111 protein-coding genes, 6 tRNA genes and 2 pseudogenes (1 of these 119 running past the window's edge) are annotated in these 115,343 nt (G+C 45.1%); 62 read left to right on the plus strand and 57 right to left on the minus strand.

Features of this window, described 5'->3' with window-relative positions; translation table 11 throughout:
* Together ACYVE4_RS27605 and ACYVE4_RS27610 are read right to left on the minus strand one after the other, a co-directional pair.
* Positions 1–284 (minus strand): annotated as a pseudogene (locus ACYVE4_RS27605) (transposase); the annotation flags it as partial.
* A gap of 110 nt (positions 285–394) precedes the next feature.
* Positions 395–3,076 (minus strand): sodium-translocating pyrophosphatase, encoded by a 2,682-nt coding sequence (locus ACYVE4_RS27610; RefSeq protein ID WP_461043644.1) that lies wholly within the window; start codon positions 3,074–3,076, stop codon positions 395–397.
* A gap of 138 nt (positions 3,077–3,214) precedes the next feature.
* Here ACYVE4_RS27610 and ACYVE4_RS27615 point away from each other — a divergent pair, with 138 nt between their 5' ends.
* Positions 3,215–3,739, plus strand: coding sequence for a class I SAM-dependent methyltransferase (locus tag ACYVE4_RS27615; protein WP_461043645.1), 525 nt, complete (start codon positions 3,215–3,217; stop codon positions 3,737–3,739).
* Positions 3,740–4,331: 592 nt separating this feature from the next.
* Entirely contained in the window at positions 4,332–6,884 is a 2,553-nt protein-coding gene (locus ACYVE4_RS27620) for a PIG-L family deacetylase (RefSeq protein WP_461043646.1), read from the plus strand.
* Between the two features lie 64 nt (positions 6,885–6,948).
* Here the strand turns inward: ACYVE4_RS27620 and ACYVE4_RS27625 are convergent, their stop codons facing one another.
* Positions 6,949–7,296: a DUF4406 domain-containing protein gene (locus ACYVE4_RS27625; protein ID WP_461043647.1), complete on the minus strand. Its 348-nt coding sequence runs from the start codon at positions 7,294–7,296 to the stop codon at positions 6,949–6,951.
* Between the two features lies 1 nt (position 7,297).
* Positions 7,298–7,900: a GDP-mannose pyrophosphatase NudK gene (gene nudK, locus ACYVE4_RS27630; protein WP_461043648.1), complete on the minus strand. Its 603-nt coding sequence runs from the start codon at positions 7,898–7,900 to the stop codon at positions 7,298–7,300.
* 54 nt (positions 7,901–7,954) lie between these two features.
* Here nudK and ACYVE4_RS27635 point away from each other — a divergent pair, with 54 nt between their 5' ends.
* The 4 genes from ACYVE4_RS27635 to ACYVE4_RS27650 all read left to right on the plus strand — a co-directional run bounded on the left by ACYVE4_RS27635 (position 7,955) and on the right by ACYVE4_RS27650 (position 14,878).
* Entirely contained in the window at positions 7,955–8,707 is a 753-nt protein-coding gene (locus tag ACYVE4_RS27635) for a DeoR/GlpR family DNA-binding transcription regulator (protein ID WP_461043649.1), read from the plus strand.
* A 3-nt stretch (positions 8,708–8,710) separates the two neighbouring features.
* The gene (locus tag ACYVE4_RS27640) at positions 8,711–12,532 is read left to right on the plus strand and encodes a hydantoinase B/oxoprolinase family protein (protein WP_461043650.1); all 3,822 of its coding nucleotides are present in this window, start codon (positions 8,711–8,713) and stop codon (positions 12,530–12,532) included.
* A complete protein-coding gene (locus tag ACYVE4_RS27645) occupies positions 12,533–13,480 on the plus strand; it encodes an ADP-ribosylglycohydrolase family protein (protein ID WP_461043651.1) in 948 nt (315 codons plus the stop codon).
* A gap of 153 nt (positions 13,481–13,633) precedes the next feature.
* The gene (locus ACYVE4_RS27650; RefSeq protein WP_461043652.1) at positions 13,634–14,878 is read left to right on the plus strand and encodes an ROK family protein; all 1,245 of its coding nucleotides are present in this window, start codon (positions 13,634–13,636) and stop codon (positions 14,876–14,878) included.
* 43 nt (positions 14,879–14,921) lie between these two features.
* On the opposite strand, the gene porX is transcribed toward ACYVE4_RS27650, so the two are convergent.
* Complete coding sequence (porX, locus tag ACYVE4_RS27655) at positions 14,922–16,487, minus strand: T9SS response regulator signal transducer PorX (RefSeq protein WP_461043653.1); 1,566 nt, start codon at positions 16,485–16,487, stop codon at positions 14,922–14,924.
* Positions 16,488–16,835: 348 nt separating this feature from the next.
* On the opposite strand from porX, the gene ACYVE4_RS27660 reads away from it, so the two are divergent.
* The 4 genes from ACYVE4_RS27660 to ACYVE4_RS27675 all read left to right on the plus strand — a co-directional run bounded on the left by ACYVE4_RS27660 (position 16,836) and on the right by ACYVE4_RS27675 (position 20,225).
* On the plus strand, positions 16,836–18,023 hold the full coding sequence (locus ACYVE4_RS27660) for a LysM peptidoglycan-binding domain-containing protein (RefSeq protein WP_461043654.1): 1,188 nt from the start codon (positions 16,836–16,838) through the stop codon (positions 18,021–18,023).
* A gap of 1 nt (position 18,024) precedes the next feature.
* Positions 18,025–18,237 carry a hypothetical protein gene (locus ACYVE4_RS27665; protein WP_461043655.1) on the plus strand — a complete coding sequence of 71 codons (213 nt, stop codon included), beginning with the start codon at positions 18,025–18,027 and terminating at the stop codon, positions 18,235–18,237.
* Positions 18,238–18,258: 21 nt separating this feature from the next.
* Positions 18,259–19,071 carry a TIGR02757 family protein gene (locus tag ACYVE4_RS27670; protein WP_461043656.1) on the plus strand — a complete coding sequence of 271 codons (813 nt, stop codon included), beginning with the start codon at positions 18,259–18,261 and terminating at the stop codon, positions 19,069–19,071.
* Between the two features lie 98 nt (positions 19,072–19,169).
* Positions 19,170–20,225 carry an aldose epimerase family protein gene (locus ACYVE4_RS27675; protein ID WP_461043657.1) on the plus strand — a complete coding sequence of 352 codons (1,056 nt, stop codon included), beginning with the start codon at positions 19,170–19,172 and terminating at the stop codon, positions 20,223–20,225.
* Here the strand turns inward: ACYVE4_RS27675 and ACYVE4_RS27680 are convergent, their stop codons facing one another.
* A complete protein-coding gene (locus tag ACYVE4_RS27680) occupies positions 20,226–20,933 on the minus strand; it encodes a 3-keto-disaccharide hydrolase (RefSeq protein WP_461043658.1) in 708 nt (235 codons plus the stop codon). It abuts the gene before it with no gap.
* 364 nt (positions 20,934–21,297) lie between these two features.
* Complete coding sequence (locus tag ACYVE4_RS27685) at positions 21,298–22,011, minus strand: hypothetical protein (protein WP_461043659.1); 714 nt, start codon at positions 22,009–22,011, stop codon at positions 21,298–21,300.
* 196 nt (positions 22,012–22,207) lie between these two features.
* On the opposite strand from ACYVE4_RS27685, the gene ACYVE4_RS27690 reads away from it, so the two are divergent.
* Entirely contained in the window at positions 22,208–23,527 is a 1,320-nt protein-coding gene (locus ACYVE4_RS27690) for a TolC family protein (protein ID WP_461043660.1), read from the plus strand.
* 100 nt (positions 23,528–23,627) lie between these two features.
* Here ACYVE4_RS27690 and ACYVE4_RS27695 read toward each other — a convergent pair whose 3' ends face one another.
* Positions 23,628–23,933 (minus strand): hypothetical protein, encoded by a 306-nt coding sequence (locus ACYVE4_RS27695; RefSeq protein WP_461043661.1) that lies wholly within the window; start codon positions 23,931–23,933, stop codon positions 23,628–23,630.
* 116 nt (positions 23,934–24,049) lie between these two features.
* The gene (locus tag ACYVE4_RS27700; RefSeq protein ID WP_461043662.1) at positions 24,050–24,958 is read right to left on the minus strand and encodes a sterol desaturase family protein; all 909 of its coding nucleotides are present in this window, start codon (positions 24,956–24,958) and stop codon (positions 24,050–24,052) included.
* A 107-nt stretch (positions 24,959–25,065) separates the two neighbouring features.
* On the opposite strand from ACYVE4_RS27700, the gene ACYVE4_RS27705 reads away from it, so the two are divergent.
* Positions 25,066–26,028 (plus strand): pyridoxal-phosphate dependent enzyme, encoded by a 963-nt coding sequence (locus ACYVE4_RS27705; protein WP_461043663.1) that lies wholly within the window; start codon positions 25,066–25,068, stop codon positions 26,026–26,028.
* A 93-nt stretch (positions 26,029–26,121) separates the two neighbouring features.
* Here ACYVE4_RS27705 and ACYVE4_RS27710 read toward each other — a convergent pair whose 3' ends face one another.
* Both ACYVE4_RS27710 and ACYVE4_RS27715 read right to left on the minus strand, forming a co-directional pair.
* Positions 26,122–26,610 carry a GtrA family protein gene (locus ACYVE4_RS27710; RefSeq protein ID WP_461043664.1) on the minus strand — a complete coding sequence of 163 codons (489 nt, stop codon included), beginning with the start codon at positions 26,608–26,610 and terminating at the stop codon, positions 26,122–26,124.
* Between the two features lie 84 nt (positions 26,611–26,694).
* Positions 26,695–27,462 carry a class I SAM-dependent methyltransferase gene (locus tag ACYVE4_RS27715; protein WP_461043665.1) on the minus strand — a complete coding sequence of 256 codons (768 nt, stop codon included), beginning with the start codon at positions 27,460–27,462 and terminating at the stop codon, positions 26,695–26,697.
* Positions 27,463–27,716: 254 nt separating this feature from the next.
* On the opposite strand from ACYVE4_RS27715, the gene ACYVE4_RS27720 reads away from it, so the two are divergent.
* From ACYVE4_RS27720 to ACYVE4_RS27730, 3 genes are all read left to right on the plus strand, one after another.
* On the plus strand, positions 27,717–29,165 hold the full coding sequence (locus ACYVE4_RS27720; protein ID WP_461043666.1) for a GWxTD domain-containing protein: 1,449 nt from the start codon (positions 27,717–27,719) through the stop codon (positions 29,163–29,165).
* Between the two features lie 106 nt (positions 29,166–29,271).
* Positions 29,272–30,081, plus strand: coding sequence for a 23S rRNA (guanosine(2251)-2'-O)-methyltransferase RlmB (rlmB, locus tag ACYVE4_RS27725; RefSeq protein WP_461043667.1), 810 nt, complete (start codon positions 29,272–29,274; stop codon positions 30,079–30,081).
* 84 nt (positions 30,082–30,165) lie between these two features.
* On the plus strand, positions 30,166–31,518 hold the full coding sequence (locus tag ACYVE4_RS27730; protein WP_461043668.1) for a histidine kinase: 1,353 nt from the start codon (positions 30,166–30,168) through the stop codon (positions 31,516–31,518).
* A gap of 130 nt (positions 31,519–31,648) precedes the next feature.
* Here ACYVE4_RS27730 and ACYVE4_RS27735 read toward each other — a convergent pair whose 3' ends face one another.
* Positions 31,649–32,047 (minus strand): c-type cytochrome, encoded by a 399-nt coding sequence (locus ACYVE4_RS27735; protein WP_461043669.1) that lies wholly within the window; start codon positions 32,045–32,047, stop codon positions 31,649–31,651.
* Between the two features lie 1,408 nt (positions 32,048–33,455).
* On the opposite strand from ACYVE4_RS27735, the gene ACYVE4_RS27740 reads away from it, so the two are divergent.
* The 9 genes from ACYVE4_RS27740 (at position 33,456) to ACYVE4_RS27780 (ending at position 37,828) form a co-directional block, all read left to right on the plus strand.
* Positions 33,456–33,530: transfer RNA gene (locus ACYVE4_RS27740), tRNA-Asp, on the plus strand.
* 164 nt (positions 33,531–33,694) lie between these two features.
* On the plus strand, positions 33,695–34,261 hold the full coding sequence (locus ACYVE4_RS27745; RefSeq protein ID WP_461043670.1) for a serine integrase family protein: 567 nt from the start codon (positions 33,695–33,697) through the stop codon (positions 34,259–34,261).
* A 138-nt stretch (positions 34,262–34,399) separates the two neighbouring features.
* Positions 34,400–34,471 (plus strand) — tRNA-Lys (locus tag ACYVE4_RS27750).
* A 17-nt stretch (positions 34,472–34,488) separates the two neighbouring features.
* Positions 34,489–34,562 (plus strand) — tRNA-Cys (locus ACYVE4_RS27755).
* Between the two features lie 4 nt (positions 34,563–34,566).
* Positions 34,567–34,639 (plus strand) — tRNA-Phe (locus ACYVE4_RS27760).
* Between the two features lie 738 nt (positions 34,640–35,377).
* A complete protein-coding gene (locus tag ACYVE4_RS27765; protein WP_461043671.1) occupies positions 35,378–35,731 on the plus strand; it encodes a hypothetical protein in 354 nt (117 codons plus the stop codon).
* 342 nt (positions 35,732–36,073) lie between these two features.
* Positions 36,074–36,775, plus strand: coding sequence for a hypothetical protein (locus ACYVE4_RS27770; protein ID WP_461043672.1), 702 nt, complete (start codon positions 36,074–36,076; stop codon positions 36,773–36,775).
* Between the two features lie 167 nt (positions 36,776–36,942).
* A complete protein-coding gene (locus ACYVE4_RS27775) occupies positions 36,943–37,254 on the plus strand; it encodes a hypothetical protein (protein WP_461043673.1) in 312 nt (103 codons plus the stop codon).
* Positions 37,255–37,429: 175 nt separating this feature from the next.
* Entirely contained in the window at positions 37,430–37,828 is a 399-nt protein-coding gene (locus tag ACYVE4_RS27780) for a VanZ family protein (protein ID WP_461043674.1), read from the plus strand.
* 147 nt (positions 37,829–37,975) lie between these two features.
* On the opposite strand, the gene ACYVE4_RS27785 is transcribed toward ACYVE4_RS27780, so the two are convergent.
* From ACYVE4_RS27785 to ACYVE4_RS27825, 9 genes are all read right to left on the minus strand, one after another.
* Positions 37,976–38,167 (minus strand): hypothetical protein, encoded by a 192-nt coding sequence (locus ACYVE4_RS27785; RefSeq protein WP_461043675.1) that lies wholly within the window; start codon positions 38,165–38,167, stop codon positions 37,976–37,978.
* A 652-nt stretch (positions 38,168–38,819) separates the two neighbouring features.
* Entirely contained in the window at positions 38,820–39,950 is a 1,131-nt protein-coding gene (locus tag ACYVE4_RS27790) for an FAD-dependent oxidoreductase (RefSeq protein WP_461043676.1), read from the minus strand.
* Between the two features lie 55 nt (positions 39,951–40,005).
* On the minus strand, positions 40,006–40,824 hold the full coding sequence (locus ACYVE4_RS27795; RefSeq protein ID WP_461043677.1) for a helix-turn-helix domain-containing protein: 819 nt from the start codon (positions 40,822–40,824) through the stop codon (positions 40,006–40,008).
* A gap of 193 nt (positions 40,825–41,017) precedes the next feature.
* A complete protein-coding gene (locus ACYVE4_RS27800) occupies positions 41,018–43,378 on the minus strand; it encodes an ABC transporter permease (protein WP_461043678.1) in 2,361 nt (786 codons plus the stop codon).
* Between the two features lie 210 nt (positions 43,379–43,588).
* On the minus strand, positions 43,589–43,972 hold the full coding sequence (locus ACYVE4_RS27805; protein ID WP_461043679.1) for a hypothetical protein: 384 nt from the start codon (positions 43,970–43,972) through the stop codon (positions 43,589–43,591).
* 112 nt (positions 43,973–44,084) lie between these two features.
* Entirely contained in the window at positions 44,085–44,411 is a 327-nt protein-coding gene (locus ACYVE4_RS27810; protein WP_461043680.1) for a DUF2200 domain-containing protein, read from the minus strand.
* 495 nt (positions 44,412–44,906) lie between these two features.
* Complete coding sequence (locus ACYVE4_RS27815) at positions 44,907–47,006, minus strand: outer membrane protein assembly factor BamB family protein (protein ID WP_461043681.1); 2,100 nt, start codon at positions 47,004–47,006, stop codon at positions 44,907–44,909.
* Between the two features lie 490 nt (positions 47,007–47,496).
* Complete coding sequence (locus ACYVE4_RS27820; protein WP_461043682.1) at positions 47,497–47,718, minus strand: ISAon1 family transposase N-terminal region protein; 222 nt, start codon at positions 47,716–47,718, stop codon at positions 47,497–47,499.
* A 168-nt stretch (positions 47,719–47,886) separates the two neighbouring features.
* Positions 47,887–47,955, minus strand: a tRNA-Asp gene (locus ACYVE4_RS27825).
* A 124-nt stretch (positions 47,956–48,079) separates the two neighbouring features.
* Here ACYVE4_RS27825 and ACYVE4_RS27830 point away from each other — a divergent pair.
* From ACYVE4_RS27830 to ACYVE4_RS27920, 19 genes are all read left to right on the plus strand, one after another.
* On the plus strand, positions 48,080–49,360 hold the full coding sequence (locus ACYVE4_RS27830) for a phage integrase SAM-like domain-containing protein (protein WP_461043683.1): 1,281 nt from the start codon (positions 48,080–48,082) through the stop codon (positions 49,358–49,360).
* A 51-nt stretch (positions 49,361–49,411) separates the two neighbouring features.
* Positions 49,412–50,476 (plus strand): hypothetical protein, encoded by a 1,065-nt coding sequence (locus ACYVE4_RS27835; protein ID WP_461043684.1) that lies wholly within the window; start codon positions 49,412–49,414, stop codon positions 50,474–50,476.
* Between the two features lie 79 nt (positions 50,477–50,555).
* Complete coding sequence (locus ACYVE4_RS27840) at positions 50,556–50,921, plus strand: hypothetical protein (RefSeq protein WP_461043685.1); 366 nt, start codon at positions 50,556–50,558, stop codon at positions 50,919–50,921.
* Entirely contained in the window at positions 50,918–51,163 is a 246-nt protein-coding gene (locus ACYVE4_RS27845; protein WP_461043686.1) for a hypothetical protein, read from the plus strand. Before ACYVE4_RS27840 ends, ACYVE4_RS27845 begins: the two co-directional genes overlap by 4 nt.
* Positions 51,164–51,192: 29 nt before the next feature.
* The gene (locus tag ACYVE4_RS27850) at positions 51,193–51,957 is read left to right on the plus strand and encodes a hypothetical protein (RefSeq protein WP_461043687.1); all 765 of its coding nucleotides are present in this window, start codon (positions 51,193–51,195) and stop codon (positions 51,955–51,957) included.
* Positions 51,954–52,157: a hypothetical protein gene (locus tag ACYVE4_RS27855; RefSeq protein ID WP_461043688.1), complete on the plus strand. Its 204-nt coding sequence runs from the start codon at positions 51,954–51,956 to the stop codon at positions 52,155–52,157. Before ACYVE4_RS27850 ends, ACYVE4_RS27855 begins: the two co-directional genes overlap by 4 nt.
* A complete protein-coding gene (locus ACYVE4_RS27860; protein WP_461043689.1) occupies positions 52,114–53,580 on the plus strand; it encodes a replicative DNA helicase in 1,467 nt (488 codons plus the stop codon). Before ACYVE4_RS27855 ends, ACYVE4_RS27860 begins: the two co-directional genes overlap by 44 nt.
* Positions 53,581–53,612: 32 nt before the next feature.
* Positions 53,613–54,308 (plus strand): hypothetical protein, encoded by a 696-nt coding sequence (locus ACYVE4_RS27865; RefSeq protein WP_461043690.1) that lies wholly within the window; start codon positions 53,613–53,615, stop codon positions 54,306–54,308.
* 92 nt (positions 54,309–54,400) lie between these two features.
* A complete protein-coding gene (locus ACYVE4_RS27870; RefSeq protein WP_461043691.1) occupies positions 54,401–54,871 on the plus strand; it encodes a hypothetical protein in 471 nt (156 codons plus the stop codon).
* A gap of 12 nt (positions 54,872–54,883) precedes the next feature.
* Positions 54,884–55,276, plus strand: coding sequence for a hypothetical protein (locus ACYVE4_RS27875; protein WP_461043692.1), 393 nt, complete (start codon positions 54,884–54,886; stop codon positions 55,274–55,276).
* A 100-nt stretch (positions 55,277–55,376) separates the two neighbouring features.
* Entirely contained in the window at positions 55,377–55,676 is a 300-nt protein-coding gene (locus ACYVE4_RS27880) for a hypothetical protein (protein ID WP_461043693.1), read from the plus strand.
* Positions 55,673–56,002: a hypothetical protein gene (locus ACYVE4_RS27885; protein WP_461043694.1), complete on the plus strand. Its 330-nt coding sequence runs from the start codon at positions 55,673–55,675 to the stop codon at positions 56,000–56,002. The genes ACYVE4_RS27880 and ACYVE4_RS27885 overlap by 4 nt, the downstream gene beginning before the upstream one ends.
* A gap of 6 nt (positions 56,003–56,008) precedes the next feature.
* Positions 56,009–56,389 (plus strand): hypothetical protein, encoded by a 381-nt coding sequence (locus ACYVE4_RS27890; protein WP_461043695.1) that lies wholly within the window; start codon positions 56,009–56,011, stop codon positions 56,387–56,389.
* 12 nt (positions 56,390–56,401) lie between these two features.
* The gene (locus ACYVE4_RS27895) at positions 56,402–56,623 is read left to right on the plus strand and encodes a hypothetical protein (RefSeq protein ID WP_461043696.1); all 222 of its coding nucleotides are present in this window, start codon (positions 56,402–56,404) and stop codon (positions 56,621–56,623) included.
* A gap of 12 nt (positions 56,624–56,635) precedes the next feature.
* A complete protein-coding gene (locus ACYVE4_RS27900; RefSeq protein WP_461043697.1) occupies positions 56,636–57,037 on the plus strand; it encodes a hypothetical protein in 402 nt (133 codons plus the stop codon).
* A gap of 10 nt (positions 57,038–57,047) precedes the next feature.
* Positions 57,048–57,269 carry a hypothetical protein gene (locus ACYVE4_RS27905; protein WP_461043698.1) on the plus strand — a complete coding sequence of 74 codons (222 nt, stop codon included), beginning with the start codon at positions 57,048–57,050 and terminating at the stop codon, positions 57,267–57,269.
* Between the two features lie 12 nt (positions 57,270–57,281).
* Positions 57,282–57,797 (plus strand): hypothetical protein, encoded by a 516-nt coding sequence (locus ACYVE4_RS27910; RefSeq protein ID WP_461043699.1) that lies wholly within the window; start codon positions 57,282–57,284, stop codon positions 57,795–57,797.
* The gene (locus ACYVE4_RS27915; protein ID WP_461043700.1) at positions 57,787–58,479 is read left to right on the plus strand and encodes a hypothetical protein; all 693 of its coding nucleotides are present in this window, start codon (positions 57,787–57,789) and stop codon (positions 58,477–58,479) included. Before ACYVE4_RS27910 ends, ACYVE4_RS27915 begins: the two co-directional genes overlap by 11 nt.
* Positions 58,480–58,540: 61 nt before the next feature.
* Positions 58,541–63,004, plus strand: a complete 4,464-nt coding sequence (locus ACYVE4_RS27920) for a tape measure protein (RefSeq protein WP_461043701.1) — start codon at positions 58,541–58,543, stop codon at positions 63,002–63,004.
* A 52-nt stretch (positions 63,005–63,056) separates the two neighbouring features.
* Here the strand turns inward: ACYVE4_RS27920 and ACYVE4_RS27925 are convergent, their stop codons facing one another.
* From ACYVE4_RS27925 to ACYVE4_RS27940, 4 genes are all read right to left on the minus strand, one after another.
* Positions 63,057–63,407, minus strand: coding sequence for a hypothetical protein (locus ACYVE4_RS27925; protein ID WP_461043702.1), 351 nt, complete (start codon positions 63,405–63,407; stop codon positions 63,057–63,059).
* A 987-nt stretch (positions 63,408–64,394) separates the two neighbouring features.
* The gene (locus ACYVE4_RS27930; protein WP_461043703.1) at positions 64,395–64,799 is read right to left on the minus strand and encodes a VOC family protein; all 405 of its coding nucleotides are present in this window, start codon (positions 64,797–64,799) and stop codon (positions 64,395–64,397) included.
* 379 nt (positions 64,800–65,178) lie between these two features.
* Positions 65,179–65,859, minus strand: a complete 681-nt coding sequence (locus ACYVE4_RS27935) for a YdcF family protein (RefSeq protein ID WP_461043704.1) — start codon at positions 65,857–65,859, stop codon at positions 65,179–65,181.
* A 60-nt stretch (positions 65,860–65,919) separates the two neighbouring features.
* On the minus strand, positions 65,920–66,408 hold the full coding sequence (locus ACYVE4_RS27940; protein WP_461043705.1) for a hypothetical protein: 489 nt from the start codon (positions 66,406–66,408) through the stop codon (positions 65,920–65,922).
* A gap of 161 nt (positions 66,409–66,569) precedes the next feature.
* Here ACYVE4_RS27940 and ACYVE4_RS27945 point away from each other — a divergent pair, with 161 nt between their 5' ends.
* The 6 genes from ACYVE4_RS27945 to ACYVE4_RS27970 all read left to right on the plus strand — a co-directional run bounded on the left by ACYVE4_RS27945 (position 66,570) and on the right by ACYVE4_RS27970 (position 69,133).
* Positions 66,570–66,749, plus strand: coding sequence for a helix-turn-helix domain-containing protein (locus tag ACYVE4_RS27945; protein ID WP_461043706.1), 180 nt, complete (start codon positions 66,570–66,572; stop codon positions 66,747–66,749).
* Between the two features lie 161 nt (positions 66,750–66,910).
* Positions 66,911–67,306, plus strand: a complete 396-nt coding sequence (locus ACYVE4_RS27950; protein WP_461043707.1) for a hypothetical protein — start codon at positions 66,911–66,913, stop codon at positions 67,304–67,306.
* On the plus strand, positions 67,299–67,973 hold the full coding sequence (locus ACYVE4_RS27955; RefSeq protein ID WP_461043708.1) for a hypothetical protein: 675 nt from the start codon (positions 67,299–67,301) through the stop codon (positions 67,971–67,973). Before ACYVE4_RS27950 ends, ACYVE4_RS27955 begins: the two co-directional genes overlap by 8 nt.
* A complete protein-coding gene (locus tag ACYVE4_RS27960; RefSeq protein WP_461043709.1) occupies positions 67,966–68,361 on the plus strand; it encodes a hypothetical protein in 396 nt (131 codons plus the stop codon). The genes ACYVE4_RS27955 and ACYVE4_RS27960 overlap by 8 nt, the downstream gene beginning before the upstream one ends.
* The gene (locus tag ACYVE4_RS27965) at positions 68,355–68,774 is read left to right on the plus strand and encodes a hypothetical protein (protein ID WP_461043710.1); all 420 of its coding nucleotides are present in this window, start codon (positions 68,355–68,357) and stop codon (positions 68,772–68,774) included. The genes ACYVE4_RS27960 and ACYVE4_RS27965 overlap by 7 nt, the downstream gene beginning before the upstream one ends.
* A gap of 53 nt (positions 68,775–68,827) precedes the next feature.
* Positions 68,828–69,133: a hypothetical protein gene (locus ACYVE4_RS27970; protein ID WP_461043711.1), complete on the plus strand. Its 306-nt coding sequence runs from the start codon at positions 68,828–68,830 to the stop codon at positions 69,131–69,133.
* 121 nt (positions 69,134–69,254) lie between these two features.
* Here the strand turns inward: ACYVE4_RS27970 and ACYVE4_RS27975 are convergent, their stop codons facing one another.
* The 8 genes from ACYVE4_RS27975 to ACYVE4_RS28010 all read right to left on the minus strand — a co-directional run bounded on the left by ACYVE4_RS27975 (position 69,255) and on the right by ACYVE4_RS28010 (position 75,274).
* Complete coding sequence (locus ACYVE4_RS27975; protein WP_461043712.1) at positions 69,255–69,575, minus strand: helix-turn-helix domain-containing protein; 321 nt, start codon at positions 69,573–69,575, stop codon at positions 69,255–69,257.
* A 195-nt stretch (positions 69,576–69,770) separates the two neighbouring features.
* Positions 69,771–69,974, minus strand: a complete 204-nt coding sequence (locus ACYVE4_RS27980; protein ID WP_461043713.1) for a hypothetical protein — start codon at positions 69,972–69,974, stop codon at positions 69,771–69,773.
* A gap of 196 nt (positions 69,975–70,170) precedes the next feature.
* A complete protein-coding gene (locus ACYVE4_RS27985) occupies positions 70,171–70,488 on the minus strand; it encodes a hypothetical protein (protein ID WP_461043714.1) in 318 nt (105 codons plus the stop codon).
* Positions 70,489–70,505: 17 nt separating this feature from the next.
* Positions 70,506–70,796, minus strand: coding sequence for a helix-turn-helix domain-containing protein (locus ACYVE4_RS27990; RefSeq protein WP_461043715.1), 291 nt, complete (start codon positions 70,794–70,796; stop codon positions 70,506–70,508).
* A 483-nt stretch (positions 70,797–71,279) separates the two neighbouring features.
* Positions 71,280–71,585 carry a hypothetical protein gene (locus tag ACYVE4_RS27995; RefSeq protein ID WP_461043716.1) on the minus strand — a complete coding sequence of 102 codons (306 nt, stop codon included), beginning with the start codon at positions 71,583–71,585 and terminating at the stop codon, positions 71,280–71,282.
* A gap of 34 nt (positions 71,586–71,619) precedes the next feature.
* The gene (locus tag ACYVE4_RS28000; protein ID WP_461043717.1) at positions 71,620–72,480 is read right to left on the minus strand and encodes a M23 family metallopeptidase; all 861 of its coding nucleotides are present in this window, start codon (positions 72,478–72,480) and stop codon (positions 71,620–71,622) included.
* Between the two features lie 246 nt (positions 72,481–72,726).
* Positions 72,727–73,776 (minus strand): OmpA family protein, encoded by a 1,050-nt coding sequence (locus ACYVE4_RS28005; RefSeq protein WP_461043718.1) that lies wholly within the window; start codon positions 73,774–73,776, stop codon positions 72,727–72,729.
* Positions 73,777–74,092: 316 nt separating this feature from the next.
* The gene (locus ACYVE4_RS28010; protein ID WP_461043719.1) at positions 74,093–75,274 is read right to left on the minus strand and encodes a hypothetical protein; all 1,182 of its coding nucleotides are present in this window, start codon (positions 75,272–75,274) and stop codon (positions 74,093–74,095) included.
* A gap of 719 nt (positions 75,275–75,993) precedes the next feature.
* Here ACYVE4_RS28010 and ACYVE4_RS28015 point away from each other — a divergent pair.
* The 3 genes from ACYVE4_RS28015 (at position 75,994) to ACYVE4_RS28025 (ending at position 80,037) form a co-directional block, all read left to right on the plus strand.
* Positions 75,994–77,955, plus strand: coding sequence for a beta strand repeat-containing protein (locus ACYVE4_RS28015; RefSeq protein ID WP_461043720.1), 1,962 nt, complete (start codon positions 75,994–75,996; stop codon positions 77,953–77,955).
* A gap of 165 nt (positions 77,956–78,120) precedes the next feature.
* A complete protein-coding gene (locus ACYVE4_RS28020; protein WP_461043721.1) occupies positions 78,121–79,740 on the plus strand; it encodes a hypothetical protein in 1,620 nt (539 codons plus the stop codon).
* 63 nt (positions 79,741–79,803) lie between these two features.
* Positions 79,804–80,037: a hypothetical protein gene (locus ACYVE4_RS28025; protein WP_461043722.1), complete on the plus strand. Its 234-nt coding sequence runs from the start codon at positions 79,804–79,806 to the stop codon at positions 80,035–80,037.
* Between the two features lie 1,566 nt (positions 80,038–81,603).
* On the opposite strand, the gene ACYVE4_RS28030 is transcribed toward ACYVE4_RS28025, so the two are convergent.
* The 3 genes and pseudogenes from ACYVE4_RS28030 to ACYVE4_RS28040 form a co-directional block, all read right to left on the minus strand.
* The gene (locus ACYVE4_RS28030; RefSeq protein WP_461043723.1) at positions 81,604–81,972 is read right to left on the minus strand and encodes a hypothetical protein; all 369 of its coding nucleotides are present in this window, start codon (positions 81,970–81,972) and stop codon (positions 81,604–81,606) included.
* 96 nt (positions 81,973–82,068) lie between these two features.
* Positions 82,069–82,389: a hypothetical protein gene (locus ACYVE4_RS28035; RefSeq protein WP_461043724.1), complete on the minus strand. Its 321-nt coding sequence runs from the start codon at positions 82,387–82,389 to the stop codon at positions 82,069–82,071.
* Positions 82,390–82,713: 324 nt separating this feature from the next.
* A pseudogene (locus tag ACYVE4_RS28040) lies at positions 82,714–82,830 on the minus strand (hypothetical protein); the annotation flags it as partial.
* A 186-nt stretch (positions 82,831–83,016) separates the two neighbouring features.
* On the opposite strand from ACYVE4_RS28040, the gene ACYVE4_RS28045 reads away from it, so the two are divergent.
* Positions 83,017–83,205, plus strand: a complete 189-nt coding sequence (locus ACYVE4_RS28045; RefSeq protein ID WP_461043725.1) for a hypothetical protein — start codon at positions 83,017–83,019, stop codon at positions 83,203–83,205.
* Between the two features lie 21 nt (positions 83,206–83,226).
* Here ACYVE4_RS28045 and ACYVE4_RS28050 read toward each other — a convergent pair whose 3' ends face one another.
* From ACYVE4_RS28050 to ACYVE4_RS28060, 3 genes are all read right to left on the minus strand, one after another.
* Positions 83,227–85,062 (minus strand): glycoside hydrolase family 2 protein, encoded by a 1,836-nt coding sequence (locus ACYVE4_RS28050; protein WP_461043726.1) that lies wholly within the window; start codon positions 85,060–85,062, stop codon positions 83,227–83,229.
* A 99-nt stretch (positions 85,063–85,161) separates the two neighbouring features.
* Positions 85,162–86,286: a UDP-galactopyranose mutase gene (gene glf / locus ACYVE4_RS28055; RefSeq protein ID WP_461043727.1), complete on the minus strand. Its 1,125-nt coding sequence runs from the start codon at positions 86,284–86,286 to the stop codon at positions 85,162–85,164.
* A gap of 66 nt (positions 86,287–86,352) precedes the next feature.
* Positions 86,353–87,582, minus strand: a complete 1,230-nt coding sequence (locus ACYVE4_RS28060; RefSeq protein WP_461043728.1) for a glycosyltransferase family 1 protein — start codon at positions 87,580–87,582, stop codon at positions 86,353–86,355.
* Between the two features lie 482 nt (positions 87,583–88,064).
* Between ACYVE4_RS28060 and ACYVE4_RS28065 the strand changes: the two genes are divergently transcribed.
* Entirely contained in the window at positions 88,065–88,217 is a 153-nt protein-coding gene (locus ACYVE4_RS28065; RefSeq protein WP_461043729.1) for a hypothetical protein, read from the plus strand.
* 320 nt (positions 88,218–88,537) lie between these two features.
* Here ACYVE4_RS28065 and ACYVE4_RS28070 read toward each other — a convergent pair whose 3' ends face one another.
* Positions 88,538–88,990 carry a low affinity iron permease family protein gene (locus ACYVE4_RS28070; protein WP_461043730.1) on the minus strand — a complete coding sequence of 151 codons (453 nt, stop codon included), beginning with the start codon at positions 88,988–88,990 and terminating at the stop codon, positions 88,538–88,540.
* A gap of 333 nt (positions 88,991–89,323) precedes the next feature.
* Between ACYVE4_RS28070 and ACYVE4_RS28075 the strand changes: the two genes are divergently transcribed.
* A complete protein-coding gene (locus ACYVE4_RS28075; RefSeq protein WP_461043731.1) occupies positions 89,324–89,557 on the plus strand; it encodes a hypothetical protein in 234 nt (77 codons plus the stop codon).
* A gap of 5 nt (positions 89,558–89,562) precedes the next feature.
* Here the strand turns inward: ACYVE4_RS28075 and ACYVE4_RS28080 are convergent, their stop codons facing one another.
* On the minus strand, positions 89,563–90,921 hold the full coding sequence (locus ACYVE4_RS28080; protein ID WP_461043732.1) for a tyrosine-type recombinase/integrase: 1,359 nt from the start codon (positions 90,919–90,921) through the stop codon (positions 89,563–89,565).
* 139 nt (positions 90,922–91,060) lie between these two features.
* On the opposite strand from ACYVE4_RS28080, the gene ACYVE4_RS28085 reads away from it, so the two are divergent.
* The 3 genes from ACYVE4_RS28085 to ACYVE4_RS28095 all read left to right on the plus strand — a co-directional run bounded on the left by ACYVE4_RS28085 (position 91,061) and on the right by ACYVE4_RS28095 (position 93,536).
* Positions 91,061–91,237, plus strand: a complete 177-nt coding sequence (locus ACYVE4_RS28085) for a hypothetical protein (protein WP_461043733.1) — start codon at positions 91,061–91,063, stop codon at positions 91,235–91,237.
* A 218-nt stretch (positions 91,238–91,455) separates the two neighbouring features.
* Positions 91,456–92,922, plus strand: a complete 1,467-nt coding sequence (locus ACYVE4_RS28090; RefSeq protein WP_461043734.1) for a hypothetical protein — start codon at positions 91,456–91,458, stop codon at positions 92,920–92,922.
* Positions 92,913–93,536: a hypothetical protein gene (locus tag ACYVE4_RS28095; RefSeq protein ID WP_461043735.1), complete on the plus strand. Its 624-nt coding sequence runs from the start codon at positions 92,913–92,915 to the stop codon at positions 93,534–93,536. The genes ACYVE4_RS28090 and ACYVE4_RS28095 overlap by 10 nt, the downstream gene beginning before the upstream one ends.
* 193 nt (positions 93,537–93,729) lie before the next feature.
* Here the strand turns inward: ACYVE4_RS28095 and ACYVE4_RS28100 are convergent, their stop codons facing one another.
* The 11 genes from ACYVE4_RS28100 to ACYVE4_RS28150 form a co-directional block, all read right to left on the minus strand.
* Positions 93,730–94,584 carry a DNA/RNA non-specific endonuclease gene (locus ACYVE4_RS28100; protein ID WP_461043736.1) on the minus strand — a complete coding sequence of 285 codons (855 nt, stop codon included), beginning with the start codon at positions 94,582–94,584 and terminating at the stop codon, positions 93,730–93,732.
* Positions 94,585–94,789: 205 nt separating this feature from the next.
* The gene (locus tag ACYVE4_RS28105) at positions 94,790–95,416 is read right to left on the minus strand and encodes a hypothetical protein (RefSeq protein ID WP_461043737.1); all 627 of its coding nucleotides are present in this window, start codon (positions 95,414–95,416) and stop codon (positions 94,790–94,792) included.
* Positions 95,417–95,712: 296 nt separating this feature from the next.
* Entirely contained in the window at positions 95,713–96,510 is a 798-nt protein-coding gene (locus tag ACYVE4_RS28110; protein WP_461043738.1) for a hypothetical protein, read from the minus strand.
* A gap of 127 nt (positions 96,511–96,637) precedes the next feature.
* Positions 96,638–96,714, minus strand: a tRNA-Asp gene (locus ACYVE4_RS28115).
* Positions 96,715–96,880: 166 nt separating this feature from the next.
* Positions 96,881–98,089, minus strand: a complete 1,209-nt coding sequence (locus tag ACYVE4_RS28120; RefSeq protein ID WP_461043739.1) for a cellulase family glycosylhydrolase — start codon at positions 98,087–98,089, stop codon at positions 96,881–96,883.
* Between the two features lie 72 nt (positions 98,090–98,161).
* Positions 98,162–99,226 (minus strand): glycoside hydrolase family 43 protein, encoded by a 1,065-nt coding sequence (locus ACYVE4_RS28125; RefSeq protein ID WP_461043740.1) that lies wholly within the window; start codon positions 99,224–99,226, stop codon positions 98,162–98,164.
* 67 nt (positions 99,227–99,293) lie between these two features.
* On the minus strand, positions 99,294–99,785 hold the full coding sequence (locus tag ACYVE4_RS28130) for a Fur family transcriptional regulator (RefSeq protein WP_461043741.1): 492 nt from the start codon (positions 99,783–99,785) through the stop codon (positions 99,294–99,296).
* Positions 99,786–99,884: 99 nt separating this feature from the next.
* Positions 99,885–100,181, minus strand: a complete 297-nt coding sequence (locus ACYVE4_RS28135; protein WP_461043742.1) for a hypothetical protein — start codon at positions 100,179–100,181, stop codon at positions 99,885–99,887.
* Entirely contained in the window at positions 100,174–100,518 is a 345-nt protein-coding gene (locus ACYVE4_RS28140; RefSeq protein ID WP_461043743.1) for a DUF6686 family protein, read from the minus strand. The genes ACYVE4_RS28135 and ACYVE4_RS28140 overlap by 8 nt, the downstream gene beginning before the upstream one ends.
* A gap of 29 nt (positions 100,519–100,547) precedes the next feature.
* Positions 100,548–100,889: a hypothetical protein gene (locus tag ACYVE4_RS28145; protein ID WP_461043744.1), complete on the minus strand. Its 342-nt coding sequence runs from the start codon at positions 100,887–100,889 to the stop codon at positions 100,548–100,550.
* A gap of 299 nt (positions 100,890–101,188) precedes the next feature.
* Entirely contained in the window at positions 101,189–105,862 is a 4,674-nt protein-coding gene (locus tag ACYVE4_RS28150) for a translocation/assembly module TamB domain-containing protein (RefSeq protein WP_461043745.1), read from the minus strand.
* A gap of 216 nt (positions 105,863–106,078) precedes the next feature.
* On the opposite strand from ACYVE4_RS28150, the gene tsaD reads away from it, so the two are divergent.
* The 4 genes from tsaD to ACYVE4_RS28170 all read left to right on the plus strand — a co-directional run bounded on the left by tsaD (position 106,079) and on the right by ACYVE4_RS28170 (position 109,389).
* Entirely contained in the window at positions 106,079–107,077 is a 999-nt protein-coding gene (gene tsaD / locus ACYVE4_RS28155; protein WP_461043746.1) for a tRNA (adenosine(37)-N6)-threonylcarbamoyltransferase complex transferase subunit TsaD, read from the plus strand.
* Between the two features lie 9 nt (positions 107,078–107,086).
* Complete coding sequence (locus tag ACYVE4_RS28160) at positions 107,087–107,947, plus strand: MOSC domain-containing protein (protein WP_461043747.1); 861 nt, start codon at positions 107,087–107,089, stop codon at positions 107,945–107,947.
* Between the two features lie 125 nt (positions 107,948–108,072).
* The gene (locus ACYVE4_RS28165) at positions 108,073–108,915 is read left to right on the plus strand and encodes a hypothetical protein (RefSeq protein WP_461043748.1); all 843 of its coding nucleotides are present in this window, start codon (positions 108,073–108,075) and stop codon (positions 108,913–108,915) included.
* Positions 108,916–108,996: 81 nt separating this feature from the next.
* Entirely contained in the window at positions 108,997–109,389 is a 393-nt protein-coding gene (locus tag ACYVE4_RS28170; RefSeq protein ID WP_461043749.1) for a VOC family protein, read from the plus strand.
* A 5-nt stretch (positions 109,390–109,394) separates the two neighbouring features.
* Here ACYVE4_RS28170 and ACYVE4_RS28175 read toward each other — a convergent pair whose 3' ends face one another.
* From ACYVE4_RS28175 to ACYVE4_RS28195, 5 genes are all read right to left on the minus strand, one after another.
* Positions 109,395–110,378 (minus strand): alpha/beta fold hydrolase, encoded by a 984-nt coding sequence (locus ACYVE4_RS28175; protein WP_461043750.1) that lies wholly within the window; start codon positions 110,376–110,378, stop codon positions 109,395–109,397.
* 72 nt (positions 110,379–110,450) lie between these two features.
* A complete protein-coding gene (locus ACYVE4_RS28180; protein ID WP_461043751.1) occupies positions 110,451–113,024 on the minus strand; it encodes a penicillin-binding protein 1A in 2,574 nt (857 codons plus the stop codon).
* 204 nt (positions 113,025–113,228) lie between these two features.
* A complete protein-coding gene (gene msrB / locus ACYVE4_RS28185; protein WP_461043752.1) occupies positions 113,229–113,708 on the minus strand; it encodes a peptide-methionine (R)-S-oxide reductase MsrB in 480 nt (159 codons plus the stop codon).
* Positions 113,709–113,852: 144 nt separating this feature from the next.
* The gene (locus tag ACYVE4_RS28190) at positions 113,853–114,677 is read right to left on the minus strand and encodes an anti-sigma factor (protein ID WP_461043753.1); all 825 of its coding nucleotides are present in this window, start codon (positions 114,675–114,677) and stop codon (positions 113,853–113,855) included.
* Between the two features lie 128 nt (positions 114,678–114,805).
* Positions 114,806–115,343 carry the 3' portion of an RNA polymerase sigma factor gene (locus tag ACYVE4_RS28195; RefSeq protein ID WP_461043754.1) on the minus strand. The gene runs 14 nt beyond the window's last position, so the window shows 538 of its 552 coding nt (coding positions 15–552); the start codon falls outside the window, past its right edge — the gene reads right to left on this strand; it ends in the stop codon at positions 114,806–114,808.

The following is a 115,343-nucleotide window of genomic DNA, read 5'->3' on the forward strand; positions in this document are numbered from 1 at the left end:
GGGCATCTGAGCAAATTGGAGATTCGTTTGGTACCCGCCGGCGCTTGACGGGCTGAGAGTAGATGTTCTCCTAATTCACTCAAAATCAGACCATTATTTCGGTGTCGAAAGCCTAATAAGGTGATCAGAAGTCGGCTAAATGTGCGTACCAGCCGCACATCCATTAAGGTCGTTAACTCGTCAACAATACTATGGGTAAACTGGGTTAAGCGCTGTTGATAAAAAAGGCCTACTGATAGTGGCCATTCTTGCTCAGAATTGGTTTGTTTTGCAGCAGTATTCATTAGAAAACCTCCTGTTTTGTAGTTTGGCGACCACAAAGTTCAGGAGGTTTTCGCTTTTTTAGTCAGACCAAAAATTCGGGATGACTCATGTTTATTTAATTCGCAGTAATCTATTTTTTCGTCACACGAATCGAGATACGGCGGTTTTGCGCCTTACCCTCCTCGGTATCGTTTGATGCTACAGGGTGTTCCTGACCATATCCTTCTGCCTCCAGCCGGTCTTTAGCAATGCCCATTTTTTCTAGTTCAGCCCGAACCGAATTAGCCCGGTCTTCTGAAAGTTTCAGGTTGGTTGCAGCATTGCCTGTATTATCAGTATACCCACCGAGTTTCACATTAACGTTTGGATAGGCTTTCAGGATTTCAGCGATATTCTTCAATTGCTCCTGCGACTGAGGCTCCAAGGTAGCGCTGCCCGATTGAAATAACAGCCGGTCGAAATCAAACCACGTTTCTTTATCAGCAGGCTTGTCACTTTTAATGAAACCCAGCAGTTTGTTTTCAACACCAAATTCTGGAAGGTTCAATTCAATACCACTAACCAGTTTTTGAATGCTGAACTCACCCAGTTTTCCATTTGGCGTACTAACTTTATTATTATCAGCAGCTGTTGATTCTTCCAGCGGCACTTCAGTGCCAGCGGCTTCTTTGCCTTCCAGATTATAACCCGGCGTTTCTGATGACTGAACAGCGATGTAAGGAGCAATGACAAGCGACACAATCGACATCAGTTTAATCAGAATATTCATCGATGGGCCTGAGGTATCTTTAAATGGGTCACCAACCGTATCGCCCGTTACCGATGCTTTATGTGGCTCTGACTTTTTGTAATACGTCTGTCCATTGATGTCTACGCCTTTCTCAAACGATTTCTTAGCATTATCCCAGGCGCCACCGGCATTGTTCTGGAAAATACCCATCAAGACGCCAGAAACTGTTACACCAGCCAGCAAACCACCCAGTACTTCAGGACCAAAAATGAACCCGACAATAACCGGAACCGTAAGAGCAATAGCACCTGGCAGTACCATTTCACGAATCGAAGCCTGGGTCGAAATAGCTACGCATTTTTCGTATTCTGGTTTTCCCGTACCTTCCAGAATACCTGGAATTTCACGGAACTGACGACGAACTTCTTCCACCATTTTCATAGCTGCCCGACCCACCGCAGCAATTGCCAGCGATGAGAAAATGAATGGGATCATAGCCCCAACGAATAGCCCAGCCAATACATCAGCTTTGTAAATATCAATGGCAGAAATACCAGAAATACCCACAAACGCTGCGAAGAGTGCAAGCGCCGTTAAAGCAGCCGATGCAATAGCGAAGCCTTTACCCGTAGCAGCTGTTGTATTTCCAACGGCATCCAAAATGTCAGTACGCCCCCGAACCTCTTCAGGCAGATAGCTCATTTCGGCGATACCACCAGCATTATCGGCAATCGGGCCGAAGGCATCAATCGCCAATTGCATAGCCGTAGTTGCCATCATACCAGCCGCCGAAATGGCCACGCCATATAACCCTGCAAAATGATACGATGTGTAAATACCAGCCGCCAACACCAGAATAGGCAACACGGTTGATTCCATACCAACTGAGAGTCCGCCAATGATATTCGTAGCAGCTCCTGTAGCCGACTGACGAATAATCGACAATACAGGCCGACGCCCCATTGCTGTATAATATTCTGTAATGGATGACATCAGCGCGCCAACGATCAGACCCGTTACAATCGCGTAGAATACATCCATCCGAGAAAATTCTACCCCGCGTATTTCCATTGTTACGTCAGGCAGGTAGCTCGTCACCAGAAAATACGACGCAATTACTGTAATGATAATTGACGCCCAGTTACCTAAATTAAGCGCGCCTTGCACACTACCATTATCATTTTTAATACGAACAAAATAAGTAGCAATGATCGAGAAAATCAGACCTAAGCCAGCAATCATCATGGGCAACACGATCGGCGCGTGACCGTAAATATTCATATCGGCAGGAATCCGAATTTCGCGACCCAATACCATGGTTGCCAGAATAGTAGCCACATACGACCCGAATAAGTCAGCGCCCATACCCGCTACGTCACCCACATTATCACCTACGTTATCGGCAATCGTGGCAGGGTTACGAGGGTCATCTTCTGGAATACCCGCTTCTACTTTACCAACAAGGTCAGCGCCGACATCGGCAGCTTTGGTATAAATCCCTCCTCCTACACGAGCAAACAAGGCAATTGATTCAGCACCAAGTGAGAAACCAGCCAGCACCTCAAGAGCTCGCTCCATAGGCAGGCCATTTACGTCACCTGTCGAACCTACATACGTGTTATAAAGAACGACGAACAGGCTACCCAGCCCTAGTACCGCCAAGCCCGCTACACCAATACCCATAACTGAACCACCCGTAAAGGATACGTCCAGAGCACGGGCCAGACTCGTACGAGCCGCATGAGCGGTACGAACATTCGCTTTGGTCGCAATGTTCATACCGATGTATCCGGCCAGAGCTGACAGAAAAGCCCCCAGTATAAAGGATAAACCAATAACTGGGCTGGAATTTTCGACCAACGTGCCAGAATACGCTAGCAGTAGGGCGACTATAATTCCAAAATAAGTAAGAACGCGCCATTCAGCTTTTAGAAAGGCGATGGCACCATCAGCAATATACGACGAGATCTCTTGCATTCGAGCATCGCCGGCATCCTGTTTCGAGACCCACAGGAATTTGGTGTACATTATCACCAGCCCGACAATCCCCAGCACGGGAACCAGATAAACACTGTAATTCATGCGAATAAGTATAGGTTTGAAAAATTAAATTGCCCGCAAAGATAGACTTTGGTTAGGCATAACCCAACGACAACGACCCTTACTGTTGACTTTTTTTGAGGTTAATTACGTTTTTTTGAGGACATCATTCCTTCTATTATGATATTACAGGACGCAATAACCCTACTTCAATCGAATAAACTTATCGCTACTTCCTCTACGGTCTGGGCCGATCTGGGTTGTGGTACAGGCTTATTTACCCATGCGCTGGCTAGCCTACAGCCATCAGGCAGCCAGATCTATGCAGTCGATACCAATCTGGCTTCTCTTCAACAGATCACTGATTATCAGGATGTCGTCATTACCAAGATTTGCCAGGATTTTGTTCAGGATGAGTGGCCTTTTGATACTGTTGATGGAATACTGATGGCCAATTCACTTCATTATGTACAGAACAAAAAGTCGTTTCTGGAAAAAGCGGCTCGTCATCTAACCACGTCAGGTTGTTTTCTACTGGTTGAGTACGATACTAATATGGCTAATCCCTGGGTACCTTATCCAATTAGTTTTGCTTCGTTGCACCAATTATTTAGAGAGGCTGGTTATTCGATTATTGAAAAGCTGCACCAGAAATCTTCCATCTATGGGAGAGCCAATTTATATAGCGCTTATGTAAGTCGATAAAATAATTGCCTTACTAATACACTCGTCACAACACAATTATTCATACTAACATCGTAGACAAACCCAATATAGCATAGATTTAATTTTATATATACCCGTAAGATCAATATTTAATTTTACTTATGAAATTAAATATAGAATCATATTCCGTATTCAGCCAAATAGTATTACTTTTACCAGCAGCATTTTCTTTCTTAACTTAACTGATGATTACTACGGATTTTTCACCACATAGTCTGTCACCGGCAGACTTGAGTTGCGCATGGGCAACGGGCGAGTTCAACCTATCAGAACTGGCGATCTCTCCAAAATTTCTTTCCATCCGCCTTCATTATTCGTGAGAATAATATAAAGGATCGTTCTAGTCATCCAGCAGCACTACGCCCATTGGGTAGTGAGTTGTATCGTTTGACTATGACTTCCGGTAAGGCATTTTCTTATCCGGTGTCGATCCATTTTCAATAATCTTAATTTTCAGTAAATACGTTTAGTTGTTAGGTAATCTAGGTTAAAAGGCTATCCTCTTTGGGATAGCCTTTTCTTATACTTTCCTTGTAAATTTGTAAGCTCCATCTATTAAAAACGACAGCCTGTGTTGCTAAGAAAACATCTTCCGGCCTTACTACTCATTTTTTCGCTTTGCACTCCGTTATTCGGCCAGGTTCCTTACGGTCCAATCAAACCAGCCCCCGCTGGCGAAATTCTGTCGAACCTTAAAAAGCTTAACGTTCTGGGGTCTGTCCTATACGTGGCTGCCCACCCCGACGATGAGAATACACTCCTGCTGGCTTATTTAGCCAAAGATCGACTTGTCCGAACCGGCTACCTATCATTGACTCGGGGCGACGGTGGACAGAATCTGATTGGTCCGGAACAGGGAGAAAACATCGGTGTTATCCGAACCCAGGAGTTGTTAGCGGCTCGCCGTGTTGATGGACCGGATCAGTTTTTTAGCCGCGCTTATGATTTCGGTTTTTCAAAATCAACAAATGAAGCTGTTCGTACGTGGGGACAGGAAAAAGTACTGGCTGACGTCGTCTGGATGATTCGGAAATATCAACCTGATGTAATCATCACTCGTTTTCCACCTGATGCTCGTGCTGGTCATGGTCACCATAGTGCATCCGGTTTCCTGGGCGAAGAAGCATTCAAAATCTCGAACGATCCTACTAAATTTCCTGAACAGCTCGCTTATGTAAAGCCCTGGCAGGCAAAACGTATACTCTGGAATGTATTTATTCCCGGCGCTTTTTTAAGCAACAAAAAGCCCGATGAAGCTGGTAATCTGATTGGTATTGAAACAGGATTGTATAACCCGTTACTGGGTAAATCGTACGGCGAAATTGCGTCCGAAAGCCGCAGTCAGCATAAAAGCCAGGGGTTTGGCGTGGCCGCTAACCGCAGCGCACGAATCGACTATCTTCTCTTAAAAGGCGGGAATCCGGCGGAAAAAGATCCGTTCGATGGTGTCGATATTAGCTGGAAACGAGTGCCGAATAGCGGTACTGTGCAGACGCTGGTGAATCAGGCAATCACAAACTTCAAGGCCGATCAGCCCGCAGCATCTACGCCAACTTTAGTTCAACTGTATAACGCACTTGGCAAACTCGATACAACCAATATCTACGTAAAAACGAAGCGGCAGGAAGTACAGACGCTAATCCAGCAATGCCTGGGTTTATGGGTCGAAACAAATCCTGCTGACTTTGCTGCTACACCGGGAGAAACCGTTAAAGTAGCGACTAATGTGGTTAGCCGAGCCGATGTCCCAGTCAAACTGATTAGCATACGTTACTCAACCGGCAAAGATACAACGGTCAATATAGCCCTGAAACCAAACGACGTTGTGCTGCTCCCCACCTCGCTAACCATTCCTAAAAGTCAGAAAATTTCGCAACCGTACTGGCTCGAAAAACCTATTGATAAAGGGCTGTTTCAGGTTGATAATCAGCAGTTGATTGGGATGCCTGAAAATCCGCCAGCCATTTCAGCAAGCTTTACAGTTGAGGTGAGTGGCCAGCAGTTTACCTATACTCGCCCTGTTGTTTATAAATCGACGGACCCTGTTGATGGCGAAATCTACCGGCCATTCATTATTCAACCCGACGTAACGGCCAACCTGACGGAGCGTGTATTTACCTTCAGCGACAATACCCAAAAAGCAGCCGAAGTAGTTCTAAAAGCAGGCCGGGCAAACGTATCGGGAACGCTGACTTTAGCTGCTCCAGCAGGATGGCGTATTGAACCGGCCTCCGTTCCTTTTTCGCTGACCTACAAAGGCGACGAACAACGTGTCGTATTCACCATCTTGCCAACTGCCCAGGCTAAGGATGGAAAACTACAGGCTAATATGAAAACTGAGGCCGGAACCTTCACAACGGGCCTTCGTCAAATTGCCTATAAGCACATTCCAACGCAAACGCTATTTCCTCCTGCCGAAGCCAAATTGGTCAAACTGGATGTGAAAGTAACGGCGAAAAATATCGGCTACATCGTTGGTGCGGGCGATGAAGTACCCGCTGCGCTACAGCAAATGGGTTGTCGGGTTACGATTCTTGGCCCTGCTGAACTGAACGGGAATCTGGCGGCTTACGATGCTATTGTCGTAGGTGTTCGAGCGTACAATACCAATCGGTCGATGTCGCTTTACCAGCCCAAACTAATGGATTATGTTAAAAACGGCGGAACGATGATTGTGCAGTATATTACGCCCAATAGCTCATTCCTGCGTAATGACCCTGCACTCCCACAGCTTGGCCCCTACCCGTTCTCTATTGGTGCTGAACGGGTTACAGAAGAAGATGCTAAAATGACGTTTATTAATCCACAACATCCATTACTGAATTACCCCAATAAAATTACCGACGCAGATTTTAACGGCTGGATTCAGGAACGGGGCATTTACTTTGCCAAAGAGTGGGATAAAGCGTACGAACCCATTTTCTCAGCCAACGATCAAAACGAAGCTCCAAAACAAGGCAGTCTGCTGTATGCCAAATACGGCAAGGGGCATTATATGTATACAGGCCTGGTTTTCTTCCGCGAACTGCCCGCTGGCGTTCCTGGTGCCTACCGTCTATTCGCCAACATGATTTCAGCAGCGGGCAATCAGGCAGCTTCTGTTTCAGGTTCTCAAACCCGCTGATAGATTTCAGGCAATTTTGTGTGCTGTCGGGCCTGAGAACCTGACAGCACAACTAACATTTCTGTTACCCCAACTCTTCAATCGTCCAAAACAGTCGTTTGCCTTTCTGCTTAGCTTGGTGCATCATTTCGTCAGCGCCCGCAGAAGGTCCACCAATGCGCAGTACACCGTCGCAGTGGTCGATTAATTTCACAGCGATCGGGTGAAAAATCTCATTAAAAATTGCATCGCCCAAGTGCGTTGACCCAGCCGTTTTGATGAGCGGCAGCGCAAGCCATTCTCCACAAACCGGCGTATGTCCCTGACGATAAACTGCCAGAGCAGCCTCTTCCATCCGATGCATATTCTGGGCAATTAATACAGGGGCATCCTTCGTACCCGAACGGTAAGGACCAGCAATCAGAATCAGCATATCAGTTTGGTAACGACGTTAATTGTTGCAACCGCAGATATTGGAGTAGCATAATGGTTTTACCATCCATAATTTCTCCACGCTCGATCATGGTAAGCGCTTCACTTACAGGAATTTCCAGGATCTCGATTTCTTCTTCATCAATGCCTCCGCCTGCCTTGCGCTCCGTATTAGCGCTATACTCGGCCAGGTAGAAAAAGAGTTTTTCGGTCACTGAACCGGGACTCATGTAGGCCTCCATAATCTTCTTTACCGACTGAATCCGGTAACCAGTTTCTTCTTCTGTTTCTCGTCGAATAGCATCATCTGGGTGTTCATCATCAAGAAGACCCGCGCAAGCTTCGATCAACATTCCAGACTCCGGACTACCATCACGATTGCCATTCACAAACGTAGGTAGCCGAAACTGCCGGGTTAAAATGACGGTATCAGTCTGCGGATTATGTAGTAAAATGGTTGCTCCATTTCCTCGGTCATACGCTTCACGTTGCTGCGTTGTCCACTGTCCATTTTTACCGAGATAGTTAAACGTAAATCGTTTCAGGATGTACCAGTTATCGGAAAGCAATTTTTCCTCGGTTATTTGTACGCGTTCAGAAAGCATTTGTTTAAAAATGTTTGAATTTGTTTATTTTTAAACAAAACAAATCAATTGGTAATGAATTTCCAACAGAGAAAGAGCTTAATTGTACGAACGGTTGAAGAACGCGGCTCCGCCGATGTCCACGAACTGGCTGATTTACTGCAAACTTCGGAAATGACCGTCCGGCGTGACCTGATCCAATTGGCAGCTTTAGGGCTGATTTACCGAACGCGGGGTGGAGCTATGAAAGTGAGTTTGGCGACGGATAAGCATCATTTTGCGAACAAAACCGCCGTTAATTCTGAACGAAAAGATTACATCTGTCAATTAGCTGCGCAGGAAATTCAGGAGGGCGATATCATTTTTATGGACTGCGGCAGTACCATTTTTCGACTCTGTCCCTTCATCCGCAATAAACGGATTACAGTCATCACCAATTCATTGCCTGTTGTCGCTGAATTAATGGGATCTGAAGTAGCGATAAACCTCATAGGCGGTGAAGTAGATCAGGATCGTAAGGCCATCCATGGGCTGATTGCCGAAGAACATATGTCGCGTTACCGGGCAAATCGAGCTTTTATTGGCGTCGATGGAATCTCGCTTCAGAATGGGTTGACCGCCAACAGTGAAAAAGAAGCCAGCACAGCTATTACGATGGCCCGGCAATCAGAAAAAGTTTACCTATTATGTGATTCATCGAAATTAGAAACGACTAAATACGTCTATTTTGCACCACTAAGCCTGTTCGATGTATTAATTACAGACAATGAAGCGATTCCCGAGGTAGTAAATGCCTATCGGCAGGCAGGGGTTACGCTGATTAATTAACTCATGTACCAAATCTGGATTGATACGGGCGGCACGTTTACCGATGGACTGGCTCTTGACCCAAATGGCAACCTGAAGCGAACCAAAGTTTTGAGCAGTAGTCGTTTACGCGGTCAACTCATCAATGGCAACTTGGCAGCGCCCTGGCTGACTGACCCCATTTTTGACGGCTATCAGCTACGCATCCTCGAAACTGACGACGTTTATCAAATCGTTTCGCTACAAGTCGATGGGGCATTAATTTGCGACAAACCGCTACAATCAATCTCTCAATCGACTACCGTTGAGCTGTTTACCGGCGAAGAAGCGCCTGTTTTAGCGGCCAGGCTTCTTACACAAACACCCATAAGTCGCCCATTCCCAGTACTGGAAATGCGGTTGGGTACCACCAAAGGAACCAACGCCTTGCTCGAACGAAAAGGTGGACGAGTTGCTTTGCTAGTCACCAAAGGCTTTAAAGATCTGCTTAAAATTGGCACGCAGCAGCGCCCTGACTTATTCCAGTTAGCTATTCCACCTGCCGAAGTTCTGTACTCAACAGTCTGGGAAGTAGACGAACGCATAAGTGCCGACGGTCAGATTTTAACGCCTTTGTCTGATCAAACGTGTGCCGAAATAGCCGAATACATTCGGCAGGAGAAACCGGATGCGATCGCTATTTCCTTTCTAAATGCCTATCGTAATCCCTTTCACGAACGCCAACTCCAGGATGAACTTGCTAAAGCAGGTTGCCCATACATAACTATTTCAACCGATGTTTCGGTGACTCCGCAGTATGTATCACGTACGCAGACAACGGTTGTCGATGCCTACCTGACGCCAGTCATGCGGTCGTATCTGGACAATGTACAGAGTCAGTTAGGTGGTCATTCTGTTCGGATAATGACCAGTTCTGGTGGATTGGTTCGAACTGATTTGTTCCAGCCGAAAGACAGTTTACTAAGCGGCCCGGCTGGTGGTGTGATCGGTGCGGCTACCATAGCGAATACGCTTTTTTTATCATCTGATTATCAGGCCAATGAAAAATCTTCACCAGGTACATTAACCCTTGATATGGGTGGAACCAGTACAGATGTCGCGCGGATTCAGACTGGGTTGGATTACCGTTTCTCAACGAAAATCGGCCCGTTCGATTTGCAGTTACCTTCGCTGGCGATCGAAACGGTTGCGGCTGGTGGAGGATCAATCTGCTGGTTTGAGGAACATGGTACTACATCTGGCCAACTGCGTGTAGGCCCGCATAGTGCAGGTGCCAATCCCGGCCCCGCTTGCTACGGAGCCGGTGGACCACTGACCATCACCGACGTAAATCTGTTGTTGGGTAAACTCCACCCGCAACAGTTCGGGATTCCGGTTTTCCCGGAAAAGGCAACGTTAGCTCTGGATAAAGTTATTCAGCAGGTTGAACGCAAAACAGGAAACCGACCTGATGATTTAACCTTGCTACGTGGTTTCGAACAGATTGCAAACGAAATCATGGCTGGTGCCATTCGCAAGATTTCCGTCGCGCGAGGATTCGATCCCCATGAGTATAGTTTGCTGGTTTTCGGTGGTGCGGGTGGCTTACACGGTTGTGCTATTGCTCGACTCCTGGGTATGGAACAGTTAATTCTGCCCTTTGATGGCGGGCTACTGAGTGCCTACGGAATTGGTCAGGCACAAATTGAGCGTTTAGCATCACAGTCTGTTCTAAAGCCGTTATCCACTCTCGAACAGGAGTTACCTATATTGATTGATAAGCTGGTAAATACGGCAACGGCCGCTTTACAAGAAGATGTTGGAAATGACGTACCAATCCGTACGAAGTCAATTTCGATATTTCTACGTTTGTTAGGTCAGGAATCTACAGTCGATATTCCATTCAGCGATCATCTGGAAGCTGATTTTCAGAAAAAATATGAGCAGCTCTACGGCCATTTCCCAACAAATGCCACTGGAAAATCCCGTACGATCGAAGTAGAAAGTATTCGTGTGATCGTGAGCACAGTAACCCAAAAAGATGCCAGCAGTACATTCCCTACAAGTCATCGCCATGTGTTGCCCGAATTCACAACGGATAACTACCCCGCCTACAACTGGACGAAATTAGAGGAAGGCGATACGTTTCGAGGTCCGGCTTTGTTGCTCAACACGACTTCGTCGGCCTTTATCGAGTCTGGATGGCGAATGATTGTACAAGCCGACAGAAATGCGGTAGTCGATTATATTGCTGATATTGAGGAGGAACAGATTCGCGAATCGAACGAGGTGATCCAGCTGGAGTTGTTCACTCAACGGTTTCGCGCCATTGCCGAAGAAATGGGGGCTCAATTGCAGCGAACCGCTTTTTCAGTCAACGTAAAAGAACGGCTCGACTTTTCCTGTGCGCTACTCAACGCCCAGGCTGAACTGGTTGCCAATGCGCCCCATATTCCGGTGCATCTGGGCAGTCTTGGAATTTGTGCACGTCTGGTGTTGGATGCACTTCCACCACTCGAACCGGGCGATGTTATAATTACCAATCACCCGAAATACGGCGGTTCGCACTTACCTGACCTAACTTTACTGAGTGGCGTTTTTACGACTGATAACCAACTAATTGGCTACGTAATTAATCGAGCGCATCACGCTGAAATAGGCGGTAAAGTTCCCGGATCTATGCCACCGGATGCTGTCTCGCTGATTGAAGAAGGGGTAGTTCTAGAACCAACCTACGCGGTCAAGAACGGTTCGCTTTTATGGGATACGGAGTTAGCTTCCCGTTTTGCGAATGCGCCCTATCCCACACGTTCTTTGGCCGAAAACCGAGCAGATATCGAAGCCGCTTTAGCATCGCTGCGAGCCGGTGAAACGGCTTTACAAACGCTGGTGAAGGAGCATGGTTTAGCCACGGTTCATCACTACATGAATAGCTTGCAACAATCCGCTTCCGACGCGATCAATGCCGTTCTGCAACCACTTGCGGGCCAGGTTTTTCAGGCCGAAGAATCGCTGGATGATGGGCATCAGATCCGGTTGGTCATTCGAATTTCGGCTAAAAATACGAGGTCAGATGGGGTTGAGAAACCGCATATTCAGTTTGATTTTACGGGTACGTCCGATACGCATCCCAATAATCTCAACGCCAATATTTCGATTCTCTACAGTGCTGTACTCTATGTGCTACGGCTATGGTGTGGGCGCGATATTCCATTGAATGAAGGGCTTATGGAACCCGTCGAGTTAATTTTACCTGAATCTTCCTTTCTTAATCCGATTTTTCCAGACGATCCGGCTCAATGTCCGGCAGTTGTTGGCGGCAACACGGAAGTCAGTCAGCGGCTGGTTGATACGCTCTTAAAGGCGTTAGGTTTAGCTGCCTGTAGCCAGGGGACAATGAACAATTTCTTGTTCGGAAACGCACAATTCGGTTATTACGAAACCATTGGTGGCGGATCGGGAGCTACTAATGGAGCTGATGGTCGCTCAGCCGTACACCAGCACATGACCAATACCAAACTCACCGACCCCGAAGAACTGGAACGTCGTTACCCCGTTCGGCTTCATCAGTTCGCTATCCGACCAAATTCCGGAGGACTGGGGCAGTGGCGCGGTGGCGATGGAATTATTCGCGAAATTGAGTTTTTGAAAACTGTTCAAGCTACGCTTCTCAGTCAGCACCGAATCGTGGCTCCATACGGTTTGCAGGGTGGCGAATCTGGTAAAACAGGTCGTCAAACGATTTTATATACCGACGGTCGCGAAGAAACCTTACCGGGCATTTTCACCCGAGTAATGCAACCTGGCGAACGTATTCGAATTGAAACTCCTGGCGGTGGAGCGATGCTGCCGCCAATTCAAGATTAAATGAATATCATAGACGATCAAATAAAAAGTGGATTTTTCGGGGCAGCTATCGGCGATGCATTGGGTGTTCCGGTTGAATTCAAATCGCGGGAATTTTTGGAAAAACATCCCGTACAGGACTATACTGGCTATGGAACCTGGAATCAGCCTCCTGGCACCTTCTCAGATGATAGTTCGATGTTATTCTGCACAGCCGAAAGTCTTTGCCTTGGGTTTAACCTGATCGATATGGCAGATCGATTCGTACAATGGTACCGTACCGGCTATTGGGGAGCACACAACGCCGTATTTGATATTGGCAACGCAACGAGCGGAGCTATTGATCGAATTATGAGTGGCACATCCCCCTTACTTTCAGGTGGTATGTCGGAACAAAACAATGGCAATGGATCACTCATGCGCATTTTGCCGATGGCATTCTACCTACATTCGGAAACAGATACAGCACAGCGATACGAGTACATTAAGCAAGTATCCGGCATCACTCATTACCATTTCCGTTCGGTACTCTCCTGCTTCATCTATAATGAGTTAGCCATTGGACTTTTAATTAAATTAGACAAGACCTCCGCCTATCGTAAAATGCAACTATCTGTCAATCAATTCATCAGCCAACAGCAGTTTGCTACTTCCGAGATCAATCTTTTCAACCGAATCTTACAAAATGACATTAGCCAGCTTAGTGAAGACGTTATTCGCAGCTCTGGCTATGTTATTGACACATTAGAAAGTAGTATCTGGTGTTTTTTAACGAGTTCTTCTTACAAAGAATGTGTGTTGAAAGCCGTCAATCTTGGTGAAGATACAGATACAACCGCGACGGTTGCGGGCGGATTAGCTGGACTATTTTACGGTTATCAGTCTATTCCAACGCACTGGGTACAGCAGATAGCTAAACGAGAAGAGATTCTCGACCTGTCAAATCGCTTTGCTAAGCGTTATAGATGAGCTATTATTTAGAGTGTCAATACTAGAATTTATTACACTCAATTGATAAATAAAGAGGTTATTAAGTAACTCAGACTTACTATTTTCTTTAATTGAGAGCAACTAAATAAATGAACTATTACTTCTTCGCGCTAAAGCTTTACTACATAACGAATGAATTCCGGTGCTGTTCCTGACGAAGGGCTAACGACACAACAATCTGTTGTTGATTATAAGAAAAAACAAAAACAGCGTAACGTTCTGGCTCATCTCTATTCAGATGGGAAGTGTACGTTGGCTCAATTAACACAAGTGGTTCACAGTAGCATTCCTTCCGTGACCAGCCTTGTCGACGAACTCGTTGACGACCAATGGGTAACGCCAACCGGAACGGCCATCGGCAGCAATGGTCGGCGGCCTGCTTTATTTGATTTGAACCCCGGTCGTAATTATGTAGCTGTTCTGGACGTTAGCACGCACGATACCAAAATTCTGTTCATGAATACCCATCGAAAGCTGGTTTTTCGTGGCGATTATGATTTGCGTCTGGTCGACAACCCTATCCTTTTATCATCATTGGTCAACTATTTCAATGATGCGCTTGCCAAATCGGGGCTGGCAGCCAGTGATCTGATTGCGATTGGCATTTCAATGCCGGGATTAATTGATTCACGGCGGGGCATTAACCTAACGTATAAAAACATACACCAATCGGATGAGTCGCTGACACAATGGTTTTCTGCCCAGACTGGCAAACCAGTTTACCTCATTAACGACACCAAGGCTACCGTTCTGGGTGAAAGTCGATTTGGTGGAGCGAAGGGAAAAAAACAAGTACTAACGATCAATATCGACTGGGGTGTTGGTCTGGGTATTATCGTTAATGGCGACGTGTTTCAGGGAGCTAGCGGCTTTGCCGGGGAATTAGGCCACATTCAGGTCGATCCGAATGGGGAATTATGTCACTGTGGTAAAATAGGCTGCCTAAACACGCTTACCTCAGCTTCATCACTCGTTCAACGAGCCCAACGCGATATTCTGGCGGGTAAAGCATCGAAACTTGCTATTTTTCAAAAAAACGTCGAGCAAATCGACATTGACGAATTGATCAATGCTGCTAATCAGGGGGATGTCTATTCGATCAAAACGCTTCACGATGCTGGCTTCCAGCTAGGTAAAGGGCTCGCGATTGCCGTTAGCTTATTCAATCCTGAAATAATTATTGTCGATGGCGTATTAGCCAAAGCCTCTACGTTTCTCCTCAATACCATTCGCCAAGCCATTGTACAATATTGCCTGAGTGATTTCCATCGGGATTTGCGTATCGAACTCACGCAACTCGACGATACGGCAAAATGGCTGGGCACACATGCCTATGTGATGGAAGATATTTTCGCGAATTTTGGCGGGAATGCATAAAACCTAAAAGGTCTCGCAGACCTTTTAGGTTTCAAATACCTCTCTACTTCGCTTTCAGATAAGCAAAAGGAATAATCATTTCTTCCAGCGATACGCCCCCGTGCTGGAACGTATTCCGGTAATGATTCACGTAGTAATTGTAATTATTGGGATACGCGAAAAAATAATCCTCCAACGTAAATACGTAGGCCGTTGATACGTGCGGTTTGGGTAAAAACAGTCGCTCGGGTTTACGACCGACATACAAATGGTTCTCATCGAAACCAAGATTTTTCCCTTGTTTGTAGCGCAGGTTCGTGTTCGTTTCGCGATAGCCGACAATCTTGGCGGGTTTCTGTACCCGAATCATTCCGTGGTCGGTCGTTACGATCAACCGACCGCCTTTAGCGGCAATTTTCTGGACGAGCTCCAGCAACGGCGAATGCAGAAACCAGGAACGTGTGATTGAACGGTAGGCCGATTCATCAGGAGCCAGTTCTTTAATCATGGCCATGTCGGTACGGGCGTGCGACAGCATATCTACGAAATTGTAGACCACAACATTTAACTGGTTCTGCAACAGATTATTGAAATTGTCGACCAGCGATTTTCCCTGGTTAACGTTCAAAATCTTGTTGTACGACATTTTTACATTCAGGCGGCTCTGATCCAGTTGCCGACGTAGAAATTCTTCTTCGTGGTTGTTCAGTCCTTCATCTTCATTATCGTCATTCACCCATAAATCGGGATGTTTACGTTCCATCTCACTGGGCATCATTCCCGAGAAAATGGCGTTTCGGGCGAACCCAGTTGTCGTTGGTAAAATGGAGTAATACGAACTTTCTTCTTCCACTGAGAAATAGTCCGCCAACAGTGGCTCAATTACTTTCCACTGATCATAGCGGAGGTTATCAATCAGGATAAAAAACAAAGGCGTATTGTTTCCTCCCTGGTTCAATAAAGGAAATACCTTTTTGCGCATCAGTTGATGCGACATAACTGGGCTATCGGCTTTAGGATCATTTAGCCAGTCCTCATAATTATCTATCACAAATTTACAGAACTCCGAATTAGCTTCGCTTTTCTGCATATTCATAACCTCCGACATACTCCGATCCTGCGAACCATCAAGTTCTAACTCCCAGTATATAAGCTTTTTATAGACATCAGCCCACTCCTCGAAATCCATCCGATCGTTATACTGCATGGATATATTTCGGAAATCCTGCTGATAACCGATATTGGTCCGTTCGGTAACTAATCGTTTATTATCCAGAATCTTTTTGACTGACAACAGAATCTGATTCGGATTGAGCGGTTTAATCAGGTAATCAGCAATTTTAGAACCGATGGCCTCTTCCATGATATGTTCCTCTTCGCTCTTCGTGATCATCACTACCGGCAAATTGGGCCGCATCTGTTTAATCTGGGAAAGGGTTTCCAGGCCAGTCATGCCCGGCATCATTTCGTCCAGAAAAACAACATCATAATTTGTATTCTCGACTTCATCGAGAGCATCAGCTCCGCTGTTGACAGAGGTCACTTCGTAGCCTTTATTTTTCAGAAAAAGGATATGGGGTTTTAGCAGATCTATTTCGTCATCCGCCCAAAGTATCGAATAATTTTGCATGTGTTCAGTTGGTGGTTTACGAGTACGAGTTCGATGGAATATCCCTCGTTACTTTAAGAAAAAAGAAACAGAAAACCGTTCTCTGTTTAACTTCAAACGTCTGGTTCTGTTCGGAAAGATCGTACAAATGAGTCTTTTAACAAGATTTAACACGATACATCGTTAGTCGATAGTCATTGGTTATTCGTTTTAAACACTGCGAATCTGGCCGTATTTACCTATATTGACTAATGATTCTATTTTTGTTTTACTTTACGTTAATTTTTAGCTAATAGTCGTTACTATAGCAGCCAACTCACTGCGAATCAGTAAACTAAAAACTAATTGCAGTCGGGATTAAGATAACCCATGAAAAAGCTTCCTGTTTGTTCCGCTTTCCTGCTCTTAAGCGGTCTTACGTATTCATACACTGCCCAGGCGAATAAAAACGTCTCTACCCCCTTTTCAGTAGTCGACTCAATCCGAATCGAGAAAAAAGACGGTAAACGGTTTATTATCCATCGTGTCGACGAAGGCCAAACGCTTTTTGCTATTTCCCGAAAATACGGTCGTTCGGTAGCTGAAATCAAAGCCGCAAATCCGGAGATGAAGGATGCGGTTCGCTATGACCAATTGGTTCGTATTCCAATTCCGGATGGTGCTTTAAGCCGAAAGGAAGAAAAAGTGATCGACAAGGCCATTAAAAAACAGGAAAAAGAAGAAAAACGGGTAGCGCAGGAGCAGGAAAAAACAACCGAAAAAGTCGCGAAAGAGCAAGCCAAAACAGAAAAACGACCAGAAAAGGAATCAAAAAAAACGGATGATCCAGCACGGGCAGGTATTCACGTTGTCGAAGCCGGGCAAACATTATATAGCCTTGCCAATAAGTATGGTGTATTACAGGCCGATATTCGTAAATGGAATAATTTATCGAGTAACAGTGTACTGATCGGTCAGGCATTGATTGTATCGGAAAAAGCCTACCAGGTTCGTACTCCTTCGACACCGATTGCCAGCACCAAAACAGCCGAGATACCTAATCGCCCCTCTGAGCCATCGAGCCGCCCCTTTACAACTACTCGCCCGGTCGAATCAACGCCCAACGAACAAAAATCAACGCCCCCAGCTCATTCTGAGCCAAAGCAAACGCATCATTCCGAAGTCGATACACCTACTAAGTCTTCGCCAGAGACACCCACTAAATCTTCACCTGTAGATACCAAACCGGAACCAGAAGTCATACTGCCTCAGCCGGGTAACGATGCGCCAATGCCGACGCACGGACGACGAATTTCGACGAATGGCGTCGCTGAAATGATTGAAGGATCAGATGGATCGGGGAAATATCTGGCACTGCATCGCACAGCGCCAATCGGGGCATTGGTTCAGGTTCGTAATGAATTCAACAACCAGAGTTTGTGGGTAAAAGTGATTGGCCGTTTGCCCAACACGGGTATCAACGACAAAATCCTGATTAAGCTCTCGACACAAGCGTTCGCGAAACTTTCACCCTCAGATCGGCGTTTTCGAGCTGAGGTCAGTTATATTGTGCGCTAATATGGAAACGAAAGAAGAGCGAATTGCCCGCCGACAACGCGAACGTGATGCCCAAATGAAAGCGTCGCCCGGTTACATGACATTCAGTGTGATGTTCACACTGGCTTACCCTTTTATTGCCGTCTTTACGTTTGTGATGTCTACCCTACTGGCCGTATTCTCAGGCATTTCACGCGCCCTGGCTTGGGTAGTCAGTGGAGGCAAAAGCAAATAATTACCGAATTCGTTACATCCCTTGTCTAGTCCTCAATTTTCCGCTGGTCAGTTCGCTTCGTTAAAAGATTTTTTAGATACCAAGGCCGATCAATACAATCGGCCTTCGTTTATTGAGCACGATCCAATCAGTATTCCGCATCGATTCAGCCAGAAACAGGATATTGAAATCATAGGATTCTGGACAGCCGTTCTGGCCTGGGGGCAGCGTCCGGTTATTCTCAAAAAAGCGGCTGAGCTAATCAACAGCATGGATGGCGCACCGTATGATTTCATTCGGAACCATCAGGAAAGCGATCTAAAGCGATTTCTTTCGTTCAAACATCGGACGTTCAATGCCACTGATGCGCTCTACTTCCTCCATTTTTTTCGAGACTATTATCAAACCCATAATTCGCTGGAAGAAGCTTTCCTGACCAACAAATCGGAATCTATTGACCTTATTTCTGCACCTGTAGAAAATGGACTAATTCAGTTTCACGATTATTTCTGCCGCCATACCGATTTCTTCCCAGAACGAACGCGTAAACACGTAGCCACCCCAGCCCGAAACTCATCCTGCAAACGATTACTAATGTTTTTGCGCTGGATGGTTCGTCAGGATGATCGTGGAGTTGATTTTGGCTTATGGACGAATCTAAAACCGAATGAATTAGTGATGCCGATTGATGTCCACGTGAACCGAGTAACCCGACATCTAGGCTTACTAACTCGCCCCCAAACCGACTGGAAGGCAGCCCTGGAACTAACCGAAACGCTTCGCCAGTTCGATGCTACCGATCCCGTTCGTTACGATTTTGCCCTGTTTGGGCTAGGGGTCGAAGGCGAATTATAGCCTAATTTAGTGAACCAACTCCGAGGAGATTAGAAAGAGTTAATAAACAATCGTTGCCCGAAAAGGATTACCTTTTTAGAACCTGAACGATTGAAATTATGCCTTTTCAGATCTCTACACAGCCTTTTGGGCCTCTACCGACTGAAACAGATCGCACTCCGCTTACTGAATATATACTTGAACATACAGAAACTGGCGAGTTCATTAGCGTGATTCCTGAATTCGGGGCCGTTCTACGCCGACTGGTTCTCCGTAAAGGTCGTAACCTGTTTGCCTTGATTCAGGCTCCCGAATCGCCCCAGGCATTATTAGCAGATGAAAGCTACGCCAGTGCCTTTCTTTATCCGTTTCCGAGTCGCATTCAACATGGTATTTATCACTTTGAGGGCAAAGATTATGCGGTAAAAATGAACGAAATCCACCGTGATAATGCCTTGCATGGATTCGTTCATGGTCGGGAATTTTCGGTTGTTAGCCAAGAAGTGACAGATACTCACGCTCAGCTTGTTCTCCGGTATTCCTACGATGGCGACACGTTTGGTTATCCGTTTCCGTTTACCCTGACCATTGCCTATCAATTAGTGCAGGCCAACCAACTACCGTACGGTGCCCATGTGGATGTAGATCGAATGTGTGCGCTGAAAATTAGCTACACAGCACAGAATACAGGAGGTACCAATGCTCCGGCGGCATTTGGCTGGCATCCCTATTTTATGTTTCTGGAAGATGCCGAAACAACGGCGGAAACTATTGATAATGCCAGTTTGTCGCTCCCCGGTCGAACGCCTATTTTGCTGGACGACCGCATGATTCCGATCAGCACCTATCCGTTTCAGGCAGCCGATACAATACCCTTGTTAAACCGGCAACTGGATACTCCGTTTTTGATTGAATCAGTAAAAGATAGTGATGATCACCCCCTTTTTGCTGAGACGGTTCTGACCTCGGGAGTAACGGGGGCGAAACTGATTATAGGCCAGCAAACAGGCGAAAACAAACTTAATTATCTGGTATGTTATACCCCTCCGCGTCGTGATAGCATCGCCATTGAACCGCAAACCGCCAACGTAAATGCCTTCAATAATGGTGAAGGGTTAACTATTCTAGAACCCGAAGGAACGCTTTCGGGCACGATTTGGGTGCGGTTGGACTAACTACAACTGCCGAATTTTAATATTCCGGAACCAAACCGTGCTGCCCCAATCCTGAATACCGATTCGGCCACTGAAACGACCTTTACTAATTGGGGCATCCTTTAGTTTACTTTCTGCAATCCGTTTCTTCCAATCGACGCTGGATAAATCGTGTTCCTGAATGCTATAGCCATTCATGGAAATTGTTAATTTATTATCCTTCAGCATCAAATGCACTTTATTCCAGCCGCCAATCGGTTGTAGATAGCGATTATTGGCACTCGCAATACCAAATAGATCACCAGCCCGGTGTTTATTCTCAGCTAGCCCTTCATAGATCGCATCATCTAGCACCTGCACTTCCAGACCCGTTTGATACATATTTTTGAACTGAGGCTCTTCCTGGACAAAAAAGAAAATACCACTATTCGTAAATCGGTCTATTTTCCACTCCGCTTTAAATTCAAAGTCCCCAGAAAAAACGGCATCCGTTATTAAATCGCCCCCTGTCGGTGCTTTGCGACCTATGTCATCCGGTACACATAATTTTAAAGCGCCCTGATCAACCTGCCAGCCTGCTCCTATACTTTTCCCTCCGTAAGCATGCCAGCCCGACAAATCATGTCCGTTGAACAGCCGTTTCCAGCCATCCTTTTTTTCCTGTGCTTGTACGTCTGCAACCGCTACACAACCCAATAAGCTTGTAAAGAGGATGAATCGAAAAGACATGATCAAAAGAGGATTAAAAATCTTTATTATTCCCGCAAAAACTCAAGTTTAAAGGTAAATATATGCAAAATGAGGTCAATGTGAATGGACAAAAAGCAACTTATATTTATTCTAAACAGGTGATTTTTAGGTAATTCCACTAATTATACGTTTCAAAAAAGTCGCTTACTTATAAGCTAGTACTAAATTCTTGCAGTAATTATACTTATGTCTTTTTATGCGTTGATTACTTATCAAAACCCTATCCGTTTAACTAATGTAATGCCGAATATTCTTCACTGGCTAGCTAATGGGAAGTGTTTTGGGAAAGGATTAGAAAAAAGCTAAGGGGAGATGACGGAAAATCGACATACTTTTTAACCATTTATGGCTTCCTTGGCATAGGAGGATGCACAGGAGAAATGCGTTCTTTTTTACGTATCCACCGCCAGAGGTCGGTAGCCAAAGCAGGGTAAATATTAATCCCGATGCTGTAATAGCCACCATTAAAATTCTGATTAATTGCGGTCTGAAAGATAGAAACCCGGTAACCGATCTGCGCACTCAGACCTGCCCAACGTGTTGCCCGCCATTGCGCATAGCCCCCAAACTGTAATGGCACAAAAAAATCGCGACGGGTTCGGTCAATCGGCGATTCTTTACTCAGATCAGTCGGAATTGCGTAGGCTACCCCACCCCCTACTTCAATGGGAATACTCACCGTCCACTCGGGGTTTTTGGTGATGTTGAACCAATACATCAGGCTCATAAACCACAAATCCGTTCGGGTATAATAATCCAGATTAATTCGCCGGGCAGCATTGCGTCGCCAATTAATCAGACTCAGGTAGGTCGCATAGCTAATCCAATAATAGCCTAATGTGATCTGATGCCGTTTTGCGCCATATTCGATTCCAGCATTCACCCCCCAAACATTAACATGCTGACGATCAAGAAAAGAGTCACGAAAGTCAAGATTAAAGGCGGGTGTGATTTTCGGCTTTTTTGGGCGCAGACTATCCACTGCCAGCGAATCGGATGGAGGCATCATTAGTGAATAGACGACGAGTAAAGCATTGATCATATTGGCTACTAACATGAAAACGATTACGGAGGTTACAATCAGTTCGCGATGAACAGACAAGAGCCCTGCTCAATCTCTTCTACAAATCCATGTTCATCGTTAGCGATTCCATTTTAAGAAAGAATTAATGAGGCTTTAACAAGTCCTTAATTAGCACGGGACTACTTGCGATCACAAAATTAGCCGGGTTAGGGTAACCGCCCTTTCATGTATGTTCCGTTTAAAAATTATCTGTAGTTGCCTTGTTGGTTTTTTACTCAATGGGCTGGTAGCCAGAACTGTTGTATTTGGGCAAATAACCACCGCACCAGATACCCTTCGACAAAATTTACCGCAGTTGGAACAGCAATTTCTGGAACGCAATTTCCAGTTGTTGGCCCAACGCTATCAGATCGATATTGCAGATGCTGCCATAACGCAGGCTGGCTTACGACCCAATCCTAACCTTTGGTTTCAGGGAAACCTATACAATCCGCAGACACACAAAGTCTTGCCATTTGGCCGACCTTCTCAGGCAGATCTCGACGCGGGCGTTTACAACAGTGGGTATTATGCCGTTCAATTGCAACAGGTAATTCAATTAGCTGGGAAGCGCAGCAAATTGGTGGCTCTGGCGGAAAGTAATAAATCACTGGCTCAATTGGCTTTCCGCGATGTAATGCGAATACTTCATTATCAGCTTTACTCAACCTACGCGAACTTATATTATGACTTGCAGGCACTCCATTTGTTTGAGGATGAACTAGCTCGTCAGCAGCGATTGCTCGAATCCTATCGAATCGCTCTCCAGTCGGGAGGGGTAGCGCCTTATGAAGTGACCCGGCTGGAAGTGGCCATTCGCGATTTGCAGGCAAATGGAGCCAATTATCGTACTCAGATCGCAGATGAACAGGCTACATTACGGATACTGTTACGTCAGTCGAATCAAACGTTTATTCTACCAACTGGCTTACCAATAACGAATACCACTCTACCCCAACTAGCTACTGCACTTGATTCGGCTCAGACCAATCGGCCAGACATTAGCATTTCGCAGGAGCAGATCAATAACGCCCAGCGTAGCCTAAGTCTGGAAAAAGCGCGCCGAACGCCTGATCTGACAACGGGGCTGTTGTATGAGAAATACGGCAATGCCTATGTGAACTTCCTGGGTTTTCAGGCATCGATGGATTTACCTATTCACAACCGGAATCAGGGTGCCATCCGATCAGCGGAAACAACCCTGAAAGTCGCCAACAGTGGGCTTGAAAACCAACAGGTTGTGGTGCAAAGTGATGTACTGAATGCCTACGATAAATTGACAACTTATTACAACCAGTTAAATGCCCGACCTACTGGTTATCTGGACCGTATTCAGAATATATCCATCGAAGCCACCAAAGCCTACAATGCCCGAAGCATTGGTCTGCTTGATTATCTCGACAAAATTCATACCTATCAACAAGCGCAATTGAATAACATTGACTTGTTGAACAACGTGTTTCAGTCGCAACAACTAGTCAATTTCGCTACCAACACGAAGTTCTTTTAACGAGTAAAACCCACAGAGACAATTTAATCCATAAGAGCAGTCTGACCCATAAAAAAACGGGACTGATAGTAAAATCAGTCCCGTTTGCTTTTATAAAACACTATCGCCAATAACCTGGAATCCAGACATGACCTCGTGGACGAGCGGCCCAATAGCCAGGCACCCACACGGCCCGGTGACGAGGAGGGGCTGCCCAATAACCACCTGTATATCGATAACTTCGCCGATAGGGTCGCCAGTTTTCCCGAACCCAAATATGCCGGGGTGAAGGAGCAGGCGGGCGAGCAACTACGACTCTCGTGCGTGGTACAAACGGTCGATGTCGGACATAAATCTGTGCGTCCGCATAAGAAATTGAGCTAATAAGCAAACCAACGAAAAGCAAACTTTTTAAGATGGTTTTCATAACGATTTGAATTTAGGTAAACGCCAGTCTGAGCACTTAATTGAGTAGTACGTTCAGACTAGACTAATAGGTTATAAACTCGATTCGATTGTTAGAGTTTTATCATTCACCAAGGTTTAATCCTGCAGGGGCCCCGTTTCGATTTGTGCATTAGCCAGCCTTTTCTGCTGTTCACGAAGCTGTTTCGTAGTTTTCCGTGATCCATCGTGACTCCAGCCAGGAGGGCCGAAAATATAGCCCAAGGCCGCTCGAAACGATCCTGCCCGACGAACATCCTGTCCGATAGCCACCCATTCATGAAAGGCGATTCGCACGGGGTTATGCGTATCAATATTGGTCGTCAGGCCGTAGGTAGGGCGCTTGCGTTCTTCCTCAAACGTACCGAACATTCGATCCCAAATGATGAGTATACCCGCGTGATTTTTATCCAGATAATCCAGATCAGAACCGTGATGAACCCGATGATGGGATGGTGTATTAAAAATGGCTTCGATGGGTGCGGGAAATTTGTTGATCAGTTCGGTATGAATCCAGAATTGATACAATAGACTGATCGACTGCATAGTCATTATGGCTATGGGCGAAAAACCAACCAGAGGCAACCAAATCCAGAAAATAAACGCACCCGAAATATTGCCCGTCCAGGTTTGCCGGAGCGCGGTGCCTAAGTTGTATTTCATGGACGAGTGATGTACGACATGCGACGCCCAGAAATACCGGCTACTGTGGCTGATTCGGTGGAACCAGTAATAACTGAAATCTTCGGCAAAGAACAGAATAACCCACGCCCACCACTTCGTCATATCGACCGTGAACAGCCGAAATTGATAGACCAGCGTAAAAGCACCAAAAATCATCGCTTTTCCAATCAAGGCACTGACGATGACATTGCCAATACCCATGGATAGACTACTGGCCGTATCTTTGGTAACGTAATAATCCTTTTGCTGAATAACTGTCACGATCACCTCGGCAACCAGCAGGATAACAAATCCGGGAATCGCGAGCTGAATTAAATCTCTCATATTATTTCTAACTTTTATGCAAGTTACAGTCTTGTTCGATGGTTATCAAATACGACGCGTTCCATCTTTTCTTCGTAATTTGCCCACATCTGTAGTTTGCCTTTCCTATGATTTCATTCGATACCATTCGTGATGCGCACGACCGCATTCGACCCTATATCCATCGCACCGCCGTACTAACCAATAAAACCATCAACGATCGTACGGGAGCCAGTCTATTTTTTAAGTGTGAGAATTTCCAGAAAATCGGGGCCTTCAAAGCGCGCGGTGGACTGAATGCCGTCTTGCAGGTTGCTCAGAACCACGAAGGGAAAGCTATCACCACCCATTCGTCCGGCAATCACGCACAGGCCGTTGCGTTTGCGGCTCGTCAGGTAGGTTTACCGGCTTACATCGTTATGCCGCGCACGGCGCCGAAGGTCAAAAAAGAGGCTGTGTTGGGCTACGGTGCCGAAGTGATTGAGTGCGAACCAACGCTCGATGCCCGCGAAGCCGGTGTCCGCGAAGTCATCGAACGAACGGGCGCGGTGCTGGTACACCCTTTCGATGACGACCGCGTCATTGCGGGACAAGCTACTGCTACGAAAGAATTAATCGAAGACGCGGGTATGAAAAAATACGGTACAGAGCGTCCCTTCGACACGATTATGGCACCTGTTGGTGGAGGGGGGCTGTTGAGCGGAACATCTTTAGCCACTCATTATTTATCTCCTGGCACGCGCGTAGTTGCTGCCGAACCAGAAGGGGCTGCGGATGCTGTCTTATCGTTTAAAAGTGGACACGTTGAAAAAGCACCATATATCAACACGATTGCCGATGGACTAATGACAACCCTTAGCGAACGAACACTAGCCATCATCCGGGAAAACGTAGCTGATATTCTGACTGTTTCCGACGCCGAAATCATTGGTGCCATGCAACTGGTTTGGGAACGAATGAAAATCATTATCGAACCTTCCAGTGCTGTACCACTTGCGGCCATTCTGAACCATCAGGATCAGTTTGCCGGTCAAAAAATCGGAATTATTATAACGGGCGGAAACGTCGATCTAGGGAAACTGCCGTTTTAATTTTTTGTCATGCTGACGGAGTAAGCATCTTAAATACCAAAAACAAGTTGTCTAGAAAACATTAAGATGCTCCGTTCCTCAGCACGACAAAAATTACAAATTAAGCAAGGCTTTCAGCTTCTCGTAGAAGCCAGTGTTGCGAAACGTGAATTGCTTATGCAGAACATAATTGCTCAAAAAACTGGCTCCCATTCCTGCTAGTTGAGAAAAGAGTTTATTGAGGTTCACTTCTTTGACCGAAAACGGAATAACTGCCATCTGGGCCCCCATACTATCGACAGAAAAGTCATAAACGAAAGCGGCTCCGTACACTGTAATTAAACAGGAAATGATCGATACCAGCGTAAATTTTGCGGCTTCACGATTAGTCTGCGCGGAGTTTCTGGCATTAAAAGCAAATAATTTAGTCAGGACAAATCCAGCGAAGAACGCTATAATATACCCCCAAAATAGCGCCTGTTTGTAGCTAAACTGAAACCAATCCTGCAAGATACTTCCCGCCAGCAACTGGATGGAAGCGCCGATGGCAGCTACAATAAAGTACGCAATAACATCCCGTCGATTAAAAAGCTCGCTAGCCATATGTTAACTCAAGAGGCAAGCGAATAAAGCAAAACAATATTCTTCAAGCCGATAAAACACTTAAATGTAGGTGCAGATAAAAAATTACTTCGTCGCGATGTAAAAGAAATCCAGACTCCCGGCTGGATCCTTGCTGACGAGATAGTCGGTGTAGTTAATTTCCGCAGCTATTCCGTCAGCTTGCAAGAGCCGATTTCGGTTCAGGCGGTTCATCAGATCATAGGGTACCTGAAGTAGTCGGCGGGGGAGCCGATATTGCAGATTGAAAATATCGAAGCGGGTCAGTTTTTTCACCGATTCTTTATTCTGCTCATAGTAGGTCATCACCTTCTCGTTGCCATGGATACCCTGTGTATTCACTTTTGAGAAGTACTTGGCCATCAATGCCTTCAGCCCATCGGCATAATATTCCCGTACGTGCCAGGGATTACGCGTGAGCGAAAAACTCTTGTTTACCGTTGTCAGCAACAGTTTCCCACCAGGTTTCAAAACCCGGTGCGCTTCTTTTACAAACAGATCGTCATTTTCAATATGCTCGATCACCTGAAACGTTACGATATAATCGAACGTATTATCAGCAAGCGAACGAAGTGGGGGAATGTTGGCCGAAATAAAGGTAGACGCCGGATACTCAGCCTGAAGCGACTGGATCAATTCTTCATTTTTATCGATACCCGTATAATGATCGGCAGCTTTTGTAAGCAATTCCAGCCCCCGGCCCCAGCCGCAACCAATTTCGAGGACATTTCCGCTAACCAGATTGGCGGCTTCGACATAAGGGAACAACAAACGCTGGTGAACCGGATTGTCGGAAGCTATTTCAGCGGAGGTAATTTCTGTAGTTTTGTACATAATGGATTCGAAACGTCGGTGCTGAACCAACACAAACGCTTTGTTCGCTAACTAGTTTGACGTTGATCAGAAAAACATCGACCTTCAACCGGTAAACGATAAACGAACTTTGTTTTAGATAGATGCAAAAATACTCTTTTGTCGAAGCAAAGAAAAATGCAGACGGTTTATAAGTCGAATGCCCCTGTTTTTTCGTTATCAATAAACAATTTGTAAACCAACCCATTTTGCGGTTTAAGATTGCCCTATTGTTTATGCGTATTCTGTCCTATATTCTCTTTATTGCCCTATTAACGGGTTGTGCGAGTAACAAAAAGTCGCAGCAACAGCGCATCAATGCAGCTTACGATGCGCGAACCGAAGCGCAACGAAATCAGCCAACCCGTCCCGCGGTTCGCGTTGCCGATGGTAGTTCGCCAGCCACTCAATCTCAGTCCAATGAGCCACGTGAGTCGCGGCCAGCGCCATCTTCTCCCCCATCTCCCGTTAAAATGAGTGATGGGGCTGGCATTGGCACCGGCCCTGCTATGTCGATGAAAGGGGGGGAATGGGTGGTTACGTCCATCAAAGGAAAATTCCTCGCGATTGACACCTCCAATGTGCGGATCTATATGGATCTGACAGCCAAAACTCCGACGGGTGAGGCTGTATCGAAGCCCAGCGACTTTATTGAGCATTTCCTGATTGCGTATGTCATGTATCCCGATTATAACAATCGGGATCGGCTGGGTTACTCGACCGTACCGCTAACGACGCAAAACGTGGGCATTAGTGGTGATCATTTAACGCTAACATTCGACATAAAACGGCCAAAGGGTGCTACAAACGCTGTTTTATTGACTGAAATCACGGAAACGAACAGTGGGACTAAAGCACGAAATGACCTGTCATTACGGTTTGTTACGACCAAACTCAGTGATCGCTTCACCTTATTTGATAAAGCTGGAACGCAACCACAACTTCGCAATTATGTGAATGTGGGCGATACAGTTCTGCTCAAGGATGTAACCGGTACGAGCAAGCAACTGATCGGTGTTCGTTATCGTCACGATTTCGATGCAGCTTCCTCGCCAATGAATACCTCGCCCCGTCCGGCATCAAAATCCTTATCGGTTGACTCAACACTCACGATTACAACCAATCAGCCGTTTGTTATTCCTCGCGAGGGACTTTATTATTTTGTAGAGGATACGACCGATGCAGCGGGTATTGGTCTGGTTGTGGCCGACAAACGATTTCCGAAAATGACCCGCCCCGAAAAACTGATCAAGCCCGTACTATACATGAGTACCAGTACTGAAATCAGTGAACTGAATCAGGCGCAGGACACGAAGAAAGCGTTCGATAAATATTGGTTGAGCCTGATGTCGGGCAATGAAGAAGTAGCCAGAAAAACGCTGAAAGCCTATTTCGACCGGGTCGAAGAAGCAAATCGATTATTTACGACGTATAAAGAAGGCTGGAAAACCGATAAAGGCATGATTTATATTGTGCTGGGGGCGCCTGATCGTGTACAGCGGAACCGTGAGCGCGAAGTATGGGTTTATAATCGCCGGGCCAACGTTTCGGAAGTGAATTTTACATTTACCAAGAAACCGAATCAATTCGTAGAAGATCATTACGAGCTGGTGCGCTACATTGAGTATCAGCCAATTTGGTACCCAATCGTTGAAGCCTGGCGAACCGGCGCCATCCGGGAATGATGGGATGTAGGCTGTATGATATAGGATGTAGGCTGACGCATAAAAACATTAATACATCATACAGCCTATATCATACAGCCTATAGTATACATCATACAGTTAAGAAATGCCTCAGCAGTACAATCGTAATTCTCGTCCCCGCCCGCAGCGCCCACAGTTTCGTCCGCAACCCGACGAAATGGTCTTTGGTATTCAGTCAGTTCTCGAAACGCTCCGCTCTGAACAGCAGATTGATAAATTATACATGGAAAAAGGGTTGAGCAACCCTGAAATCCAGAATCTGGCTTTCCAGAATCGCGTTACCATTCAGCGCGTACCTGTCGAAAAACTTGACCGACTCACGCGTAAAAACCACCAGGGCGTCGTTTGTCTGGTAGCGCAGGTTCAATACGTGAAACTGTCGAATGTGATTGCGGACGTTTACGAACGCAGCGAAACACCTTTTTTCCTCCTCCTCGACCGCATTACCGACGTTCGTAACTTTGGTGCGATTGCTCGCACGGCTGAGTGTACAGGGGTGCAATGCATTGTAATACCCGGACGGGGAGCCGCTGCCATCAACTCCGATGCTATGAAGACCTCCTCTGGCGCGTTGAATCATATTTCCGTCTGTCGCGAGCCCGACCTAACCGAAACCGTCAAATATTTACAGGATTCGGGAATTACGGTCGTCGCCTGTACTGAAAAATCGAGTCGGGATTTGTATGAACGTAACACCGATCTGACTGGGCCGCTGGCCGTCATTATGGGTTCAGAGGAAGATGGTATTTCGCCAGAATTGCTTCGAATGGCTGATACGCACGTTAAAATTCCGCTGCTGGGAGCTGTCGGTTCGCTCAACGTATCCGTTGCAACGGGTGTGGTATTGTACGAAGCCGTTCGCCAGCGAAGTATGACAATTTCCTCCAACGACTAACCTAATTTTCTGGATGAGCGATGCGAGTTTGATCGTTGATAGGCTGCGATCTGTGTATCTTCGTGGGCAGAGAGGAAGATTGTTATGTCTGGTGAGGCTATCTTATTTATTTATCTAGGTACGGTCGGGTCCATTTTTCTGTTGAATATTGTTCAATGGAGTTTTTTTCGGGACTGGATTTACGGTCTATTTACCCTTCAAACGTTTATCTGGTTTGCTCATTCAATTTACAATCGTGCTTCTGGTGACGTTGATCTGCTAACTGAATCCCAGACAATGGCGCTGTATGCCGTCAATCATGGGCTGGTTAAGATTCTCTACCTGGAATTGGTTTATCGGTTGTTTGATTTGAGACAGAGCCAGCCCCGTTTAGGGCGTTGGCTTCGCTGGGGTGAAATTAGCCTAAGTGTTTATCTGGTACTGGAAGTTAGCCTGATGGTAATCGACGAATCGTGGCAACGAACCCTGTTTGGCACTTTGGTCCTGGTCGTTTTTTGGGCCTCACTGATTGGCATCAGTTTCATCGGCACCTGGATTGCCGCAAGTCGTAAAGACATTGTCAGCTGGTTTTTTCTAGCCGGTAGCTTATTTATGACGCTAAGCGAAACGAACAATTTATTCTATTATACCGGCTATCCCTGGACTTTATCCACCGCTCCGGAAGCCGTTTGGTGGCATATTCAGATTCTTGGCGCCGGGCGTATTCTTTTGCTACTGTGTTTCTCCCTATCGCTCGTATTTCGTCAGCGACAGATTGCTGTGAATCAGGCCATTTCGCAAACCCGTCAGGCTGAACAACTCGTTCAGGAACGATTAGAAACCGAACTAGCCGTGCGTCGATTAGAGCAGGAAAAAACGGATGTTCAATTGCGTGCATTACAGGCTCAGGTAAATCCACATTTTCTATTTAACAGCCTGAATTCTCTATCTTCCTTGATTGACGATGATCCAGATCGGGCAAATGAATTTGTGGATCAATTAAGCTCCGTTTACCGCTACCTACTAAAATCCAACGATCAACCGTTGACGACGTTGGCCAATGAACTTGATTTTATTCAGTCGTATTATCACCTCCTAAAAACGCGTTACGGAGCTGGTCTATCTCTTTCGCTACAAATTGATCCGACCTATAAATCGTATCTATTACCACCGCTCACTCTTCAATTACTGGTTGAAAATGCCGTCAAGCACAATACAACGATAAAAGGCCAACCGCTTTCCATCGACTTGTTTACGGATGGAGAAGGCAATTTGATTATCCGAAATAATCTACAACGCAAACGCAAAGCTGTACTCTCAAACGGCGTCGGCCTATCGACCATACGAACGCATTACCGAAATCTTAGCCAGCCGGCTCCCATCGTAACTGAAGACGAAAATGTATTTATGGTCAGCATTCCACTAATTCAACCAGTAACTAAAGCCGAACTAGCGTAAACCCGTATACTATATGGATACTCGTCCGGGCGTTTAGTCAATAGTCGATGTGTGTTTCTACAATACATGAATCAAAAAGGCGCTTCCTAGATCAGGATGCGCCTTTTTTAATTACCAATCTCAAAACTACTTACGAGGTCTTCGTCGTCTTTTTGGTGGTGGTTGATGTTTTCTTGGTGCTTGTTTTAGTAGCACCACCGCCAAGTGAGTTGATCCAGACAGCTAATTTCATGGCGTCTTCCTTAGGCACTTGCGTCATTGGTGCCATTGGTGGGTAGCCTGGCCAGTGTGAAGGAACAGGCGTATAAATCAACTTGACGATTTCGTCATTCGAATATTTTTTCTTGGCAACATCTGCATAAGCCGGACCCACTAATCGTTGATCTGGCCGGTGACAGGCAATACAAGTATATTTTGTCATCAGCTCTTTCATATCTGCCGGAATTTCGGCTGGAGCCTGAGCATTAGCATCGAAGGAAACTGCGGCCAGCGAAGCCGAAGCGATAAGAAAGCCTAAGATTTTTTTCATAAGAATCGGTAAACGATAAATGGACAAACTGATTGATTGCGTTAATAGGTCAGCCGCGCAAAAATAGAGGGTTTACGGTCATAACCCAATTTTAGCTTCGGTTTTTCCTAGTAAACTAATGCTTAGACAGTTGTTCCCGCAAAACGTTTAAAATTTAACAAAACAAAAATGCACACTATCCTTCGTCTGGCCTAAAGTAGATCTCAAAAGGCAGTTCCCAGATGGTATACATTAGTCTTCCTGAGCGTGTTTCGACGATCTTACGAAAACACCACCTAGCTTCTGCATTCTGGCCCGATGAATTCTACACCGTCAGCTGCTCTTGTCTATACGGCATTCTGTTCTGAATTTGTTATTGTTTCGCAAGCTTTTTCTGTAAATCTCCAGTTTCATTGTATCAATATTCTACCAATTAGTCTCGATCCAGAATGGCAATTTTTTTATTAGTGATTTGGTTTACGATTAAATCGCTAATGAACTTACGAAAAGTGCTATGATTCGATAATCAGAGAAAATTTTTTCACATTAAATTACAAGAACATTTTTTTGATTGTCTCTTTTTTACATTTCTGATTTTTCACATTTGGAAATATAAAAACCATTCTATTATCTTTGTGCTATGAATAATTGGTGTAAATATGGATCGATTGACTTTATCTGCCAACGGCAGGGGTCGGTTCCTATTGACTAAGTAGTAAAGACTTTACTCAATGACCTAACCCCTGCTCATTCCAGCAGGGGTTTTTTATTATTGTAATTGTCTATTTGTCATTCATTTATGTACATGCTCTATCCAATTACCAACTGGATTGGAGCTGATACAATACTAATGACGCAGGCATTGAGGATACCAGACTCACATGAAAATGTGGGGTTGTACTATATTGCCAATTAGTAAAACGAGTGAACAAGAAATCAGAAAATTGAAGACTGATCTCTTTTATTTCTTTACTATTATTTTCTCTGAAAAAACACAAAAAATGTGTTACTTTTTAGGGCTTGGCGTAGTATATCTTCCAGTAAAGCGCATTAAATAATTTGCGCATTTATTTCAAAAAAATATTTTCGTTTTTTTGAAATTTAAAAGTTATATTTTAACATTGCATTGCAAATAAATCCTTCATCAAGCAGAAGTAAAGCATAAGCAATAAGCACAAAAAAAATTACGAAATCATGTTACTGAATAGCACACATATTTCCAAGTTTATTATCTGACATATAGATTGGCAGACAGGGGGAAATATGAACCATTCGGTACACCAACCATAAATTCAGTTTCCAAGTCTTTCCCCCTGTCAGAGTCAAATCCGGCAGGTTTTTTTGTTTTTCGGGAATTAGTGCAGGGGCTTGTTACATACCGATCAGTGACGATGGCCGGCAGCCGCTCAAATACACTATTTCCTGTAATGGTCTATTGGTCCAGTGGTTAGGATCCCTCACTGTCTATGAGGAGGCCCGGGTTCGATTCCCGGATAGACCGCCATATTGAAGCGTAAACCGTAATTGGTAGCGGACCTATCTGTAGATCAAGTGTGAAAGCTCAGGGGGTACGAGTCCCTCCACTTCAACAACCTAGTGATATAGCTCAGTTGGTTAGAGCATATACTAATAAAGGACTAGGGTTTACCTAAACCTTATATGTTACCTATGAAAGAAACTATACTGCAGCTACGACAAGAGGGGAAATCGTATCGGGCAATACAAAATATTACTGGAATTAGTAAAGCTACAATTAGCTACCATTGTAATCGAATGAATTCAGGTGGTAGAATTGATGGACGGAAACCAGTAGATGAAATTACACAGAAAGCAATTAATGAGTATTATCAGACCCATACGATCGACGAGACTGCTCATCATTTTGGAGTCCATCGTAGTACAGTCAAACGTCATACCGAGAAAAAACGGCAACTGCTGACCGACGAGGAAAAAGCGATTAAGAATTACCGGAAGATTCGAGATCGAAGACAGCGATTGAAGCAGATGGGTGTAGATTACTTGGGAGGTAGATGTAATCGATGTGGTTATGATCGGTCTATTTGGGCTTTGCAATTTCATCACAGAGACCCCACAACCAAAGCATTTACTCTTGGTCAATATAATAATATCAGTTGGCATAGATTTAAACATGAACTTGATAAGTGTGAACTCCTTTGCGCCAACTGCCATGCTGAGGTTCATCAACAAGAATATATAGACCCATCTTTAAACTGATACGGAGAAGGTCTGGGGTTCGAGCCCCTGTATCACTACTAAATACGTCGGTAGCTCAACGGTTAGAGCAGCACCCATTTACGGCTAAAGTCGGTGACGGTCGGCCGCTGCCGCTCAAGACCATCCGGACATACAAATAGGATCGTAGCTCAGTGGTAGAGCTTCTCACTTTTAATGAGAAAGTCGTGGGTTCGACTCCCACCGGTCCTACTCTAATTTTACAATTAGCTCCCTTAGCTAAGTGGTCTAAGGCACCGGTCTGCAAAACCGAGATTCCCCAGTTCGAATCTGGGAGGGAGCTCTATGGACTTGAAGCTAATCTGGTGAAAGCAACGGACTAAAAATCCGTAGAGGTGGGATCGGAACCCACTGAGTCCACCCTATTTATCGATAACGGGTACCCCTAAATACATCGGTAGCTCAGTTTGGCCTGAGCAGTAGCGTCTAAATTCGCATGTCGAAGATGGTTGAGCACTACCGTTTGAATCCTTCCCGATATGTAAAGTTTTTAGTTCGTTTTGCCGAATTCCAAGCTTGAAACATAGCTATCAATGATTCAGGCTCCTAACCCCTACCCCGACACTCAGTCAGGGCTTTTTTTTATCTGAAAGGCTAGAACACCAAGTAAAATAAGATTAACAAGTGCCAAATCAGCTATGGCTAACACTACCTTTTTTACTGCTATATGAAGCTAGTAGTTTTAAGAAAATAAGCTGTTATTATATTTAATATTTATTAAAATACAATTTAATAGTAATACATTTCAAATTAAGTATAAATAATTATTTATCGTACTATAAAATAGCAAAATTTTACTCATTTTACTATTAAACAATAGCTAATGTTTCGTGAATAACAATTATAATATATAACAAATCTTATTAATCATTTTTCAAAATAATTATAAATACAATAATCGAATAAATTCATAAATATATATTTAATATAAAACAAAAAAATATAAATAGTTTTCATTGAAATATATTTCAAAAAGATAAATATTCTTATAAACCTTATTCATGTTTCCCATAATTATTTTTCTAAAAAAATATCTCTATATTTCATCAAGTTTTTATGTTTTTCTGATAAAAAATCAAAAACCTTTACTCACTATTTATGAATACAGTTAAACAAATCAGGGCAACTTCTACTGCTAACCTATTAGCGATACAAGACGTTATCAATCAAGAGATAATGCGTAGACAACAACGCATTGTAGCGATTGACAAACAATTAAAAATTCAGGATTTACCTTTGAGAATCGTGACTAGATCTACGTTTCTATTAGATGTAAAACGGAACATCGAAAACACAGTTTCGGTTGACCAAAACAGTACCATTCAGGATTTACTATGTCAATTACCTCCCAGTTATTGGAGTGATTTCGGAAAATCATATCCTAGATATTATTCAGAGCTAAAAGAAGCATTATTAATAAAGAAGATCGATCTTAAAAAATTAGTCGAATAGTTGATGTATAAAAAAAGAACGTAAATAATTTACGTTCTTTTTTTATACATCAACTATTATCAGTGCTACAGATAAATAATATTTTAAAATTTACTTTAATCATTTATGTATAATAATTAAGGTGATTTTTTAAAATATTATTTGCCTATTTTCGCTCGCATAAATAAAAAATCAATCAACGTATCTACAAAAACAACTAGTTTATTTTTAACTTATACACAAGGAAATTTAAGAAAGAAAATAATTTCGTCAGATAAAGAACATCAGTAGTCAGTGACAAATTGTAGCTTCAACTTGTTATACTAGAACAGATCGATGTTGTGAAACCCTTTCAAGTTGACTATGAAGAAGATACTACTTCCTATCCTGTTAGGCTTTGGTCTTTCCACTTGCACTAAAGAACCCAAACCACTCAATGATGATACATTCATTAAGCTCGCCCTGCCTATTGAGCAAACGCTTGTCGAACGAAAATTAGATTCAGATGGTCTACTTAATGGAGGAGCCAGATACGGCGATATCAGGAAGGTAGACAGCCTAATGCTGGTAGGATTTGATGCAGAAAAGCCTTTTTCTCGTCTGGAAGGCCTCAACTATTTTACGAATTTGACCTTTTTACGTTGTCGAACCACGCGAAATGCGATTTACGATGGTTCTGGTCAAATCAATCCTGATTACCAGGCCCCGGTCGATACGCTGGATGTTAGCCAAAATGTAAAACTTACTTTTCTAGACTGTTCCGGCTATTCATCCGGTGGGGGCTATTCGCCAACCATTCGCCATCTACGATTGGGCAATAATTCAGCTATTAAAACGCTTTTATATGGCATTCAAATGCAACCTAGTATTGACCTTAGTCAGCTATCATCATTAGAGATAGTAGATGTGTGGAGTAGTCGCCCTATTTCTTCTCTGGATGTGTGTCAGAACAAACGGCTAATTGCCTGCCGAAGCAATGCTAAAATCGTTTATGTATCCTCTTTATCCCAAGTGAGCAATCAAAGCGCTTGGAGCCAAGGAGCCAAGTATGTTCAGTGCCCATAACGTGTCGCTGAGGAGCCTGTCTGCACATATGATGAAGCCTAATCTATGTTTATTTGGTTTCATTATGTAAACGATTTTTGGCCGGAAAGCCGCTAACGAAATTTCACGAACCAAAAGGTAAATAATATGTTTACTTTCGTTGAATGTTACCAATTCTTGTAAATAACATGGAAACGACTTTACAATTAGACCTCTTACGACTACTTAAAAAATTTGAACTTTTATCAACTGGCTATAAAGGTAATGCGGCCAGTTATGCCACTAACCAGCTTCGCCATGTGCTGGAGAAAAACGGAGTCGTTCCCCCAGAAAAACAGCATCGGAAAGTAGAGTTGATTCAATCGGGCAAAGTCATTAAAACATTCAGCAGTCGTTCCGATTGTGCCTCCTATTTAGGTGTTACACCAGGGGCGGTCTCCAATGCTATCCATCGCAATTCGGTTATCAGCCACCAATATCAGGTGCGTAAAGCCGATTGAATAACGGCATTTTGTTGGCATGGGTATTGCAGTATCTCGCCTAACGATAAGTTAATATCAATGGGAAGGGTACATAAACGCCGACTCTTATAGGGTTGGCGTTTTTAACTACTACGCCTTTTAGACTAATGAATAAATAAGTTCTCTGTTTAGTCAACTTGATGTATCATTAACAATGAATCGGTTGGTATATGTATTAATCCTGCTTGGGGTAGGTTTAATTCTTTATTTAAGCTGGCAGCCACATCCTAATTTAAGGCATACCTGGTTTATTCCGAAATGGCTATCCGATTGGACTGACAAAAAATCGAACGGAAACCTTCGCACCAGCGTACCGTTTCTAATGCTCGGCCTGTTGGTTAGTTTGATGCCTGTCACGGGCCGCCGTCCTTGGTATTGGTGGGTGCGTTTGTGGGTCGGTATGGTAGGGCTAGTAACACTATCTGAAGCAGTGCAAATCTTCATTCCCACGCGCTTTCCTTCCTGGGAAGACATTGGGTGGGGGTCACTAGGCGCTTTTGTCGGATTAGTTATCTCCTATTTTATTGTCAGGCTACGGTACTATTTCAGATAAATAGTACTGTCAAAAGCAACGGTAGACATTCCATTTCCGTACTGTGTATGAAAACGTTTTCTTAACCAACCTATCTGAGCAAAACCCCTAACCAGTAATGGCAGGGGTTTTCTCTTTATTACCCTAATAAAAGGAAAATTAACAGACCTAGGCTGGCCACTTTTCCAAACCGGCGGCAATGCGCAATGCTCGCTGGACATCTTCCCAATAATAGCCACTGTCGTAACCAGCCGACAATCGATCGCAGATGGTCAGAAAATCATTGGCGGCATCAACCCGCTGCTGTTCTGGAGCGGGTTGGCTCTGTTGAGAAGGAAGTTGATCAGATACGCCTTCCATAACCAAAACGTTAAATGTAGCAGGGCACAAAAAATCCCCATTGGTCAACCAGTGGGGTAGTTATGAAACATAACGAATATAAAACGTGGATTCGAGTAGTTTATTGTGTGCACTGAAACAGGAAAGGCATTATTTATCACTTTTTTCACGCGATTTATGAAGTGGCTTTTCAGGCCATAAAAAAAGCTCCCACTTCGGGGAGCTTACCGCTTCGGGAAGAGCTCACTCAGCGAGCCCGCATCCGATAAATGGTCCGACCACGTAGGCCAATAACGGGGCCACCTACTTCAATGATACGGGGACGAGCTGGGCGGTTGATGTGCATAAGTTTCATATTCATTTGTCTTTGTTGTTTGTGAATGTTGACACAAAGATGGTATACGACTAGCTAATGCGGCTAATGAATTAGTACCAAGCGTCGAAATCAAGCGACGAAGCCGCAAAAAAGGACAATAAGTGGTAAGACAATATGATTAAATTATTTCAAGACTAACGACGCATATTGCCGTTATTTATAGTACAAAAAGAAGATGTATAATTTTTCCAAGAGACTAATCAGACGAGAATCTGGAGATTATCTGGCTTTTGATGTCGATTGAAATACGACAATAGTATCCAAAGCTGTGACGCCGTAAATACATAACTGCGTACCTTAATGGATGAATTTCTGGAAAGAAAAGTCGGGATGACGCATCTCTATTTCATTCTTACTGGATTCACGTTGAGCTTCTTCCGCGTAAACAACCATTTTTTGTTCATAATCCCGGACGGCCTCTTGTATGGTTTTATAGTTTCCGTTGAGGAGCCTGTCGGACAGCGTCAATGCATCCACTAGTCCGATATTTACTCCCTGACCGGCAAAGGGCGGCATTAAGTGAGCGGCATCGCCAATAAGCGTTATCGGCAACGGACGATCAGGCTTCCAGGGTTTGTCCAACGGCAATTTCCTTGTCGACAAGCCAACACAAAAAGACGTAGCCTGGACTAGTTGCTGGTAACGACCATCCCAGCCGGAAAATCTATCTGAAAGAAATGCGCGAATGCTATTCGTATCCTGAAAGTCTAATCCCTTGTCATGACTCCATTCTTCAGGCTTTCTAAAAATTACTCCGTACGTTAATGAGCCACTATTGTAGGGATTTGCCACGACTAAATTGCCTCCATGAGCGGTCATTAGTCTGTTACCGTCGCACAATTGATAAAATTCCGGGCAGTTTTTGTCAGGTTGAGGTACGTCACCTTGTATAATGAAGGTTCCGGTCTCTTCAACTTCAGCATCTGTTACGTAACTTCTTACTTTAGACATTCCCCCATTGGCTACGACCACAAAATCAGCTGTTGCATCGGGGCCATTTTCAAATTGCAGGAGCCATTTTCCGGCCTGTTCGTCAAGTTCTACCGATTTTCTGTCCCAAACAACGGTGTCGTTCTTTAAACTGCTAAGCAATAGTTGCCGTAAATCATTCCTGTTGATTTCGGGATTATCGAACTGGTTTTCGAGGGTAATTTCTTTAGTGGACAGCACATTACCCTGTTCGTCAGCAATAGTTATACCCATTGGCAACGCCTTAGCGTAATACCCTTCCAATAACCCTGCCTTTTTCATGGCTTCCTGCCCAGACTGTTTATGCAGATCAAGCGTACCACCCCAAATCCTGGCCTGCGGGTCTTTGTCTCGTTCATAAACCGTTACCTCCACCCCTTCTTGTTGTAGTAATCTTGCCATCGTAAGACCAACAGGCCCAGCCCCGATGATGGCTACTTTTTTATTCGTTAGTATCATAATTTTGCGTTGTTTAATGATGTATTGCAACGCAAAATTCCGAAATGCTCCTTCGCTAGTCTTGTATAAACACGACAAAATCGGGTCTGACAATTACTCTGCCTTTCTTTGCTTTTCGCGCGAATGCCGATGGTGAAGTGCCGCTGTAGCGTTTAAATTCCCGGCTTAAATGTGATTGATCCGTATAGCCCATGTCATGAGCCAGGCCAGCAAGATTGACCTCCGGATCAAGCCACAATCGGTTTCGGACCTGCTCAAATCGCATCAGACCAGACACATCTTTTACGCTATAGCCAGATGATTGCTTGAACTTTCGTTCCAATGTACGCACCGTAGCATGAGCCGCAGCCGCTACCTGACTTACTGGCATGGTACCAGCTGCTGCCTGCATAGCAACTCCCGCTTTGAACAGCATGCTATCCGTAGCAATCTGCGACCGTACATTTAGAAAATACTGTTTTACCAACGCCAGGGCTTCATCCACTTTACCAATCCGAACACGCTCCGTCAATTCGGATTGAAGCTGAACGATAGGATGCTCAATGATGCGCACTTCATTTTTATCGGACGGTAGACCTAACAAATCGAATACAGTCCAGGGAAAGCACCGAATACCAATGATCTCCAAACGACCCGTCGTGAAGAAATGAACAGGTTGATTGAGCAGTCCCATCATAAACGGAGATGGTAATGGCTGTAAGCCACCATGATACGAATGGCTAAAGAGGTTTCCGAAATAAAAAATCAGTTCAGTATAGCCATCGGGCACTACCTCAAAACTCGATTGGTGTTCTTCAAAGTCCCTCTTATTGTACCAAAAACACTTTATAGTGTCACGTAGCTCGTCTGGCGAATCAAATTCCTGATGCTGCATGCTGAAAGATAGGCCGTTATGAGTATACAGACACCATTTCGAAAGTTTAAAACGCTTTTGTCATTTGTAATTTCTAAAAAGACAATCCAAAAGCAGCTGCCAAACCCCAGATAGCCTTCAACGAGCAGCAAATTCCAATAGTTGCTACTCGTTGAAGACTACTAACATGTCCAAATCTACAGGCCTCGAAACCTCACTCTGCCTTTAGCGTTCTTGCGGGATTGGTTTGAGTAGCGGCTCTCGAAAAGTAGCCTACAGCCCCCAGCGCAACCCCTACGACCAGCAACAGCAAGGAACCCATTATCCAAAAATTCAATCCATTGTTGAATACAAAATAGGTATTCATATACAATCCGATGGCTATACCACAAGGAATAGCTATGATTGCAGCCATAGCCAGCAGTTTGATAAATTCATTCGATATTAATGTTATAATTTCGGTTGTTGTGGCTCCGATTACTTTTCTGATTCCAATTTCTTTGGCCCGTTTCTCTAAACTGTAGGTGAGGATACCAATTAAACCTAGCAGGGCAATGACCAAAATCACAACGCCTTCTATGCCCATTAACTGCATTTCATCGCGAGGAAAATAACGTTCATACATATCCTTATCCAGCCACGACATATTCATTTCCTGTTGAGGTGTGTATTTATTCCATAGACTTTCCAGGTCCGCTTCTACCGTTTTCCGATCATTAACCGGGCTTGTTTTTATACACATCACTCTAAATAAGGAGGGCTGGTATTGAAAAACGAGAGGCTCTATCTTCCGTTCGTAATCATAATGACAAAAATTGGCAACCACCCCGACAATGGTTGCCGAAAGAGTATCATGTAACACAACTAGCTTTCCGATTGCCTCCTGCGCTGAACCCAGGGCCAGTTTTTCAACAGCCTTTTGATTGATCACAATCAAAGGAGAAGACTGTTCTGCATGACTAGCGGCCAGATTCTTGCCTGCGACAAACTTTAGCCCCATCGTTTCAATAAAATTATGGTCGACAGCATAGTAAAACGTAGAATGCGAAGTTTCGCTTTTTACGTTTTTAATCGTTGATGGCGTAGGTCGGTTTCCAAACGTAAGCGATGTATAGCCTACACGCTGTACGTCTTTGAGCGTATTGACCTCAGCCGCAAATGGTTTGTACTGATCTGCTATCAGGTTAACATTGAGTATATGATTACGCTGGTAATTTTCATTATCACTGGCCATGTAATTTATTTGATGATAGGAATGGCCAATAAAAAATACATAAACCAGGGCAATCGTAAATTGAACGACAATTAACGATTTTCGAAAACCTATTTTCCCAAAACTTGCCGGTGCAATGCTTCCTTTCAACACCTTTACGGGCTGAAAAGACGAGAGAATAAGACTGGGAGAAGCCCCGGCTAGTAATCCTAGTAACAGATTGAAAACGAAGAAGATCAGGATGAGATACGCCAAATGGTCAATATCCCAGGTAAGCCACGAAACATGCAGATAATTCTTTATTAACCACAAGATAAGCAGCCCAAAACTCAACGCTATATACGAAACCAATACGGATTCGATCAAAAATTGACCAACGAGCTGGAATTTTGTCGCCCCCGCTACTTTTCTCACCCCAACTTCCCGACTTCGGTTCATCGATCGAGCTAGTGTTAGGTTGATGTAGTTCAGGGAGGCCAGTAAAAGGATGATTAGCTGAAAGGCGAAATTGATCGATATACTTCGAACATCCTGAATATAGGGATCATTTTTCAGTATATCCTTTGCGGGCGAAATGTCGGCCAGGTTTTGCCCCTTGAAAACCAATTTCTTACCAGCCGACGATCCAAGTAAGCTATTGATTGTGGCTGAGGTTTTTGCCAGCTGTTCATTCAGATTATCTGCCGTAACCCCTTTGGCTACTTTCAAGAATGTGTGCGCGTTTAATTCCGGCCAATCATTGGATCGGGTCGTGATAGCCAAATAATTCGCAATTGGCACAAAAACATCGGTTCTAAACTGAGTTTTCTGCGGATTGAACGGCTTTAAAACACCAACGATTTTAAAACTCCCTTGCTTAGGATGTTCCAATGTATGCCCAATGGGGTTGGTATCCTTAAAAAACCACTGCGCCGTCTCATGGGTCAGAACAATGGTGTTGGGCTCAACCGGATAGGAACCTTTTTCCAGTGGAAATGTAAAGAGTTGAAAAAACGATTGGTCTGTATAGATGGCATGAATATTTTTTGTTTTTATTCCACTGCTTAAAAACCAATCAAAATCTCTTACCAGCGTTGTCGCTTTTTCAATACCAGCAAGCTTTTCGCTGGCATACTGAGCCAATGGTACTGGACTCGATGCCCAATTTTCGATGATGCCATCTTTATGTTTTTCGTCTGTTATAACTCGAAAAATCCGATCTTCATTCTGGTGAAACTTATCATATTCGTAATAATTAACGATCTGAATTAAAGCCATTAGAGCCGATGGAATGGCAAGGCTCAATCCAATAATATTGATAAAGGAAAAGAGCTTATATTTTAGAAGATTTCTCCAGGCAATCTTGACGTAATTGTGTAGCATAAGTCCGTATAGTAAATGATTGTTCGATGAAAAAGATAACAATGAAGTACTAGCACGAAGTAGACTTTGTGTTGTCTGGCCCAAATCGTTTATAGATGGCGGTGCACTGGCTGTTCTTTGCCAGCATAAATGACCATAAGCATATGCTACTGACTCAGATAGAGTTAGCCGGCTCTATGTCGATAAGTATAAAAAGGAGGTGTTGACTCGCTAGTCCTTGGTCGTAAACCGGCTTATCCGTTCGTTGTAGCTATCAAGCAAGGAATCGTCAATATCATCGGCCTGGCTGAGTTCAAATTTAAGAAAGTCAATTCGGTCAGCACCATGAATCATCCCTTCAAACTTGAGTTCCTGATCGACCCAAAATGACGTTTTACGAAGGGCTATCGCCTGGGCAAGAACTGCCGTAACAATTTCGGTTGTCCGCTCCGGATTTTGAGTGGTTAGCAGCAGAATTCGAATGTCGGATGTATACTCTGCATAGCTTATGCCCTGGGCTGGTAATTCGGCATGAACCCACTGGAGAGCCAGGGACTGAATTAACTCTTTATAGGGCGACGTGTCCAGATCGTCGGGAGTAATGCGTCGATTCATTAGCCAAACATACTACCTTTTAATTGTACTTTACGTAGCTTGACCGACTGTGTAAGTGGTATAGAACGTGATCAACAGGAATATAAACGTACACTATTAACTACAGTTGGCTTTACTTCCGTAAAATTTTTTCCATCGCCTTGCCTTTCGCCAGTTCATCAACCAGCTTGTCTAGAAAACGAATCTGCTGCATCAGTTTATCTTCGATTTCCTCTATTCGATATCCACAAATTAGACCAGTAATTTTCGAGACATTTGGATTAAGGAGTGGCGCCTGAGCGAAGAAAGTTTCAAAGTCCGTTTTATTGTCAAGAAGTTGTTGTAATGCTTGGTGGTTGTAGCCAGTTAGCCAAAAAATAATTTCATCCACTTCGGCTTTTGTACGGCCTTTCTTCTCTGCCTTTTGGATATAATGCGGATATACACCGGCAAATGCCATTTTATATACTCTGGTATTATTCGTTTTCATTGCGACACTCAAAATAGCTGCTGTCCCTAAATTAATTGTATTGATCTAAAGTCCCACACTTATACGAGCCTTTTAAAGAATAAGTGCAGGACACGACATTGATTCTCTGTTGATGATGAGTAAACTCACATTAGACTTAGCTCAAATCGGAAACAGATTGCCTTTATTTCAAACGCCGAAACACACCTTCACAACCGGGAAAGGAAGCCACGGTATCGGCTGCTACCAGCCGTTATTCTCAGCTCGTATGCTTTGCTCGGTCTTGCCAGGTTGCTTTTAAACGGTCGCCATGAGCGGGGCAAGTCCACCAGTACGATGAATAAATCAAGCGCTGAGGTAGCCTAGATCCTATAATCAGCTGGCTCGATGGCCGCCCGGCTGGTAGTAGACACGTATGAGCTTAGACCAAAGCCAGGATGAACGCATTTAGAAAAAACAAATGACGATGCCCGACCAAATAGCTCTTTACGGCAACGCAAACGCTACGTACCGATCTCCCGACTTCGTTTTGAGTTTGCCTCCCCCGCAGGCAATCACCACATATTGCTTGCCATTGACGGCGTAGGTACTCGGCGAAGCATACCCGGCTGCGGGCAATTTGGCGCGCCAGAGTTCGCGGCCTGTTTTTCGGTCGAACGCCCGAATCAGTTCGTCACGCGAGGAGGCAATGAATAACAACCCGCCCGCCGTGACGGCCGGGGCACCATAGTTGTCGGTGCCCGTTGGCGGCAGGCCCTTCGCCACCAGTTCTGGATACTCGCCCAGTGGGACTTGCCAACGGTGTTCGCCCGTATTCATGTCGATCGCTGTAAGGGTGCCCCAGGGTGGGCGGCTTACCGGATACCCGGCTCGGTCATACCAACGGGTAAACCCGGTGTGGTGGTAGGGTGCTGTATTAAGGTCAGTCTTGCTGGCCACAGATGTTGTTTTACCGAACAAAAAATCCACGATGGCTTTCCGCTCGGCTTCTTTCAGAGAGGTGAAAGCAGGCATCATGCCCTGGCCTTTGGCCAGAACCTCAGACACTGACTTCTCGTTACGTTTTTGGGAAATGCTGATCAGGGCCGGATAACTACCATCATGACTGCCTTCGCGGTTTTGACCATGGCAGTTGGAACAGTGAGTCTGATAGAGTTGACTACCAGTGCGCTCAACGACTCTGGTCGAACCAACGGGAGTCGGAACCAGACCCATAGTGACTGGAATTTGCTTGGAAGGAACGTACATAATACCAGCTTCGTCTACCGCTGCCCCACCCCACTGCGCTCCTCCGTCGGTACCAGGGAAAAACACAGTCCGGTTAGGACTCAGGGGTAAGGGATAGAACTCTTTACCCTTTTGCCAGCGTCGGAGCTGGGCCACGATCGTGTCGCGGTCGGTGACGAAGTCATTGATATCGCTTTCCGAAAACGATTGGCGGGTAAAGGGCGCAGGTTTGAGGGGAATTGGCTGGGTAGGCCAGGCTTTTTCTCCTGGCACGGTAGAAGCAGGCATGGGTCGCTCTTCAATCGGGAACAGCGGTTTACCCGTGACCCGGTCGAAGACAAACAGAAAACCTTGTTTTGATAAAACCGAAACAGCATCCACTTTTTTGCCATCATGAACGACGGTGAATAAATTGGGCGGAGCCGGAATATCACGATCCCAGATATCATGGTGAATCGTCTGAAAATGCCAAAGTCGCTTGCCTGTGGCTGCGTCGAGAGCTATCAGGCTGTTGCCGAACAGATTCTGGCCGGGCCGAGTACTGCCGTATAAATCAAATGCCGCAGTCCCCGTGGGCACATAGACAATGCCCCGCTGCCGGTCGATGGCCATGCCCATCCAGTTATTGGCTCCTCCGAAGTTAAGGTAGCCATCTTTTGGCCAGGTGTCGGCCCCGTACTCGCCGGGGTGTGGAATGGTGTGGAACGTCCAGACAATCCGCCCTGTGCGCAGGTCGTACGCACGTATATCACCGGGCAGGGCAGGTGCAATCTCTGAGACGCGGTGTCCCATGATAAGCAGATTTTTGTACACTACGCCCGGCGTATTGCTCACTATATATTCGTCGGCTCCGGGACGTGCAAGCCCCTCTTTTAACGATATTTTTCCGCCTTTGCCAAAACTGGCCACTGGTTTTCCCGTACGGGCGTCGAGGGCATAGAGTAGCGAGCCGTAGGCAAAGAAAATCCGGGCCTCCCGTCCATCGGTCCAGTATGTAACGCCCCGGCTATTCATGGTGAAGGTATCGTCGGTGAAAGCCGTTTTCCAAAGTTCCTTGCCCGTGGCCGCGTCGAGCGCAAAAGCCTGCGAGCCCGCCGAAACACCGTACAGTACACCATCAATAATGAGTGGGTTACATTGAATCTGAGTATTGTTTTTGAGCGTATCGACTCCGCCAGAGGCATATTCCCAGGCGACCTGTAAGCCCGCGACATTGGTGGGATTAAGCTGCGTGAGCGGGGAAAAATGGTTGCGATCCGGCCCGCCATTGTATTCGGGCCAATCAGTAGTAGCGGGTTTATCGGTCAGGCTGAACAGACCAACAGTCAGGAGTAAGACAGGGTAGGTGAACCGTTTCATGAGTAGGGTTGCAGGAAAGTACAAATGAACACAAAATGACCGAAAGTTGGAGTAATCTCTGGACTTATCTGACTCAGCACCAGCACAAACTCTGTCGTCGTTTCCGCTTATTGATTACTACTCCCTCCCAAGTTCCTGTTGGGTCATGGATTCATTTATTTTAATACTCGGCCATCCATGACATGGTATCGAGGCTCTAAGCCAAGAAGCTTACATAATAGGTAGGCTAGACCGTAATACTATGCTTCATTCAAACAAGAAAGAAATCTCATCATAAAGCCATTGGGGGCATTGCATATTTCTGACATTCTAAACTTTGTTATGACCAATCTCCCCCATTTTGAACTGGTCATTATTGCCAAATAAAACCCAACGAATTCTATCTATTAAGCTGTTAACTTACTATCAATCAATAGATCTTTCCAACAATTTGTTACACCGTTTTTACTTTTTGAGTTTTGGTATTGAGCCAGCGACGTCGCTTGATATGCTAGAAAACACGGTTGGCTCGAATAGGGAAGTCCTGAATGGTGATTTCAGGCAGAAAGCCCCTGGATAACAGTTGGCCGTTGGGCTTAGCCGACTCGGCGTAGTTTTTCTCCTCCCGATACAGATGAAGTACTTCTAACTCGTGTTCGACACGGGTTAATCGATAATAAGTCAGGATGAACTCTGGTAAGAGGTATTCAACTAAAGGCAAGAAACTTTCCAAAATGAGCTAGACTTGGGTAAAACCACAAACCTAGAAAAATGCAACGCCCTCCACAACTTTTGTACTTGATCCGTATTGATTCAGTATTGGCCTTGAGCCGTTTAAATCAGCGTTTAAACCGAGCATAAAAAAAGCACTTACCATTTCTGATAAGTGCTTGATTTTCAGTGGCGGTCCGGACGGGGCTCGAACCCGCGACCCCCTGCGTGACAGGCAGGTAACTTTTACTGCTGGTTAAAATCTATTATATTTTATTGATTTGTAAACCAGTGCTTTAACTCAAGTCATAGTACTGGTTAGTGTTGGATAGTATTGGTTATTTATATACCTTTATGTACACCAAATTGTACACCGGTCCAAAATGCCAACGAATCCACTGCCTAGCGACCGATTACCCCAGGTCAAAGTCATGCTGTACACCAGCAAGATTATGGCCGATGGCTCTCATCCGCTTAGGCTCCGAATTACCAAGGACGGCGGACGCAAATATATCTCCATTGGTGAAAACTGCACTCGCGCCTGGTGGGATGATGAAAAGGAATTACCTCGTCGTAGCCATCCCGAGCAGAAGCGATTACTGGCCCTGATCAAGAAGTGGGAAACAACCTACGCGGATGCCGCTAGGCGATTACAAGACACTGGTCATGCCTTCACCATCGATATGATTATCGATGCCGTGACTGAGGAAAGTAAGAAGCCCCGCAGGGATCGTAAAGGGGTTATGATGTTGGCTTATTTGCAAGAGATCTATGAGCAGCTTCAGGCCGCTCAGCGGGTAGGCAATGCCAATGTGTACCGGGATATCCACCGGTCATTATCCAAATACCTGCAAGGCAAGGATTGCCCTATGGCTTCGGTAAACGTTATGTTTCTGAACCGCTTTGAAACCTACCTACGGAGTGAAGGCTGCGCGGATACGACTATGAGTGTTTATTTCCGGACTCTGCGAGCTGCCATGAACCGGGCTATTGGCGAGAAATTACTTCCAGCGGATTTGTACCCCTTTAGCCGCAACGTCGCCGAGTACGATAAATTCAGTCTGGCCAAGTTTGACTTGTCCACCCGGAAACGGGCCATTACCAAGGATGAGATACAGCGCATTGAAGCCATCGAAGTAGCTACCCCTCGCCTACTGCTGGCCAAACATCTATTTTTGTTTTCGTACTACGGCGGTGGTATTAACTACGTTGATATGGCGCAGCTTCGTTGGAGCAATGTGCAGGGAGGGCGCTTGCAATATGTTCGGCAAAAAACGGGTGGGCTGTTTAACCTAAAATTACCTGTCTCTGCTATGGGTGTGCTGGAGTATTACCGCCAATTCACGGCCACCAGCCCGGATGCTTATGTGTTTGGCATCGTCAATCCAGAAAGACACCAGACTCCGTTACAGATTTCTAATCGGCTCCATAAGATCAAAGGCCAGGTTAACCAAGACTTGAAGACTATTGGCAAACAGGCTGGTATTGACACTCCTTTAACGACCTATGTGGCCAGACATAGCTTTGCAACTGCGCTTAAGCGTTCAGGTGTTTCGACCGCTATAATTTCCGAAGCAATGGGGCACCAGACCGAAAGTGTTACCCAGACCTACCTTGCTTCGTTTGAGAATGAGTTAATTGATGAGGCTTTTGATAATTTGTAAGCCATCTGAGGAAATAACAAAGGAGATTTATTTAAATTAAAAAATAGCGAGATGAATGATATAAACTACAATGAATTTAAGCGGCAGATTGAGTATACTTTAGATTCATATAAGTTCCGTGACCTCATTCTAAGTAATGAGCCACTTAAAAATGATTTATTCAATGAATTTATAAACTCTAATAAAGAACCTTCTTTTCATTTATTTATTCAAAAATATGTCACTGATGAGCAATGGAATGAAGCTCACCAACCAAAACACAAAGAAGATTCTGGCGCAAGAAGGCAACTATTAGATGCAGAAAATAAGGTAAACGAAGCACTTAGAGAATTTTATAGTTTAAAGAGTGCTGGAGCAATAGAAAAAATTTATTTCGATTATAATATATTATCAACAGGAATAATAAAAAACTTGCTTGAAATTGAAAAGAAATTCAACCTTTTTAAAAGAATTATTTTAGACTCCTCAAACAACTTTGAGTATTACACAGAGGCTCAAGTATTTGCAAATAATATTGCAAAGTTATTACTGAATTTCGAAAATTCAATTTGGATTAGTAAAGTGGCGAAAGCAATTTTAGAAGACGATGAAAATACTTCACTTGAAATAAGGCTTTGGACTAAACAGGGTTTGCATAATGAAAAAGAATCTTATCAACGTTTAAAAGAACACTTTAATTTTCATTTATCTAATTATCTATCTCAACTGATTAACTATTCAGATATAGAGAAGATATCCGACAAAAACTATGGAAAGCAGGCTTTCAGTTCATTTGACAAATTATTTCATACTACCGAGGATCTTGAAATTTGCATGAATGCTTTATGTCGAATAGATCCTCCTTTAATTAACGGTGACAGGATATGGATCGACAGTAAGAGAGGAAAAAAATCTATGCTTGTTGCTTGGTGGGATGCAGTGAAAAACTCTGGACGTGCTTATTCCCCTGAATTAGATACAGATTTGGCTAAGTTATTAAATGAATATATTCCCAGGCTAGATTTAGAAACTAAAGATGCAGGTATTTTCAGGCAAGACACGACAGTAAGAACAAAATACTACCCTCATTTTCTGGCACTTATACCTAAAAAACAATCAACAAAGAAATTAACTTAATTACGAAGTTAATTGAGTTAATTTCTTTGTTGATTACCATTACTGAATTTTGGCACATGTTCTACTAAATTAAACGAACGTGGAAGCCAAAATAATTATAACAACAGAGCTACAGCTTAAAGCAATTGTCGCCGATGCGGTTAGTGTGGCACTTAAATATTATCAACCTTCTGATCAATCTACATCAGTAAATACATTTAGCAAAAAGGTTGATTTTCAAACTGCAAGGAAAGAATACTATCCAGGTATTCCAGAATCCACAGTTCGACAGGAAACGGCTCATTTGAGCCGCACGAAAGTAGGTAAGCGCATCCTACTGGATCGAGACGAAATAGAACAAGATCAACTCAATAAAAGGAGCAAATCTGCAAAGGGCTTCCTACAGGAAGCCGATGAGCAGTTTACTAGCAGACACCAGCGCAGAGAAGGACGGAAAGCCGCATGATGATCTCCACTATTAAGGCAGCCCAGGGTGAAATATTAGCCTTAGGTCTGACTCAATTCGGCTTTGTTATTCGGGCTATGGTCAACGGTCGTTCCTACCGAATTATCACACAATTACCTAGCCAGAAATTGCAGAACCTTCCGAAGGATACAGATTGTGAAACACTTTTCGTCACTGATGAGCGGCACTTACAAACTTGGCGCAATACCCTTTCGACGAATTGCGACCTACCAGCCGTGTAGACGCTGAACTTTCTAACTACGACTGAATTATGCTTGGCACTGGATACCAGTTGACACGAGCCTTCTATGCTGAAGTAGAGCAAAATGAAGCCATGCAGATGGGGTGTAAGCCACATCATCAGAGTCTGTTTACCTGGATTTGTGAGCTACGCAACCGCACCAAACGGGAGGTATTGGATTTACCGGTTCTCTACACGATGCAGATGACCTTTATCGGATCGCAGCACACCCTGGCTAAAGCCATTGACGACCTGGCTAGCTGGGGAATTATCGAGGTCATCATGCAAACCAAAGGCCACGGGACCAAAGTAAAACTCGCTATTGCATTTCTGCAAAAGCACTGCAATAGTGACGGCTGTAATGAAACGGACGCAATTGCAGATATGCAATACCAGTGCAATACAACTGCAATACCAGTGCAAACAATAAAAAGTAATAAAAGAGATAAAAGTAATAAACCCCCTCAATCCCCCAACGGGGAAGAGATGGCCAAACTGCTTTCCGCTTTCCAATACCAATCTGATGCCTTCAAGCTAGCCTGGCGAGAATGGGAGCAGTTCCGAAAGGAGCAAAAAAAGGCGCTTAAGCCTAGCTCGGTTAGTCAGCAACTCAAGTTGCTGGCCAATCACTCTGAAGCAGAAGCTATTGCCATGATTGAACAAAGTATTCGCAACGGCTGGCAAGGCTTGTTTGAGATCAGATCCAGTCAACCGGTTAGATCGCCTACCAACGGAACGTTTCACCCTGCCGCTCAACCCTTAGCTACCCACAAGCCTTATCGTGAACTATCATGACTCAAGCCGAACAAATCCAGCAGATGCTGCGGCTCAAGCCTTATCGCAGCCTCAACAGTCCCCGACTCAAACCAACGCCTGATTTAACCTTTACGCCCCCAAATCCAGTCACCCAGCAGCAGGAAGAACTCCATGAAGCCAAATTGATTTTTGAGTATGAACAAAGCCTACAACAACAGAAAAGCCAGCGAGGGTACTAATCTCCTTGACGTTTATACCTTACCGTCAGACACCGCAGCCGAACGGGCGCTGATTGCCATGCTGCTGGATATGCCCAGGCTCATCACCGATGCCCAAGAGCTACTAGGGTATAGTGAAGTACTGACCCATGAAGGATATCGGCTTTTGTTTGACACGCTCTGCACCCTGGATAGCGAAGGTAGGACCATTCGACTCGGGACCGTCTTGCAGCGTCTGAATGCCAATGGAACCGCTACGAAACTCATCGATATGGGCATCAGTCTGATTGATTTACCGGGGGAAGCCAAAACCATTGATTTTACCGATACCTGTACGCATCTACGCAGCTTGTGGGTCAAACGGTTGGCGATTGAGTCAGCAGGGGCTATCATCACTAGCATTCGATCTGGCGATTCGGTGAGTCAGGTTGTAGATGTGTTGTCTAAAGCCGCCGAATCGGTTTCCGCAGGTTTATCCGTCGGCTCGGACCGAGGCCTCAGCGAGATCATCCGCGAGTCAGTCCATTCCATTGAAGTTGCTATGAATAAACCTGGTGGACTGACGGGTGTCAATACAGGGCTGGGGAAACTTAATCGTAATCTGGGAGGCTGGCAGGATTCGGATATCGTCATGATTGCCGGTCGGCCCGGCATGGGCAAAAGTGTTGCAGGCGTATTTCATGCGATAGCGGCAGCTCGCGAAGGAATACCAGTGGCTTTCCTCTCCCTTGAAATGCCTGCCAAGTCCCTGATGAACCGAATAATAGCCTTTGATACGGGTATTCCTTATTCCCGTATCAAAAAGGGTAAAATCAGCCCAGAGGAGTTCCCCCATATTCATACCGCGATTGGGCGAATCGAGCAGCTACCCATTCACTTCTACGACGATCACAATGCCGACGTGAATGACCTTTCCTACAAGCTTTTGCATTGGAAAAAGCGCTACGGCATTGGACTGGTCATCATCGATTACGTACAGAAACTAACTGATCGTACGATTAAGTCTTCTGCCGAATACGACATTCTGACCAGTGTTTCCAACAAGCTTCAGCGCCTTCGCAAGCGGCTCGATTGTCCAATCATCGAACTAGCTCAGCTTAACCGGAGCGTGGAAACCCGGCAGGGCAGTAAGCGGGCGAGCATGGCTGATTTGCGCTCAACCGGCCAGTTTGAACAGGATGCGACGGTGATCATCATGCTCTACCGGGATGACTACTACAAAGAAAAGGCTGCCAGGGACGCGGCTGAGGCTTCAGGTACTAGCTATGTCGAACCCACCTTTGATCAACTTCTCGAATACGGTATTGTCAAGAGTCGGGATGGGGAAACGGGAACCGCCGTGTTTTGGGCGGATGTGGCCACCAACCGGATCGCCGATCAAGCACCAAGCCTTACCTCAAATTGGCCGCTAAACCAAGTCAAGCCCGGTCAGGAAGGTTTTTAATGAATCACGTAACTCAAAACACATATCAGTCTATGGCTTACATTAATCTCCGCCACATTGGCGAACTCTACCTGGAAGCGCTAACCAACTACCAACTGGCTGAAAGCTTCTGCTACAACTGTGATAGCAAAACCAGTCAGATTCCAGATGACGTCTTCATGAGGCTGGCTAAAGCGCACCGCCAGGCTGAAAACCTGCATAAAAAGCTCTCCCGGCTTCATCAGGTCTGTACTGACTTTGCCGCTGGCCAGTTTGATGCCTACATCGATGAGCATACCAAGTGGAAAGAAAACGAGGAAGATGCGTTCGATCCGTTTGCTGAGCTGGAAAGCTGCTTTGACTGCTCCAGCGTCTGCGACTTGCCGACCCAGATTGAACAGTACCTTGAGCTTCTGTCGCTATCGCACACATATGCCCAGGGTAAACAACAAAAATGGTTGGCTTTCGAGCAGTTCTTTGGTCGGCTTGCCCGCTACTATCCGACTACCGATGCGTCCGGGAGAACGGTTATGGTTCCTGAAAGTGAAATGCCGGAATCGTTGCTCCATGAGCAGTCCGTTAACCGGGAAATTCAAGATGTTGAAGTGGAATTCTGTCTGGATAACTACAATGTATTTTATGACCGGGCACTTGGCCTGATAAGCGCCTATATGGGTGGTGACGTGCAGGAATGTGCCCAGATAATTCTTTCCCTATTCAGCCCTACGAGGGCCGCCCTCAACCTATAATCCAAATAACCTCACCAATCATTAACAAAGCACTTCCCGCAAACATCGGTCAATGTCGAAGGCCCACATGCCTTTATTAACGCTAAATCGCTATGAACACCAAAACCCAATACGTAATACCCTCCCTACTATGGGTCGAAGTCACGGTTCCAAATTATCAAAAATATTGGGCTCGAACGTCAAGATTTCTGGCCGATACGCCCGAATCCGAACGGGCTCATGTGCTTGAGCTGCTGAAAGCGGGTAGACTTATTGCCTACGAAGAAAGTGGGGTTTGCATTCAGTGCGTACCTATTACGGGAAGTGTTAAGAAACGGCTGGATCATCTGCTCTCCTTCGAAGAAGGTAGTTTTCGACTCGCTACGTTTCGAGCCGATAACGCGCTGTTTTCAAAAGACCTTCAAGAGTACTACAGCATGAACGAAATGGCTGAACGGAGTTTTATGCCGAGCCCTACTATTGCTATCGGCCAGTGGAACACACCAGTCTATAGCTTTCATGGTCAGCTTACGGACGTCTTTGTACCTGTTGAACTTGGGCCTATCTATTTCCACCAACACTAATATAAATTAGCCATGACTCCCGCTCAAACAATCCTGACTCTTCCTGAGCAGCTAAAAGACACGACGGTCGACATTTCCAAGCTAATGAGGTACCTGCTGCAGCTGCCCCGGTATCTGGAGGCTGGTGAACAACAGGGCCTGGATGCTCATACCCGGTATTACCTGGCTTTGGCCGATGGAATTGATTTCTGGATGCGTCGCTACCTGGTGGGCAGGACAACCACCCTTCGTCAGGTGTTCCGTGAAATCCGGGATCTTCAAGAACTCAACCCAATAGCCGCTCAACAATTAGCCCCTTGCATACTCGATAGCATCCACGCGACGCTCGTCCGGGAAGAGTGGTTTGAGCTCGTACCTAAGTTTCTAAGTGCCCGTAAACGAATTCAGAAGACGTTTCAAATCTGACTGAATGAGTAACCATTACCCGGCCCACCCTACTGGATATCAGCAAAGAGGTACCACCTATTTTCCACTAAAAAACCCACTAAAATAGTGACAGCAGCCTATGAAGTTTGAAAAGGGACATACTAAAAAAGGCGGGCGTCAACCAGGGTCTAAAAACAAAGTACCCTCCGACATTAAAACCCGCATTGCTGCGCTTATCGATGGTCGGTTTGATCGGATTGTTACCATCCTGGATGAGCTGGACCCTAAGGACGAGATGACCGCCTACCTCAAGTTCCTCGAATACATCCTGCCCAAGCAACGCGAGCAAAAGGTAGACATAACCAACCGGCTTGACGGGCTCACAGACGAGCAATTGAATTCGCTAATCGACCACATTTTAAATAACCCCAATACATGAATAATTATTCATATATTATCACCATCGAGCCAAATGACCCGCGATACAAGCAGGTGATCCGGGCGGCTCTAAAGGCCAAAGACGCTAACGCCCTTTCTGTCCTAAAAGGCAATACTCACAAGCCCATCTGGTTCGTGCGAAACTGGTTCATGTACTCGCTAATGGCTAGCTCCTGGGATAATTCCCCAGAGGAACGCGCTCATGTGGTCATTTACCACCCACAGGCCAGACTGGACTTTATCCGCTCCGAACGGCACCGAAAGGGTCAGGATACCCATGATCTGGCTTTGCCGATTCCACTCGACACTTACTCATTTTTAGGCTAAACGACTATGAACCAAACCATCCCATTGACTAAAGAACTCCAAGCGAGACTACTATCTGCCATGCGTACGGACCAGCTTAACCTGGCGGCCTTCCCTGAGTTGCTGCCTGATGAGACTGCGCCAACTCCTCGCTCATCCTATCCCTTCACGGAGCCAGAAAATGAGCAGTTGAATGATCTGCTGGCTAGAGCCCGGTATCAACCGATGCTAATCAATCTGGACCGGTCCATTAAAATTCGACTACTCAAGGCGATTGGAGCCGCAGTGATCAGCCCGGCTGAGTTCCCTGAATTCATCCAGGCTTGTCAAAAGCGTCAGATCGATCTAGCCATCTACTCCCCGCAGGAACTTGATTTTCTAACCGAATTAGCCCTACAACTAGACTAACCCATATAAATCATGACAACACTAATCACCAACTCGCCCATTGTACCCCTAACGCGTGATTTTAAAGTTCGCCTGCTCAAAGCCATTCAAACCGGTGAGCTGGATATCCGTCAGTTCCCTGAACTGGTCCAAGCGGGTCGAACAGCCATTGAATCCGATCTGGAAGGACTTTCTCAAGCAGAGCTGGCAACCGTCACCGAAGCCATTCGTATTCTCGACCGTATTCAATCGTAAGCCTACTTAGCTATGCAAACCCAGATCATTGACTTACCCGCTGACCTTCAGAAACGTATGCTGCTGGCAATCCGGACTAATCAGTTCAATTTGGCTGACTTCCCGGAGCTACAAATAGGTAGCCCCTCGCCCAGGCCTATCATTGACACCGACGATTTTACCCAGGAAGAACTGGAGTTAATGCCCCTCCTAAGTAGAACCGTCAGCTTTCTAAGGGCTAGTGGACAACTGTCTCTATCTAAACAGACAAAAGTCAAGCTACTGCGAGCCTGTCAGAGAGGATGGCTAGACTTAGCTGAGGTGCCAGAACTCATTCAGGTAAGGCAAACGCTTCGGCCGGATTTCTCAGGGGTTCCCCCCGATCAGCTTCGCCTGCTGGTCAAGATCAGTCGACTTCGTAAAAATGGATACTAACCCCACAATTATGAACCCCACTGAGTATCAAAAACGCCTGTTCTGTATGGAATTCGTCAATCAGAATCCCAGCTTTCGCCACTACGCGGTAACGCTGGGCCTCTACCGGAAATTCTATACGCTGGCCGAGTTGCAACAGTATAGCGCCCGAATCATGGGCAAACGCTTACACCTACGGATTGGCACGCTATCAACCGCCCACATTTATCACAACTCAATTCATCCCAATTAAACTAGCTTATTTATGAACAAGAAAGAAGCCTCAGCTATCGATCCTGAATCATTGATCGATACAACGCAAACTGAAACCCCTGAACTGCATACACTCATTCAAAATGGGTTAACCTTCAGCATTCCCAAGAAGAGTCTGCTTCGATTCTTCGGTAAGCCCGAACGCACATTTACCATCAAGCAACCCTTCTTAGGTACGCTTGAAAAAATATGCAACGTCGGCTGTGAGATGGTGTACTCCGATGAGGATCTGGACGCTAACCCCCTTTTGGAAAGCAAACGACTGACCCGTGAAAGCGCAAAAAAATGCGCCAGGGTGATTGCTATTGCGATCCTGAACGGTTGGGTGAATATCTTCCTGTTTGCCCCCCTGCTGTCTCGTTACCTGCTCTGGCGGTTGTCACCCTCCGATCTGATTTACCTAACGATGATGGTTTCTCAGATCAGCAACTTTGGCGATTTTATTTCTGCAGTTCGGCTCCTATCAGCCGCTTACCGAACCACTCAGCCAACTACCCATGAAGAATAGCAATGAACCGATTCCGTTTGATGCGCTAGCGGCTGAGATGAGCGAACTCGATACCTTGACTGAGCATGGTATCGAGTTTAAAACGCCCAGGCGAACCTTCCGGATTCAGCAGCCATACCTGGGAACACTAGATCACCTCAGCCGGGAATTTATCAACCTGACCCTTTCCCAGGAGCGAATGAGGGCTAATCCGCTTCAGGAGAGTAAACGGCTAGCTAGTAGGCACGCTAGACGGTGCGCCCGAATCATGGCTATTGCGGCCCTGAATGGGAAGTGGCAAATCAAGTGGTTGACTACTCTATTCGCCTGGTATTTCCGCTGGCACAGCAACCCCTCTTCGCTCTTTACGCTAACACTCATCATTAACCGCAGTAGCAGTCTAACGGACTTTTATCAACTCTACCAGGTCTCTGCGGACGCTAACGAGGCCAAATCCGGCAAGGCAAAATCCCGTACTCTTGGCCCAAAAAGTCCCTACGGATCAAGAGGAGCCATTTGCGCGCACTTTCACTGGAGCTATGAGTATCTACTCTGGGGTATCCGGTGGCCCATCCTGCAACGAATGTTACTCGATGCCCCAAGCTATGACGTAGCTGAGGCTAAGCAGGAAGGAACCACAGAAGAGCTAACAGAAGAGAATATGCTGGAGATAATGAAACGGATTAACAAAGACTATCAATAAGACGATGAATACAACCAATGGACCTTTATCCTTTGATGCCCTGATTAACGATCGCCCGTTTATGAGCTCTCTTCGAGCCATGGAAAATCGAATCATCGGGCTTTCCGGTACGGCAATTCGGGAAACCAAGCTGATTGACGATTCATTCCGCAGGCTAGGCCAATTAGCCGTTGGCGCGTTCGCCTTTAGTGGACTTTCAGACCTGCCTCAGCAGATTCTCAAGGTGAGGTCAGAATTCCAACAGTTGGAGATTTCCATGACCACGATGTTGAAAAATAAGGCACTGGCAAACGACCTACTCAGGCAGGTTGTCCAGTACGCAGGGGAAACCCCGTTCAGCGTCAAAGAAACAGCTACAGGCGCAAAGCAACTTCTGGCTTACGGCTTTGCCGCTAAAGACCTGATCCCGATCCTGAAGACACTAGGCAACGTATCGGCGGTGCTAAACCTACCGCTCGAGCGGCTTATCTACCTCTACGGTACTACGAAAACGCAGGGGCGCTTATTCGCATCTGATCTTAACCAATTCGTTTCTTCCGGAATTCCCTTGATTTCCGAATTAGCAAAGCAGTTCTCCGTATCAGAGGAGAGCGTTCGCAAGCTAGTTGAGGAAGGGCGCGTTGGTTTCCCCCAGGTGAAAAAAGCCCTGAAAAGCCTGACTACGGGTAGTGGCTTATTCGCTGGAACGCTCGATGCTCAATCGAAGTCCTTAAATGCTCTTAAGGAAAGGCTAGGTGACGCATACGAAAAAATGCTGAATGATATCGGCAAAAAGAACGAAGGTTTGGCCGCTGATGTGTTCTCTGTCGCTACCGAAGTAGTAGAGCATTATCAGGAGGTAGTCGACACACTCAAGGTACTCGCCGGGGCTTATGGGGGCGCAAAGGCCGCTACTGTTTTATATGGCATTGCCCAGAAATCCAATTTCGCGATTACCGCAGCGCAAGCTATTGCGCAAGCTCAGGCCGCTAATGCTACTGGTTTTCTAACCATCTCCCAAACCAAGGCAGCCGCTTCGACAGCCCTATTAACCCGCGCCCAGGCAGCACTTAACGGGGTCATGCGTATTAATCCTATTGTGTTAATTGGAACGGCCATTGCTGCCCTGGTTACGTCGTATCTGGTGTTTAAAGATGAAGTAGAAGAGGTCAAAACGGCTCAGGAACTGTTAGCTGGTATAGCCAAAACAACCAGCGATCGATTCGCTACCCAGAAAGCTGAGGTAGTGAGTCTGATTAGTACGTTGAAGAATCAGAACATTGCCGAAAGCACCCGATTACGGGCCTACAACCAACTCAATGAGATTTCTCCGAAGATCATTAATGGGCTAAGTTTCCAGCAAGCCAAAACCGCCGATCTGACGGCTACGCTTAATGAATACCTGGCTTCGCTGAAACAAAAAATCAAGTTAGAAGCAGGGCAAGAAGCCTTCGGGGGTGCGTTCAAACAGGAGTTAGAAGCAGGCGAAAAAGCAACCCAGATTCAAAAAGAACTCAACGAACTACTCGCTCAAGCTGGCAAAGTGAAGCCAGGACAAGGCTCCTCAGCGATTACGGTTGCTCTTTCTCAGAAAATTGCCAGTAAACGAGTTGAGCTGTCTAAGGCCATTAAGGCCGAAGCGGATGCCCGTAAAACGACCGAAGCCGTTGAGCGTTCGATTGGCGAGGGATTAGCCGAGGGTAGTAAGCAGGCATTGGAAGCGGCTATTGCCCAAGATGAGGCCAGGTTACGTCAACTTAAGGATACAGATGAGGCTTACAAAATCGTCGAAGATGACCTGATCAAGCATAAAGCTGAACTAGCTAAACTCAATAGCGCTCCCGCTCAGGGTCCGACGTTTTTAGAGCGGCTAGAGAAGGCGGACGATGCGGCATCCCTTCGGTTAACCAAAAACTACGCCAAAACCGAGAATGACCTGAAAGCCCTGCAAAAAGCGGTTCAGGAAAAAATAGGCAGTTCGGCGTTAGGCAGTCAGACCAAAGCCCAGTTAGAAAAGCTGGATGCTGAAATTAATTACGCACTCGGTAAACGAACCCAGGCCCAGAAAGCCGCCGAAAAGGTTGGCCCATATGGATCGATCAGTTACTGGGAGAATGTGGTTAAGCTGGCAGAAGAGGCACTTTCGAAAACGCCTAAAACAGATGTTGCAGCCATTGAAAAACAAAAGGCTACAATCCTCAACGCGCAGACCCAACTGGAGGAGGTTCGTAAGGCAACAGCCACTCGTAGCTTCGAAGAGGAACTTGACGAAAAACAAAGGCTCTATGCCCTGTACACAAAGTTTATTGAGAACTACGGCAAAACATCGGCTGATAATCAGTTTGCTGACTTGCGTAAGAATGGAGATTCGTACCTGGACTACCTGAACGCCCAGATTGCCAAGCTGGAAACCAAACAGAAGGCAGGTACACTAAGCGATACCGAGGCCAAAAACTTAGGCGGGCTGATCACTCGCCGGGACGATTTCACCCAAAAGAAATCCGCTATCGATGTGTTTACGCAGGGGCTTCAAAAAGCGCAGGTTGAATCAAAAAGTCTGGCTGATTACCTGAGTGTGCTCAAGGCCAGGCAGGCTGAACTAAACAACGTGGTTAGTCCTTTGTCGGCTGACTATACGAAAAAGAAAGAAGCCGTTGCTCAGGATATTGTCAATGTCGAGCGGCAACTAAAAGATCAGGCAACGCAGTTTCTGATTAACTCGGCCAGCTCAGGCGAACAGGAATTGGCTATCCGTCGTAAGTACAACGATCTACGGTTAGGCCTGGATAAGCTGTATAACGGCAAACGGACCGAGGCTTACGATACCGCGCTGGCCGATATTAACGACAAAGAGCAGCAGGAATTCGAGGACTTCAAGCAACGTAAGTTCGAAGAGACCCAGGCTTACCGAAACACGCAGAAGGTAATCCTTGAGGAGGGGGAAAAGGCAAATCAAATTGCCATTCAGCGCCAAAGGGAGGCTGTTGCCGTAGCGGAAACAACAGCGGGTAAAACCAGTCAGGCGTATCTGAAAGCTCTCAAACAGCTTCAGGATTTAGAGAAACAGGCCGCTGATAAAGGTAAATCCGGTTTACAGGCGTTTGTCAATAAATACACCGGAATCGTGCTTCAGTTCGGTCAGGCACTGTCACAAGTAGGCGGGGAAGCCGGTGTTGTGGGGGATATTCTGGTCAGCTTCGCGTCGAATGTGGATCTAATCAATCAGGCCTTCGACAAGAGCACCTCAAAAGCAAATCTCTACGGAATTGCTATTCAGGGACTGGTCAGTATTTACAACTCGGTAAGCAAAGCCGCTGAGCAGCGCAAACAGAAGGAAGAGGAATACTACCGCTCGATGATTAACAGCCAGCAGCAGTATAATTTGCTTCTGAATGAACAAATTGGCCTTCGGACTAAAAGCAAGGAAAACGTCTTTGTCAAAGATTATCTGGGCGAACTGAAAGATAATTACGAGAAGTTCGATAAAGCCCAGGCCAGGTATCAGGACAACTTACGAAAATTAGCCGCCGGTCGGGCAAAAACAGGCCTGCAAACGGTTGACGATAAAGGTAGCGGTCTAAACATCATTGGCTCAGGAGCCGCAGCGGGGGCGGCTATTGGTACCTTAATTGCGCCCGTCATTGGAACGGCAGTTGGTGCAGCCATTGGCGGAATCGTCGGCGGAATTGCGACGTTGTTCGGAGGGTCCAAAAAGAAAGCCGATGAGTTCGGTTCTTTGCTGGCTACCTATCCCGATATCATCAAGAAGTCGAAAGATGGTGTTGACGAATTGAATACAGCCCTCGCCCAAACATTGATCGATCAGGGACTCGTCGATGATTCAACCAGGGATCTACTTCAATCTACAATTGAATGGCAGAAACAAATGGAGGAAGCTAGGCAGGCCATCAAGGATATGGTGGCAACGCTGGCCGGATCGTTGGGCGATAAGCTCAGGGATAGTCTGGTGGGAGCCTTTGAAGATGGTACTGACGCAGCGCAGGCCTTCTCCAGTTCAGTGAGCGCTATTTTGGAAGACATGGTTACTAAAATCCTCTTCTCGAAAGCGTTCAAATCGCTATTTGATACACTCGAAGCCGATCTGACCAACTCGCTCAATGTGGCAGGTGGTGGTGATGGAAATGTACTGGATGATTTTCAGCGCTTCACCCAAAACTCGCAGGGTGCCATGGCAGAGTACAACAAATGGCTTCAGCAGTTTAAGGACGCAGCCAGTCAGTCCGGGTTTGATGTGCTGAAAAGCTCTAAATTGAATCCTGCCGCTAGCTTATCCACGCAGGGCGGCCGGGCGTATCAGACATTATCCGAAACAACCGGGAGTGCGTTGATGGGTCAATTTAATGCAATGCGTATTCAGCAGGCTGATATTAATGCCGGCATTCGCAATTCGAACGTTTTCTTGAGCAACATCGATCGCAATACCGCTATGATAAAGCAAACCAATGAACTGCTCAGCAATATGGATCGGCGCTTACGGAACCTGGAAGATTTCCCGGCAACTTTACGGGCACTAGGTGTATTTTAGGTAGTTGTGGTAGGAAGCAATAGAAAGGTATTCAGGCGACTGGGTACCTTTTTTATTGTTGTTCTTTAATATCGTACACTAGATGGTACAGTTCATTTCTGAGGTCCTCAAGCGCATTAAACGCTTCACCTTTGGACTGGGCAACATAGATCTTTTCATCCAGAATCTTGATATTTTCCATTAAGTGGTACTCGTGTTCGTCCAGGTTCTGACCATTGCTGACATCGGCTAGTATCTTCTTATACCATTCCAGAACCGCCGGAATGTTGGCTTCTCCGTCGTTGTTTACGTATGGGTTAGCTGGCTGCTCGGGAACAGTAGTAGATTGTGGTTGGGGAGTAGGACCAAAAATGTACCGTTTTATATCGTTTAGCAGGTGGGAAAAATAATCAGAAGCAGCCATTGTAGTCAGAAGGAATGTAGATACAATTTAGACATTTATCTGTTATTTAAGGACATTTGTCTCGATAATTATTGTATATCTAACCTTCGCGAAGCCGCGCTTCAGTAGGTTCATACAAAGCAGCTTTAGCCGTGTTTATTGGCCGTTTTCTCTTCATCCACCACGAAGTAAATCCAACACCTATAAAAAAGAGATTGGGTGCTGATTATAGAAGGTCATAGTCTCCTGCAATCCGACAAATCCGACGCTATAAAAAAAAGAGGAAGCTGTGTTTAAATCTGACACATCTGACACTATAAAAAAAGAGATAGCTGAAAAGTTTTCTTGCTCATAACTACAGGGCCATTGCACTTTCTACATACTACTTCATTGCACTTGATCGATCAAGCCGATATATGATCCGTCTCTATACGTCGACGGCATCAAATACCCGGTAACAAAACTGAAAATCATCGTAACAATTTCTATAATTCTTGTTTTTTATTTTAAGGTAAATATTTATATGTCAATGGCTTATGTCTTCTGCTGATTTCGAAATTTGTTGAACAGTATTCGTAATAGCAAGTTGAGAAGCAACTGCTAATTTTGACTCACTGAATCGGCCGAAAGAGATTTAGTACCAACCGTAACTTGAACGAAATTAAGAGGAAGCGTACCGTAACTTGACTTTAATAAACCAGTGCCAGCGTAACTTGAACTACTTGAAAAGATGTGCCCCGTAACTTGAATTGAACTTGAAACAGAGTACCGCCTGTAACTTGAACTGAAACTGAAAAAGGAGTACCGTAACTTGACTTTGATCCAATGAATACCGATTGTCCGATCACATCAATTCATCACAACTATTACAATTATTAAGTGTAATTAAAGAGCCCGGCTCCACACAAAGCCGGGCTTCGTTTCATTAACCACTCCATTTAGTAAAGATCAAGTTGCAGACAGACCCTCGCCCACTGATGAGGGTTTTGTTTTTGTTGACCCATCAAGCTAGCTGTCAAACTTCTTAAGTGCTTCTGCCGTAACTGGCGTAAAGAAATTAACCAGATTGCCATCCGGGTCACGGAACAATAGTGAACGGTTGCCCCAGGGCATTGTCGTCGGTTTTTGAACAATACGATCGCCAAGCAAATCGGCTAGCCGTTGATACTGAGCATCCACATCTTCCACGCGAAATTCAATAATAGCAGAATGGTTGTTAGCGGCTTGAGCAATGTGCCCCCCTCCGAAGAGTTGCAATGTTCGGGTACTGCCAATGGCTAAGGTCGTCGAAGCGGTGCGCAGTTCAGCAAAATCATCAGTGAACTGGGTTACAGCTATACCTGTGATCTGCTGATAGAACTGAACAAGGGGTTTGATATCGTGGGTAATTATTCGAACTGAAACAAAATTCATCGTATCACTGCATTTGGTTTGAGTACTACAAAGTAAAATGCAGTGACTGACAGCCCTATGTCAGTAGCGAATTTGGCGGGGAAAGCCATTTGGGTTATTTTATGAGACAAATGTCCTTGTTGTACCTATAGTGTAGGTTGAAAAAATTGATACTAGGTGTGAGGTCTGCCAACGGCTTGCCGTCTGTGGGTGTTAATGTATTATGAACACTGTTATCTCACCCAACGACCGTGTTTTAGTCACTCCTTATGTACGAGGCTATGCCCGTAACCCTAAAAAGCGACGGTTATTGACTGGACGCCTAGAGGCAAGCTGAAGATAAAGTCTGATCGGGACGGGTGGGTGATGGTGGTTAACAGCGAGAATGTCAAGAAGATGTCTAGCTAGAAGCTAAATGACGGTCATAGCCTGCCTGGATCAACGCTTCATAGGCCGCCCATACATCAGCCGGAATGAATTGCGGGATCTGAAATCCCTTCTGAGGATAAAGCTGGATTCGTTGCAAATCACCCACCATGATACTGATTACATCATCCGGGGTTAGAGCCGGATTAGTATATTGACTTAGATACTCATCAAATGAATCCTGGGGTGAGGTCACGATCACCTCTTTTTGAGGCCACACTTTTTTGAAAGTGGCAAAACTTCGCCGTTCCATATAAGGCTTTTGGACCACGATGAAACGCTCTAATTCCAGTTGGCGCTCTTCAAGAAGTTGTTTAGTAAACAACACATTTTCTCCTGTATTGCTGGATCGGTTTTCAATCAGAATCTGCTGGGCAGGAACGCCCATCTCCAACGCAATTCGCGCGAACAGGTCAGCTTCAGGCTCTGACCACATGTGTTTAGTGATCACGCCCAGTCCACCAGAGAAGATTAATAAGTGTGCCCACCCGTTTAAGAATAACTCGGCTGCTCGTTGGGCTACCCGGAGATCATGACTACAAAGGACTAAAATGGCGTCCGATTTGTTCAGGGAATGGTTCAGGTGATGATAGTTCCAGAGGGTAAGAGCCGACAGATAGGTTGACTCGGCCATTGTGTTCAATGTAGTGCGCATTAGTTTTGTGGATGTATCTGTGCTCCCGGCGGTGTGAGCTTAATAGCCCATCGGAAGCTTCTATTGGTGAATTAATTTTAGCGTCCGCCGGAATATACAGCTTTGTGCTGGGCAAACGGTATCCTGGCTCACTAGTGTTAAGGTGTTGCCATTGATCGACCCCTCAAAGCGATTTGTATAGGTGCGTGGCACGCCATCGCAGGCCGCATTATTGACTTGGCTGAGGTTGACTTTGTTGCCATTCAGCGTGCCTGTGAATTGAACAGGCACGCTGCTTTGACCGGCAATGTAATTAACGGTCGCCGTCACCGAGTTATTCATCACCTGAAACGTGGCAGCAGCTGTTAGGGGCTGTCCATTCCATTGGCAGGCGCCGACTTGTTGCGTATCGTAATCACCAAACCACTTACCTTCCAGATTTGTATCAGTTGGCTTAGGTTGGTCATTGCTGGTACAGGCTGCCAGGCTAAAGCAGATGAGCATTATTTGAAAGAGAAAAGCTGATTTCATACCGAGAAGATTGATGGCGCTGGGTAATGAATTATGCATGACGAAGCTAAAGTTCAGCACTTAACGAGTCAACAGGTTACTGTTATATAATCTTTACTAACGTTAAATGAGTCATTGCTTGGCTTTTGTCTTACAGCGAATATCTTTACGCAGCTTATTCATACTGCGAAGTGTCCGACCAAACTCTAAATATTGCACAGATGATCAAAGAAGCACGATTAAAAGCGGGTTTAACCCAAAAGGAATTAGGTGAACGGCTGGGCGTTTCTGTTTCTGCTGTTACAAAGTTGGAGAATCGCAAAAACTCACCAACTGTCGAAACCTTGGAGCGGGTAGCCAAGGCAATGGGAGGTAAATTGGTTATTGAATTTGAGATATAAAAAAAATTTACCTTCAAATGGGATAAGTTTGTCCCATTGTTTTTATTATTGCAAATGAATGTAGGTGATTGTCACCTATTAAACATAGAGAACCCCAGCGCCTGAAACTTGTCGAGGGTCGCAGCGTTGGGGCTATGTGAACAAAATAACCGTTAGTTAAAATGATCACGGAGCAAAACTACGTGGGTAGGGGCAACTATGCAACAGAGCAGCCTCAAAATCCACAAACGGCCCAAAACAGCGGCCAAATCCCCCCTCTACCGGATAATCGGCAATTCGACTGCTGCGATCCGAAAGCCAATCTGCAGAAAGCCCAAAATGATTTGTTCGAGTTGCTTCACAACTACTCGGAAACATCGAGTCCGGTACCGCTAATCAATGATCTACTTACAGCGTGGACTTTTGCCGAACATACCACTATCGATGATCGCACAACCAAAAAGAACCTGCGTCAGGTACTTGATTTAGTGTCGTTTCTCGTCGAGCTGAAAGAAGCGTATCTGGCTTATGAATACTTACTAGAGGTGTTACAAGGAAAGGAGGTGAGCCATGTCTAACCAGGTAGAAAAAACACCTCAAGCCAAAAAGCATAGGCCGGTTATTTGTGTTCCCTCGCCCGATCTGCCCTATTATACTTATCAGGAGGAATACTCTTACCTGGAACGGCTCAGCGAAAGTCTAGCCAAAAATCCACGATTCCCGTTAGAGTTAGAAGCAGTTAACAATCTGTTAGATACACTTTGCCCGTACAAAACAGGCTCTTTCGATTTGCCTGATGAGATCACAAAAGCGCGTATTTGGGCAATCAAGGTAGCAACGCTTTTTATTGAGCAATTGATCATATCCAATCCGCTGCTATTACCGAATGGCTATGAGATCAGCAATGAGGATAATTGTCTCAGCTTAGTTCAAGCGCCTTATGGCGGGGTAATGTCGCTCAGAACAGATAGTATGGCCCCTTTTCTACCAAAAGAAACAGGAATAGCGTATTGGGGACTAAAGCCCGAAGAGTGGAAAAAAACGAAGCGGATTGTTTGGGTTTATCGCTACAGTGATTACGACGCTGAAACGGTAGGACGTATAGTTGAGGTGACGGAAGAGACGTTCACACTTAGACGCGAAAATCCCGACTATACAGACCTTGTGATTCCCTGGTCGGATGTTGTCCGAATGCTATCCTTTGGCTTTGTGGTCGGCGAAAAACTCTTTGGGGACTATGAGTAAGCCGATTCAGACACCACTCATCAGCGGCCATTATTTCAAGTCAGTAGACCTCAAAATCTTCATTGTCAGTTGCGATTCGTTAGCCCATTTAATGTGGCGTGGCTATGAGTTGTACTGCAATTCAATAGGCCGCAAAAGACCTGCCGAAGTTGGCGATTTGCTAGTCGTCGAATGTCGGATTGCTCGGCGAAAGAGCGTTTCCTATCGAGTCGGCATTTTGAAGAGCGAGGACGGTCAAACGCTTACGCTCACGTATAACTGTGATCGACTAAACGAGTCGATAGCAGATTGGTCGATTCCGCTGGCCCAAATTAAGCGGATATGGACGGTAAATCGGGTAGTCAAAGACTACGCCAAGATGAACAAATTCTGCCCTTACTCATGGTAAAACATACACTAGCAAAACGCAAAACTAAGATAGCTCCAGTAATCGAAACTGCCCCCTTAAAACGTCACGACAAGTTCTATTTTAAGCGAGAACCCGATTCAAGGCAGGTTTTATATGTAACACTCTGGTATGTGGATGGTAGTACTGATCAGCTCATAATAACCAGCCCCCATATGGTATGGGGAGAGGATATAGAACGGCAGTACCTTTATATCCGAATGTACCTCAACAAATCGTTCGAGGACTTAGGGATCATAGCTTATCAGGGCTCCATTTCGCATCTAATCGGCGATCAACTACAAAAGCCAGTTGGCGCATTTGCCAAAATCGATTGTAGCACGCTTAAGCCCTGGAAGCCTGACCAATTCTGCGAACACGAAAATAATAGGGGAAGTAAAGTAGAAGCTACTTAAATGATGGTTAGGGGCTAGTATTTTCACCAATTTAAAACTAGCCCCTAATGACCATGCACGTTCAAACCGTCTATACATGCAGTCCCGAAGATTTAGAAGCGGCCATGAGCCGGGTCCTTGCACCATTAATTGAGCGACTAAACGAACTGGAAGGCCAGGCCGGACTAAGAAACCGCTTATTCACTGTAGCTCAAGTGGCCGAGCGTACGGGCTACAAGGCAGATACTGTTCGTAAATGGATTCGTGAAGGCGTGTATGACCGTAAGGGGCGATTAGTTTTTCTCAAGCACAAAGAAATCACCAACGGCGATTACCGGGTTTACCCCGGTGAGTTAGAGCGTTTTCTGTCCCATTTTTGATCAAGTAAAGGTATCAGGACTGGTTCGTAGAAAGTTTAGTTTACTCAGATTCTCTAGAGAATTTGAGTAAACTAAACTTTTGGAAGAGCAGTTAAGAGTGGCTTAATTTGGTTCAATATAGCTAGGCTATTTTAGGCTTTGGGCCGGGTTTGGCCCGTTTGTGGATCACGGTTTTCGGCTCAGATTGTGGGAGTTCTCCTCGTATGTAAGCAAGGAGTTCCGACTGGAAGAAATAAAGCTTTCCGTTGCGCTTGTAATGAGGAATATCTTTAATATGCTTATAGATTGTGCTTTGGGAAACACCAAGTATCTTTTCGGCTACTTCCATAAAAATAGGTAGTTCAGGTTCATCCCGCACACTGACTGGCCTTGCCAGTAGTTGACTTACCAGCCCCTGTAGATGCCGGATTTCCTGCTGAATGATTTCAAATGGATTTTCCATAAAAAAGTTTAGTTTACTAGAATTTACTAGAGAATATTACTAAACTAAACTTTTTACAGGGCATTAAACAAATGTGCTAAAACAGCATATTCTTATGCTGAACGATGAGCGGCTATAATTTAGTTATTAGCTGATTGCGGACTAACGTGGGTTGACTCGATGTAGGCTCGAATAGCGGCTACGTCAAATAAAGGTTTACTGTTCTGGTAGCAAGGGAGTTAACTTGCCTCGTTTGGTTAAACTGTAATCCGTCGCTCTAGATACGTTCAGGGCTTTAGCCGCCTGATTGATGATCAGAAAGTCGGGTTGACTGGCAATCAGATAGCGAAGTGTTTCCTTCACCTCGTCTAGTTCCACTTTCAGGGCTTCAAATTCTTCGTAAGTAGGAACTTGTATCATTGTGATAGTGGGTGATTATATAAAAGGCTTTTTGCCAATCAATAACGCCCCAAGTCTTGAATTTTTGAAACATCTGTACAATGGAAGAGTTTAGTTTACTCGAATTCACTGGGGAAAAGTAGTAAACTAAACTCTTGTGAACCAAGTGTCACAACCATGTTAGAAGATTGAGCCAAGACACTATCATTTTGTGCTTTTATACCGATTGACTCAGCCGGACTCCATCGTCGACTACGACTTTGACGTACCAGCGATCCTTACCGATCTTAATTGAGTCTAATCCCAACGTTCGGTAATAACGAATTGTTTCCGGATCACTTTGTAAATACTCCTGCGCCTGTTGCTCAGTTAGCAACTTGTTTCGATTTAGTTCCTGTTCTAGTGTTTCTTCACGCTTTTTAGAAAGATCCAGTTCCTTTGTTGCGGCTTGTAAGGCAATCAGTAGTTCTTGGATGATGGCCTTATCCAAGGCAATAAGTGTGCGTGATTTGTTTGACTCTCGAAATAAGCTCATAAGGTTTAATTAGTGAACTAATTGTTGCGTCGCTCAATGCGCCCTTTGGCTTTGAAATCATTTAAATCTTTTAGCAGATACGTGACGCGTCTACCCACTTTTTCGTAACTGATCCAGCCCCCCTGCCGATAGTGGTACATAGTTTTAGGCTTTACTCCTAGAAATTTAGCTGCCTGTGCCTCGTCATAGCGCTGGTTGTCTAATAACTCATTTGCTGCCTGTAAAGCTTTACTATTCGCTTCAAGTTGCACTGATAGTCGTATGAGTAAAGCGGGTAGTTCAGCCAAAGCTTGCAGGAAAGAATCCATAATATGTGTTAGTTGGTTTTACTAACTCTAAACGGACTATGAAACCTATTGTCGTATTACCAGCAAAGCAATAGCATGAATTAATTCAGCAGCAGAAAGAGTTACGGCCGTTAGATAAAGTGAATTGCACCAGTGCTTCTCTTTCGCTAGGTTATAACTGAATTTGATGCCTACGGTCATCATATGGTGTGGATAGAAGCTGAAAATGCCCTGACTGCTGGTTGGGGCATTTTTTTGTGACCAATACTGGGTCGTTCGTCTAATGATTGTTCTCAAGCTTCTTCCACAAATGAAAAGCCCCTAACCAGCGATGGCAGGGGCTTTGTTTGTTACGTTTATTCAAGCTCCTGACTAGCAGCTGAATACGCTTAACTTGTGAGGTTCGGGCTAGGATTAGGCAAGTAACAAGGCAGACAGCATAGTCTGTGTAAAACAGCTTCTGAGCAAAGTACTCACAAGGGTACCGTGGGGCACAGTCCCTCGCTATCCGGCCTGTAACATCCCACTCACCTCAGCCGCTTTATGTTTGAGTTGAATCAGTGCCTGTTCTTTTTCATCGTAGCTGGCGGCCACAACAAAGTGTTTATATTCCTCATTGATGGCAGCCTGCATGAGGTTAAACGCTTTCAGATATTTCTCGTTATCTTCAGTAACTAAGCTATGCAAGTCTGAAACCAGAGCTTTAATATGCTTGAATTTGTACTGCACAACGTCTTCATTATCTACTTTTAACGGCATCAATGCAGTCGTCTCCAAAAGGATTTTCTGTATAATCTGATCGTTTTCCATAGGTAAGTGTCAGCTTGAGAAGACTATAGATTTATTAATTCACCTGGGCCATATCCGACGGATCAATCAACACAAAGCCAGGATTGATACAAGCCCCATGCCAACGAACCCCAAAGTGCAGATGGGGACCTGTTACCCGGCCCGTTTGACCAACCGTGCCAATCTGTTGCCCTTTCGTCACGGTTTGATTGGGCTTGACTACATAGCTTTTTAAATGAAAGTATTCGCTGATTAGTCCGTTGCCATGATCAATGTAGACTGAATTGCCACTGTAAAAATGATTGGCAGCTAGTAGTACCCGCCCATTACCTACACTGAGCACTGACTTGCCCGTTTCAACCGGATAGTCCTGCCCTGTGTGCCGATCACGTGGCTGGCCGTTGAAGGTGCGACAGGCTCCAAAATTACCTTCTCCTTTTGGCAACGGATCAGCAGGCTTACCTACCGGTAAATCAAAAACAGCGGGGCGTACCGTAGCGTGATAGCTAATCAACGGATTGATGAGCTTCAATTCGTTAGCGGCCCGGGTTTGGTTTTGTGGTGATACATTGACATACTCCTTCTTGGGGAAATTGGTAATATCTTCCTGCGCACAAGGCTTTTCGGTAACAGTCAGCGTAGCCGTTTCCAATTTACCGCCTGTCGTACGGCGGGAGATGGTATACTGGCCGGGTTTCATCTCCATATCCACCGGATAGTAGCAAGTCCCGTTGACGGCAGGCCAGGCTCGTTTTTCGAAGCTGCATCGAAGACAATTACCCGCCCAGCGAGCGACTTCGCCCTGAGCGATCTGGACCGATTTAGCGCTAGCCGGGGCTTTCCTGGATTGAGCCAGGGCAGGCAGAATAAACAACCAGATACTGGTTAGAGTGAGTAAGCGTAAGAATGGATGCATAGCTGATCGAAAGAAGATAATACATTTCTCCACACACAACTCAATTCTCCTATTGAGTGTTGTCAGTCTGACTTATCTATCCGTAATCTATAAACGGCCACTTAATAAAAGCTGAGCATCTGAAGTACACGTAGAGATAGAAGACCTGGCTAAACGATTGTTCTAATTTCAATAACCATGATTACATAATACTGTGGGCTACAGTTAAACCGGTATTGCCTCCACCAGCGCCACCTGTACGAAGAACTATTGCTCTGTCACGACAAATTCAACGCGTCTGTTGGCTTCACAGGGAGGAGTACAAATCGTTTTTGTATCGCCGTACCCTTTCGTTGTGATGCGATTCTCACCAATGCCTTTTTGAATCAGGTAGCGTTTTACGGCTAAAACCCTGGCCTTCGATAGTGTCAAATTCTTGGCTGGGTCTCCGATCCGGTCCGTATGGCCTTCTAACCGAATATTAATTGCTGGCTTACCCCCCATTATATCTGCCAGACTATTTAACGCTGGAAACGATTCGGGTAGAAGCGTTGCCGTGGATAACTCAAAAAGTACGTTTTTTAATACAATGGGCTCATTAGGTTTCGGAAAAGCAATTGGTTCTGCCACTGGCGGAACAACGTCTATCATGGGCGTGAGAAAAAAGTTTTTAGTTAAAGTAGCCTTATTAATATTGAACGTCTCTCTTAAGGGTTCATACCCATCCGCTTGAATGACTATATTACTAACATCATCAAGCGGAGCTTCATATTCATATTGCCCTCTGGTGGAGGTAGGAATTGACTGCATGGGAGATTTATCACCAACGACCGTTAACGAGGCCCTGACAGGTTGAAGCGTTTGCTTGTTCAGTACGCTTCCTTGAACAACAGACTGAGTTACTATTTCCTTTTTTCGGGATACCAATCTTACGAAACGAACCCCTTCACTATTCGCATCACGTATATTGTTTACGTCATCAATGAGTAGCATTCCTTCAGCAGAAGTTGAACTTGGGTTATCTGGGCTTCCCAACCGCCATACAATAGACATTGCTTTTGAGAGGCCATCATAGTTGGCCGTAAATGTAACCGAGCCAGCTTTAACGCAGTCGTCACCTGTTATTTTCCTGGCTGAAACTCTATTCGTCTTCTTATCATGGTAGATGTACACCCTTTCGGTATGAACTGTACCGGGTGGACACTGATAGTTATAACCAATCCATTCACCTGATAAATCAAGCAGTTCCCCAGCGGGTCGTTGGGCAAAGCATAATGTGGTGTAAAAGGATACAACTATAGTTAGAACTGTCTTCATAAACACCGCAGTTAAATAAAATTGATGGTTTCTGAATTCTGAGCGCAAGCGTTTAGTTTGTCAATTGGAATCCACCCCATCCATGTAGATTGTACTAACCGGGCGTTCCCCTGCCAGATAAGAGTAGCTTACCTGTGTTTATATTCCCGACTAAAGGTTAAAGTAACAGTCTCTGAAAAATAAATTTCCTTTGTCCTACAATCTAGTCACTCAACCAAACAATGGCTGAATTTTAACACGAACAGCTAGCCGCCAGCAGTTAAAGGGCAATTGAAGATTACAGTCTGAAAAGACACCAGCTTCGGGGAAACACTTCTTATTTGCTGAATAACTTGTCATACACCTTTAGAAATAAGTACACTTCAGCCGACGAATGATAGACTTTATATAACTGAGCATCATCTTCTTTCTTAATCCAGTCCATGTGCATACTGGATAAATTGCCGTTGTTGCCCATACGATTTACGAAAATCCGTCGGGCAGGAGCAGGCATATGATGCATACAAGCTGTTATGCCCGCCATGAAAATCCGCAAATTGCGCTGCATATCGAAATTGGCAAATTGAAATTGTTCATTGAAGCTAGTGAGCAAGTTCGCATTCTTGAGACTCATGGATAACATTTCCCAGTTGTGGTAGGCCAACAGCACGGCTGCCAGCGCGTGTTGTTCAGTCGTTTTCAGTTCTTTAGTAGTGGTAAAAACCCTGAACGAGTTCGATAATCGTTTGTTATGCCAAATGCCCTCTAGCGCGGTATTGGTAAATTGATAAGGGCCGAAGCTAAGTTGAGTATCATTTCTAGCTGGGAAATAACTGATAAACTCGCAGCCAGCTTCTTGTAAAATCCGATCAAAATAATATATTTTAAAGATCGGGTTAACGGCTACTCTACCCGTTTCTTTTGAAAAATACCAGGGTGGCAACATTTCATGGATGTTATAGCATAATAACATATTGGCCGAAAGCTGCTCAACAATGATATCCATGAATAACCTCCGATCGGGACTGTATTTCGGTTGTAGCTGCTGATGATACACCCGTAGGGAGTCTATGGCTGGTTTCAACACCTTATCCCGATAGGTGTTCAAATCCATCGTTGTCAGGTAAGCCGAAACAGCCTGATCCGCTCTAGCCGCAACTGTATCGATGTCGATTTGCAGGTTTGGGTCTCTTGCCAGGTAATTTCTCTTTTTGTAACTCCACATGTCCTTCATTCCCTGCTGGAATGAAATAGGATTTACGTTAGTAAAAACTCCTAAAGGCAACGCAAAATCTCTCATATTGATATCTGTTCGGTCAATAATTACCGCGTTGACTAAGTCAGACAAACTTTTGCCTTTTAAATAGTTGCTGATTGTTATTTCCGCTGATGGATTGATGCTGCCAAAAGCGTCGTTGTAAATAGGGGTAGTAATAATTAGATTTCTGTCAAGCCTGTTCTGCGCTTCACTCACTTGGGTGTAGCAAAGTAGTAGGCAGAATATAGTAAACTGTTTCACAGGTTTTTATGAACTGATTTTTTTAGTAGGAATAGTGGTGTTGTAAGCAAAGCTGATCAATGCACATTACAATCGAAAACTAGGATAAATGAGATAAATTTCAAATGGGATATATACCCTAGTTGATCTCACCATTGCAATGGTGAGAAAGGATTTGGGGTTACCGAAACAGCATTTAGCCTGAATATTTCGGACTCTGGTACAACAAATCATACACCATTTCGTACGCTAGAGCCCTCTAAACAGTACGCGGATCAGCCGGCAGGGTGCACTTCTCGAGCCAGCGCACCTCTATACCAGGACCAGGGCTACTTTTCCCTCTGGCTGGTAGAGTCCATGCACTCGCAGTGGATAGCGAGCCAAGCTGGGGCTCTACAGCCTCGTTCATAAAATAGTCTGGGCAGTTACCGAACGAGGATTCCAGTTTAAGTACGCTTCTGAGTGAAATTCGGCAAATACGTACCATTATCCAAGCCACGCGTTAATGACTCACCCATACAATTCTTTTATAATGTTAAATCGCTTTCTCAGCTGAGCATCACAATCATGTTAGACGGTTGAATTAATACTGTATTGTGCTGAGTACCTACAAAACGCTGGCTCTAATTAGGGCCAGCGTTTTTGTTGTGGACTTAAGAGTTTACATCATATGTTTATCCGATTGGTAATCTCTTGAACATAACGCATCTTTGGCGCATTCTTTTCCAGCTTTCTTACTCATGAAACATCTTTATCCGCTGCTTTGGGGATGGTTACTGGCGAGCACAGGACTGGCTCAGACCAATTATGTAGCCAATTCAGCGAACTCGCCCACCCCTGGCACTTACAATACGTTGGTAGGACCACTAGCGGGCTACTCGACCACCAGCACATCCAACAATAATGTGCTGGTGGGCTATTCGGCAGGCTATTCTAATACAGGTACCGAAAATAGCTTTCTGGGCTACTATGCAGGCTACAAAACAACGACGGGCAATTCAAATAGTTTTCTAGGCTATGTTGCGGGCTTTTCCAATACAACGGGCAAACAGAATACCTTCATCGGTAATTCGGCCGGTTTTTTCAACCAGACAGGCGCCTATAATTGCTTTATTGGCTATGGAACCGCTGTTCAGAATACGGTCGGTTATTCCAATGTGGCTATTGGTATTAACGCCTTTTACGCCAATAAGACTGGGCATCATAACGTCGTCATTGGCGATTCGGCTGGGGTTAACACCTCGGACTCTTATAATGTGTTTGTGGGCTCAAAAGTAGGCTATACGAACACGAGCGGTTATGGTAATGTCTTCGTAGGAGGCCTTGCGGGCCAGTATAACACCATTGGCCTGTTGAATGTCTTTGTCGGCTACCGGGCGGGGCACCAGAACACGACGGGTACGAGTAACACCTTCTTAGGGGACGAAGCGGGCGAGGTCAACTCAACGGGTCATGATAATACCTTTGTCGGTCGCTGGGCTGGCTACCAAAACCTAACGGGAAATAACAACACCTATATGGGTGATGACGCGGGTTATAGTAGTTATAAAGGGGGTGATAACACGTTTATGGGGCTGGCTGCCGGATACGGGAATCGATATGGCTATGGAAACGTTGCTATCGGTAGCCGCTCCTCACATCTTAACACCACGGGTAGCTTTAATGTGATGCTGGGTGACTCAGCTGGCTTTAAAAACACCACCAATGGGAGTGTATTTATTGGCTCAAAAGCGGGCTATTCTAATTCAATCGGAAGCAATAATTCATTTCTTGGTTTTCAGGCAGGGTATTATAACTCAACAGGAGGGAATAATTCGTTCCTGGGCAATCAGGCCGGTTATTTAAACACGACCGGTCAGTCCAACACCTTTACGGGATCTACCGCTGGTATCAGTAATACGACCGGATCAAACAATACGTTTGTGGGTGGACAGGTGGGCTACAGCAATGACAAGGGCACTGGCAATACGTTTGTGGGTAGCAGCACGGGCTTCAGTAATAGTTCGGGTAATTATAACACGTTTTACGGGTTTCAGGCCGGGGCCAACAATACGACGGGTAGCAATAACATCATCATTGGCCCTGCCTCCGGCACCGCTATTACCAACAGCAATGACAACGTGCTGATGGGTTACAATAGTCAAGCTGAGGATGGCCTTCAAAATGCGATCGCTATTGGAGCTAACTCACATGTTGCGGCAAGTAATGCCATGATTCTAGGGCGTCAGGTCAACGTCGGTATTGGCACCTCAGCTCCAACCAACCGCTTAGAAGTGGTCAGTGAAGCCCCGAATACCAGCGGCTTAAGTTTAACCAACCTGACTATTGCTAGTCCAACCAGCCGAACTACGGATCAATTTCTAACCGTTACTGACAAGGGAGAAGTCGTCAAAGCCCGCTACCAATTACGAATCAACAACCCCAATGAATGGAGCGATAAAGTGTTTTCACCAACCTATCAACTGCGTTCACTACCATCAGTTGCTACTTACATTGGTCAGCATGGTCATTTGCCGGGCGTTCCCTCAGCGAAGCAGGTAGTAAGAGAAGGCGTAGATCTTGTAAAAATGAATGCTACTCTATTGGAGAAAGTAGAGGAATTAACCCTATACAGTATTGAGCAGGATAAGAAAGCAGAGCAGCAACAGAAACAGATCGATGAGCTCAAACAGCTCGTCAAGCAACTGCTGGAAAAGAAATAAGATCGCCTAGATGCACCTAAACGGATAGACGCCTTGACTTGTGCTCAGGGCGTTTTTGTTTGCCGTTTGCTCAAAACACCCATTAAAATACCATTAAGCCATTGGTTGGTTCACTGATATTGAGTCAATTAGCTTAAACTTCTTTACTCATTACTCCTCTCCTTTATGACTAACCTTTCCATCTTCGCCTGCTCGCTCTTGTGTCTTCCTAGCTTACTGCTGGCGCAAGGTAACTATGTGGTCAACTCACCTAACAATACCAGTACGGCTGTTTATGGCACCTTTAATACGCTGGTAGGACCAGGTGCCGGAGCCAGCGGCCATATTACAGGCAATCGTAACACGGTCACGGGCTACAATGCAGGCATTTCACTTTCATCGGGCACCAATAACAGCTTCTACGGAGTAGATGCTGGTGAGTATACCACTTCGGGCAATAACAATACATTTCTAGGCCGAGCCGCCGGTCTGAGCAACACGACTGGTAGTAACAATGTGTTTACCGGCTACCAGACGGGCTATGCCAATACGGGCGGGTCTGGCAATGTGTTTACGGGGTACCTGACGGGCTATACCAATGCCACAGGGTATGAAAATGTATTTACTGGTCATATGGCAGGCTACAAAAATACCAGTGGTGATAATAGTGTGTTTACTGGTCATATGGCAGGCTACAGTAACACCAGTGGTCATTATAATACGTTTAGTGGCGCTTATGCGGGCTATGCCAATACAACCGCTACCAATAATGTGTTCACCGGCTATTTTGCTGGCTACCGTAACACCACAGGATTTCTCAATACGTTTACGGGTGCTTATGCGGGGAATGCCAACATCACCGGCAGCCGGAATACATTCAGTGGCAGTTCGGCAGGGAATGCCAACACCACGGGCAGTAATAACACCTTTGTGGGTAACATTGCCGGGTTGAATAATACGACAGGTAACAACAATACAATCATTGGCCCAGCATCCGGCACGGCCATTACGAGCAGCGATAATAACGTATTGATAGGCTACAACAGCCAAGCCGACGATGGGCTTACAAACGCCATTGCCATTGGGGCTAATAGCCGGGTCGCTATCAGTAATGCACTGATTTTAGGGTATCAGGTTAATGTAGGCATCGGTACCACTACCCCCTCTACTAAACTGCACATTACCACCGGCACGGCTAACACATCTGGCTTACGACTACAAGATCTAACCAGTAGTTCACCGGCCAGCCAACTCAATGTGACTAAGTTTCTCACCGTCGATGGAACGGGTAACGTGATCCTGGGCAGTACAACCAGTTCCCTGCGAGTAGGAGCCGATTCTTGGTCGGTTTCGGGGGATCAGTTGCAGAACACAAACTCGGGTAGTGTAGTGATTGGTAAAAGCCTAAGTGTCCCGGCTGGCTATAAGTTAGTGGTGGAGCAGGGCATTCTCACCGAGCGGGTGAAGGTAGCGGTGAAAAACACTAGTGAGTGGAGTGACTATGTGTTCAAGCCAGGGTATAGCCTCAAGCCACTCTCCGAAGTGGAGCAATACATTGCTAAGCACGAACACCTGCCAGGTATTCCCTCGGCTACAGAGATGGTCAAGCAGGGCAATGATTTGCATCAAACCGATGCTAAATTACTGGCTAAGATCGAAGAATTGACCCTGTACAGCATTCAACAGGATAAGAAGATTGCTGTACTACAGGGGACAAAACAGCAGGACCAGCAGAAAATTCAGGCGCTTGAGCAAAAACAGGCTGAACTAGAACGACTGCTTTACCAGCTCCTGAAACAGAAGTAAGCGAGTAGAAAGTATACAAAGTGCAGGCTGAAAACATTCTTTTTTTCTTGCCTATCTTCAGGTATGGAAATCACGCCAGCACTTCTTTTCTATCTGGGCTTTACTGCGGTTGCTGATCGATCCGATACCTACAACTATAAGGGTATCACCGGGCGTCTGGTAGAGGATATGGGGCAGTTCTATTTTCTGGGTTTCTCTCAGCCAGTCACTAAAGAAGTAGACTTACGTTTTCTATTGATGCTGATCGACTACCAGCCGGATGAGTCGCTGCCCTCGTTTGAGGTATCGTTGAATTAACCTTGACTAAATGAAGTCAAACAAACTGAGGAAAGTATGTCGGATAAACCATTGGTATACTATCGGACAGGATAGGGGACAAATTAGGCGTATTTATAACATTTTTAGGATAGTCTAGTTACCTAAATAGTCCGACTAACCCTCGGATTACATATATGGGTATATGGAAGCGCTGGCCTTTGGGTCAGTGCTTTTTTGTATTCTTTTGATTAGTCATTGGGTTTAAATACCTTACGCTTATATTCCCATATATGATAAGTGACAGATAGCCTCAGCCCCACTGGGAGGGGCTATTTGTTTGTCGCCTACCAATGGTGTTTTGAGCCAACCAGTGTTCCCGTTTCCTCAACGGTTTAGCTACTAGCTCCGCTGACTTGTTCAGTAATCAGGCTAGAACAGACGACAAGTGTCTGCCTTTCGTTTGGTAGAAGAAATGTCGTTTCTGACAGAGTCGGCGTTTTTGCTGACTTAGAGTAAATAGCTTTGTCCATTGAATCAATCTTTTAGGGGTTACGTGCTCTAATCGTCAGGTCTGTTAGAGCTGACGATTTTATGTTCCCAAAAAATCTTCTGTTTCACCCGTTACTAACTCAGGCATTTTACGTCCTAAGAACCCTTGTTGAGGTGTTTCACACCTGAGTACATATATGGGAATAAAGGAAATGCCTGGACTTATTGTCTGGGTATTTTTTGTGGCCTAAGGATTGGGTCAACGATAATTTCTTATCCGCTTTTGGAGGTGTTTTACGGCCTCTTGAACCGATTTATCGGCTTCAAAGCGCTGGCCAACCTGTTGAAGATAGGTCACAAGCAGCTTGTCAAAGGCTGGCTTTTCGGGGGGAGTCAGCTGCTTAGTAGGTAAATAGTCCATCACATTGTATAGGGATTAGTAACTAAACCACGAATATAAGCTGAAGGAGTCACTTGTTTTGATGCTGATTATCATTTAGTTAGAAAAGTAAGCTAATGGTCCCCACATCCGAATCGCTACTACAAACCTAAATTGGCTTTAGCAGATAAACTTCAAAAGTATAGACTAAAGATTTGGCTATTAATTCCAGCCTATCGGGCAAAAGTGACCAGGTTCCAAGCACCGGCTCGTATTTCTTAGACGCCCTAAATCCTGGCCCTTCAGTAGATTAGAATTGACTTTGAAACTGTACTAACAACCAGGAGTGGGGATTGAACGTGGGCAATCCCTGTCCCGGAGAAGTGCGACGAAAACGCCTGGGCTACTGTCATGGCGCTTTTAGTGGTTCAGTCCTCACCTACCATTTAATCAATAAGTCGCCAATTGTGGCATTTACGACCTATAATGTTCCCATCACAGGTTACCTATACAACCTGGGATCACATATATGGATTAGAAGAAATCGCTGATTCTAGTAGAGTCAGCGATTCTTGTTACCTATAACCAGCAAGTGGGGTCTAAACAAAACCGTCTAATCAATATATGTGCTAGAAACTGCTAAGCCCCTTACCAGTGAGGGCAGGGGCTTTTGCTTACCGTACAATAAAACAAGCACTAAATGGTACGCCTTTACCTGATCCCAGGTTCGAGTTAGCTTACAGTTGACCCACGATCAATGTATCCAGATACACCTGAGCCATCAGGGCTCTGAACGCCTTTTCCAGCTCCTGATGTCTCTTTTTGGCTGCGTTGAATTGGTGAGCTTGCCCATAGGCCCAGGCCACTTGGTAGCCTTCATTGGCCTGTGTGTGAGCTAAGGACTGCCAGGCATTTTTATAATAGTCTACTTCTTTAACCTGGTTATTATCGACCAGACTCTCCGCTGGGGTAATCAGGATGAGCTGTTGCAAGAGGGCTAATAAATCAGTTAGCAACTGATTGGTTGCTTCCGGAGTAATGGGATCGAGTTGACTTAATTTGGTCTTGGTTTTATCAATTGCTTGAATAATGGCGTCTTTGGTCACCGCTTTAGGAGATAGAATGGATTTCAGTAAACACAGTTGCTTAAGCCAGGCAAAGGCCTGGAAGAGGGAGTGATCAAGCTTACGGCTAACGAAAAATTAGTCTAAGCGAACCTCCTGTTTAGCTAACTCATCGATTTCGGCAATCAGTTGGCAAACACCTGAATAACTAGCCACCTCCCTGATCGCAGAGTAAAAGTAAGCCAGCCCCTGACCGGATGTTCGACCGGGCCCGATGTGTTCAATAAGCCTGAGTAGGTTAGCCCGCACACGCTCCAGGAGTTGAGCGGTTGCTGGCTGGTCATGTTGGCTTTCGGCAGCGGCCAACTCCACAATATGCTGAGCAGGAAACAAAAGCCAGCGCTGTAGTAAACGCTGATAGAGCCATTCGTAGTGAATGGCCTGGTGGTACTCAATCATTTAAAAACTATTTATAGGATGTATAGAACGGAAAAATGCCTCAAAACAAGTAGTAACACTGTTTGTAAGTACATCCTATAATGACGTATAGACTACTCTTTTGTTTAGAATAAATAAAAAAATATAACTATGTACCCACTTAGAAGGATTCGCTGCTTAATTCTTAGTAGTACTCTGAAATTTCTCCTGTAAAGTATGCTAGCTTTGCGATCACAAGTACGGCCCCTTCACGTTTTGCCCGATCAATGGCGGCAGCCAGCTCTACACGCTGGGTGTTCTTTCTGGATTCGACTCCCGTATACTCGGTACCGATCTCTTCTCTTTTCACTGCTCCGGCAGCCCGGCCGCATCTGTCCACTTTTGGTTGACAACGTACAGTTTGGATTCTGGTGAACCCTTCTGCCATAAGAAAATCGACAGAACCACAATCGAGAGTACAGATAGAAGTTCGCTTTACCAGTTTTGTAAGGATTGAAACCAGAACTCGCCGGTCGCCATAAACTCACCCAGCGACAGTTGTTCGATGTGGTCCAAAACCTCGTTATAAGACAAGGGATTGAAACAGCGTTCGGTAGCTTCCGGTTTTCCAGCTAAAACAAAATCATAATCCATTAAATACCCAACGTCATGGCAGATAAAACGCTAGAAAAAGTTGAAAAAGAATACGAAGGCCAACGCATTACCGGTAATCAGGATAATGGCACGGGCCACGGTAGTAAAGGAAGCCGTAGTGCTACCTCCCACAAAAGCTCATCGAAAGGCAGTAGCAGTGCCGGTGGTTCAACGGGAGGAAGTAAATCGGGGCACAGTAAATAACTGGTGAGCCGTCAGTGCCTATCAAGTCGGTTCGGTATCGGTGGAGTTCAGCAAACCCGCCGATACCGTTATACTGCCTGATTTTGGGTCGATCAGGCCATTACGCTCTTCCTCAATATCCGTCGCCTGTGTGTAAATATCACCCGCTATCGGATACTCCCGTAGCAACTGTTTAAAGAGCCGAATCCGGTCGGTGCGATCCTGAGATTCGTTAGGCCCACCATAATTAACAAACCCAAATCCACCCCATTCGCTGACGAGCAAGGGCACCTGACCCCGGTAGAAAAACGGATCACCGACGACAAGCGGGAACGCAGCTACGTCAATTAACTCACCCGTAGTTAGTCGATTGAGTAGATCTTTCCATTGATCCAGATTGGGTGTATACAGGTGAGCCGTCAGTAAATCCGATTTTAGGCGGCCTTCAAAGGAAATATGGTGCCAGCCATCATTATCAACGATCAGATACTGTGGGTAGGCCAGTTTCATGTAATGGTACATGTCCATGATGTACTGGCGCGTATCCGGGTTAGTGGCAATATCCTGAGCGCCCCAGTCTTCATTATATAAGCTCCAGATTACCACTGATGGATGGGTGCAAATCAACGATACCATCCGCAGCAGTTCGGCCCGATGATTCTGACGACTGCGGGGTGTTGAACTATGTGGACTAGGCACTTCCACCCACAATAATAGTCCCAGTTTATCGGCTAAATTATAAATACGAGGGTCAACGCCAGCAATATGAACCCGAACCAGATTGCAGCCTAATTCTTTCATAGCCAGCATGTGAGCCTGCATTTCTTCATAGGTAGCAGTACCGGGCTGGTATAGAATGCCATCCAGATAAATCCGCTTATTATTCAAATAGATATAGTGCCCACGGGTTTCAATTTTGCGAAGGCCAAAGCGCGTTTCGATCTGCGCGGTATACCCGTTCGAATCGATCAGTTGAGCGATGAGTTTATACCGAATTGGCGACTCCGGCGACCACAGCTGGGCTCCTTCCAGTTCCAAGACGACTCGTTGTTGTTTTTGACCAGCTTCGAGTCGCAGGGGAAAATCGGAAGTAGCGAGCGGTTCCGCCGAATGTAAGTCAAAGGCTTGCAGACATAGCGTGTAATCGCCGGGATCATGAATACGCGTCGTTACGCTAAACCGGACCAATTGGTCGTCGGTTTCACTCACAACGCCAATCCGTGACCGCAGCCGATTTCGCTCGACAGTTTCAATCCAAACACTCCGTACGGCCCCCGTATAGGTCTGATACCAGATGCCACCCCGTTTATAAACATGCGACTCCTGCTTACCTCTGGGAATGTCCGCATCCATTGTATCGGCAATACGCACCGTCAGTCGATTACTCAGACGAAGGTGTTCTTCGGGTAATTCATAGGAGAAAGACGTGTATTCGCCAAAATGAACGTCCTCATCTTCAATCGTACGGAGTAAATAACCGTTCAGCCAAACTCGGGTTTCGTATCCACACGCGCCGAAGGTAAGTTGGATCATAGACCGGGCACTGGATTCGCTACGATCCGGTAAGACAAATTCCCGTTCATACCAGGCAATCACTTTATCCTGCCAGCCAATAGGCGTCTGCTGGCCTTTGGCCTCTGCCAGATGTGATTCAATGGAACCTGGCCAATGAGCTTTCCCGGTAAATGTATGTTGAACGTACCACCGTTCATGAAGCCCCTGGTCGTTAGGATCTAGGGCGAACTGCCATTCTCCATCCAATAACATGTAATTGTTCGGTCGGAGAACGGCCCTGGGAAGTAAGTTTTCCGGTTCAGAACCTATAGCCCTTTCGGGTCGACTGGCGGAAAAACTGGCATTTGGATGCTTAGTTTCCATAACGCGTAGTAGAAAGGAAATAGAGCCGAAGTCGGTGACCAGCTTCGGCCAGAATGTATAGTGGCTATAGCCAAAATGTCTTTGTTAGAACTAATAGGCTCAATGGGTTTCTACAACTTCCCGCAAAGAAGAAGCCCCTACTAATTTTTTATATAAGGTAAGCGCCTGAGCCACCACTTGATCCATATTATAATACCGATAGGTGCCTAAACGTCCTACAAAATGAACACCTGTCTGCTGCTCAGCCAACTGCTTATATTGCTGATAAAGAACTGCGTTTTCAGGCCGGGGTACTGGATAGTAAGGATCACCTTCATCCTGGGGATATTCGAAAGTTAGGCTAGTTTTTTCGTGCTGCTGACCTGTTAGTTTTTTGTATTCCGTGATACGCGTATAGGCATGATCGTTCGGATAGTTAACCACTGCTACGGGCTGATAGTCAGTCGTATCTACTGTCTGGTGATCGAATCGTAAGGATCGGTAGGGTAACTTGCCGTAGCAATAGGCAAAATATTCATCAATAGGACCTGTATAAATGAGTTGATCAAAACTAAGTTCATCTTTCAACTGATGAAAATCTGTACCTAAGCGTTTGTGAATATTTGGGTGATTTACCATATTCTCAAACATACGCGTATATCCGTGCAACGGCATGTATTGAAATTCGTCCGAGAAATAACGATCATCCTGATTGGTTCGGGTGGGGATACGCGAGGTAACCATTTTGTCCAGTTCCGACGGGTCAACCCCCCACTGCTTGCGAGTGTAGCCCCGGAAGAATTTCTCGTATAAATCACGTCCGACCTGACTGACGACTACATCCTCCGAGGTATGTATTTCATCAACCGATTCACCAACCGTTTTAAAGTAATCGGCGAGTTGCTCGGAGGTGAAATTGTATCCGTACAAACGGTTTACAGTATCCAGATTAATAGGAATGGGTAGCAATTTCCCTTCGACAGACGCTAGCACCCGATGTTCGTAGGGCAGCCACTCGGTAAACTGCGATAAATAGTTGAATACCTCAGGCGAGTTGGTATGAAAAATATGGGGGCCATACTGATGAATCAGAATACCTGCTTCATTATAAAAATCGTAGGCATTACCCCCCACATGAGGCCGTTTGTCGAGCAGAAGGATGGTTTTTTTGGCTTGGGAAGCCAGGCGTTCAGCAAGTACGCTTCCGGCAAAACCAGCCCCAACAATTACATAATCATAATGCATATACAGGATTAATAAGGTTCGTTCTATAAATAACCGCTTCTTTTCCTGGAAGCGATCAATTGTTGTCTATTGAAAAACTGGATTCAGACACGTTTGCATCAGACTGTTCATACTCGCCCAGGTAGTATCCCAGGAATTGGTTTGCAGATAGTCATCGATAATGGTCCAGTTATCAATCTGATGAGAGAGCGTCCTGGCAATCGCCTGCTCAAAAGTAGCCGGTGAGTCGGCGATTAGTACGGGCAACCAGGCTCCGTATGTGCGCACGACATCTCGAATCGGCGTCGACACAACTGGTAATCCCGCAGCCAGGTATTCGGGGGTTTTAGTCGGGCTAATGTAGCGAGTAGCTTCATTCAGCGCAAAGGGCATCATGGCTACCTGCCAATGACTAAAATAAGCCGGGAGTTCTGAATAGGTTTTAGGGCCTAAATAATGCAGATTAGGGCCCTGCGGTAACGAAGCTGGATCAATTTTAACGACAGGCCCTATCAAAACAAAATGCCAATTGGGTCGCTGATCGGCCAACGCCCGTAACAAATCAGTATCCAATCGCTCGTCGATTACACCACAGAAACCAATATGAGGTCTGGGAATGGGCAACTGATCGGCTGGCTCTGGTAAGTCGTGTCGGGCCGCTTCAAAATGGGTAAAGTCGATACTACTCGGAAAAGCAAAGACAGCCCTGTGCCGATCTTTTTTAGCATCATACAAGCTTAAACCGCCCGTGAAAACCAGATCGGCTCGGGTCAGTAGTTGAACTTCTAATTCGAGCAAACGCTGCGGAGCATGCCGAAAGGCTGATAACTCATCCATACAGTCATAGACGGTTAACGCTGGCTGCAAATGATCGCTGAACGGCAAGGCCATGGGCGTATAATACCAGCATGCATACTGTTGAATAGCCTGTTTGACTAGCAATTGGTCAATCAGCCGCTTCTGTTGCTGAATAGCTTCCATAGCCTCCATTCCATGGGCTAAATAAGGTATGACAACCGACAGACGGTCATTGGCTTTTTCAATAACCAGTTCAGTTGTATCGGCCCAGATCGGTTCTTCAATATACCATACTCGCCACTGACAGGCCGCCCGACTAAGCAGATGCTGAGGCCGTTGATAAACAAAATTCCATCGCAGGTGCGAAAAACAAAGTAGATCGATTACCGCCGTACAGTCGATCGACAACTGTGCTAATCGGTCGTTTGGAATAAGTGTAGTTAGATCTTCCTTTATTGCTGAATTGGATAAATCGCTTTTTTCGGGTAAGAAGGAAGGTATTTCAATTGAAATTTCCATTATCAATAGAGTGGGGCAATTGTTAGTGTGTAACTAAAACGTTTGCACCGACAGAGTGGTCCTAGAGAGTGAGGGAATGGCCTGACGTTTTACGATCGTTGTCACCTTCCCATTTCCTAACAATTTGTTAAATATCGGGTCACCTGTTAAAATGGGGTAGTTCTTACGAAGTGGTGTGCAACTAACATCACCAGTGAATCAGGATCGAATTATTAACAAAAGATCTCGATGGAATAAGGACTGAGTATGCTATACGGAGTAATTGGTCTTCTGATTGGAGCATGCTGTTAGCCTACTTAACGCGTGGTTCAAATCAGGTCCCTGGTTTCGAATCAGACAGAAAAGCAAGAGAAAGCATCTGCTAGTTACTCTGTCCGAGTTGCTGGCTCGTGACGAAACGGACGTAATGACGATGGAGGGCTTGTAAAGGGTCATGGGGTGATTTCAGACATAGAAGGAGGAAAACTATAAATTAACTGGAAATGGATCGTTCAAATCCAACGAAGGGTTGGCAATTACACGTTATCCGTGGCCTTCTCTATTTACTAATCGGGGTAAATGCGTTTATAGGCATGACTACCTTCGCCGGACAATCGGTACCTGGGGCTCAGTTCGCTAATAAAATTTCTTCTTAACTCTGTTGAAGTTCTCTCACCTGCCCTGCCATCGGTTGACTGCCAAAGGCCTCAACGGGCAAGAATATGCCTATCTGCTGGCCTTCAGGTAAATTAATTCAGATCAGCCGCCACTCTGTGTCAACATAGTCGCAGGTGCTTGTTTGTCAAGTAGTTTACTTAAATCGAGATAATTTTGTTAGGAGATACAAAAACGCTCGCTTCGCTAAGGCTGGCGTTTTTTGTTAGTAGTTGACTAGGCCTGCCTTTCACTAGAACAATTGAAGCTTCATATGGCGAAAACCTGAAAATCAGCTAAAGAATTATTTCAATCAGATTGACTAAGTCGAGGCTTGCTCCCCTAACTTTTCCTGCGTCTTGTCAATAGCCTCCTCGATGGAATGAGACTTACGCAGATCGCTGGCCTGTTTAGCGGCTTCGGCCATCGCACAGTAATGCTTGTAGAGCACATCCAGCTCTTCTTCACTAAGCGTCTCACTGGCTACCAGTCGATTACTGGCTCCTTTGGTAGCCGCAATAAGTTCATTCAGTTTGAGTTGAACCGACAAGGATTCTTTGTTCTGCGCTTTCTGAATAACAAACACCATCAAAAAGGTGATGATGGTTGTACCTGTATTGATAATGAGTTGCCAGTCTTCCGAATAATCGAAAACGGGCCCCAATGCCGCCCAGATGATCACTGAAGATAGCGCCAGAATAAAAGCGGGTGAAGAGCCGGTAGCCGTGGCCACGGCTGAGGAAAAGCGCTCAAAATAACCTTTTGACGTGGGCATGTTAGCCGAAGACTTATGTTTCATAATGGATTTAGTCGGTAGACTTTAGCAAAAGTGAGGGATCAATTTCGACGTAATGATACTAAGCCCCAAGTAGCCCACACCCGCCTGGGTTGAGCCTGATAAGGATTTAATGGTATTTTAATTACACTATAGCGATAAGAAGGTGGCCGTGACTTGGAGAAGATTAAGAGCAGCGCCAACTAGAGAACCAACTTTGGGTGAATCAGATTAGAGAAGGTCATTAAAGCTGACATAAGTCTGATAGCGTGTAGGAAGTGTAGAACGTGCAGGCTGAAAAACATTCTTTTTTTTTCTTGCCTATATTCGGGAATGGAAATCACGCCTGCTCTTCTGATCTACCTGGGCTTTACAGCGGTTCCAGATCGGTCGGATACTTACGATTATAAGGGTATTACCGGGCGTCTGGTGGATGATATGGGACAATTCTACTTTCTGGGTTTCTCTTTACCGATCACTAGGGAGATAGACTTACGCTTCCAACTGATGCTGATTGACTATCAGTCTGATGAATCGATGCCCTCGTTTGATGTGTCGTTGAATTAGCTACTCTACGACTTACCTGAACCCGTTGGATTAAAGCCCTCCACCAGGCCACCGCCCTGCAAGTTGGCAGGGAGCGAAGGATCACGGCTTAAGCGCTCCATATTGATATCTACCAGGTCGCTCAGCAACGACAAATAACACCGCTCAAAAACCGCCAGTGTTCGGATGCCCAGAATCTTGCGCACCGCTTCGGCCTGATAGCCCCGAATCAGAAATAATGCTCCCGCGGTCTTACGGCAAACCTTGGTTGTCAGGCGGAAGGACAGATTCAGCCGCTGCTCCAGCTTGCGTAAATTTTGATTCATGCGCTGAGAACTGAGAGGAGTCCATTCGTGAATCTGTAAAAGCAATCGCTTGGTTTCAGGCAGTAGCGGGATGTGACTAAACCCCCATTCCGGTAGGGCTCGTTTGATCTGATGAAATTTAAGCCTCCGCCAGACGATCTTTTCGCCATAGGGTAAGGTGTGAATGTGGGGCGTCGGATCACGGGCAAAAGCGACGGCATCGGTGTAATCCAGCCCTGTATAGCAACAGAACAATGCCCAAAGCCGCACCTGATTCAGCAAGGGGGGCAGCTCTTCCAGCCCGGCTAATTCCTCAACTTGCTCAGGAGATAGACACATGACCACTTTGGTAGCCTCCCGCGTGATTTCCATACTTTGCAGTTTATTGTAGGCAATCATATCGCGTTCGACGGCGTAATGCAGCGTCTCCCGAACGAAGCAGAAGTAGCGAGCTGCCGAGTCCTCGGATTGATCGTTTTCGCGCATCCAATGGTAAAAGTTGCGCCCCCAGACAGGGGTTACCTCACTCAGAGGTAAAGTAGGTCGGTGGGTCTGGTTCAAATACTCCCGCAAATGGCGATGGGCCAGATACCATTTGTGAAGGGTGGATTTATTTTTTCGTTCGGACAGCGGCACGCGGTTCAGATAGGTCATATATTCTTCAAAGACGACCATCAGCTGAGGTGAGATCAGCTCTCCGGTCGTCCAGTGATAGTGAACCAGAGTGGCAGTAGGCCGCTGGTCAGCCCGGATTAAATCCTGCATGAGCTGGCGATGCTGGCCTCGAATCTCGGATAGGGTACGGTTTATAACCAAGGTTTCGGAAGGAAAGCCTTCAAGTTTTTGCAAGTCAGCATTCCACTGCAAAGCCAGCACAAATACGCCCGAGCCGTAGGGTGGACAGGTCGTCCCATCCACGCGCAGCTGGCATTGAAGTTCGCAAAGCCCCTGGTTGAGCTGGGCAGGTAATTCAAACATGAGCGCCAGTTCCATGCGCTGACGGTTCAGTGAAAAGGAAAGCGGTTGCTGGGTAAGCATGGTTTGAATCAGAGGGGTATAATTAGCTAAAAGACAATGCACTCACCTACACAAAAGCCCCGCCAGTTACAGCAGGGCTTTGTATTGGTAACGAAATGATAATTATCGCTTCTCCATCAGTTGCTTAACAAATTGCTCTAACTGGTCAATGCGTTTCTGTTGCTGAGTGCTAATACAGACAATGCCTCAGAAAGAACGCGCCCAGGTATGGGCTAGAAAAGACCAATTAAGTAAGGCGCTTAATCAACTACCAGATACTGATAGCCGATCCAAAGAACATATCCGGGAGGAGATAGAATCCTGCAATCAGGCGTTAGTCCATGACAATTTCGAACTTATGCCACAGGTTGAGGACTAATATTACCTTGTCAAGCGCAGATTATAGTTGTACTCTAAAAAAGGGTGTTTTTCCCATAGTAAACAAAAATGAGAAAACAGTTCTTGTAGCTCAACAAAACCTGAATCATTAAACATAACAAGTACTAGGCCGGTATGAAATTCAGGGAAATTTATTTTACACAGATTTATTTATTATTTGAATAATTCCCTTTAAACGGTTACAGGTTCACTATTAGCATGAAACAAATCTCACCTCTTTGGCTTATCTTCTTGGCTTTACAATGGTCTAATGTGTTGGCACAGTCGGATACTCCCATAAATAAAGATGTGCCAATAGATGGTTTTTATATTACCCAACTTCGTAACGTTTGTGAAGGAGAGATATATACTATTCAGTGTACGTATGGAGCCATAAATCCAAGTAATAATTTTGGTATTAAAACACAACCCGATTGCTCTATCCGCCCCACCACTAGCGAACCAAATGGATCATTAAAATGGGAAGGAGATGGTATGATAGTAGATGATTACGGCATATATCCCAATGGCGTCTATTGGGCAAAGGTACGGTTTTTCGCTTCAGGAAAATATCGATTAAAATGGACAACTTATGAAGATTTCATTGGATGGGAGGAGCGTACATGTGGCCGTCCTCCAACCCCATCTTCGAAAATAAATTATCATTATGCGTGCGAAGTCCCAGAGGAAGTAACATTCATTCCCAAACCCCCAAAACCTACATTAAATGCCTCTCCAAGTCAAGTGACTGAAGTTTATAAGGATGTAATATTTTCGGTAGAGGGTTGCCCGGTTTCAACTCCTGAGCTACCAGTTACCTACCAATTCGCGCGTGCTACTTCTTGCGATGGAAATAATTTAGAGTATGTTGAAGATTATAATTTTTATTCAGAAAAAACACGAAGAACTTTTTTTGATACTCCAACTAAAATATATATAAAAGCCCGTTGCAAAGTAGGAGGCTGTATAGGCGAATATTCTGAACCAATTTCAATTCGGGTTATTGAAAAGCCAAGTGTTCCACCTCCAAATTGTGGTTTAGGTGAAGTGGATGAGGATGGCTATTTCCCAGGTCGAAAAGATTTTCATCGATATGCTTTAGCTAAAGAAATTTGCAATAAATCAACGGATCCAGATTGTACAGTTGAAAATGTATTTAATTTACTTAAAAGTCAGCAAAAAAATTCAGTACCGCAATATGAAGATTTCCCAAGACAGTATTTGGGGTATTTTGTAAATGGTCCATTAATTTCAAGTGTATTGGATGTGTATTATATTATCGCCCCAACACAGGACTGCCACCAAACAGGCGTGTATTCGCCCGCATCTGGATATTTTTTAGTTAAAGGCCTTGATCCTCCATGCCTTGATTGTTTTTCTACTTCAAATTTAGGATTTTTCTGGGACCCTATCACCCAAAAAATAGATAACTCTTCACACACTGTATCAAATTATACATTACCAGGACATGTTTTACATCCTGGAAAAATCATGACCACCATAAAAGAAGATGAATGTACTATTTATGGACAAGTAATAGGGATGGGCAATAGTAAGATGTTTGATTGTTGCCAGCTGTTAGGAGAGTATTTATCAAAAACGGAAAATGTTAAACAGGGGTTGTATGCTTTTGATAAGTTGTTAAATAGATTAAAGCAACTATACGATTCTAAATCATGGAAATAAAGATATTAATAGCACTTTTTGCTATGAGCAGTGTTTGTTGTGGCCAAGATATTAGAAATAGATCTTGGATATATTTATCGATCCATTCGCTAAACGAAAATTCTGAAGATAGTACTCTTTTATACTCTAAGAATGGAAATATTAGGAAAATAAATCTTGGTGATAATAAATTAGTTTTTAACTCGAATGACACATATACTACAATATATAAGAACCTACCAAGGCAAAATGGGTCATGGAGATCAGTAGGGAATGTTTTATATTTTGATACTGATACTTTGCAAATATTGAAAATTACAAATGGAACATTGAAATTAAAAACAAAGACTCCTTATCTAGACGAAAATGCAACAATTAAAACTGGCTTTTTAATTATTGAGTATACAACGGTTATAGAAACCATTGAGACCATAAAAAGTGGCGATTGGAATGATTTTAATACATGGAGTAGTGCAAGGGTTCCAAATAAATCGGATAAAGTAATAATAAAACACAATCATAAAATTGAATTAAAAACTAATGAGATAAGCTTTTGTAAAGATATTATTATTGAAAAAGGTGGGATACTTAATTACCAAACTAATTCCTTACTCATTGTTAATTCGTTAGATTGAAGGGGATTAATAGCCCCAAACCTCCTTAGTCTTGACATTAATCCCCAATTCGTACCATTTTTTCATGTGCCACACTTTTTATTTTTATTATTCTCCCTGTCTATTGTTTTCTCTCAATCCTTTGATGTTTGATAGGTCCGATGGAGAAATAAAAGACTCTAATGACGATTTTAACGGTTTTCATGGAGAGCTGTTATAATGCAATTAGGTCCACTCTTTCCTCAATTACCTTCTGCACACTTTCCGGTACACTCGACAGCAGATCATATCCGGTCTGTTTCTCTACCTCATCCACGCTCACCCGGTAATTCCCCCATGACTGTTCGCCTACTGCATTGGTATTACCCATCCAGACCGCAATAACCCGCATCTGAGCGTTGATCCTATTGATATCATCCGAACCTACTGGCAGTACTACAATCACCTTCCACAGAGCAGCAGGGACCGTTAGCTTTCCACTGGCAATAGCATTGGCTTTGCCATTATCTCCTTCACCCCCTTTGCCATACGTACCAGCAATAATATATAGCTCATTACCCTGAGCAACCAAGTTCCGGCAATAGTCTTCCAGTCGTAGCCATGCCTGCCGGTTGAGCTGCGGAGCCTGAGGTACGATGTTGGTTAGAATAAACGTAGTTTTATTGTCCTCGTCACTAGCATCTCTATCATCCGACGGGCAGAGGTGGCCTCGGTCGAAACCGGTGTTGGTATAGTCGCTATGCTTAGCCTGAAAGAAGCTGGCAGGCAAACTCTGATCAGGGATGAAGTTACCTGTGTAACGTGAAGCCGATCCTTTCCAGGCTGCCGATAGGTGCCAGCTACACCAGTTAGCAATACCGACTGAATTGTTATAGGAAAGCGAATACGTTGACCGGGTAATCAGGTATGCATTGGGACTGGATTCTAGGGTTCGTGCTCCATCGGGATTACCCAGCGCCATGTTGTCATCACGGGTAGGTGTGGTATCATTTGGAGCAACTGACTCTTTACACTGGCTTAGTGCTAAGAGCAGGAATAAGCCAAATATTAGCCGAAAAGGATGCTTCATAACGGAGTAGGTCAACCGCCCAAATATACCCCAATTTCTGGGTGGTAAGGTGGTAAACTCCTATATAGGGCCTTTACCATTACCAGCCAAATTTTAGGGAGAATTTACCAAAGATGGTCAATACATAGGTCTACCGAATTGAGCTGACGACGATAAGTCGATTGTAATTTGTCTAGCAGTTGGCTGATGTCTAGATAGAGCATATCTATCTCCTTGATTGGGGCTTCGCTTTTGGCGCTTCTTCGGTCTTCTTACTTCTAGGAGCTACCGTTGAAGCGGTGCTATCTATTTTTTTAGCAGATGCTGAAGTCGACTCGATGATTGTGGTATTAACAACTTTATCCACTTGGTCGGGCCGGAACAAAATCATAACTATTCCCAAAAAGCTGATGACAACACCTAGTGTATACCAGCCAAACCATGGGCGAAACCTTGTATTTGCATTAATTGCCCGGTCAGGCAGTATGGTTCCTGCCTGGGTTAACCCTAAGGCTTCATTGCAATTCTTAATCGTAGCCACCACTTCTTTTCGGCGCAGGTAATTATTCCGCATGAGTACCAGGCAAAGCAGGGCAACGGTAAATTCGACCATTAGCAACCCAATGCGGATATAAATGCTACCCACATTCTGTTGAATCAAAAAACTACCAAAAGCCAGTTGAATGGTCAAATAACCTGAAAACAGTTGCAGGTCAACTTGACCCATAAGTTGCAGTAGTCTTACTTGGTCTTCATGCCGATATTTTACCGACTCAAATTCATGACCTACATAGGGCAATGGCTTATTTTGTACGAGATTATCAGCAGCCGCCTTAATGGTCTGTTTAGGCATATTCAGAGAGAGGTATCGGGTTCAATTTGACAAGTGAATAGCAAAAAGTGTGGCGACTGTTATAGTTAAAAGTTGTTTCATGGTGTGTGGTAGTTTAGATTTATCTGGTTAACTTATTGATTTTACCTAGTTAATTGCCCCTTTGCGACCATATAGCAAAACAGGACAAAGCTCACACTTAACAAGGCAAGGATCAGAAGCAGGATAGGCCTGAGTTTTCGTTCCCTGGGTGTCGGCATACTACTTGAAGGCAACCTATTTTTTAGGCATTGTAAAGGTTGATTTCAGAGGCTGGCTTATTTTCTCCTTCCCCCTCCATAGCTGCTGCTACTACGAGGCACATAAGTCTTATTCCCATTACTATTAATATAATAGTGTCCACCCCTAGGCCCTACGTGAATCGGGGCTCCAGTTGTTGGCGTATTGGTTAACGGAGAACTGTCGGATGTATTCGAAGAAGAATAATGTCCAGGATATTGAGTTTTTACAAACGGATTTTGGGTTCTTGAAAAGTCATAAACCCAATCGGTTTTAATGTATCCTACTTTATTGCGATAATAAACTTTAAAATAGCTCTCGCTATGCCGTTGGATTTTTATAATGTGATCTGGATAAAAATTTCCGATTGGGTTAGCCAAGGCGTAGTCCTTTTCGTAGACTGTCGTATTAGCGAAAGTTCTTACATACCAAATACTATCCTTTTCGAGTTCTTTTTGGCGTATTTGCTCCTGGGCAATAGCCGCAGATTTAGCTAACTCTATCTTTTTCTTTTTAGCGAGTTCCCCATAAACCGTTGCCGAAATAGAAGGCTGTTTTTTCGGATCAACCTTTATTGTTCGAATCAAACGCGCCTTTGCATTTGGAGAGTAAAACCGATAGCCCTTGAACTCAACAGGAACAGCTCCCCCAATAGCCATAAAATTCGAGCCTGTTGAGTAAATTGTATCACCAACAAAAACTGTATCAATAGGCATTCCCTTATATGAAGTAAACTCATATAAAGGGATTTTTTCTTCTGCTAAAAAATAGTATCGATTTACCTTGCAGTTGGTAAGAATGGATAATAAAAAGAGAAAGGTAAAGGTTTGTTTCATAAAAGAAGGAGTGGAGTGGTAAAAGAGAAAGAAATGCGCTTTATCAATCTAACCACTTTTGTACACCAGAATGTACACCAACAAAAAAGCACTTACAACTTTTACGCTGTAAGTGCTTGATTTTCAGTGGCGGTCCGGACGGGGCTCGAACCCGCGACCCCCTGCGTGACAGGCAGGTATTCTAACCAACTGAACTACCGAACCATTTCTGATTTTGGTCAACCATCGTCGTTTTCCTAAATCGTGGCACAAAAGTAGGACTTTCGGCTATTCCGCGCAAGAGGCTTTTCAAAAAAGTTCGTAATCTAATTTTGATTGTTTCCTATATCGACTGGGAATCAACCATTTTCATGAATACTTTTTTTTTATTTTATTTTCCTGTTGCTTGTTTGATAGCTGCAACTTCGGCCGGATCGACAGGTGAACCATCTTGTTTGAATACTTCGTGAAACCAGACAGATGGTTCACGGCCATTTACATACGGTTTCTGCCAGCTATCCCAAGGTAGAAATGTCTGTGTTTTGCCAGCTACGAATCCCCAGTTAATCATACCCACTTTATCTTTTTTGGCAATGGGTAAATGCGTCTGAAATTTACTATCAACTCCGCGAGCCATATACTCTGTACAAATCACTGGCCGACCTAATGATTTCAACGCTGGTATAACATCCTCTAACTTTTCAGGTTTTGAGTACTGGTGAAACGTAATGATATCCGAATTTTCGAACTGTACTTTTTCCATCGGTGACCACTTATCCGGATTTTTCCAGTCGTCAGGAGTACGGTAAATCCAAGGCCCCGATGTCAATGGTTGCGTAGCGCCCGCAGCCCGTGCCCATTGAAATACTTGTGGTAATAATCGGGTGATAATCGCAATTTTCTGATCTTTGGGCAGCTCGGTTTTGATGGTATGGTTCTGTCCGTAACTATTATCGTTTCCATTGTCTGGCTCATTCCATAAATCCCAGGCTAGAATGCGCTGGTCGTCTTTAAATGCTCCGACAACGCCTTTCACGTAGGCTTCCAATCGTGGATATTGTGATGAATCGGCCAGGGATTTAGCACCGGGACTCTGTACCCAACCTGAGTTGTGAATACCTGGTGTTGGAGCGTGTTGCTTACCTAATTTAGGAAGTGGGTCCCAGCAAGAGTCGAAGAGCACTAGCATCGGACGAATTTTATGTTTCGCGCAGATCGAAAGAAACTGGTCGAGCCGTTTGGTAAAACCCGTGGAATCTTGCCAGAGCAGATCATGCAGAAAGACACGCATGGTGTTCATGCCGATACTTTCAGCCATTCCAAGTTCTTTATCAATAGTTTTGGGGTCAAAGCTATCAGCCTGAAACATTTCAAGCTCATTGATCGCAGTGGCAGGAATGTAGTTGGAGCCTACTAAAAATGGCTCTTTCTCATACCATGCATTCGCCCGTTCAGCCGACCATCGTCCGGCTGATGCGGTCGTATCGCCAGTACTTACGGCTAGTGAATCGATTGCTTTCTGTTCCGATTTATTCGCCGATTTACAACCATTTAAACTAAACAGAGCGGCCAGAATAGCCGGAAAAATAAGTGTTCGCATGAGGGATTAAGAAATTAAAACAAGAAAAATTCAGGACACATACCGACTATGAATTAGCCAATACGATAACAATTATCCTTGAGGAACAGGCATTGGTGTTTTTGGCATTGGTTTGCCAAAGTTAGGAGAACCGTCGGTATTCCAGGTAAAAGGTTGAATATGGGGAGCCCGTTTATTCCCACAACCATCTGTTGCAGACGGGTTAGCGTGGTAGATCATCCAATCCTGCTTTCCATCGGCCGACCGAAAAAAACCACCGTGGCCCGGTGCCCACACGCTATTTTCAGGGGCTTGCTGAAATACGGGACCTGGACTTTTTGTCCAGTTTTTCGGATTCAATATATCGCCTTTGCCACTATAGGTCAATAACCCCAGGCAGTAATCAAGCCAGCAGGCATTTGCAGAATAAACAATAAATAGCTTATTCTCATGCCGTAAAAACTCGGGCCCTTCATTTACATAGATTTTAGGTACTTCGCCGTTTTTCTGCCATTCCTGAGGCACATCACCATGCATTTCCCAAGGCTGATCGGGCTGCGAGATTTTGACTCGATCGCCGTCGATAGTCCAGGGATTTTTCAATCGGGCAAGGAAAATATCCTGCCGACCATTTTTTGGCCCTTCCCAACCCGACCAGGCAGCGTATAATTGACCATTATAATCAATAACTGACATGTCGATTGCCCAGTGATCTCCTTTATCACCGATTTTTCCTTTAATCACCCACTCTCCCTGCATCGGATCGAGTGATGCATTTTCGATAACCCATACACGATGGGAAAGATTATTAAGTGAATCGGCGGAGAAATAGATGTACCAGCGTCCGTTTAGGAAATGAATTTCAGGAGCCCATAATTCTTTCGAATAGGGTTTTCCAGCTGGTGGCGTATAAACTACTTTGCTTTCAGCAGTGGCCAGATCGGCAATATTGTTTGTTTTCCAGAGCGTCAGATTTCGACCGGTCGTATTCATGTAATAATACCAGCCGTCTTTTTGCAACACCCAGGGATCGGGCCCAGAATTTTTAATAGGATTGGTAAAAGTTTGCTGAGCATGAGCCGGCTGAAACGAATTGATTACTACGCATAAAACGATGAAACTGGCCCAAAACCAGTATTTAACAGCGGCACTAATCATAATCCAGGAAAGAGTATTTTCTGGATAAAGAGAAAAACCAGTAATTTTACCCCTCCTGCCTGACAGATTAATGGGCTGCCTGATCGCTCGCGGGTTTGGTTTCGCAAGCTTCGTCAGTACATTGACCGTAAAAAACCAACGAATGCGATTCGACCTGAAATTGCAGAGAATTACCCACGTTCGTTTTAATCAAATGTAAACGAGGATCGCAGAATTCTTTCACCCGATGGCAAACCGTACACACCAAATGCGCGTGCTGCTGACGGCCCAGCGATTTTTCGTAACGGTTCCGGGATTTTTCTTCATCACCAAACTGATGCCGAATCACTAACCCGCACTCGTGCAATACTTCCAGCGTATTATAAACGGTAGCGCGGCTAACCGGATATCCTTTTTCCTGCATCGCCTTAAATAAGTCTTCGGCGTCGAAATGATCGTTCCGGGCGTAAACTTCATCCAGAATGGCGAATCGTTCGCCCGACCGACGATATCCTTTCGCTAATAACCATTCTTCTAATTTGGTGCGGGCCGTAGCCATAAGAGATGGAGATTCATTCATGATTTACCTTGATTAATAGAAAGGAACTGGTCAATGGCCAGTTCCTTTACTGTCGCTTTACTAACCTATGAAACGTACTTATGAAAAATTGTAAACTGATTAATCATCGTTTAAATAAGCTTGCTGCAGGATGAGATTAAACTCATCATACTCCTGAAGTGTGATAGGCAAATTCAGTCCCCGAAAGCCTGTTCGTATGCATGTATCTCGCACGTCGAGTAACCCAACTTGATAAAATAATATCCACCAATGTTGTTGACCATTTAGCAATATATCGACATCCCGCCAACTCAATGTCAGGCGGATTTCGCGAAACACAATGGTAACCGTTCCGGCCTGTTCGTCTGTATTTACGCACCGATGGGCTTGTTGGCGGTGAATCAATGGCTCAGTCATCTGTTTTCTCGATTGGGGTTCTGAGTAATTGATTCACTTCCATAAGCAAACTGGCTTCGTTCATCATCTGAATGATTTCATCCAATTCTGTTTCCGAAAACATTAGATAATAATTCGGCATAGGTGTTTTCAGAATCCACTCTTTATTGTGAGTTGTAAAAAAAGGATTCATACCTGTTCGCTCAGCCATTACCTGTCGGTAACAGTCAAATTCCGTTTCCGATAAAATAAAGAGCGAGTTTTTATAGGCAACATTAAACGATTGGCAACCAGCGCAGTAACCGATATAACCGTTTTTCTGCTGAGTCAGTGTCTTTAGCCGATGTTGATGATTCATGTACGTTTGTAGTAAGGGTTGAGGGCTAGTTAATTGGATTGCATGCGTAACAATTCGTGTAGGTTCATACGTCGCAAAGTATGCCGTAATCCAGCCCGAAAACAATCAAATTCGGCTAGAGACAAGCTAAATTGAATGTCAGGATGCCCTGTTTTAACAATCAGATACGGCTGACCATTTGGCATAACTGTGCTGCTCCCGTCAAAATGTACCGTTTCAATCATTTGACATAGACCGATAAATTCCTCCTGCGCGAAACCCAGTAATAAATTGCGAAAGGTTAGTCCAACACGCTGGCAATGTGGACATTGAGCAATACAAAAATCTGTTTGATCAATGAGGATGATGGGTGTACAGGAATTTGCATTCATAATAGCAGTCCGGTTATTGTTGCCAATTTAATTTGTGCCTGTGTCCGGCAAGAGCTGAGTTGCGCTACTCAACTGGCTGATAGTAGCCGCGACACAGGGCTTACTATTTTAAGGAATGTAGACCAATATTCATATTTGATCAAAAATTTCTTATTTAGACTAATTTTAAACAAACATAGTTGGCAAAGAGTATTGTCGCAAGAAATTCTTACGGAAGTTTCAGATTATTTTTGAGGAATACTGTTTAACTATCAGGCTAACAGACGATTACTGTAAGCCTCAAAAAGAGAAGAGAAAACTTATTCTTTGCCAGTGAAGCTAGTTGGCGAACTAGGAGCCACGGCTTTATCGGGCGGTGGTGGCGGCACCAAACCTGGAGTTGTACGCTTTGTTCCAAAAATGTGATTGAATGAACGTGTATAAAGAAGACTTACTCCTCCCCCCGTAGTAATAGTACTGGCCAGGTTATACTGGCCTAAAATGCTCTGTTGATTTCGATTATAAACCTTTGCCCGCAGATGGCCGTCCTCTGTGATGAAGTATTCCAATGTCCATTCACCCAACAAACTGGCTGCATTATACTGGCTTTGCCCGTAGGTGAACCCTCCATCCCGGCTAATCCGAAGTCGGTCGTTTAGCAATCGATAAGAGAATCGGAGTTGCAGGTTATTCAGCAGATTATCGCTTTGGGTACCTCCGGCAAATCCACCAAACGATACACCTATATCCAGGTTCTCGTTCAGATTTGATGCCAGTCGGCTGATTTGATTGGAAATAAGTTCACTTACACTATTAGCCACACCTGAGTTTACTTGTCCTTGATCAAATAAGCTGGTTCCTTCGGGCAATAATTGATTGAAAAGAAGTACGCTACTCACTTGTCGAGTCAGTTCCTGATCGTTGCTTTGAAGCCTCGATTCGAAAGCTGTAACCGCCTGCCGAAAATCCGACGAAGCAGGATATTCTTTAATATCCAGATCGTAACTAATTGCTGGAGAGCCTAATTCGCCTGTGAGTTTAATCAACAAATCAACCGGATATCGACGACTCTGGTCAGCAGTGGTTTTCTGAATGGGAAGCAACGGAGCCAGGGATGTATATTGAGTGTAAGCGGCTGTTACATCCAGTAACGCCCCGTACGGATCCCCTGTCCAGGTAATGCGACTGTTGGGGCGAATCTGAAAGCGCTTATTGATGATATTCTGGAAGGTAAACGTGTAATCTCCTTTCTGAATATCATAATTACCCGTCATTGTAAAATCGCCCTTGGTATCTACTTTCATCGCTACCCGACCCTGACCGTACGCTTTAATGATATCGCCCGTTTGTCGATCTAATTGGATTTCGCAATACGCATCCGGTGTAATATCGAAATTGAAATCCATCTGAATACGCGATAGATCAATCTCATTATCAGATGAATTTGCCGATTGGCCAGCCGTCTGACTAGTCGGGCCTGCCGGTGTTTTGCTGCTTAGATTGACAAATCGAATTTGATCGTCGTCGGCTACGGTGGTTGCGCCATCGAGCGGAATATAGATGCGGGTTCCTTTATTACTGGCTACGTTCGCCCGGATTGTCAGGTTGTCCGTAGGGCCGTAGAGTTCGGCTTTACCCGTCACGACAGCCTGCCCATAGAAGGCCTCATTATCTTTGGCAGTCGTGTTCATGATTTTGAAGTTCTTCAAATCGGCATCGAAACCCAACGTAAACGACCGGAAACTATCGTGATAAACTCCTCCGCGCAACAGTAACGTGTTGCCTTGCGGATCGTGCAGAGTGATCTGTCGGGTGATGATTTCGTTTTCTCCGAAGTAAATCTTATCGTCGAAATTAAAATCGGCCTTTAAATAATCGAAACGTCCGCGACCACCTTGAATAGTCACTTCGCCTTTTAGAACGGGTTCAGCCGGTTTACCGGTGACGTTAAGGGTACCATCAGCCGTACCACCCAAATTTGAGAAAAGCCCTGGTGTAAATGGCTCCAATAAACTCAAATCGGCATGGTTCACAGTTGCCTTAGCCACTAACGGATTCGTTTTTAGCTTCGGCGTATACGTACCACCTAAAATGACCACATCGGCCCCATTCCGATTTACGCGAGCATCAACATTCAGGCGCTGCGTCTGCTGATCCCATGCGCCCTGCCCACGTATATCCCCTATTAAAGCGTTTTGATAGGACAAAGCGCGAACGGACAAAGCACTTTCGACAATGGGCGTATTATAAATATTCCGGACCGATAAAGATCCATTCAAACTCCCCCCCAGCTTGGTATTCAAGACCGAATTCAGTGAAGCCAGTAAGAAATTTTGCGCTTCAACCGCCAGATGTTCAACCGAGTCGGGGGAAACTTTCCCGGATACCTGAACCAGTTGCGCTTCATTCAGCAACGACAGATTTCGGATTGTGTATTCATCGCCAACTTTCCGAATCAGGCTTTCCGGATTGAGTACCCAGTCGCCATTAAGCACCCGAATTTTCGATTGGCGGAATGTCAGGTCGATAGCATCACCTTTAAAGCGTAATTCGCCGTTTAAGTCAGCGTGGTTTGTGTATCGACCACTACTATCGGCCTGATCAATATCACTCGTGAAAGCAATGTGATCGACATCCCACGACGCTTCTATCTGAAGGTTTTTGGTAGGAAGTAATGTGCTAAACAATTGTCGCTTCGATGAAATAACCGCCGAAGCCAGCACCTCTTCGCTGTAGGTAAACTTAGAAGTCGTTAAGTCCAGATCGCTAGGACCGAAACCAATTGATCCAAATCGTAAGGAATCCGTTTTGACCGTAGCCGTCAGGAAGGAAGTATTGTCTTCTGTAAATCGGCCTTCCAATCGGGTAGAGGGTGCGACATACACGGTTGAACCCAAAAACGCCAATAAAGGCATACTATTTTTTGTGATCAATTGATAGTCAACGCCATATCGTGATGATTTATCAACCGAGCGTCGACCCGCCAGACGAGCTGCCTGCTGGCGTTTCCGTTCGTAGTAAGTTTTCATACCCGTCGCATCTCCCGCAAAATGAAGCTGATATTCTTTTGCCAGTCGGGTTAGATCATCAATTGTGCGTTGCGGCTGAAAATGTCCCTGTAAACGGGTTGTGAAGAAATCGGAATCGAGATCGAAAAAGCGTTGCGTACCAAGCGAGTCGGCAGCTCCCCGAACGCGTTGTTCAACCGACGATGCGAGAGTAAGCTTGTTAATCGGAAGGTTACGGCCATTTAAACTTAAAACAGTATTATTGAAAATGGCATTTCCGATTATATCATCCAGTTTACTCCCTTCCAGTTGAACGTCAATATTACTTTTAACCACCAGCGAATCGTCCAGAAACCCTATTGCACGTAAATCTGCCCGTTGCACAGCCCCTTTCAGATCGTAGTGATTCTGGGAGCCACTGAGATTAAATTCACCATCCAGATTAAACGCCAGGTTAGGGTCATTAATCGTCAGCTGACCATTAAACAGTGCTTTCTGTAAGTTACCACGAGCGGCTACATTCTGATACTCATAACGCTGCCAACCGAACCGTCCAAACTTTCCATCGAAATCAATCGTGGCTCGTTTAAAATCAGTTCCTCTACCCAAAATACGCCCTTCTCCCGTGATTTTGCCGAATTCGTCGGGTTGATCGATTAACTGGCCGAGATCAAGATTTTCGCTTTTCAGATTAGCCGTATAGGTTGTCTGATCTGATTTATCAGCCAGTTTGAGTGCCAGATCGCCCGTTACATTTCCGATGGCAGTTTGAAAGTTACCTTTGGTTTTAAAATTGTCAAAAGCGCCCACAAACGTTGCATTAAACGAAGCGATACCCAGTTTTTGAATCGTTTTGTTGAACGACGAATCAGGATAATATTGTCGAATATCGGCCATGTTGACCACCGAAGGCGTAAAGGCAAAGTTGACGGTGGTTTTATCCATATCAGGCAAGCCTTTCCAGGCAATATCGCCCGTCAACTTACTGCGACCATTTAGCCCAAAACGTAAATCAGTGTGCTGAAGCCGAAAGTCGTTGACAGTTCCGGTAAAATTCCCCGTCAGAAACCAAGTTTCATTCAAACCACGCAGATAATCAGAGAAATAGCCTAAGTCTTTCGATTGCACTTTGCTATCCCGAAAGCGGGCCTGCATCAACACTTGGCTATTAAACTCACCGAATGCCGACGGTTTATTGTAGAGGAACGTCAGCTCATTTCGGATGATGGAATTCCCGATATGGGCATACAGTCGGCCCAATTCCATCTTCGTATTGCAGTACAAAAATTTCGTATCAATATGCCGAATCTTTATCCGAGAGTCCCGATCAATTCCTGATAACCCCTTGGCGTCGAAGGCAATCGTATCGCCCAGCACTAAAAAATTAGTGACTTCGGCGTTTAATTTCTGCAGGGTAAAATGATTATAATCAAAGCTATTCCGATCCCGCATAAACGGTTCTCGGGGGTCTTCGAGCGTATAAGCGCCATCAACCAAATGAATATGACCGACTGTGAACGGAACGTTCTGATTGGGAACACTCGGTTTGGTCGGATCGGAGGTTAGCTGTTCAATACGGGCGATAAAATCGTCGAGATTGGTGTCCCCATTCGTCTTGTTTTTTATCATCCGAACGTCGGGGCGATATAACACAACTTCGTCTAAATGAAGATTATGGGCCGACGAATCGATTAAATTCTGGAGATTATAATCAGCATCAAGTCGTCCTACAATAATCATCGGACGACCCTGATAGTCTTTAATGGTGATTTTCTTAAGCGTTAACGAATCAAACCATTTAATTGAAACGCCCTCAATATCAACCGGAAAGAGAAGTTTTTCAGATAACCATTTGGCGCCTTCTTTTGCCAAACGGGTCTGTACAGCCGGAATTTGTAGCCCAATCAATATTCCCAATACCAGCACTACTACTGTTAGAAACAGGTAGAGTAGCGATTTTAGGAATATGGAAAAAAATTGACGCATCCGGCGCAGAAAAGCCTAATATACAGATAATTAGTTTAATGTTTGACGTTTACAGTTTGGCATTGGCTGACGCATCACTAGTGGTTAGTGACCAACTATAAGCTTGAAACAGTAAACCTGAAACTTTTAACGCTATTGACAATTCTCTCAGGGAACGGTTTAGCCACAACTTCCATTGTTTATTCACTGAGAAATCATATCTATTAATTTTGTACGGTGAATATTTTAGCCATTGAATCTTCCTGCGACGAAACATCGGCGGCTGTTTTGGTCAACGGACATATTCGGTCGAACATAATTGCTACCCAGTTAATTCATGAGCAATACGGGGGCGTGGTGCCTGAATTGGCCTCACGGGCGCATCAGCAGCATATATTACCTGTGGTTGAGCGGGCATTAACCGATGCAAATTTATCGAAAAATGCCTTATCAGCCGTTGCTTTTACACGTGGACCGGGTTTACTTGGCTCACTATTGGTCGGGGCTTCCTTTGCCAAAGCACTGGCTTTGGGTCTGAACATCCCACTTATTGAAGTAAACCATATGCAAGCGCATGTGTTGGCTCATTTTATCGAAAATCCGAAGCCCGCGTTTCCTTTTTTGTGTCTGACAGTCAGTGGTGGGCATACACAAATCGTCCGTATAGATGGTCCACTTGTTATGACCGTAATCGGGCAAACGATGGACGATGCCGTAGGAGAAGCGTTCGATAAATCGGCCAAACTGCTGGGGTTACCTTATCCGGGTGGACCGCTGATTGATAAGTATGCTAAAGAAGGTAATCCTTTGGCATTTCGATTTCCAATGAGCGAAATGCCGAATCTGGATTTCTCATTTAGTGGTATTAAAACCGCCATTTTGTACTTTCTGCGAGACCATACGAAAAGTAATCCGTCTTTTATTGAGCAGAATCTGGCTGATATTTGCGCCAGTATTCAGCATACGCTGGTACAGATGTTATTGACGAAATTGAAGCGGGCTGTACGCGAAACAGGTATCACTGAAATTGCCATTGCTGGGGGAGTCTCGGCCAACAGTGGTCTTCGTACAGCATTGACGCAACTTGGCGAAGCCCAAGGTTGGAACGTATATATTCCTCGTTTTGAGTACTGTACCGATAACGCAGCGATGATCGCAATGGCTGCTCAATTTAAATTCGAACAGGGCGAGTTTACCGAACAAACCGTCAGCCCAATGCCAAGGATGGAATTTTAAACTACACGTATGACTATTTCTGAACTCTACATTTATCCAATTAAATCACTCGGGGGAATTCCATTAAAGGAAGTCGTGGTTGAGGAAAAAGGCTTTCGACACGACCGACGGTTTATGCTCGTTACGCCCGAAGGTGAGTTTATGACACAACGTTCGAACCACCAAATGACGTTGATCGATGTGGCTATTGAGGGCGATAAACTTCATGTTTGGCATCGCAGTCGCCCTGCCGATATACTGGTGTTACCATTAACGGTTTCTGAGCCATCCGGAACCATGCAGGTCGATATCTGGGATAGTAAAGGCGTTCCGGCCGTAACGGTTAGCGACGAAGCGGATCAATGGTTTACGGAAGCATTAGGAAAATCCTGCCGATTGGTATTTATGCCCGAAACTACGCATCGCGCTGTTGATGCTGATTACGCACGTGCTGACGATGCTGTCAGTTTTGCGGATGGTTATCCATACTTATTAATAAGCCAATCGTCTCTTGATTACCTGAATACCCAGCTACCTGAACCCATTACCATGCGTCGATTCAGGCCAAATATTGTCTCGGTAGATAGCCTGCCAAACGATGAAGATACCTGGGCAGAGTTTCGAATTGGCGAGCTTACGTTCTACGGCGTTAAACCCTGTGCCCGCTGCGTACTAACGACGATTGATCCCGAAACGGGTGAAAAAGGAAAAGAACCGTTGCGGACGTTGACTACCTATCGACAGTGGAAACACAAATTGCTATTTGGTCAGAATATGCTAATCAAGCCAACGGGTGAAGCTCCTATAGGAACGATCCGGGTTGGGCAGTCGATTGATATAATTCGTCGTCAGGAACCCTGGCTAGCGCCACCCGTCCTTACAGCCCAATAATCTACATACCATGGCTCCGGTATAATTACCTGTCATTTGCGAACAAGTAAGTGGTAACACCTTGATACGCTTGGCGGTTAAGTCTGATACTTCATTATTACTCAACATCATAAGACGTTCTGCTTTTGTCCACCTATATCCGAAATAGCTACTATTTGAGTTTCCCGGTCGTCATTGGGGCTGTGTTGTCGAATCGTATGGCTACGCGACTGTCTGGGATTGAGTCCATTCACTGGTCCACTCCGATTGTTCTGGCCTTAGCAGTATTTATCATTTATACCGCTGATCGACTTCTGGACGTCCAGAAATACAGTTCGGGAGCTTCCAGAACTCCCCTATCAGCCCGCCATCTATTTCACCGTCAGCATGAGATCGTACTTTGGCGGGTAGTCATCGGGGCAACGATTGTGGCGTTAATTCTCACGTTTTGCTTGCCAGGTAGTGTGATTAAATTTGGTGTTATGCTGGGCGTCATTTGCGCTGCTTACGTAGGTGGTGTATTTCGTCTTCCAGCCAGGCATCCGGCTTTATTATTGAAAGAACCTTTGGTTGCGGCTCTTTATACAGCTGGTGTTTGGGGGAGTGTTTGGGTTCAGCGTCCGAGCATAAGCAACATAGACATTGCTGAAAGTCTGATGTTTCTGGGAATTGCCTTTCAGAATCTGCTTCTATTCGCCGTGATGGAACAGCAGGAAACACCTGATGTACCGATGTTTTCTCTAGCCACTTTCTGGGGTGAAGATCGTTGTGATGTTATTCTCCGCTGGCTAACATTTGCTGTTATAGCAACAGGATTACTTCTTTGTTTTCTGACAAACGACCGATTTGCTCAACGGTCAGCCTTGATGCTCATTTTAATGAGTTTAACGCTTTACGGGATTCAACGTTACCCCGGCTACTTTCTTAAACACGAACGGTACCGTTGGCTGGGCGATGGCGTATTCTGGATGCCGGCTCTCGTGTTGTAACGAATCAGTGGGTAGATTTGGTGGTTGTTTTGGTCAATGAAGCAGTAGCTAAATAGGTGCAAACTGCCTCATCTTTGCTACATGCATATTGAACATCTTGCCATCTGGGTTCGTGATCTGGAACGAATGCGAATCTTCTACGAAACCTACTTTGGCGCCACTGCCAACGACAAATATATAAACCCGCGCAAAGGGTTTTCGTCTTATTTTTTGACCTTCCCAAACGCTGGGCCAAGGCTGGAAATCATGCAAATGCCTGGTGTAGAAGACAGCTTATCAGATGGAGTTATTCAATACACGGGACTTACTCACATGGCATTTTCTGTTGGTAGTGAAACAGCTGTCGATCAACTGACCGAACGATTCCGTGCAGATGGGTATCAAGTTGCAGGCGAACCTCGGCGGACGGGTGACGGCTACTACGAGAGCGTAGTTTTAGATCCAGAAAATAATCGGCTAGAAATAACGATTTAACCTCTCTAAAGGATTACTTTTTTCTTTGGAAGTTTGCTGATCGCCATCGGCTTGGCTTTCACCGTTTCCTTCACCGAACGGCTGGTCAGAATATCGAGGATAATTTGGGTCATGTACTCGCGTTTATTGAACACGATGTCATGTCGGTTTTCGGGCAGCAAAAACTGCTTTACCTGTGCATTAATCAAATGTTGCTGAGCAAACGACACGTTAGTTGGATACACCAATTCATCGCGCTGGCCGTGCAGCATCGTGATGTTCGATCGAATTTTTGGCCAATCGGGTAAGATGGCTTCCAATGCTTTTTGGTGAGCTAATTTTTCATCATTTGCCAGTCGAAGCAAAGGGGGAACGCCCCAACGCAGAAGTGGACTATCGACAAGATAACTAATTGGGTAAGTCCGCTCCAGGCCTGGCCCTAATGCCGACGAAACAAACACCACATGATCTACCCGATCAGGGTTATTCATCGCTAACCGCGCCGACACAGAACCACCATACGACGAACCGACAATCATCAGATAAGGCGCTTTCCGATATCGCTCAATAAGGGGTTGCAATAACTCAGCCTGACGAACAATAGACGTTTCGACCCGGCCATAATCGGAGTACCCGTAACCAGGTCGATCAACAGCCACTAACTGAGCCCGACTCAGTAGCGTTGTGTCTTTAAAAAAGTCTTTGAAAAACGATAATGAACTGGGAGCACCGTGAATAAACAGCACAACGGGCAACGCCGAATCGCCAGCTAGAGCAGGCGTTTCAATAAAGCGAATGGTTCGGGGATTCTCTGCATACGTAGTGCCAACCTTCTCACCCCCAACCTGATAGGAATGAACAACAGGACGAATACGTTGCGACTGGAACTCTTCAGCCAACTCTTCGTTGGTTTGTCGAGAATCAACAAACCAGGCTCCAATGACCACACAAACCGCTAAGACGAATACCGTCAGCAAACTCCAGTAAAGTATTCGGACAAAGCGTTTCATAACCGTAGTATGTGGATAGAACACAAGCAAATTTTTAGCCAGATTATGGTTTATAAATTTGCTTACTCAATCCTACTGTCGAATGCCTGTCGTATCAGGGATGGCGGTAGGATCAGGTTCCGATGGCGTCGGTAAAAACAGGGAATCACCCATTTCAGTCGATATATCGCTTGAATCAGATTCCTCGACAGCATCGTCGTCATTTGGACCACAATTCAAATAATTTTTTGTAATACCCTCCGCTTTCGGGAAAGGGGCCTGTAAACTCTTAAATTTCGGATCGGCGTATACTTTCTCCAGAAAACGACCTACCAATGGTAACGCCGTTTTGGCTCCTTCTCCTAAATCGGTCGAGCGGAAGTGAATACTCCGATCATCTCCTCCAACCCAGGCACCGACAACCAGATTGTTTGAAACTCCAACAAACCAGCCATCGGAGTTGTTCGATGTTGTGCCGGTTTTTCCACCCATTTCATTGTGATTCTTAAATAAATCGTACGACCACAAGTTCTGCGACGTACCGCCCGACTCCTGCAAACCGCCCTGCAACATGTAGCGCATCAAAAAAGCCGATTCTGGACTAATGGCTCGTTTGTGCTGACTGGAAAACGTTTCAATCACATTTCCGTCGCGATCTTCGATTCGTTGTACAATTATTGGCTCGGTTGACTCGCCATCATTAATAAAGGTACAATAGGCACCAACCAACTCATACAGAGACACATCCGACGAGCCAAGTCCAATAGAAGGCACCGCCTGTAATCGACTTTTGATCCCCATTCGATGGGCATATGCCGCTACACGCTCAGGCCCAACCTGATCGGTTAGCTGGGCTGTAATGGAATTTACCGAACGAGCCATTGCCCGACGCAAGGTCATATTCGAGTATGAAAAATAACCCGTTGAATTTCGAGGCTCCCAGACTTTGTCTTGCCCGTTTTCACGGTATTCTTTGCGGAATGGCCGATCCTGAATTCGATCGCAGGGGCTAAGGTTCATCAGTGTATCGTCGATAACGGTCGTATAAACGAACGGCTTAAACGTCGATCCTGGCTGACGTTTTCCTTGCTTTACATGGTCATATTTGAAATAGTCGTAATCCAAACCGCCAACCCACGCTCGTATATAACCCGTACGAGGGTCCATAGCAACCATACCTGCCTGTAAAAAATGTTTGTAATAGGCAATGGAGTCGTAAGGCGTCATTTCGGTAGAATCGTACCCGCGCTTATTGGTCCAGCTAAATACCCGCATTTTATACTTCTTGTTCTTCATGTAATACATGATCGAATCCGGGTAAAGCGGCATAAATCGGCGACTAAGCGATTTGTATCGTTCCGTACGTCGAGCTACTGAATCGATAAATCCAGGGAGTTCATTTCCGTCTTCATCGGTCCACGGATTTCGCCCACGCCAGTGATTATCGAACGTGCGCTGTAATTGTTTCATTTTCTCACCGGTCGCTTCTTCAGCGTATTTCTGCATTCGCGAGTCGATGGTCGTTACAATCCTTAGCCCATCCGTATCCAGATCGTACCCATTGTCTTCACCCCATTTTTTTACGTAATCCTGAACAGCATTTTTCAAGTAACTGGCAGGGCCTGAATATGGATTTTCGGGTGTAAAATCTGTTTCCAGCGGTAATGCACTGATCGAATCAGACTGGTGTTTCGTCAGAAAATTGTATTTCGACATTTGCGCCAGTACAACGTTTCGACGTTCGCGTGAACGTTCAGGATTTCGGAGCGGATTATAACTTGTCGTAGCTTTCTGTAAACCAACCAAAACGGCACCTTCCTGCACATTCAGGCTATCGGGCACTTTGTTAAAAAAGGTCCGGGCAGCGGTTTTCAGTCCGAAAGCATTACTACCAAAATCAACTGTATTGAAATAATAGGTAATGATTTCATCTTTTGTGAAATTACGTTCCAGCTTCATTGCCATCAACCATTCTTTCGACTTGTAAATGACTTTGCGAATAAACGGAATTCGGGTGAGCAGCCCTGTATTCGTTTTACGACGGGTTTTGAATAGGTTCTTGGCTAATTGCTGAGTAATAGTTGAACCACCCCCGTCTTTCCCCAGGCTAATAACAGCCCGACCAATAGCCCGTGGATCAATACCACTGTGTTCGTAAAAACGGGCATCTTCAGTCGCCACCAAGGCATTGATAAGCTGTTTTGGAATATTCTCGTATTTGATTGGCGTACGATTTTCCGCATAAAACTTACCAATCAGCACACCATCCTGCGAATAGATTTCAGATGCCTGATTCAATTTCGGATTCTTCAATTCCTCAACACTAGGCATGGATCCTGTCAGATACAGGAAGTTATAGTTGAGAATAAAAACATAAATTCCCAGCGCCAGAAATCCCCAGAGAAAGGCTTTAACACCGCCTTTGAGATAAGGATAATACCAGGATTCAGGATCGATGTATTGATGAACGGTCGAACGGATACGGTCGCGAAAGCCATGATAGGTTTCAATCCATGAACTGACACGTTCTTCCCCAGCGATTCTTGCGATTTGTCGACCAACTCCGCGTTTGACACTGCCCAACTTGGCAGAGCGTTGTCGAATCCGTTTTCGGAACGCCCCAAAAGCATGCCGAACGGTACGGAATCGCTCCCTATAATGACTCATGCGTTTTTCTAAGAAAACTCCTTACACTCGTTTATCGCCGGCCGCTAACCAGCCTGCTACCAGACAGAAGAAATCGACCCGATTTATCCCTACCGGGCCGCAAAGATAATGCATTTTCAACCGATGTAATAGCCAAAAACCGGGCTGTATACACAACCCGGTTCGCTCTATAATGTTAGATTTTGTCAAGGATTCAGTTTATACCTATTTCTTCTCAAATGTTAAGGCTACGCCGTTCATACAATAACGCAGGCCCGTAGGTTTGGGGCCATCGTTGAAAACATGGCCCAGATGACCTCCACAAACATTGCACAATACCTCAGTCCGGATCATGCCATACGACTTATCCGTAACATCCTTAACGGCATTTTTCGAGATTGGTGCGTAGAAGCTAGGCCAGCCCGTTCCCGACTCAAATTTAGTATCCGACGAGAACAACGGACTATGGCAACCTGCACAGTAAAACACACCGTGACGATGTTCCTCAACCAACGGGCTTGTACCGGCCCGTTCGGTACCATGTTCGCGCAAAACGGCGTATTGATCCGATGTCAGGATTTTTTTCCATTCGGCATCTGTTTTCACAACTTTCTTAGGCGGATTATCATCCGAAAAAGAAGGCGGTGTCAGCGTAATAGCAGACATAAAACAGGCAGGTATCAGGAGCAAAAGGAGATTTTTCATTTGTTGTCTATGGCTAAGCGTTATACCCTACTATACGTTTTTTGAGCGCTTTAGGATTGTTTTCAGGATAATTTCAGACAATAAGATCACCTCAATCCTTCTCAGAAATGGCTACTATGAAAACAAAAAAATAGGGGGACTCGTTCAGGCATTTACTGGCGAAACAGCCAGCAATGTAGAGAGCGTAGGAGTTGGGCTACCACCACGTTTTTCAACAGTTACGGCAAAAGCATCAGCCCGCAACACAGTCCGGTTAAGCCGCTGTACCAACTCATTCCCGTTGGTTGCGTCAAATACGCCAGCATCAACCGGCTTACCATCCACCATCGACCAGAGTTGATACTGCTTATCAGCCGGTAATGCAGGTAATGACCGAACGTCTATAGCTACCTGATGCGTAGCCGTATTCCAGAACACAAGCAAATCGCCCTGAGGGGCTTTCTCATTGCCCTTCAATTCGACTGTCCGCAAACCAGGTTGGTGTAATAGCGCCAGCGTTTGATTTGTACGGGTCTGACTATCCTTTAGTTGACGTATATCAGCCTGAAGTGATTCGTTCGACGTACGGGCGGCTGCTAAGGTTTTCTGGTTGGTTCTTAACTCCGATAATAGATAGAAAGAAAATAATAAGAGTAAAAGTCCCATCGATGCTGCCACAATCCAGGTAACCCGATACGTTGGGCCATCCACGGGCAGAGGCCGGACAATCGCTTCGCTTTTTTCTTCTGCTATTACCTTTGGTCCACCAAACTCCAGTTCTTTCAGTAATTTATCTTTTATCGAAGCAGGGGGTTCAACACTATGTGAAAGTGCATAGTTTTCCAGTGCCGCCGATAATTGATCGAGTTCCTGCCGTACTTCAGGATAAATAGACGAAAGGCACTCTACCTCACGTCGCTCCTGGTCGCTTACTGCGCCCATGACGTAGGATTCTAAGATGCCAGACGCTATGTATTCTGTAATATTCATAACCTAAGTACTTCAAAGCTAGTTGTCCTGTTCAGTAGTTGGCATTATCGCTCAATGCGTTGATGGACTGATTCTTATCAATCATCGGATGCCAATCTAATAACCGCTAACTATTCACTTTCCGTTCATTATTTAAACAACTGTTTCAACTCCTGTAAAGCCGCCCGAATTCGTGTTTTTACAGTTCCAAGCGGCAGATTAAGCTTTTCAGCGGCTTCTTCGTGAGTGTATCCGCTGAAATACACCAGATCAATCAATTGTTGTCGATCGGGCCTTAGCTGATTGACAACATCTTTAATACCAATGTGTTCAGGATTCGGTTGTTGCGTATTATGCTGCCGATCAACAATATGTACGTTGTCTTCATCAGTTCGGATTGCAGCAGAAGGCTGAGTTTTTTGCGCCCGTAATGAATCTATTGCTGAATTACGAGCAATATTCAGCATCCAGGTGAATAATCGCCCTTTGCTGGAATCATAGGCATCCAGATTTTTCCAGATTTTAACAAAAATATCCTGAAGGAGGTCGGCAGCTTGTTCCTCATCCCGCACAATGCGTAATACAACACCATATAGCGCGGGGGAATACTGATCGTAAAGCCACTGAAAAGCCTGCTGATCGCGCTTAATAAGCTTTTCGATCAGGACGCTTTCCGATACTAGAGAA

Source organism: Spirosoma harenae, from assembly GCF_054776975.1.

Coding starts and splice junctions, on each gene's coding strand:
- ACYVE4_RS27610 (WP_461043644.1), bottom strand. CDS start 3,076: ATGAATTACAGTGTTTATCTGGTTCCCGTGCTGGGGATTGTCGGGCTG.
- ACYVE4_RS27615 (WP_461043645.1), top strand. CDS start 3,215: ATGATATTACAGGACGCAATAACCCTACTTCAATCGAATAAACTTATC.
- ACYVE4_RS27625 (WP_461043647.1), bottom strand. CDS start 7,296: ATGCTGATTCTGATTGCTGGTCCTTACCGTTCGGGTACGAAGGATGCC.
- nudK (WP_461043648.1), bottom strand. CDS start 7,900: ATGCTTTCTGAACGCGTACAAATAACCGAGGAAAAATTGCTTTCCGAT.
- ACYVE4_RS27635 (WP_461043649.1), top strand. CDS start 7,955: ATGAATTTCCAACAGAGAAAGAGCTTAATTGTACGAACGGTTGAAGAA.
- ACYVE4_RS27640 (WP_461043650.1), top strand. CDS start 8,711: ATGTACCAAATCTGGATTGATACGGGCGGCACGTTTACCGATGGACTG.
- ACYVE4_RS27645 (WP_461043651.1), top strand. CDS start 12,533: ATGAATATCATAGACGATCAAATAAAAAGTGGATTTTTCGGGGCAGCT.
- ACYVE4_RS27650 (WP_461043652.1), top strand. CDS start 13,634: ATGAATTCCGGTGCTGTTCCTGACGAAGGGCTAACGACACAACAATCT.
- porX (WP_461043653.1), bottom strand. CDS start 16,487: ATGCAAAATTATTCGATACTTTGGGCGGATGACGAAATAGATCTGCTA.
- ACYVE4_RS27660 (WP_461043654.1), top strand. CDS start 16,836: ATGAAAAAGCTTCCTGTTTGTTCCGCTTTCCTGCTCTTAAGCGGTCTT.
- ACYVE4_RS27665 (WP_461043655.1), top strand. CDS start 18,025: ATGGAAACGAAAGAAGAGCGAATTGCCCGCCGACAACGCGAACGTGAT.
- ACYVE4_RS27675 (WP_461043657.1), top strand. CDS start 19,170: ATGCCTTTTCAGATCTCTACACAGCCTTTTGGGCCTCTACCGACTGAA.
- ACYVE4_RS27680 (WP_461043658.1), bottom strand. CDS start 20,933: ATGTCTTTTCGATTCATCCTCTTTACAAGCTTATTGGGTTGTGTAGCG.
- ACYVE4_RS27685 (WP_461043659.1), bottom strand. CDS start 22,011: ATGTTAGTAGCCAATATGATCAATGCTTTACTCGTCGTCTATTCACTA.
- ACYVE4_RS27690 (WP_461043660.1), top strand. CDS start 22,208: ATGTTCCGTTTAAAAATTATCTGTAGTTGCCTTGTTGGTTTTTTACTC.
- ACYVE4_RS27695 (WP_461043661.1), bottom strand. CDS start 23,933: ATGAAAACCATCTTAAAAAGTTTGCTTTTCGTTGGTTTGCTTATTAGC.
- ACYVE4_RS27700 (WP_461043662.1), bottom strand. CDS start 24,958: ATGAGAGATTTAATTCAGCTCGCGATTCCCGGATTTGTTATCCTGCTG.
- ACYVE4_RS27705 (WP_461043663.1), top strand. CDS start 25,066: ATGATTTCATTCGATACCATTCGTGATGCGCACGACCGCATTCGACCC.
- ACYVE4_RS27710 (WP_461043664.1), bottom strand. CDS start 26,610: ATGGCTAGCGAGCTTTTTAATCGACGGGATGTTATTGCGTACTTTATT.
- ACYVE4_RS27715 (WP_461043665.1), bottom strand. CDS start 27,462: ATGTACAAAACTACAGAAATTACCTCCGCTGAAATAGCTTCCGACAAT.
- ACYVE4_RS27720 (WP_461043666.1), top strand. CDS start 27,717: ATGCGTATTCTGTCCTATATTCTCTTTATTGCCCTATTAACGGGTTGT.
- rlmB (WP_461043667.1), top strand. CDS start 29,272: ATGCCTCAGCAGTACAATCGTAATTCTCGTCCCCGCCCGCAGCGCCCA.
- ACYVE4_RS27730 (WP_461043668.1), top strand. CDS start 30,166: ATGTCTGGTGAGGCTATCTTATTTATTTATCTAGGTACGGTCGGGTCC.
- ACYVE4_RS27735 (WP_461043669.1), bottom strand. CDS start 32,047: ATGAAAAAAATCTTAGGCTTTCTTATCGCTTCGGCTTCGCTGGCCGCA.
- ACYVE4_RS27745 (WP_461043670.1), top strand. CDS start 33,695: ATGAAAGAAACTATACTGCAGCTACGACAAGAGGGGAAATCGTATCGG.
- ACYVE4_RS27765 (WP_461043671.1), top strand. CDS start 35,378: ATGAATACAGTTAAACAAATCAGGGCAACTTCTACTGCTAACCTATTA.
- ACYVE4_RS27770 (WP_461043672.1), top strand. CDS start 36,074: ATGAAGAAGATACTACTTCCTATCCTGTTAGGCTTTGGTCTTTCCACT.
- ACYVE4_RS27775 (WP_461043673.1), top strand. CDS start 36,943: ATGGAAACGACTTTACAATTAGACCTCTTACGACTACTTAAAAAATTT.
- ACYVE4_RS27780 (WP_461043674.1), top strand. CDS start 37,430: ATGAATCGGTTGGTATATGTATTAATCCTGCTTGGGGTAGGTTTAATT.
- ACYVE4_RS27785 (WP_461043675.1), bottom strand. CDS start 38,167: ATGGAAGGCGTATCTGATCAACTTCCTTCTCAACAGAGCCAACCCGCT.
- ACYVE4_RS27790 (WP_461043676.1), bottom strand. CDS start 39,950: ATGATACTAACGAATAAAAAAGTAGCCATCATCGGGGCTGGGCCTGTT.
- ACYVE4_RS27795 (WP_461043677.1), bottom strand. CDS start 40,824: ATGCAGCATCAGGAATTTGATTCGCCAGACGAGCTACGTGACACTATA.
- ACYVE4_RS27800 (WP_461043678.1), bottom strand. CDS start 43,378: ATGCTACACAATTACGTCAAGATTGCCTGGAGAAATCTTCTAAAATAT.
- ACYVE4_RS27805 (WP_461043679.1), bottom strand. CDS start 43,972: ATGAATCGACGCATTACTCCCGACGATCTGGACACGTCGCCCTATAAA.
- ACYVE4_RS27810 (WP_461043680.1), bottom strand. CDS start 44,411: ATGGCATTTGCCGGTGTATATCCGCATTATATCCAAAAGGCAGAGAAG.
- ACYVE4_RS27815 (WP_461043681.1), bottom strand. CDS start 47,006: ATGAAACGGTTCACCTACCCTGTCTTACTCCTGACTGTTGGTCTGTTC.
- ACYVE4_RS27830 (WP_461043683.1), top strand. CDS start 48,080: ATGCCAACGAATCCACTGCCTAGCGACCGATTACCCCAGGTCAAAGTC.
- ACYVE4_RS27835 (WP_461043684.1), top strand. CDS start 49,412: ATGAATGATATAAACTACAATGAATTTAAGCGGCAGATTGAGTATACT.
- ACYVE4_RS27845 (WP_461043686.1), top strand. CDS start 50,918: ATGATGATCTCCACTATTAAGGCAGCCCAGGGTGAAATATTAGCCTTA.
- ACYVE4_RS27850 (WP_461043687.1), top strand. CDS start 51,193: ATGCTTGGCACTGGATACCAGTTGACACGAGCCTTCTATGCTGAAGTA.
- ACYVE4_RS27855 (WP_461043688.1), top strand. CDS start 51,954: ATGACTCAAGCCGAACAAATCCAGCAGATGCTGCGGCTCAAGCCTTAT.
- ACYVE4_RS27860 (WP_461043689.1), top strand. CDS start 52,114: ATGAACAAAGCCTACAACAACAGAAAAGCCAGCGAGGGTACTAATCTC.
- ACYVE4_RS27865 (WP_461043690.1), top strand. CDS start 53,613: ATGGCTTACATTAATCTCCGCCACATTGGCGAACTCTACCTGGAAGCG.
- ACYVE4_RS27870 (WP_461043691.1), top strand. CDS start 54,401: ATGAACACCAAAACCCAATACGTAATACCCTCCCTACTATGGGTCGAA.
- ACYVE4_RS27875 (WP_461043692.1), top strand. CDS start 54,884: ATGACTCCCGCTCAAACAATCCTGACTCTTCCTGAGCAGCTAAAAGAC.
- ACYVE4_RS27880 (WP_461043693.1), top strand. CDS start 55,377: ATGAAGTTTGAAAAGGGACATACTAAAAAAGGCGGGCGTCAACCAGGG.
- ACYVE4_RS27885 (WP_461043694.1), top strand. CDS start 55,673: ATGAATAATTATTCATATATTATCACCATCGAGCCAAATGACCCGCGA.
- ACYVE4_RS27890 (WP_461043695.1), top strand. CDS start 56,009: ATGAACCAAACCATCCCATTGACTAAAGAACTCCAAGCGAGACTACTA.
- ACYVE4_RS27895 (WP_461043696.1), top strand. CDS start 56,402: ATGACAACACTAATCACCAACTCGCCCATTGTACCCCTAACGCGTGAT.
- ACYVE4_RS27900 (WP_461043697.1), top strand. CDS start 56,636: ATGCAAACCCAGATCATTGACTTACCCGCTGACCTTCAGAAACGTATG.
- ACYVE4_RS27905 (WP_461043698.1), top strand. CDS start 57,048: ATGAACCCCACTGAGTATCAAAAACGCCTGTTCTGTATGGAATTCGTC.
- ACYVE4_RS27910 (WP_461043699.1), top strand. CDS start 57,282: ATGAACAAGAAAGAAGCCTCAGCTATCGATCCTGAATCATTGATCGAT.
- ACYVE4_RS27915 (WP_461043700.1), top strand. CDS start 57,787: ATGAAGAATAGCAATGAACCGATTCCGTTTGATGCGCTAGCGGCTGAG.
- ACYVE4_RS27920 (WP_461043701.1), top strand. CDS start 58,541: ATGAGCTCTCTTCGAGCCATGGAAAATCGAATCATCGGGCTTTCCGGT.
- ACYVE4_RS27925 (WP_461043702.1), bottom strand. CDS start 63,407: ATGGCTGCTTCTGATTATTTTTCCCACCTGCTAAACGATATAAAACGG.
- ACYVE4_RS27930 (WP_461043703.1), bottom strand. CDS start 64,799: ATGAATTTTGTTTCAGTTCGAATAATTACCCACGATATCAAACCCCTT.
- ACYVE4_RS27935 (WP_461043704.1), bottom strand. CDS start 65,859: ATGCGCACTACATTGAACACAATGGCCGAGTCAACCTATCTGTCGGCT.
- ACYVE4_RS27940 (WP_461043705.1), bottom strand. CDS start 66,408: ATGCATAATTCATTACCCAGCGCCATCAATCTTCTCGGTATGAAATCA.
- ACYVE4_RS27945 (WP_461043706.1), top strand. CDS start 66,570: ATGATCAAAGAAGCACGATTAAAAGCGGGTTTAACCCAAAAGGAATTA.
- ACYVE4_RS27950 (WP_461043707.1), top strand. CDS start 66,911: ATGATCACGGAGCAAAACTACGTGGGTAGGGGCAACTATGCAACAGAG.
- ACYVE4_RS27955 (WP_461043708.1), top strand. CDS start 67,299: ATGTCTAACCAGGTAGAAAAAACACCTCAAGCCAAAAAGCATAGGCCG.
- ACYVE4_RS27960 (WP_461043709.1), top strand. CDS start 67,966: ATGAGTAAGCCGATTCAGACACCACTCATCAGCGGCCATTATTTCAAG.
- ACYVE4_RS27965 (WP_461043710.1), top strand. CDS start 68,355: ATGGTAAAACATACACTAGCAAAACGCAAAACTAAGATAGCTCCAGTA.
- ACYVE4_RS27970 (WP_461043711.1), top strand. CDS start 68,828: ATGCACGTTCAAACCGTCTATACATGCAGTCCCGAAGATTTAGAAGCG.
- ACYVE4_RS27975 (WP_461043712.1), bottom strand. CDS start 69,575: ATGGAAAATCCATTTGAAATCATTCAGCAGGAAATCCGGCATCTACAG.
- ACYVE4_RS27980 (WP_461043713.1), bottom strand. CDS start 69,974: ATGATACAAGTTCCTACTTACGAAGAATTTGAAGCCCTGAAAGTGGAA.
- ACYVE4_RS27985 (WP_461043714.1), bottom strand. CDS start 70,488: ATGAGCTTATTTCGAGAGTCAAACAAATCACGCACACTTATTGCCTTG.
- ACYVE4_RS27990 (WP_461043715.1), bottom strand. CDS start 70,796: ATGGATTCTTTCCTGCAAGCTTTGGCTGAACTACCCGCTTTACTCATA.
- ACYVE4_RS27995 (WP_461043716.1), bottom strand. CDS start 71,585: ATGGAAAACGATCAGATTATACAGAAAATCCTTTTGGAGACGACTGCA.
- ACYVE4_RS28000 (WP_461043717.1), bottom strand. CDS start 72,480: ATGCATCCATTCTTACGCTTACTCACTCTAACCAGTATCTGGTTGTTT.
- ACYVE4_RS28005 (WP_461043718.1), bottom strand. CDS start 73,776: ATGAAGACAGTTCTAACTATAGTTGTATCCTTTTACACCACATTATGC.
- ACYVE4_RS28015 (WP_461043720.1), top strand. CDS start 75,994: ATGAAACATCTTTATCCGCTGCTTTGGGGATGGTTACTGGCGAGCACA.
- ACYVE4_RS28020 (WP_461043721.1), top strand. CDS start 78,121: ATGACTAACCTTTCCATCTTCGCCTGCTCGCTCTTGTGTCTTCCTAGC.
- ACYVE4_RS28025 (WP_461043722.1), top strand. CDS start 79,804: ATGGAAATCACGCCAGCACTTCTTTTCTATCTGGGCTTTACTGCGGTT.
- ACYVE4_RS28035 (WP_461043724.1), bottom strand. CDS start 82,389: ATGATTGAGTACCACCAGGCCATTCACTACGAATGGCTCTATCAGCGT.
- ACYVE4_RS28045 (WP_461043725.1), top strand. CDS start 83,017: ATGGCAGATAAAACGCTAGAAAAAGTTGAAAAAGAATACGAAGGCCAA.
- ACYVE4_RS28050 (WP_461043726.1), bottom strand. CDS start 85,062: ATGGAAACTAAGCATCCAAATGCCAGTTTTTCCGCCAGTCGACCCGAA.
- glf (WP_461043727.1), bottom strand. CDS start 86,286: ATGCATTATGATTATGTAATTGTTGGGGCTGGTTTTGCCGGAAGCGTA.
- ACYVE4_RS28060 (WP_461043728.1), bottom strand. CDS start 87,582: ATGGAAATTTCAATTGAAATACCTTCCTTCTTACCCGAAAAAAGCGAT.
- ACYVE4_RS28065 (WP_461043729.1), top strand. CDS start 88,065: ATGGATCGTTCAAATCCAACGAAGGGTTGGCAATTACACGTTATCCGT.
- ACYVE4_RS28070 (WP_461043730.1), bottom strand. CDS start 88,990: ATGCCCACGTCAAAAGGTTATTTTGAGCGCTTTTCCTCAGCCGTGGCC.
- ACYVE4_RS28075 (WP_461043731.1), top strand. CDS start 89,324: ATGGAAATCACGCCTGCTCTTCTGATCTACCTGGGCTTTACAGCGGTT.
- ACYVE4_RS28085 (WP_461043733.1), top strand. CDS start 91,061: ATGCCTCAGAAAGAACGCGCCCAGGTATGGGCTAGAAAAGACCAATTA.
- ACYVE4_RS28090 (WP_461043734.1), top strand. CDS start 91,456: ATGAAACAAATCTCACCTCTTTGGCTTATCTTCTTGGCTTTACAATGG.
- ACYVE4_RS28095 (WP_461043735.1), top strand. CDS start 92,913: ATGGAAATAAAGATATTAATAGCACTTTTTGCTATGAGCAGTGTTTGT.
- ACYVE4_RS28100 (WP_461043736.1), bottom strand. CDS start 94,584: ATGAAGCATCCTTTTCGGCTAATATTTGGCTTATTCCTGCTCTTAGCA.
- ACYVE4_RS28105 (WP_461043737.1), bottom strand. CDS start 95,416: ATGCCTAAACAGACCATTAAGGCGGCTGCTGATAATCTCGTACAAAAT.
- ACYVE4_RS28110 (WP_461043738.1), bottom strand. CDS start 96,510: ATGAAACAAACCTTTACCTTTCTCTTTTTATTATCCATTCTTACCAAC.
- ACYVE4_RS28120 (WP_461043739.1), bottom strand. CDS start 98,089: ATGCGAACACTTATTTTTCCGGCTATTCTGGCCGCTCTGTTTAGTTTA.
- ACYVE4_RS28125 (WP_461043740.1), bottom strand. CDS start 99,226: ATGATTAGTGCCGCTGTTAAATACTGGTTTTGGGCCAGTTTCATCGTT.
- ACYVE4_RS28130 (WP_461043741.1), bottom strand. CDS start 99,785: ATGAATGAATCTCCATCTCTTATGGCTACGGCCCGCACCAAATTAGAA.
- ACYVE4_RS28135 (WP_461043742.1), bottom strand. CDS start 100,181: ATGACTGAGCCATTGATTCACCGCCAACAAGCCCATCGGTGCGTAAAT.
- ACYVE4_RS28140 (WP_461043743.1), bottom strand. CDS start 100,518: ATGAATCATCAACATCGGCTAAAGACACTGACTCAGCAGAAAAACGGT.
- ACYVE4_RS28145 (WP_461043744.1), bottom strand. CDS start 100,889: ATGAATGCAAATTCCTGTACACCCATCATCCTCATTGATCAAACAGAT.
- ACYVE4_RS28150 (WP_461043745.1), bottom strand. CDS start 105,862: ATGCGTCAATTTTTTTCCATATTCCTAAAATCGCTACTCTACCTGTTT.
- ACYVE4_RS28160 (WP_461043747.1), top strand. CDS start 107,087: ATGACTATTTCTGAACTCTACATTTATCCAATTAAATCACTCGGGGGA.
- ACYVE4_RS28170 (WP_461043749.1), top strand. CDS start 108,997: ATGCATATTGAACATCTTGCCATCTGGGTTCGTGATCTGGAACGAATG.
- ACYVE4_RS28175 (WP_461043750.1), bottom strand. CDS start 110,378: ATGAAACGCTTTGTCCGAATACTTTACTGGAGTTTGCTGACGGTATTC.
- ACYVE4_RS28180 (WP_461043751.1), bottom strand. CDS start 113,024: ATGAGTCATTATAGGGAGCGATTCCGTACCGTTCGGCATGCTTTTGGG.
- msrB (WP_461043752.1), bottom strand. CDS start 113,708: ATGAAAAATCTCCTTTTGCTCCTGATACCTGCCTGTTTTATGTCTGCT.
- ACYVE4_RS28190 (WP_461043753.1), bottom strand. CDS start 114,677: ATGAATATTACAGAATACATAGCGTCTGGCATCTTAGAATCCTACGTC.